Origin of the sequence: Pseudomonas helvetica (genome assembly GCF_039908645.1) — a bacterium.
Taxonomy (GTDB): Bacteria; Pseudomonadota; Gammaproteobacteria; order Pseudomonadales; family Pseudomonadaceae; genus Aquipseudomonas; species Aquipseudomonas helvetica.
Window position 1 is genome coordinate 902,501 of record NZ_CP150917.1, and the last position, 112,587, is coordinate 1,015,087.

The 112,587-nt window shown below is 59.2% G+C and carries 104 protein-coding genes, 4 tRNA genes, 3 rRNA genes, 3 pseudogenes and 1 riboswitch (2 of these 115 only partly in view); of the genes and pseudogenes, 55 read left to right on the plus strand and 59 right to left on the minus strand.

Going from position 1 to position 112,587, the window contains the following annotated elements; all coding sequences use genetic code 11:
• From AABM55_RS03975 to AABM55_RS04010, 8 genes are all read left to right on the plus strand, one after another.
• A 16S ribosomal RNA gene (locus AABM55_RS03975) occupies nt 1–349 on the plus strand (it extends 1,188 nt beyond the left edge of the window).
• Between the two features lie 82 nt (nt 350–431).
• Nucleotides 432–508 (plus strand) — tRNA-Ile (locus AABM55_RS03980).
• Nucleotides 509–542: 34 nt separating this feature from the next.
• Nucleotides 543–618 (plus strand) — tRNA-Ala (locus tag AABM55_RS03985).
• 234 nt (nt 619–852) lie between these two features.
• Nucleotides 853–3,744 (plus strand): 23S ribosomal RNA (locus AABM55_RS03990).
• A 163-nt stretch (nt 3,745–3,907) separates the two neighbouring features.
• Nucleotides 3,908–4,023: ribosomal RNA gene (gene rrf, locus AABM55_RS03995) — 5S ribosomal RNA — on the plus strand.
• Together the 16S, 23S and 5S rRNA genes with 2 tRNA genes alongside form the textbook arrangement of a ribosomal RNA operon.
• A 147-nt stretch (nt 4,024–4,170) precedes the next feature.
• Complete coding sequence (locus tag AABM55_RS04000) at nt 4,171–4,830, plus strand: paraquat-inducible protein A (RefSeq protein WP_054595580.1); 660 nt, start codon at nt 4,171–4,173, stop codon at nt 4,828–4,830.
• Entirely contained in the window at nt 4,817–5,440 is a 624-nt protein-coding gene (locus AABM55_RS04005) for a paraquat-inducible protein A (RefSeq protein WP_019693707.1), read from the plus strand. Before AABM55_RS04000 ends, AABM55_RS04005 begins: the two co-directional genes overlap by 14 nt.
• Complete coding sequence (locus tag AABM55_RS04010; RefSeq protein WP_347928880.1) at nt 5,433–7,736, plus strand: MlaD family protein; 2,304 nt, start codon at nt 5,433–5,435, stop codon at nt 7,734–7,736. Before AABM55_RS04005 ends, AABM55_RS04010 begins: the two co-directional genes overlap by 8 nt.
• 75 nt (nt 7,737–7,811) lie before the next feature.
• On the opposite strand, the gene mksF is transcribed toward AABM55_RS04010, so the two are convergent.
• From mksF to mksB, 3 genes are read right to left on the minus strand one after another with little or no spacing between them, the layout of a single operon-like run.
• Nucleotides 7,812–10,652 (minus strand): Mks condensin complex protein MksF, encoded by a 2,841-nt coding sequence (mksF, locus tag AABM55_RS04015; RefSeq protein WP_347928881.1) that lies wholly within the window; start codon nt 10,650–10,652, stop codon nt 7,812–7,814.
• Nucleotides 10,649–11,350: an Mks condensin complex protein MksE gene (gene mksE / locus AABM55_RS04020; protein ID WP_347928882.1), complete on the minus strand. Its 702-nt coding sequence runs from the start codon at nt 11,348–11,350 to the stop codon at nt 10,649–10,651. Before mksE ends, mksF begins: the two co-directional genes overlap by 4 nt.
• The gene (gene mksB, locus AABM55_RS04025; protein ID WP_054598235.1) at nt 11,340–12,617 is read right to left on the minus strand and encodes an Mks condensin complex protein MksB; all 1,278 of its coding nucleotides are present in this window, start codon (nt 12,615–12,617) and stop codon (nt 11,340–11,342) included. The genes mksE and mksB overlap by 11 nt, the downstream gene beginning before the upstream one ends.
• 218 nt (nt 12,618–12,835) lie before the next feature.
• On the opposite strand from mksB, the gene AABM55_RS04030 reads away from it, so the two are divergent.
• A complete protein-coding gene (locus AABM55_RS04030; protein WP_347929989.1) occupies nt 12,836–13,582 on the plus strand; it encodes an energy transducer TonB in 747 nt (248 codons plus the stop codon).
• On the plus strand, nt 13,575–14,027 hold the full coding sequence (gene rimI / locus AABM55_RS04035; protein ID WP_019693701.1) for a ribosomal protein S18-alanine N-acetyltransferase: 453 nt from the start codon (nt 13,575–13,577) through the stop codon (nt 14,025–14,027). Before AABM55_RS04030 ends, rimI begins: the two co-directional genes overlap by 8 nt.
• A gap of 159 nt (nt 14,028–14,186) precedes the next feature.
• Here the strand turns inward: rimI and AABM55_RS04040 are convergent, their stop codons facing one another.
• Complete coding sequence (locus AABM55_RS04040; RefSeq protein ID WP_054595586.1) at nt 14,187–14,588, minus strand: hypothetical protein; 402 nt, start codon at nt 14,586–14,588, stop codon at nt 14,187–14,189.
• 150 nt (nt 14,589–14,738) lie between these two features.
• Between AABM55_RS04040 and can the strand changes: the two genes are divergently transcribed.
• A complete protein-coding gene (gene can / locus AABM55_RS04045) occupies nt 14,739–15,383 on the plus strand; it encodes a carbonate dehydratase (RefSeq protein ID WP_054595587.1) in 645 nt (214 codons plus the stop codon).
• A 21-nt stretch (nt 15,384–15,404) separates the two neighbouring features.
• Here can and AABM55_RS04050 read toward each other — a convergent pair whose 3' ends face one another.
• From AABM55_RS04050 to AABM55_RS04060, 3 genes are all read right to left on the minus strand, one after another.
• Nucleotides 15,405–15,926 carry an SET domain-containing protein gene (locus AABM55_RS04050; protein ID WP_054595588.1) on the minus strand — a complete coding sequence of 174 codons (522 nt, stop codon included), beginning with the start codon at nt 15,924–15,926 and terminating at the stop codon, nt 15,405–15,407.
• Nucleotides 15,927–16,108: 182 nt separating this feature from the next.
• Nucleotides 16,109–17,275 (minus strand): hypothetical protein, encoded by a 1,167-nt coding sequence (locus tag AABM55_RS04055; protein WP_347928883.1) that lies wholly within the window; start codon nt 17,273–17,275, stop codon nt 16,109–16,111.
• A gap of 112 nt (nt 17,276–17,387) precedes the next feature.
• Nucleotides 17,388–19,085 (minus strand): acid phosphatase, encoded by a 1,698-nt coding sequence (locus AABM55_RS04060; protein ID WP_347928884.1) that lies wholly within the window; start codon nt 19,083–19,085, stop codon nt 17,388–17,390.
• Nucleotides 19,086–19,350: 265 nt separating this feature from the next.
• Here AABM55_RS04060 and AABM55_RS04065 point away from each other — a divergent pair, with 265 nt between their 5' ends.
• On the plus strand, nt 19,351–19,641 hold the full coding sequence (locus AABM55_RS04065; RefSeq protein ID WP_103318394.1) for a nucleotidyltransferase family protein: 291 nt from the start codon (nt 19,351–19,353) through the stop codon (nt 19,639–19,641).
• 32 nt (nt 19,642–19,673) lie between these two features.
• Nucleotides 19,674–19,982, plus strand: coding sequence for a DUF86 domain-containing protein (locus AABM55_RS04070; RefSeq protein ID WP_103318396.1), 309 nt, complete (start codon nt 19,674–19,676; stop codon nt 19,980–19,982).
• Between the two features lie 42 nt (nt 19,983–20,024).
• Here the strand turns inward: AABM55_RS04070 and AABM55_RS04075 are convergent, their stop codons facing one another.
• A complete protein-coding gene (locus AABM55_RS04075) occupies nt 20,025–21,443 on the minus strand; it encodes a TIGR00366 family protein (protein ID WP_347928885.1) in 1,419 nt (472 codons plus the stop codon).
• A gap of 203 nt (nt 21,444–21,646) precedes the next feature.
• On the opposite strand from AABM55_RS04075, the gene AABM55_RS04080 reads away from it, so the two are divergent.
• Nucleotides 21,647–22,963, plus strand: a complete 1,317-nt coding sequence (locus AABM55_RS04080; protein ID WP_103318400.1) for an MFS transporter — start codon at nt 21,647–21,649, stop codon at nt 22,961–22,963.
• A gap of 18 nt (nt 22,964–22,981) precedes the next feature.
• Here AABM55_RS04080 and AABM55_RS04085 read toward each other — a convergent pair whose 3' ends face one another.
• Nucleotides 22,982–23,485: a RidA family protein gene (locus tag AABM55_RS04085; protein WP_347928886.1), complete on the minus strand. Its 504-nt coding sequence runs from the start codon at nt 23,483–23,485 to the stop codon at nt 22,982–22,984.
• 212 nt (nt 23,486–23,697) lie between these two features.
• On the opposite strand from AABM55_RS04085, the gene AABM55_RS04090 reads away from it, so the two are divergent.
• The gene (locus AABM55_RS04090; RefSeq protein ID WP_347928887.1) at nt 23,698–25,014 is read left to right on the plus strand and encodes a PAS domain-containing methyl-accepting chemotaxis protein; all 1,317 of its coding nucleotides are present in this window, start codon (nt 23,698–23,700) and stop codon (nt 25,012–25,014) included.
• A 21-nt stretch (nt 25,015–25,035) separates the two neighbouring features.
• Here AABM55_RS04090 and AABM55_RS04095 read toward each other — a convergent pair whose 3' ends face one another.
• Nucleotides 25,036–25,404 carry a cupin domain-containing protein gene (locus AABM55_RS04095; RefSeq protein WP_054595595.1) on the minus strand — a complete coding sequence of 123 codons (369 nt, stop codon included), beginning with the start codon at nt 25,402–25,404 and terminating at the stop codon, nt 25,036–25,038.
• Between the two features lie 76 nt (nt 25,405–25,480).
• Nucleotides 25,481–26,290: an AraC family transcriptional regulator gene (locus tag AABM55_RS04100; protein WP_054595596.1), complete on the minus strand. Its 810-nt coding sequence runs from the start codon at nt 26,288–26,290 to the stop codon at nt 25,481–25,483.
• A 159-nt stretch (nt 26,291–26,449) separates the two neighbouring features.
• On the opposite strand from AABM55_RS04100, the gene AABM55_RS04105 reads away from it, so the two are divergent.
• Nucleotides 26,450–27,091, plus strand: coding sequence for a LysE family transporter (locus tag AABM55_RS04105; protein WP_347928888.1), 642 nt, complete (start codon nt 26,450–26,452; stop codon nt 27,089–27,091).
• Nucleotides 27,092–27,190: 99 nt separating this feature from the next.
• On the plus strand, nt 27,191–27,544 hold the full coding sequence (locus AABM55_RS04110) for a gamma-glutamylcyclotransferase family protein (RefSeq protein ID WP_347928889.1): 354 nt from the start codon (nt 27,191–27,193) through the stop codon (nt 27,542–27,544).
• Nucleotides 27,545–27,695: 151 nt separating this feature from the next.
• Here the strand turns inward: AABM55_RS04110 and AABM55_RS04115 are convergent, their stop codons facing one another.
• On the minus strand, nt 27,696–28,067 hold the full coding sequence (locus AABM55_RS04115; protein ID WP_103318411.1) for a type II toxin-antitoxin system HigA family antitoxin: 372 nt from the start codon (nt 28,065–28,067) through the stop codon (nt 27,696–27,698).
• Between the two features lie 3 nt (nt 28,068–28,070).
• Nucleotides 28,071–28,373 (minus strand): type II toxin-antitoxin system HigB family toxin, encoded by a 303-nt coding sequence (locus AABM55_RS04120; protein WP_347928890.1) that lies wholly within the window; start codon nt 28,371–28,373, stop codon nt 28,071–28,073.
• 297 nt (nt 28,374–28,670) lie between these two features.
• On the opposite strand from AABM55_RS04120, the gene AABM55_RS04125 reads away from it, so the two are divergent.
• Nucleotides 28,671–29,504, plus strand: coding sequence for an alpha/beta hydrolase (locus AABM55_RS04125; protein ID WP_054595601.1), 834 nt, complete (start codon nt 28,671–28,673; stop codon nt 29,502–29,504).
• Between the two features lie 46 nt (nt 29,505–29,550).
• On the opposite strand, the gene ggt is transcribed toward AABM55_RS04125, so the two are convergent.
• Complete coding sequence (ggt, locus tag AABM55_RS04130) at nt 29,551–31,395, minus strand: gamma-glutamyltransferase (RefSeq protein ID WP_347928891.1); 1,845 nt, start codon at nt 31,393–31,395, stop codon at nt 29,551–29,553.
• 190 nt (nt 31,396–31,585) lie between these two features.
• On the opposite strand from ggt, the gene AABM55_RS04135 reads away from it, so the two are divergent.
• Nucleotides 31,586–32,689 carry a DUF2817 domain-containing protein gene (locus tag AABM55_RS04135; protein WP_347928892.1) on the plus strand — a complete coding sequence of 368 codons (1,104 nt, stop codon included), beginning with the start codon at nt 31,586–31,588 and terminating at the stop codon, nt 32,687–32,689.
• Nucleotides 32,690–32,812: 123 nt separating this feature from the next.
• Here the strand turns inward: AABM55_RS04135 and AABM55_RS04140 are convergent.
• Nucleotides 32,813–32,889 (minus strand) — tRNA-Met (locus tag AABM55_RS04140).
• A 116-nt stretch (nt 32,890–33,005) separates the two neighbouring features.
• Nucleotides 33,006–35,045, minus strand: coding sequence for a methyl-accepting chemotaxis protein (locus tag AABM55_RS04145; protein ID WP_347928893.1), 2,040 nt, complete (start codon nt 35,043–35,045; stop codon nt 33,006–33,008).
• Between the two features lie 332 nt (nt 35,046–35,377).
• On the opposite strand from AABM55_RS04145, the gene AABM55_RS04150 reads away from it, so the two are divergent.
• Entirely contained in the window at nt 35,378–36,595 is a 1,218-nt protein-coding gene (locus AABM55_RS04150; protein WP_054595605.1) for an MFS transporter, read from the plus strand.
• A gap of 381 nt (nt 36,596–36,976) precedes the next feature.
• Nucleotides 36,977–37,792: a 3-methyl-2-oxobutanoate hydroxymethyltransferase gene (panB, locus tag AABM55_RS04155; protein ID WP_054595606.1), complete on the plus strand. Its 816-nt coding sequence runs from the start codon at nt 36,977–36,979 to the stop codon at nt 37,790–37,792.
• A gap of 6 nt (nt 37,793–37,798) precedes the next feature.
• Here the strand turns inward: panB and AABM55_RS04160 are convergent, their stop codons facing one another.
• On the minus strand, nt 37,799–39,193 hold the full coding sequence (locus AABM55_RS04160; protein WP_347928894.1) for a PLP-dependent aminotransferase family protein: 1,395 nt from the start codon (nt 39,191–39,193) through the stop codon (nt 37,799–37,801).
• A gap of 432 nt (nt 39,194–39,625) precedes the next feature.
• Here AABM55_RS04160 and AABM55_RS04165 point away from each other — a divergent pair, with 432 nt between their 5' ends.
• The 5 genes and pseudogenes from AABM55_RS04165 to AABM55_RS04185 all read left to right on the plus strand — a co-directional run bounded on the left by AABM55_RS04165 (nt 39,626) and on the right by AABM55_RS04185 (nt 43,477).
• Nucleotides 39,626–39,862: an AlpA family transcriptional regulator gene (locus tag AABM55_RS04165; protein ID WP_081013731.1), complete on the plus strand. Its 237-nt coding sequence runs from the start codon at nt 39,626–39,628 to the stop codon at nt 39,860–39,862.
• Nucleotides 39,863–40,475: 613 nt separating this feature from the next.
• The gene (locus AABM55_RS04170) at nt 40,476–40,763 is read left to right on the plus strand and encodes a putative quinol monooxygenase (protein ID WP_018929562.1); all 288 of its coding nucleotides are present in this window, start codon (nt 40,476–40,478) and stop codon (nt 40,761–40,763) included.
• A gap of 219 nt (nt 40,764–40,982) precedes the next feature.
• Complete coding sequence (locus AABM55_RS04175) at nt 40,983–41,870, plus strand: AraC family transcriptional regulator (RefSeq protein WP_347928895.1); 888 nt, start codon at nt 40,983–40,985, stop codon at nt 41,868–41,870.
• A 522-nt stretch (nt 41,871–42,392) separates the two neighbouring features.
• Nucleotides 42,393–42,702 (plus strand): annotated as a pseudogene (locus AABM55_RS04180) (LysE family translocator); the annotation flags it as partial.
• A 151-nt stretch (nt 42,703–42,853) separates the two neighbouring features.
• Nucleotides 42,854–43,477: a glutathione S-transferase family protein gene (locus AABM55_RS04185; RefSeq protein ID WP_054595610.1), complete on the plus strand. Its 624-nt coding sequence runs from the start codon at nt 42,854–42,856 to the stop codon at nt 43,475–43,477.
• A 15-nt stretch (nt 43,478–43,492) separates the two neighbouring features.
• Here AABM55_RS04185 and AABM55_RS04190 read toward each other — a convergent pair whose 3' ends face one another.
• Nucleotides 43,493–44,500, minus strand: coding sequence for an aldo/keto reductase (locus tag AABM55_RS04190; RefSeq protein ID WP_103318476.1), 1,008 nt, complete (start codon nt 44,498–44,500; stop codon nt 43,493–43,495).
• 92 nt (nt 44,501–44,592) lie between these two features.
• Between AABM55_RS04190 and AABM55_RS04195 the strand changes: the two genes are divergently transcribed.
• The 8 genes from AABM55_RS04195 to AABM55_RS04230 all read left to right on the plus strand — a co-directional run bounded on the left by AABM55_RS04195 (nt 44,593) and on the right by AABM55_RS04230 (nt 54,358).
• On the plus strand, nt 44,593–45,495 hold the full coding sequence (locus AABM55_RS04195; RefSeq protein WP_347928896.1) for a LysR family transcriptional regulator: 903 nt from the start codon (nt 44,593–44,595) through the stop codon (nt 45,493–45,495).
• Between the two features lie 314 nt (nt 45,496–45,809).
• Nucleotides 45,810–46,253, plus strand: a complete 444-nt coding sequence (locus AABM55_RS04200) for a DUF3592 domain-containing protein (RefSeq protein ID WP_347928897.1) — start codon at nt 45,810–45,812, stop codon at nt 46,251–46,253.
• A gap of 3 nt (nt 46,254–46,256) precedes the next feature.
• Nucleotides 46,257–46,844, plus strand: a complete 588-nt coding sequence (locus AABM55_RS04205; protein ID WP_253416760.1) for a hypothetical protein — start codon at nt 46,257–46,259, stop codon at nt 46,842–46,844.
• Between the two features lie 437 nt (nt 46,845–47,281).
• Nucleotides 47,282–47,398, plus strand: a complete 117-nt coding sequence (locus AABM55_RS04210) for a hypothetical protein (RefSeq protein WP_347928898.1) — start codon at nt 47,282–47,284, stop codon at nt 47,396–47,398.
• A gap of 175 nt (nt 47,399–47,573) precedes the next feature.
• Nucleotides 47,574–47,798: a hypothetical protein gene (locus AABM55_RS04215; protein ID WP_347928899.1), complete on the plus strand. Its 225-nt coding sequence runs from the start codon at nt 47,574–47,576 to the stop codon at nt 47,796–47,798.
• 321 nt (nt 47,799–48,119) lie between these two features.
• Complete coding sequence (tssI, locus tag AABM55_RS04220) at nt 48,120–50,186, plus strand: type VI secretion system tip protein TssI/VgrG (RefSeq protein ID WP_347928900.1); 2,067 nt, start codon at nt 48,120–48,122, stop codon at nt 50,184–50,186.
• A 24-nt stretch (nt 50,187–50,210) separates the two neighbouring features.
• A complete protein-coding gene (locus tag AABM55_RS04225; protein ID WP_347928901.1) occupies nt 50,211–54,152 on the plus strand; it encodes an RHS repeat-associated core domain-containing protein in 3,942 nt (1,313 codons plus the stop codon).
• A gap of 5 nt (nt 54,153–54,157) precedes the next feature.
• The gene (locus AABM55_RS04230; protein WP_258696797.1) at nt 54,158–54,358 is read left to right on the plus strand and encodes a hypothetical protein; all 201 of its coding nucleotides are present in this window, start codon (nt 54,158–54,160) and stop codon (nt 54,356–54,358) included.
• Nucleotides 54,359–54,366: 8 nt separating this feature from the next.
• On the opposite strand, the pseudogene AABM55_RS04235 reads toward AABM55_RS04230, so the two are convergent.
• The 12 genes and pseudogenes from AABM55_RS04235 to AABM55_RS04290 form a co-directional block, all read right to left on the minus strand.
• Nucleotides 54,367–54,663: pseudogene (locus AABM55_RS04235) on the minus strand (helix-turn-helix domain-containing protein); the annotation flags it as partial.
• A gap of 392 nt (nt 54,664–55,055) precedes the next feature.
• Entirely contained in the window at nt 55,056–55,298 is a 243-nt protein-coding gene (locus tag AABM55_RS04240) for a hypothetical protein (protein ID WP_347928902.1), read from the minus strand.
• 94 nt (nt 55,299–55,392) lie between these two features.
• Nucleotides 55,393–55,791: a hypothetical protein gene (locus tag AABM55_RS04245; protein WP_347928903.1), complete on the minus strand. Its 399-nt coding sequence runs from the start codon at nt 55,789–55,791 to the stop codon at nt 55,393–55,395.
• Nucleotides 55,784–56,964: pseudogene (locus AABM55_RS04250) on the minus strand (tyrosine-type recombinase/integrase). Before AABM55_RS04250 ends, AABM55_RS04245 begins: the two are co-directional and overlap by 8 nt.
• 214 nt (nt 56,965–57,178) lie before the next feature.
• A complete protein-coding gene (gene ychF, locus AABM55_RS04255; protein WP_347928904.1) occupies nt 57,179–58,279 on the minus strand; it encodes a redox-regulated ATPase YchF in 1,101 nt (366 codons plus the stop codon).
• Between the two features lie 23 nt (nt 58,280–58,302).
• Nucleotides 58,303–58,887: an aminoacyl-tRNA hydrolase gene (gene pth / locus AABM55_RS04260; protein ID WP_054595616.1), complete on the minus strand. Its 585-nt coding sequence runs from the start codon at nt 58,885–58,887 to the stop codon at nt 58,303–58,305.
• A 169-nt stretch (nt 58,888–59,056) separates the two neighbouring features.
• Nucleotides 59,057–59,656, minus strand: a complete 600-nt coding sequence (locus tag AABM55_RS04265) for a 50S ribosomal protein L25/general stress protein Ctc (protein WP_054595617.1) — start codon at nt 59,654–59,656, stop codon at nt 59,057–59,059.
• Nucleotides 59,657–59,798: 142 nt separating this feature from the next.
• Entirely contained in the window at nt 59,799–60,740 is a 942-nt protein-coding gene (locus AABM55_RS04270; RefSeq protein WP_003171603.1) for a ribose-phosphate pyrophosphokinase, read from the minus strand.
• A gap of 46 nt (nt 60,741–60,786) precedes the next feature.
• Nucleotides 60,787–60,861 (minus strand) — tRNA-Gln (locus AABM55_RS04275).
• A gap of 36 nt (nt 60,862–60,897) precedes the next feature.
• On the minus strand, nt 60,898–61,749 hold the full coding sequence (gene ispE, locus AABM55_RS04280; RefSeq protein WP_347928905.1) for a 4-(cytidine 5'-diphospho)-2-C-methyl-D-erythritol kinase: 852 nt from the start codon (nt 61,747–61,749) through the stop codon (nt 60,898–60,900).
• Between the two features lies 1 nt (nt 61,750).
• Nucleotides 61,751–62,368 (minus strand): lipoprotein insertase outer membrane protein LolB, encoded by a 618-nt coding sequence (lolB, locus tag AABM55_RS04285; RefSeq protein ID WP_347928906.1) that lies wholly within the window; start codon nt 62,366–62,368, stop codon nt 61,751–61,753.
• Nucleotides 62,369–62,372: 4 nt separating this feature from the next.
• Nucleotides 62,373–64,097: a tetratricopeptide repeat protein gene (locus tag AABM55_RS04290; RefSeq protein WP_054595620.1), complete on the minus strand. Its 1,725-nt coding sequence runs from the start codon at nt 64,095–64,097 to the stop codon at nt 62,373–62,375.
• Nucleotides 64,098–64,313: 216 nt separating this feature from the next.
• Between AABM55_RS04290 and hemA the strand changes: the two genes are divergently transcribed.
• The 6 genes from hemA (at nt 64,314) to AABM55_RS04320 (ending at nt 69,681) form a co-directional block, all read left to right on the plus strand.
• Nucleotides 64,314–65,603: a glutamyl-tRNA reductase gene (hemA, locus tag AABM55_RS04295; RefSeq protein WP_054595621.1), complete on the plus strand. Its 1,290-nt coding sequence runs from the start codon at nt 64,314–64,316 to the stop codon at nt 65,601–65,603.
• The gene (gene prfA, locus AABM55_RS04300) at nt 65,600–66,682 is read left to right on the plus strand and encodes a peptide chain release factor 1 (RefSeq protein ID WP_054595622.1); all 1,083 of its coding nucleotides are present in this window, start codon (nt 65,600–65,602) and stop codon (nt 66,680–66,682) included. Before hemA ends, prfA begins: the two co-directional genes overlap by 4 nt.
• Nucleotides 66,683–67,513: a peptide chain release factor N(5)-glutamine methyltransferase gene (gene prmC, locus AABM55_RS04305; RefSeq protein ID WP_347928907.1), complete on the plus strand. Its 831-nt coding sequence runs from the start codon at nt 66,683–66,685 to the stop codon at nt 67,511–67,513. It abuts the gene before it with no gap.
• Nucleotides 67,507–68,262 carry a molybdopterin-synthase adenylyltransferase MoeB gene (locus AABM55_RS04310; protein WP_103318437.1) on the plus strand — a complete coding sequence of 252 codons (756 nt, stop codon included), beginning with the start codon at nt 67,507–67,509 and terminating at the stop codon, nt 68,260–68,262. The genes prmC and AABM55_RS04310 overlap by 7 nt, the downstream gene beginning before the upstream one ends.
• Complete coding sequence (gene murI, locus AABM55_RS04315; RefSeq protein WP_347928908.1) at nt 68,255–69,046, plus strand: glutamate racemase; 792 nt, start codon at nt 68,255–68,257, stop codon at nt 69,044–69,046. The genes AABM55_RS04310 and murI overlap by 8 nt, the downstream gene beginning before the upstream one ends.
• Nucleotides 69,047–69,162: 116 nt before the next feature.
• A complete protein-coding gene (locus AABM55_RS04320) occupies nt 69,163–69,681 on the plus strand; it encodes an acyloxyacyl hydrolase (RefSeq protein ID WP_347928909.1) in 519 nt (172 codons plus the stop codon).
• A 51-nt stretch (nt 69,682–69,732) separates the two neighbouring features.
• Here the strand turns inward: AABM55_RS04320 and AABM55_RS04325 are convergent, their stop codons facing one another.
• From AABM55_RS04325 to AABM55_RS04350, 6 genes are all read right to left on the minus strand, one after another.
• Nucleotides 69,733–70,038: a YkgJ family cysteine cluster protein gene (locus AABM55_RS04325; protein ID WP_054595627.1), complete on the minus strand. Its 306-nt coding sequence runs from the start codon at nt 70,036–70,038 to the stop codon at nt 69,733–69,735.
• Between the two features lie 54 nt (nt 70,039–70,092).
• Nucleotides 70,093–70,917 (minus strand): SDR family oxidoreductase, encoded by an 825-nt coding sequence (locus AABM55_RS04330; protein WP_347929990.1) that lies wholly within the window; start codon nt 70,915–70,917, stop codon nt 70,093–70,095.
• 13 nt (nt 70,918–70,930) lie between these two features.
• On the minus strand, nt 70,931–72,376 hold the full coding sequence (gene phrB, locus AABM55_RS04335) for a deoxyribodipyrimidine photo-lyase (RefSeq protein ID WP_347929991.1): 1,446 nt from the start codon (nt 72,374–72,376) through the stop codon (nt 70,931–70,933).
• Nucleotides 72,377–72,397: 21 nt separating this feature from the next.
• On the minus strand, nt 72,398–73,342 hold the full coding sequence (locus AABM55_RS04340; RefSeq protein ID WP_347928910.1) for a MerR family transcriptional regulator: 945 nt from the start codon (nt 73,340–73,342) through the stop codon (nt 72,398–72,400).
• Entirely contained in the window at nt 73,343–74,305 is a 963-nt protein-coding gene (locus tag AABM55_RS04345) for a DUF523 and DUF1722 domain-containing protein (protein ID WP_347928911.1), read from the minus strand.
• 159 nt (nt 74,306–74,464) lie between these two features.
• Nucleotides 74,465–75,451: an NAD(P)/FAD-dependent oxidoreductase gene (locus AABM55_RS04350; protein WP_054595631.1), complete on the minus strand. Its 987-nt coding sequence runs from the start codon at nt 75,449–75,451 to the stop codon at nt 74,465–74,467.
• 196 nt (nt 75,452–75,647) lie between these two features.
• Between AABM55_RS04350 and AABM55_RS04355 the strand changes: the two genes are divergently transcribed.
• Both AABM55_RS04355 and hemH read left to right on the plus strand, forming a co-directional pair.
• On the plus strand, nt 75,648–76,550 hold the full coding sequence (locus AABM55_RS04355) for a TIGR01777 family oxidoreductase (RefSeq protein WP_347928912.1): 903 nt from the start codon (nt 75,648–75,650) through the stop codon (nt 76,548–76,550).
• 13 nt (nt 76,551–76,563) lie between these two features.
• Nucleotides 76,564–77,586, plus strand: coding sequence for a ferrochelatase (gene hemH / locus AABM55_RS04360; protein ID WP_054595633.1), 1,023 nt, complete (start codon nt 76,564–76,566; stop codon nt 77,584–77,586).
• 161 nt (nt 77,587–77,747) lie between these two features.
• Here the strand turns inward: hemH and AABM55_RS04365 are convergent, their stop codons facing one another.
• Together AABM55_RS04365 and upp are read right to left on the minus strand one after the other, a co-directional pair.
• Nucleotides 77,748–79,022 (minus strand): uracil-xanthine permease family protein, encoded by a 1,275-nt coding sequence (locus AABM55_RS04365; protein WP_054595634.1) that lies wholly within the window; start codon nt 79,020–79,022, stop codon nt 77,748–77,750.
• Between the two features lie 2 nt (nt 79,023–79,024).
• The gene (upp, locus tag AABM55_RS04370; protein ID WP_019693615.1) at nt 79,025–79,663 is read right to left on the minus strand and encodes a uracil phosphoribosyltransferase; all 639 of its coding nucleotides are present in this window, start codon (nt 79,661–79,663) and stop codon (nt 79,025–79,027) included.
• 165 nt (nt 79,664–79,828) lie between these two features.
• On the opposite strand from upp, the gene AABM55_RS04375 reads away from it, so the two are divergent.
• Together AABM55_RS04375 and AABM55_RS04380 are read left to right on the plus strand one after the other, a co-directional pair.
• Nucleotides 79,829–80,386, plus strand: a complete 558-nt coding sequence (locus tag AABM55_RS04375) for a hypoxanthine-guanine phosphoribosyltransferase (RefSeq protein ID WP_054595635.1) — start codon at nt 79,829–79,831, stop codon at nt 80,384–80,386.
• Between the two features lie 3 nt (nt 80,387–80,389).
• On the plus strand, nt 80,390–80,863 hold the full coding sequence (locus AABM55_RS04380; RefSeq protein WP_103318447.1) for a WbuC family cupin fold metalloprotein: 474 nt from the start codon (nt 80,390–80,392) through the stop codon (nt 80,861–80,863).
• A 215-nt stretch (nt 80,864–81,078) separates the two neighbouring features.
• On the opposite strand, the gene AABM55_RS04385 is transcribed toward AABM55_RS04380, so the two are convergent.
• The 13 genes from AABM55_RS04385 to AABM55_RS04445 all read right to left on the minus strand — a co-directional run bounded on the left by AABM55_RS04385 (nt 81,079) and on the right by AABM55_RS04445 (nt 93,275).
• Nucleotides 81,079–82,668: an aldehyde dehydrogenase (NADP(+)) gene (locus tag AABM55_RS04385; RefSeq protein ID WP_347928913.1), complete on the minus strand. Its 1,590-nt coding sequence runs from the start codon at nt 82,666–82,668 to the stop codon at nt 81,079–81,081.
• Between the two features lie 56 nt (nt 82,669–82,724).
• Nucleotides 82,725–83,642: a dihydrodipicolinate synthase family protein gene (locus AABM55_RS04390; RefSeq protein ID WP_216741282.1), complete on the minus strand. Its 918-nt coding sequence runs from the start codon at nt 83,640–83,642 to the stop codon at nt 82,725–82,727.
• Nucleotides 83,643–83,738: 96 nt separating this feature from the next.
• Entirely contained in the window at nt 83,739–84,776 is a 1,038-nt protein-coding gene (locus AABM55_RS04395; RefSeq protein ID WP_347928914.1) for a proline racemase family protein, read from the minus strand.
• Nucleotides 84,777–84,803: 27 nt separating this feature from the next.
• Nucleotides 84,804–85,526: an amino acid ABC transporter ATP-binding protein gene (locus AABM55_RS04400; RefSeq protein WP_347928915.1), complete on the minus strand. Its 723-nt coding sequence runs from the start codon at nt 85,524–85,526 to the stop codon at nt 84,804–84,806.
• Nucleotides 85,519–86,169 (minus strand): amino acid ABC transporter permease, encoded by a 651-nt coding sequence (locus AABM55_RS04405; protein ID WP_347928916.1) that lies wholly within the window; start codon nt 86,167–86,169, stop codon nt 85,519–85,521. The genes AABM55_RS04400 and AABM55_RS04405 overlap by 8 nt, the downstream gene beginning before the upstream one ends.
• Before the next feature lie 9 nt (nt 86,170–86,178).
• Nucleotides 86,179–86,844, minus strand: coding sequence for an amino acid ABC transporter permease (locus AABM55_RS04410; RefSeq protein ID WP_054595642.1), 666 nt, complete (start codon nt 86,842–86,844; stop codon nt 86,179–86,181).
• Between the two features lie 223 nt (nt 86,845–87,067).
• A complete protein-coding gene (locus tag AABM55_RS04415) occupies nt 87,068–87,886 on the minus strand; it encodes a transporter substrate-binding domain-containing protein (RefSeq protein WP_103318457.1) in 819 nt (272 codons plus the stop codon).
• A gap of 281 nt (nt 87,887–88,167) precedes the next feature.
• Nucleotides 88,168–88,914: an AraC family transcriptional regulator gene (locus AABM55_RS04420; protein WP_054595644.1), complete on the minus strand. Its 747-nt coding sequence runs from the start codon at nt 88,912–88,914 to the stop codon at nt 88,168–88,170.
• A gap of 28 nt (nt 88,915–88,942) precedes the next feature.
• Nucleotides 88,943–90,211 (minus strand): FAD/NAD(P)-binding oxidoreductase, encoded by a 1,269-nt coding sequence (locus tag AABM55_RS04425; RefSeq protein WP_347928917.1) that lies wholly within the window; start codon nt 90,209–90,211, stop codon nt 88,943–88,945.
• On the minus strand, nt 90,208–90,444 hold the full coding sequence (locus tag AABM55_RS04430) for a (2Fe-2S)-binding protein (protein ID WP_347928918.1): 237 nt from the start codon (nt 90,442–90,444) through the stop codon (nt 90,208–90,210). The genes AABM55_RS04425 and AABM55_RS04430 overlap by 4 nt, the downstream gene beginning before the upstream one ends.
• Complete coding sequence (locus AABM55_RS04435) at nt 90,441–91,556, minus strand: FAD-dependent oxidoreductase (protein WP_347928919.1); 1,116 nt, start codon at nt 91,554–91,556, stop codon at nt 90,441–90,443. The genes AABM55_RS04430 and AABM55_RS04435 overlap by 4 nt, the downstream gene beginning before the upstream one ends.
• Entirely contained in the window at nt 91,553–92,488 is a 936-nt protein-coding gene (locus AABM55_RS04440) for a 4-hydroxyproline epimerase (RefSeq protein WP_347928920.1), read from the minus strand. The genes AABM55_RS04435 and AABM55_RS04440 overlap by 4 nt, the downstream gene beginning before the upstream one ends.
• 106 nt (nt 92,489–92,594) lie before the next feature.
• A complete protein-coding gene (locus AABM55_RS04445; protein ID WP_054595649.1) occupies nt 92,595–93,275 on the minus strand; it encodes a GntR family transcriptional regulator in 681 nt (226 codons plus the stop codon).
• 178 nt (nt 93,276–93,453) lie between these two features.
• Between AABM55_RS04445 and AABM55_RS04450 the strand changes: the two genes are divergently transcribed.
• Nucleotides 93,454–93,741, plus strand: a complete 288-nt coding sequence (locus tag AABM55_RS04450) for a PA4642 family protein (RefSeq protein ID WP_103318468.1) — start codon at nt 93,454–93,456, stop codon at nt 93,739–93,741.
• Nucleotides 93,742–93,810: 69 nt separating this feature from the next.
• On the opposite strand, the gene mqo is transcribed toward AABM55_RS04450, so the two are convergent.
• Nucleotides 93,811–95,319 carry a malate dehydrogenase (quinone) gene (mqo, locus tag AABM55_RS04455; RefSeq protein ID WP_347928921.1) on the minus strand — a complete coding sequence of 503 codons (1,509 nt, stop codon included), beginning with the start codon at nt 95,317–95,319 and terminating at the stop codon, nt 93,811–93,813.
• A gap of 751 nt (nt 95,320–96,070) precedes the next feature.
• Complete coding sequence (locus AABM55_RS04460; RefSeq protein ID WP_347928922.1) at nt 96,071–96,295, minus strand: hypothetical protein; 225 nt, start codon at nt 96,293–96,295, stop codon at nt 96,071–96,073.
• 182 nt (nt 96,296–96,477) lie between these two features.
• On the opposite strand from AABM55_RS04460, the gene AABM55_RS04465 reads away from it, so the two are divergent.
• Entirely contained in the window at nt 96,478–97,062 is a 585-nt protein-coding gene (locus tag AABM55_RS04465) for a YajG family lipoprotein (protein WP_054595653.1), read from the plus strand.
• Nucleotides 97,063–97,610: 548 nt separating this feature from the next.
• On the opposite strand, the gene AABM55_RS04470 is transcribed toward AABM55_RS04465, so the two are convergent.
• Nucleotides 97,611–97,817, minus strand: a complete 207-nt coding sequence (locus AABM55_RS04470; RefSeq protein ID WP_347928923.1) for a hypothetical protein — start codon at nt 97,815–97,817, stop codon at nt 97,611–97,613.
• Nucleotides 97,818–97,999: 182 nt separating this feature from the next.
• Between AABM55_RS04470 and AABM55_RS04475 the strand changes: the two genes are divergently transcribed.
• The gene (locus AABM55_RS04475) at nt 98,000–98,287 is read left to right on the plus strand and encodes a hypothetical protein (RefSeq protein WP_173859996.1); all 288 of its coding nucleotides are present in this window, start codon (nt 98,000–98,002) and stop codon (nt 98,285–98,287) included.
• A gap of 60 nt (nt 98,288–98,347) precedes the next feature.
• Here the strand turns inward: AABM55_RS04475 and AABM55_RS04480 are convergent, their stop codons facing one another.
• Nucleotides 98,348–99,514 carry a 1-acyl-sn-glycerol-3-phosphate acyltransferase gene (locus AABM55_RS04480; RefSeq protein ID WP_103320205.1) on the minus strand — a complete coding sequence of 389 codons (1,167 nt, stop codon included), beginning with the start codon at nt 99,512–99,514 and terminating at the stop codon, nt 98,348–98,350.
• Between the two features lie 140 nt (nt 99,515–99,654).
• On the opposite strand from AABM55_RS04480, the gene AABM55_RS04485 reads away from it, so the two are divergent.
• The 3 genes from AABM55_RS04485 to AABM55_RS04495 are packed head-to-tail and all read left to right on the plus strand — an operon-like array spanning nt 99,655 to nt 100,767.
• Entirely contained in the window at nt 99,655–99,837 is a 183-nt protein-coding gene (locus AABM55_RS04485; RefSeq protein WP_081013733.1) for a CPXCG motif-containing cysteine-rich protein, read from the plus strand.
• 12 nt (nt 99,838–99,849) lie between these two features.
• Nucleotides 99,850–100,110: a DUF2007 domain-containing protein gene (locus AABM55_RS04490; protein WP_054595657.1), complete on the plus strand. Its 261-nt coding sequence runs from the start codon at nt 99,850–99,852 to the stop codon at nt 100,108–100,110.
• 36 nt (nt 100,111–100,146) lie between these two features.
• Nucleotides 100,147–100,767, plus strand: a complete 621-nt coding sequence (locus AABM55_RS04495; protein WP_054595658.1) for an SOS response-associated peptidase — start codon at nt 100,147–100,149, stop codon at nt 100,765–100,767.
• Nucleotides 100,768–100,905: 138 nt separating this feature from the next.
• On the opposite strand, the gene AABM55_RS04500 is transcribed toward AABM55_RS04495, so the two are convergent.
• Nucleotides 100,906–103,047 carry a methyl-accepting chemotaxis protein gene (locus AABM55_RS04500; RefSeq protein ID WP_054595659.1) on the minus strand — a complete coding sequence of 714 codons (2,142 nt, stop codon included), beginning with the start codon at nt 103,045–103,047 and terminating at the stop codon, nt 100,906–100,908.
• Between the two features lie 273 nt (nt 103,048–103,320).
• Between AABM55_RS04500 and AABM55_RS04505 the strand changes: the two genes are divergently transcribed.
• Nucleotides 103,321–104,139, plus strand: a complete 819-nt coding sequence (locus AABM55_RS04505; protein WP_054595660.1) for a M48 family metallopeptidase — start codon at nt 103,321–103,323, stop codon at nt 104,137–104,139.
• Between the two features lie 225 nt (nt 104,140–104,364).
• On the opposite strand, the gene AABM55_RS04510 is transcribed toward AABM55_RS04505, so the two are convergent.
• The 3 genes from AABM55_RS04510 to AABM55_RS04520 all read right to left on the minus strand — a co-directional run bounded on the left by AABM55_RS04510 (nt 104,365) and on the right by AABM55_RS04520 (nt 107,198).
• Nucleotides 104,365–104,949 carry a TMEM165/GDT1 family protein gene (locus AABM55_RS04510; RefSeq protein ID WP_054595661.1) on the minus strand — a complete coding sequence of 195 codons (585 nt, stop codon included), beginning with the start codon at nt 104,947–104,949 and terminating at the stop codon, nt 104,365–104,367.
• 89 nt (nt 104,950–105,038) lie between these two features.
• Nucleotides 105,039–105,160, minus strand: a riboswitch (yybP-ykoY riboswitch).
• 40 nt (nt 105,161–105,200) lie between these two features.
• Complete coding sequence (locus AABM55_RS04515) at nt 105,201–106,199, minus strand: class I SAM-dependent methyltransferase (RefSeq protein ID WP_054595662.1); 999 nt, start codon at nt 106,197–106,199, stop codon at nt 105,201–105,203.
• A gap of 33 nt (nt 106,200–106,232) precedes the next feature.
• Nucleotides 106,233–107,198 carry a 2-hydroxyacid dehydrogenase gene (locus tag AABM55_RS04520; protein ID WP_054595663.1) on the minus strand — a complete coding sequence of 322 codons (966 nt, stop codon included), beginning with the start codon at nt 107,196–107,198 and terminating at the stop codon, nt 106,233–106,235.
• A gap of 287 nt (nt 107,199–107,485) precedes the next feature.
• On the opposite strand from AABM55_RS04520, the gene AABM55_RS04525 reads away from it, so the two are divergent.
• From AABM55_RS04525 to AABM55_RS04540, 4 genes are all read left to right on the plus strand, one after another.
• Complete coding sequence (locus AABM55_RS04525; RefSeq protein WP_054595664.1) at nt 107,486–108,115, plus strand: LysE family translocator; 630 nt, start codon at nt 107,486–107,488, stop codon at nt 108,113–108,115.
• A gap of 145 nt (nt 108,116–108,260) precedes the next feature.
• The gene (locus tag AABM55_RS04530) at nt 108,261–109,943 is read left to right on the plus strand and encodes a fatty acid--CoA ligase (protein ID WP_347928925.1); all 1,683 of its coding nucleotides are present in this window, start codon (nt 108,261–108,263) and stop codon (nt 109,941–109,943) included.
• Between the two features lie 336 nt (nt 109,944–110,279).
• Nucleotides 110,280–112,169, plus strand: coding sequence for a DUF1302 domain-containing protein (locus tag AABM55_RS04535; RefSeq protein ID WP_054595666.1), 1,890 nt, complete (start codon nt 110,280–110,282; stop codon nt 112,167–112,169).
• 28 nt (nt 112,170–112,197) lie between these two features.
• On the plus strand, nt 112,198–112,587 hold the 5' portion of the coding sequence (locus AABM55_RS04540) for a DUF1329 domain-containing protein (RefSeq protein ID WP_054595667.1). 975 nt of this gene lie beyond the right edge of the window; only the first 390 of its 1,365 coding nucleotides appear in the window; the start codon lies at nt 112,198–112,200; the stop codon falls past the right edge of the window.

Sequence of the window (112,587 nt, forward strand, 5' to 3'; positions counted from 1 at the left end):
TCAAGTCATCATGGCCCTTACGGCCTGGGCTACACACGTGCTACAATGGTCGGTACAGAGGGTTGCCAAGCCGCGAGGTGGAGCTAATCCCATAAAACCGATCGTAGTCCGGATCGCAGTCTGCAACTCGACTGCGTGAAGTCGGAATCGCTAGTAATCGCGAATCAGAATGTCGCGGTGAATACGTTCCCGGGCCTTGTACACACCGCCCGTCACACCATGGGAGTGGGTTGCACCAGAAGTAGCTAGTCTAACCTTCGGGAGGACGGTTACCACGGTGTGATTCATGACTGGGGTGAAGTCGTAACAAGGTAGCCGTAGGGGAACCTGCGGCTGGATCACCTCCTTAATCGACGACATCAGCTGCTGCATAAGCTCCCACACGAATTGCTTGATTCATTGAAGAAGACGATTAGAAGCAGCCCGAAATTGGGTCTGTAGCTCAGTTGGTTAGAGCGCACCCCTGATAAGGGTGAGGTCGGCAGTTCGAATCTGCCCAGACCCACCAATTTTGCTTGTGTGGGAAACGCCTGTAGAAATACGGGGCCATAGCTCAGCTGGGAGAGCGCCTGCCTTGCACGCAGGAGGTCAACGGTTCGATCCCGTTTGGCTCCACCACTACTGCTTCTGTTGCATGAAAGCTTAGAAATGAGCATTCCATCGGTTCGATGGTGAATGTTGATTTCTAGTCTTTGATTAGATCGTTCTTTAAAAATTTGGGTATGTGATAGAAAGATAGACTGAACGTTACTTTCACTGGTAACGGATCAGGCTAAGGTAAAATTTGTGAGTAATTGCGAATTTTCGGCGAATGTCGTCTTCACAGTATAACCAGATTGCTTGGGGTTATATGGTCAAGTGAAGAAGCGCATACGGTGGATGCCTTGGCAGTCAGAGGCGATGAAAGACGTGGTAGCCTGCGAAAAGCTTCGGGGAGTCGGCAAACAGACTTTGATCCGGAGATGTCTGAATGGGGGAACCCACCTAACATAAGTTAGGTATCTTAAGCTGAATACATAGGCTTAAGAAGCGAACCAGGGGAACTGAAACATCTAAGTACCCTGAGGAAAAGAAATCAACCGAGATTCCCTTAGTAGTGGCGAGCGAACGGGGACTAGCCCTTAAGTGGCTTTGAGATTAGCGGAACGCTCTGGAAAGTGCGGCCATAGTGGGTGATAGCCCTGTACGCGAAAATCTCTTAGTCATGAAATCGAGTAGGACGGAGCACGAGAAACTTTGTCTGAATATGGGGGGACCATCCTCCAAGGCTAAATACTACTGACTGACCGATAGTGAACTAGTACCGTGAGGGAAAGGCGAAAAGAACCCCGGAGAGGGGAGTGAAATAGATCCTGAAACCGTATGCGTACAAGCAGTGGGAGCCCACTTTGTTGGGTGACTGCGTACCTTTTGTATAATGGGTCAGCGACTTATTTTCAGTGGCGAGCTTAACCGAATAGGGGAGGCGTAGCGAAAGCGAGTCTTAATAGGGCGTCTAGTCGCTGGGAATAGACCCGAAACCGGGCGATCTATCCATGGGCAGGTTGAAGGTTGGGTAACACTAACTGGAGGACCGAACCGACTACCGTTGAAAAGTTAGCGGATGACCTGTGGATCGGAGTGAAAGGCTAATCAAGCTCGGAGATAGCTGGTTCTCCTCGAAAGCTATTTAGGTAGCGCCTCATGTATCACTGTAGGGGGTAGAGCACTGTTTCGGCTAGGGGGTCATCCCGACTTACCAAACCGATGCAAACTCCGAATACCTACAAGTGCCGAGCATGGGAGACACACGGCGGGTGCTAACGTCCGTCGTGAAAAGGGAAACAACCCAGACCGTCAGCTAAGGTCCCAAAGTTATGGTTAAGTGGGAAACGATGTGGGAAGGCTTAGACAGCTAGGAGGTTGGCTTAGAAGCAGCCACCCTTTAAAGAAAGCGTAATAGCTCACTAGTCGAGTCGGCCTGCGCGGAAGATGTAACGGGGCTCAAACCATACACCGAAGCTACGGGTATCACTTAGGTGATGCGGTAGAGGAGCGTTCTGTAAGCCTGTGAAGGTGAGTTGAGAAGCTTGCTGGAGGTATCAGAAGTGCGAATGCTGACATGAGTAACGACAATGGGTGTGAAAAACACCCACGCCGAAAGACCAAGGTTTCCTGCGCAACGTTAATCGACGCAGGGTTAGTCGGTCCCTAAGGCGAGGCTGAAAAGCGTAGTCGATGGAAAACAGGTTAATATTCCTGTACTTCTGGTTATTGCGATGGAGGGACGGAGAAGGCTAGGCCAGCTTGGCGTTGGTTGTCCAAGTTTAAGGTGGTAGGCTGGAATCTTAGGTAAATCCGGGATTCTAAGGCCGAGAGCTGATGACGAGTGTTCTTTTAGAACACGAAGTGGTTGATGCCATGCTTCCAAGAAAAGCTTCTAAGCTTCAGGTAACCAGGAACCGTACCCCAAACCGACACAGGTGGTTGGGTAGAGAATACCAAGGCGCTTGAGAGAACTCGGGTGAAGGAACTAGGCAAAATGGCACCGTAACTTCGGGAGAAGGTGCGCCGGTGAGGGTGAAGGACTTGCTCCGTAAGCCCATGCCGGTCGAAGATACCAGGCCGCTGCGACTGTTTATTAAAAACACAGCACTCTGCAAACACGAAAGTGGACGTATAGGGTGTGACGCCTGCCCGGTGCCGGAAGGTTAATTGATGGGGTTAGCTAACGCGAAGCTCTTGATCGAAGCCCCGGTAAACGGCGGCCGTAACTATAACGGTCCTAAGGTAGCGAAATTCCTTGTCGGGTAAGTTCCGACCTGCACGAATGGCGTAACGATGGCGGCGCTGTCTCCACCCGAGACTCAGTGAAATTGAAATCGCTGTGAAGATGCAGTGTATCCGCGGCTAGACGGAAAGACCCCGTGAACCTTTACTATAGCTTTGCACTGGACTTTGAATTTGCTTGTGTAGGATAGGTGGGAGGCTTTGAAGCGTGGACGCCAGTTCGCGTGGAGCCAACCTTGAAATACCACCCTGGCAACTTTGAGGTTCTAACTCAGGTCCGTTATCCGGATCGAGGACAGTGTATGGTGGGTAGTTTGACTGGGGCGGTCTCCTCCTAAAGAGTAACGGAGGAGTACGAAGGTGCGCTCAGACCGGTCGGAAATCGGTCGTAGAGTATAAAGGCAAAAGCGCGCTTGACTGCGAGACAGACACGTCGAGCAGGTACGAAAGTAGGTCTTAGTGATCCGGTGGTTCTGTATGGAAGGGCCATCGCTCAACGGATAAAAGGTACTCCGGGGATAACAGGCTGATACCGCCCAAGAGTTCATATCGACGGCGGTGTTTGGCACCTCGATGTCGGCTCATCACATCCTGGGGCTGAAGCCGGTCCCAAGGGTATGGCTGTTCGCCATTTAAAGTGGTACGCGAGCTGGGTTTAGAACGTCGTGAGACAGTTCGGTCCCTATCTGCCGTGGACGTTTGAGATTTGAGAGGGGCTGCTCCTAGTACGAGAGGACCGGAGTGGACGAACCTCTGGTGTTCCGGTTGTCACGCCAGTGGCATTGCCGGGTAGCTATGTTCGGAATAGATAACCGCTGAAAGCATCTAAGCGGGAAACTAGCCTCAAGATGAGATCTCACTGGGACCTTGAGTCCCCTGAAGGGCCGTCGAAGACTACGACGTTGATAGGTTGGGTGTGTAAGCGCTGTGAGGCGTTGAGCTAACCAATACTAATTGCCCGTGAGGCTTGACCATATAACACCCAAGCAATCTGCATGCTTCGAGAGAAGAGCCAGATTGCGGTGTGTGAAGACGAAACGAACCGAAAGTTCGAGCTGCTCACAAACACCGAGATCTATCACATACCCATTCGCTGGAGCGTGATCTCGCAAGAGAATACGACCTGGCTGCCGAATTTCTTGACGACCATAGAGCATTGGAACCACCTGATCCCATCCCGAACTCAGCAGTGAAACGATGCATCGCCGATGGTAGTGTGGGGTTTCCCCATGTGAGAGTAGGTCATCGTCAAGATTAAATTCCGAAACCCCAATTGCGAAAGCAGTTGGGGTTTTGTTTTGCCTGCGAGAAAGTTGATTCCGGAATCCGGACAAATTTGCACAGTTATTTCTCGGCCAGAACACTAGAATAGGCCGGTCATTTTCAGAGCCCGAGCCCTTTATGCCAGATTCGGTTGACGCCCCAGGGCTGTCAGATTTACCGCTGGACGACTTGGTGGCGTGTCATGAGTGCGATTTGCTGATGCGCAAGCCGCAACTCGCTCATGGCGAGAAAGCCCTATGTCCACGCTGTGGTTATGAGCTCTATGCCCACCGGCACAATGTCGTGGAACGTAGCCTCGCCTTAGTGATCGCCGCGCTGCTGTTGTATGTTCCGGCGAACTTTTTACCCATCATGCAACTCCATCTACTCGGGCAGTCGTCGCACGACACTGTCTGGAGTGGCGTCGTTGGCCTATTCGATACCGGGATGCAAGGCGTAGCGGTAGTGGTGTTTCTGTGCAGCATGGGAATCCCGTTGCTCAAGTTGCTCTGTCAGTTGTTGGTACTGCTGAGCGTTCGTTTTGATATAGGGCGCAGCTACGGCTTGCTGCTCTATCGCATTTATCACCATCTACGCGACTGGGGAATGCTCGAGGTCTATTTGATGGGCGTGCTGGTGGCCATCGTCAAACTGGCAGACCTTGCGTCGATAACGGTTGGCGTGGGTCTGGCGTGCTTTATCAGTTTGCTATTGGTACAGGTATTACTTGAGGTAGTGATGTCGCCTCATCAGATCTGGCAAGCGCTGTCAGGAGAGGATGCTCATGCGGGCAATTGATGCAGGCATTCTGATTTGTATCGAATGCCATGAGCTTAACAAGCAGGAACCGGACACCGACGAGCAAACATGTACTCGCTGTGGAGCACTGGTCCATGCGCGTCGCCCCAATAGTTTGATGCGCACTTGGGCGTTGCTGATTACTGCGGCGATTCTCTATATACCCGCTAATGTGTTGCCGATCATGACCGTCAGTACATTAGGACAGGGTGAAGGCGATACCATCATGTCCGGCGTGATCACCCTGGTTCAGCACGGGATGTTTCCGATTGCTGCCGTGGTGTTTGTCGCCAGTATTCTGGTACCGACCTTCAAATTGGTGGGCATCGCATTGCTGTTGTTTTCGGTACAGCGGCGTCAGCCTTTATCCGCACGGCAACGCATCGTGATGTATCGGTTTATCGAGTTCATTGGTCGATGGTCAATGCTGGATATTTTCGTGATCGCCATTCTGGTGGCGGTGGTGAACTTTGGTCGACTTGCCAGTATCGAGGCGAATCTCGGTGCGGTGGCTTTCGCCAGTGTGGTGATTTTAACAATGCTTGCTGCAGTAACTTTCGATCCCCGACTGATTTGGGATAACACGGAGTCGGACGACGACCATGACTGATTTGCCTAAAGCTAAAACTCGACCGGCCTCGAACTGGTCGGCCATTTGGGTTCTGCCCCTGATCGCCTTGATGATTGGCGGATGGCTGGGCTGGCGTGCTTACAATGAGACCGGCATCGAGGTTCAGGTTCGCTTCGAAAGTGGCGAAGGCATTCAGGTCAACAAGACCGAAGTTGTCTACAAAGGTATGCCGGTCGGCAAGGTAAAAAGCCTGGCGCTGGATGACGAGGGAAAAACCCGCGGGGTTATCGCTACCATCGAAATGAACAAGGACGTCGAACAGTACCTGAAGACCAGCACGCGCTTCTGGCTGGTTAAGCCGAGCGTCACCCTGGCCGGGATTACTGGCCTGGAAACGTTGGTTTCAGGTAACTACGTGGCGATCAGCCCGGGTGAGGGTGAGCCAAGCCGCAAGTTCACCGCCTTGACCAAAGAGCCACCGCTGTCTGACTCCAAGCCAGGCTTGCACTTGACCATCAAGGCTGATCGTCTGGGTTCCCTGAACCGTGGCAGTCCGGTGTTCTATAAGCAGATCCAGGTTGGCCAGGTGAAAAGCTACCTGCTGTCCGAAGACCAGAGCACCGTCGAGATCAAAGTCTTTATCGAGCCTACCTACGCCAACCTGGTGCGCAAACATACGCGTTTCTGGAATGCCAGCGGGATCAGCATTGACGCCAACCTGTCAGGGGTGAAAGTGCGCAGCGAGTCGCTGGCCAGTATCGTTGCGGGCGGTATCGCCTTCGCCACGCCGGACAACCGCAAAGACAGCCCGCCCACCGATCCAAGCTTGCCGTTTCGTCTCTATGAAGACTTCGACGCCGCTCAGGCCGGTATTCGTGTCAAAGTGAAACTCAGCGACTTCGAAGGCCTGCAGGCCGGCCGCACACCCGTGATGTACAAAGGCATCCAGGTCGGTAACCTGAAAGCGCTCAAGATCGACCCGGACTTGTCCAGTGCCACGGCCGAGCTGACCCTTGATCCACTGGCCGAGGATTATCTGGTGACCGGGACCCAGTTCTGGGTGGTCAAACCTTCAATCTCGCTGGCCGGGATCACCGGGTTGGAGGCGTTGGTCAAAGGTAACTACATTGCCGTGCGCCCAGGCGACAAGGGCGGCGCGCCGCAACGTGAATTTGAAGCCCGGCCGAAGCCGCCGCCGCTGGATCTGCGGTCTCCAGGTCTGCACCTGGTGCTGTTCACCGAAAACCTCGGTTCGCTGGAAGTCGGCAGCCCGATTCTCTACAAGCAGGTCAAGGTCGGGTCGGTGCAGAGCTATCAGTTCTCTCGTACCAAAAAGCAGTTGGTCATCGGTGTACACATCGAGAAGGAGTACGAAGGACTGGTCAACGCCTCGACGCGATTCTGGAACGCCAGCGGAATTACCCTGACCGGTGGCCTCACCGGCGGGATTCAGGTCAAAAGTGAATCTCTGCAAAGCCTGATGGCCGGCGGTATTGCGTTCGAAACACCGAAAGCTACGGCGCCGTTGCAGAAGCGGATTCCGCGTTTCCGTTTGTTCGCCAACCGTGACGAGGCGAGCCAGAAAGGCGCTGTAGTCACGATCAAAGTCGATCGTGCCGACGGTTTGCGTACCGGCACGCCGATTCGCTTCAAAGGTCTGGATGTCGGTAAGGTAGAAAGCGTCGACCTCAGTGATGATCTGCAGTCGGTGCTGCTTACCGCACGCATCACCGAAGTGCCGGAGCGTATTGCTCGAGTCGGCAGCCAGTTCTGGGTGGTCAAGCCGGAGTTGGGCCTGATCAAAACGTCCAACCTGGAAACCCTGGTCTCCGGGCAATACATCGAGGTTCAGCCCGCCGCGAAAAACCTTGGTCCACAGAAAAATTTTGTGGCACTGGCCAATCCTCCAGAGTCTGTCAAGGAAGAGGCCGGTCTGAGTCTGGTGTTGAGCGCCGCTCGCCGTGGTTCGCTGAAAACCGGCGTGCCGGTGACTTATCGTGAAATCACCGTCGGCAAAGTCACCGGCTATGAACTGGGTCAAACGGCGGATCGCGTGTTGGTCCACATCCTGATCGAGCCGAAGTACGCGCCGTTGGTACGCAGCGGAACACGTTTCTGGAACACCAGCGGCTTTGGCCTGGACTTCGGGCTGTTCAAAGGCGCAACGGTGCGGACCGAGTCGCTGGAGACGCTGATCCAGGGCGGCATTGCGTTCGCTACTCCGGAAGGAGATCGCATGGGCAGTCCGGCACGGCCCGAGCAGACCTTCCCGCTTTTCGACAAGTTCGAAGATGAATGGCTGACCTGGGCGCCGAAGATTTCCCTCGGTAAATAACTCGCAACGGCAACCATAAAAAAGGCCGCGATCCATTGGATCGCGGCCTTTTTCGTTACGACGCCGGTAAAAGGATCAGACCTCGTCCAGTTCCGGTTCAGTCGACTCAACGTTGACCGTCGCCTTCACCTCGTCATGCCGGCGAATGTACTTCCAGTCCGCCTCGTCGATGTAGATACCATGCGGCCCGCTGCCACCTTCCAGGTCGATGGCAACACTGGCGCAGACCTGCGGCTTCACACTGGCGAGGATCGGCACGAAGCCCAGCTGCAAGCTGGTTTCCAGCAAGGCGGCCTGGTTTTTCTCGTCGATGTCCGCGGCCTCGTCGAGGTAGTACGGCAAACGTACACGCCCGGCCTGGTCGCGGTCCATCAAGTGCAGCAACAAGTACATGTTGGTCAGCGCCTTGATGGTCATGGTGGTGCCGTTGGACGCCGCGCCATCGATGTCGGTGTGAATCACCGGCTGCCCGTTGACCTTAGTGATTTCGAATGCCAGTTCGAACAGGTCCTTCAGGCCCAACTGGTTGTGGTTCGCAGCCACCAACCGTGCCAGGTATTCCTTGGCTTCTTCGTTCTTATTGTCCTGATCGGCACTTTGACTCAGGTCGAACACCGACAGGGTTTCGCCTTCCTCATACTGACCTGCGCTGTGGATGATCTGGTCGATGTGCTTGAGGGCTTCCTTGTTCGGCGCCAGCACGATGCGGAAGCTTTGCAGGTTGGAGACCTGACGTTTGTTGATCTCGCGGTTGAACAGCGCCAGTTGGTGTTCAAGGCTGTCGTAGTCGCTGCGAATGTTGCGCAGGGTCCGGGCGATGTCGGTGACCGCCGCACGGCGGGCCTTGCCGAGGGTCAGGGCTTCGTCGGTGCGGTGCGCGTAAGCGTTGATCAGCAATTGCAGGCGACGCTCGACATCGTCTTCGCTGTCGAACTTGGCCACGCCCTTGAGGCGAACCTGCGCGTAAAGCGCTTCAATCTGCCCGTCGACACGCAGCAGGCCTTGCCAGCTGTCCTGATAGTCATTGAGCAGCGGCAGCAGGTTGTCCATGGAATCGTCGATCGGGTCCATGAACGGCGTACCGAACGGCAGGTCTGCCGGCAACAGCTGACGGCGGCGCAGGGCGTCGTCGAGAGTGCGTTGCTTGGCTTCCATGTCGCCGATCTGCCGGCCGACCAGTTGCAGCTTGGCCGACAGTTGCTGGACGCGTTCGGTGAAGGCATCGCTGGAACGCTTCAACTCGTCCTGCGCAGCTTCCATTTGAGCCAGTTGCTCCAGCTTGTCGCCTTCCTCGGCGCTCAGGGTTTGCGAGCGGCGGAAGTCTTCCAGGGCTTTTTGCGCATCCAGCACTTGTTGGTACAGCGCTTCGGTCTGGGTCTTGCTGGCCGCGCGGTCCGCCACGACGGCCGCTTGGGTTTTCAGTTGCTTGAGTTCTTTGTCCAGGCGGTCTTTCTGATCACGCAGCGCGGCACGGTCGGCCAGGGCTTGCAGGGCCGGCGGCTCGATGTGCGACAGGTCGATGGACAGGCCCGGCACTTCGAAGCGCTCGCCCTTGAAGCCATCAAGGATCAGCTCCATGGATTTGACCCACTGGCCGTCTTCGTCCAGGGCAATGCCATGTTCGCCCAAGGGCAAGCTGAATAGCGCACTGTTGAACAGACGCATCAGGCGTTCGACGTCCTGTTGCGAGAACTCTTCGCGCAAGCGGGCGTAGCTATTGTTGTCGGCGTGATCGAGTTGCTGCTTGACCGACTTCAGGCGTTTTTCCAGATCCCGCAGACGCTCTTCGAGGTCTTCGGCACTGAATTGACGGGACTGTGCCAGCGCACCGGCCAATTCATCATGTGCGTCCTTGGCGGCGAGCAGTTGCTGTTCAAGCACCTTGACGTCATCGACCAGGGCGAAGCGATGCTTGAGCACCGACAACTCGCCCAGCCAGCGCTGGATGCCGGTGATTTCGCGCTCCAGGCGCATCAGTTCCTGAGTACCGCCGCGCTGATCGTTTTGCAGTGCGTCCTGCTCGTTGCGGTAGTGTTCGGCCTGAATCGTCAGCTCTTCCTTGCGCGCGCTGGCGTAGTCCGACCAGGTGCCGAGCAACGAGTCGAGCAACGGTGAGATGCGGTGCAACTTGCCGCGCAGGATGTTGCGCTGGGTCACGCCGGCAGCAAGCGCTTCGACCAACGGGCCGGCGGTGACCAGCGAGTTGTAATCCTGCTCCATGCGGCGCACGTCGCGGAAGGCTTCTTCGCAGGCGGCAATGTAATCGACACTGCCGGAACGCAGGCTGTGTTCAAAGGCATCGAGGAACAGTTGCTTGAGCTTGGCCGCAGTGATTTCGCGCATGTGCAGCAGGTTGATGAACAGTGCGCGGAAGGTTTTCAGGCTCTGCTCGCTGGTGGAGCGCAGCGGGATCAGCGTCAGGTCCAACGGGACCGACGTGTGGCCTCCGACCAGCAAGCGGCGCAATTCATCCGGCTTGAGTTCGTAGGCTTTCAGGCCTTCGCGCTCAAGGTTGGTGAACAGCTCTTTCTGGCGCAGGCAGGTATCGTTTTTCTGGTAATGGGCCAGGTCCAGTTTGCCCGCGTAGGCGAAAAACTGGTGACCGAACCCACCGCCCGGGCCACGTCCGACCACGCCAATCACGTGGGGACCGTGGGGCAGGGCGACTTCGACCAGGATGTAACTGGTGTCGGTGGCGAAATAGAAACGCCGCGATTGTTCAAGGCTGTACTTGCCGAAGCTCATGTCCGACATGCGCGCGAGGATCGGGAACTGCAAGGCGTTGATCGAGGCGGATTTACCGAGGTTGTTCGCACCGTAGACTGACAGCGGCTCTTCCAGCGGGAACAAGCCGAGGCTGTAACCGGCGGTGTTCAAAAGGGCAAAGCGGCGGATGCCGTAGCGTTCCTTGCTCATGCGTCGAGCTCCTGTTCTTCGGCAATGGCACGGGCCAGCGCATCTTCTTCGCTGTCTTCGGCAAAGTCACTAAGGTCCAGCGGATCATCGGTTTGCAGCAGTTTTTCGTCGCTGTCGTCATCGATCAGCACTGGCACCGGCAATGGCAGCACGCTGTGCAAGCTGGCGGCCAGGTCGCGGTCTTGCTGGACCGACAGGCAAACGTCGAGGAAACGGTGCATCGGCGGCAGGAAACGGTAGATGCCGTTCTCTTCGCTGGCGAACCCGAGCTGGGTCATGCGGCGCATGATCTTTTCTTCGAGTTCTTCGACGGTCTGCACTTCGGCCTGAATGAACAGGTCGCGGTATTTTTCCAGCAACGACGGCAGTTCATCGCGACCGAGGCTGCCGCCATCAAGCACGGCAATCGGATCGCGGCCCTGGTCAGCCAGATGCTCGACGAGGATGAAGGTGAACAGTGCCAGGCGCTGGGCGGTCTTGTTCACCGCTGCAGCGGCGAGGTCCGGCACAAAGTAGTAGAAACCACGGGTGTCGCAGACCAGTTCAAACCCCAGGGCCTTGAACAGCGTGCGGTACTGGTCCTGAAAGTTCGACAGCTGCGCGTAGAGTTCAGGATCGCGACGGCTGACGTGGTAGCCCTTGAACAGCTCGCGAAAGATCGGCGCCAGCTGAGACAGTTCGGATAGATCAAGATGCATTAGATGTGCTCGCAGAATTCTCGGGCGCGTCATCGCGGGCCGAGAGCAGGGCGAAGGAGCGCAGGCTGACCTGGTGCTCGTGAGTGTGGTAATCGCGGCGTTCCAGGCGCTCGCGCTTGAAGCGTTTTTCCCGCGACAGACGGGAGAACCAGTACAGCAACTCGTCGGTCGCGCCGTCCGGTTCCTGTTCCAGCAGCCAGGTCATCAAATCCGGCATCGGCAGCGCGTCTTCGCAGCGTTCGAGCATTTCCCGAACGGTGCGCGGTGCCCGCGGGGCTTCGCCTTTTTGGGTTTTGTGGGCCTTGGGGAAACGTGCCGGTTTTGGCTCGAAACGCGCCAGTGCATAAACGTAGGCTTCGACCTGACTGGCGCTGCCGAGGAAGGTACTTTGCGGGCGGGTGAACATCGGCATCGCCGCTTGTGGCACTGCGTCGATGCCCTTGCGGCGGATCATCGACAGCGCCAGCGCCGCGCCACGGGTTACGGCGTTGTGCCGACGGGCCTCTTCACGCAGCGGCAGCAACAGCTCGCGAGCATGACGCAAGGTCAGTTGGGCGCTGGTCTGCATTTCGAGGATGCGCGCGTGGGTGCGCAGCAGCATGTCGTCGTCGACCAGGTGGCCGAGGCGCTGTTGTTCGCTGAGCATGCGCAGCAGCACGTTTTCAACCTTGCGCACGCCTTGCTCGAAGGCGCCGTCGGCGTTGACCAACTGAATCATCGGCTCGACGTATTCGTCCCATGTCGCCAGCACTTCGGCATAACGCTGACGCAGCGGAATCTGCCGGTCGCTGGTCTTGGCCCGCTCGGCAACGGCCACCAGGGCTTGTTCGTCGTTGGCGAGTTTTTTCAGGACATCGCGCACGCGCATGTCGAGCAAACGCAGCTGGCGTGCCAGATCATTGCCGTCGCGGATGTCGAAAGCGTCCTGAATGTAACCGGCCAGCCGCTCCAGATGGCGCAGGTAGGCTTCGATTTCCAGGCACAGGCCCAGACGGTGCTCACGGCGCAGGTAGGCGAGGAAGTCGTGAATCTGCGCGTTGAGCTCAAAACGGTTCGGGCTTTTGGCCACCGGAACCAGAATGTCGAGGCGGATCCACACGTCCAGCAGGCTGGTGATGTCCTGTGGCGTGCTGTCCAGTTGCTGGGCGGCCAGCTGTGAGCGCAGTTCGTTGAGGCTCAGGGTGCCTTGGTCGAAGTGCTCGCACAAAGGCTCCAGAAGTGCCCAGTGTTCGGCGAGGGCGCGCAAGACGCGCTTGGGTTCGATCATTGGAATGGCCGGCTGGTTGGCGATTAAAAGCAGCGATTGTACTGCATCACGTGCGATGGGAATCACTCTCGAGGCATCGACGGGACGGACAGTCGCTTTTCTATCGATCAACTGCGGGCGATCTTGAGCGAAGGGCGGTAGAATCCCTGCACTATCCGTTATCCACAAGTGGCCGACCTTTGCTTATCGAGTCCCGTCGCCGCGCCTATTTGACCGCCATGCAGGTGGTCAACTGGCTGCCGCGCACCGAATTGCCCTTTGCCGCACCGTCGCGGCCCGAGCTGCTGGAAGCGCCGGAGCCGTTGGTCGAGACGCCGATTGCGCCGACGCAGGTCGCGAAAGCGGCCGTAGAGCCTGTGGCCAAGCCGGCCGAACGGGTCAAGGTCGAAGTGCCGCGCCCGACGCCTTCTGTTGCGCGCCCAGCGAGCAAGCCGGTCGAGGACGCCGAAGACGCACCGGTCGTGGCCAAGGCGCCGCAGGTGCCGCCGCCGCGTTTTGCCCTGCAATTGTTGCGGGCCGGCCGTTGCCTGCTGCTGGTGGAGTTACCCACAGGCGGTGCGTTCCAGACTCGCGATCCGGCCTACTTGTTGCTCAAGGACATGCTGCGCGCCGCCGGTCTGCCGGACAGCCCGCAAATTGTCGGCGAACCGGTCCGCTGGCCGCTGCTGGTACGCGGAACGATGGATCAGGGCCCGGAAGCTGCCCGCGATTTCGTTCAAGGGTTCCTTTCGGCTCGCCTGGAAGACGCGCCTTGTGTGTGCCTGTGGTTGATCGGCCTGCCGGCGGTGCGTTTTGCCGGTGAGGCAAATACTGAAGCCTACAACCGCGAACTTCAGGTTGAAGGCCTGGGGTCGGTCTGGGCGCTGCCCGGCCTGGAATTATTAATGGAAGAGCCACAGCGTAAGGCTGATGTCTGGCAAGCCATGCGTCGGCTGATGGCGCGTTGGAAAGAATCGAATGAGTGACGCTGTATCGTTCCGCCCGATGACCGAAGCGGATCTGGACGCTGTACTGAGAATCGAATACGCGGCGTTCAGCCATCCCTGGACCCGTGGGATTTTTCTTGATGGTCTGGGCAAATACCAGATCTGGCTGATGTTCGAAGGTCAGCAACAGGTTGGCCACGGTGTGGTGCAGATCATCCTCGATGAGGCGCATCTGCTGAACATCACGGTCAAACCGGAAAATCAGGGGCGCGGGCTGGGTTTGAGGCTGCTTGAGCACTTGATGTCCCGTGCGTATGAAGCCAAAGCCCGGGAATGTTTCCTGGAAGTGCGCGACAGCAATCAGGCGGCATTCCGTCTGTATGAGCGTTATGGTTTCAATGAAGTCGGTCGCCGTCGTGATTACTACCCGGCGGTCGGTGGGCGTGAAGATGCGGTGGTGATGGCCTGCACGTTGGTCGACTGACGCACATCCAATGTGGCGAGGGAGCTTGCTCCCGCCGGCCGGTCCGCACTCGGGCTAAGCAGTCGTAAAATCGGCTAACGCGCTCTTTCTAATAAATCGCGGTTGCTGATTTCAGGGCCGATTCTCGACCCAACGGGAGCAAGCTCCCTCGCCACAGGATTACCGATTGCCATCAACCGGATCGCGCTCTGCCAGTTCCGCCTCATCCAGCCCGTTGCCGCCGCCGATTTCGTCCTCATCGACAATGCTCAAGTCCCAATCGGCGCTGAAGTCTTCTCCGGCTTCATGAGCGTCACGGGCGCCATCTTCGCGAATCAGGTTTTCCGGGCTCATGTCGTCGTCAATGGGTTCGTCGTCAGCCGCGGTCCCGCCCGTGCCTTTTTCACGTACGCGTTCGCTGGGCATTTGTTGCTCACGCTCGTGCTCGCGGGTCAGGCCACCGATAGTCTCGCCGGGTTCTTCTTCATCGAAATCCAGCTCGCGCATCGAACCCATGCGGTCTTCGTTGTCGTCGATAGGCTCGGGTTGGACCGCGCCGTAAGGACGTCGTGAATCAGTCATGGAAATTCCTCATAATGTGGGGCCTTATAGGGTGGACAGGCGTTACCCTTAAAGATTCCAAGGCATTTCTGTTCGGCTACTGCAACATCCGCGTGACCCCGACGGGCGGTTGTCTGTCAAAGCAGTGCATCATTCTTGAGGCTTCAGAGCATGAACGAATTACAAGATCTGATTGATAACAACGCGCGTTGGGCCGATGCGATCAAGCAGGAAGATCCTGACTTCTTCGCCAAGCTGGCCCGCCAACAGACGCCGGAATACCTGTGGATCGGTTGCTCCGACGCGCGCGTACCGGCCAACGAAATCGTCGGCATGTTGCCTGGTGACTTGTTCGTACACCGTAACGTTGCCAACGTGGTGCTGCACACCGACCTTAACTGCCTGTCAGTGATTCAGTACGCGGTGGATGTGCTGAAGGTCAAACACATCCTGGTCACCGGCCATTACGGTTGCGGCGGCGTGCGCGCCTCGATGCAGGACCGCCAGTTGGGCCTGATCGACGGCTGGCTGCGCTCGATTCGCGATCTTTATTACGAACACCGCGAAGAGCTTGGCCAATTGCCGACTGAAGAAGAGCGGGTCGACCGTCTCTGCGAACTCAACGTGATCCAGCAAGTGGCCAATGTCGGTCATACCAGTATTGTGCAAAATGCCTGGCACCGTGGGCAGAGCCTGTCGGTCCATGGTTGCATCTACGGGATCAAGGACGGTCGCTGGAAGAGCCTGAACGCGACCATCAGCGGTTTCGAGCAACTGCCGCCGCAATACCGTTTGCGTCCGGTCGGTGCCTTGTAAACGGCGCTGAGCCTCCGTTTATCAGGGGCTATGTCGATGCCAGTGTTGCAAGAACTTCTGGCCTTCGGCGTTTGGCGGATCATCGTAGCCGGTGATCCAGCCACGGCAATCGGGCGAGCCGCACTGACAGGCAAACTGACGTGTCAGCTTCTCTTCAGTGCTGGCGTAGTCCATGCACAGCACTGTGCCAGGTGCGATGTCCTTCAGAGCCCATAAACACAGTTCGCTCATGTCGAGAAAGACGTTAGGGTCGCAGGAGTGCAGCAGTAGTCCGGAAAAAAACGGGTCGTAGACGTGGATACCCGGCGCCAGTTGCAGGGTATGCAAACGGCGGATATGCATCAGCAGTCCCGATACCCGACAGATACGACTGATGCGCAGGTAATCGCGCTGTGCCGTGATTGCCGCGCCGCGCCCATCGTCAGTCTGGATAACTGTGAAGTGAGCTCTGGAGGGGTAGCCCTGGCGGGCACTGAGTTCTTTGTTCGGGTAGATGCAACTGCTTGACAGCGTAGCTGCCTTATCCCTGGCCTGAGGCTTCATAACGATCCTTGTTCATTGGGCGCTGCGACCACAGGAAGCTGGCGATCCTGCCAGCCCTGCAGCACATGGGTACGCCTAAAGAGTCTCGCAAATGAAACAGAGGGTCTACTGTCAGATCTGACAGGCGATAGAGGCTGCCTGCTGCGTCAGCGAATACTTACGCAGCAAGCGTGTCCGCAGGATTACAGGTGTGATGCAGCCAGTGCGGGTGCAGGCACCTTCAACTGGTCCAGTTGGGGTTTGATGTCCGGGGCCGAACACTTGGTTGCGGCTTGCTCGGGCGTCAGATTGCGGATCGAGGTGTAGAACAGTTCGCAGGTTTTCTCTTTCTGGGCCACTTGCCAGGTTTGCGTGCAGGTGTTGAGTTGTGCACTCGGGTCACTGCCGGGTTTGCTGCCCATACCCGCTTGCCAGCAAGCCGCACTCAAGTCTTGCCCCATCACCTTCAAACCCACGGCATCGGCCTTGGCCTGATCGTCGTCATAATTCGCCGGGTCGGCCGCATACCAAATGTAACTTGGGTGGTTAGAACCCAGCACCGGCACCTTCACGCCCGGGGTCGGGATGATTTGTGCCAGACCCAACACGGCCACGGTCTGTCCATACTGCTCCTTGACCCAGTTACGCACCGGTGCACCGAACGCCACCATAGGTAAGGTCACGCCGTTGGCGGTCTGGCTGAATTGCTTGACCAGGGTGGTCTGGTAGTCCTTGAAATAGCCGTAGACGCCCATAAGGTCATTGCCGGCGGTGGCGGGAGCGGCAATCGGCGCGATATCGATAATGGTCTGGTAGGCCGGTGTTTGTTCGGCAGCGATACCGTTGGCGGTCAGCAGCGTCGCCCAGCGGTCGGTGGTCTTCGATTCCAGGTAATCCTGGGCCTGGGTCAGCGAATAGTCCGGTGGAAAGTGCAGCAGCTCGACGCTTTTGCGGTTTTCCAGCGCCATGCCCAAGGGCAGGAACAGGTACCAGTTGTATGCCCACTTGCCGTCGGCGTTCAGTTTGTTGGCGCCGGCGTGGGCCAGATCCCCGGCATCGAGCAATGCAGTCAACGGTTTTGCGTAGTCCTTTGGCACGCCGCTGATGTTTGCATAGAGTTGATTGTTATCGGTTTTCACCTGGACTTTTGCCGTGGTGTAGCCGTCCCGCTGAACGCTTTGGGTCAGGTAGTGTTCGACCGTTTGCTCCAGCGTCCAGTCGCGATAGCAAATCACGTTGCAGTTGTTGGGGTAGGCGAACAGCTGCGTTACCCGTTCGGTACTGCCCAGTTTCAGGTCGGTATCGGCGTGGGCGGTAGCGCCCAAGGTAAGGGCGGCGAGGGTGAGGCTCAATCCTGCGAGTTTGAACATGCTCAGATCCTTTTCAGCGTGGGTCCCCGGAAGCGAGGGCGGTTACATACTGAAACCACTTGCGTTGATAGGTCTAGTACCCACGCGAAAAGATCGCAAGACTGAAAATCAATCAGCCGGGAAAATGCAACGCATTGCTCAAATCGCCCATCGGCTTCTGGCCTCGGGCAATCATTGCGGTATCGCGCTGCTTGATCCCGTCGAGCGTCTCAAGCTGGAACACCCGGGTGATCAGCCGCAGGATCGACGCGGTGTCGTACACCGTGTGATCCACCGTACCTTTACGGGCGAATGGCGACACCACCAACGCCGGCACTCGTGTGCCCGGGCCCCAGCGATCACCTTGCGGTGGCGCGACGTGGTCCCACCAGCCGCCGTTTTCGTCGACCGTGACTACGACCACCATGTTTTTCCACTGCGGGCTTTCGCGCAGCACCTTCAGGGCACGGACGATATGCCGGTCGCCCGACGCCACGTCTGCATAACCGGCGTGCATGTTCAGGTTGCCCTGGGGTTTGTAGAAACTCACCGCCGGCAACTTCCCGGCTTCGGCATCGGCAAAAAAACGGTTGGTGCTCGACTCGTCACCCAGACCGCCATCGCGCAGGTGTTTACTGCGTTCTGCCGGGTTCTCCGGACCCAACTGCTTGAAGTAGTTGAACGGCTGATGGTGATACTGGAAGTTGGGGATCTTCGGAATGCCCCCCGAGTCCTTGAACTGGTCCAGCGTCGCCTGCCAGGCGCCGGCGTACCAGGCCCAGTCGATGTTCTTCTTCGACAGCTTGTCGCCGATGTGTTCGTGGGTTTGCGGCACCAGCACACTGGGTAGATCGGCTTTGGCGTATTCCGGGCGTTCCGGATCGCGGATCCAGGTCGGCCAATAAGGCGGGGCCATGGTGTTGACCGCATAACCATCCGGGGTCAGGGCGCTGGGGCCGAACTGCGGTGGACCGCTCATGGCGCTGGCCGGGGATTTCTCCAGTGGCTTGAGGCGCGTGTCGAGCGGGTCATCGCTTTGCAGTGAAGCGATTTGCGCCTTGGCCACCGAGTTGACGGCATCCGGGTAAAACGGCACGGCGGCACTGATCAGGTACTGATGGTTGAGAAACGAGCCACCGAAAGCACCCTGGAAGAAGTTGTCGCACAGCACAAACTCCCGAGCCACATCCCATAGACGCAGGGAATAACGGCTTTGGGCGTAATGTCCCATGGTCAAGCCGCCCGAGTCGGCCCAGGCGACAAAACGGTCGTTCTTGCCGCCGTTGATCTGCATCTGGTTCTGATAGAACACATGCCACAGATCCCGCGTCACCAGGCCAAACGGCAAGTCTTCGCCATTCGGGCCCTTGAGGGCGTAGGGGGCATTGGGCAAGTGTTCCTGGAATTGGGTTTCGTTCGAATACGTCACACCATCAAGGGTTTGCGGGCCGATCTGCAACACGCCACCCCAGGCCGGCGGCAAGGTTTCCAGAAGACTGCCATCCCGGTCGCGTTGTTGATAGTCCTCAGGCTTGAGTGCTGACAACGGTTTTTCAAGGCCAGGGAAGTCGCTGAACAGGTTATTGAAACTGCGGTTCTCGGCGAAGATCACCACCACGTTTTTCACCTGGTCGTGCAACGCCTTGTCCAGCTCGGCAGGCGACAGTGGCCGCTCTTCCGGCTTACCCGGCGTGTCGCCAGTGTTGCCGCACGCGCTCAGCGTTGCGCCGACACCGAGGACTGCGACGCCCCCCAGAAAGCGCCGACGGCTGGTGTCGGTGGGGCTGTCGGTGGAAGGTGGTGGGCCGTTTCCTTCTTTGTCGTCGTTCATCCTGATTCCTGGATCTTTAAGGCATTAATTGGTTACAAGTTATTTCGTGCGGACGGTAGCAACCGAATATGACGAAAATGCTACCGGGTGGTTTACTCGTAGATTGGGGCAAAAGTATTTGGCGGGGAGCTCCGCAACTGCTTGAGTGCTTCAGGCGTTCGCGGCCGCATGTCAGCGAATATTTCGCGACCAGTAATGTTAGCGTTAAGTCTTTGCCAGCGCTGCTAGACTGGCGCCATATTGCTGTGAATCGAGAGGGTACTGCATGAAACCGTCAGCCGCTCTGGACCTCAAACGTGCCGCCGTGCGTGAAGTAGTTGGGCGCTTTCATACCACCAACCCACGTGTTTTCGGCTCGGTGCTACGTGGCACTGACGAGGACGGCAGTGATCTGGATTTATTGGTGGATGCGCTACCGGGGGCAACGCTGTTTGATCTTGGTGGCTTGCAGGTCGAACTGGAGGATTTACTCGGAGTTTCCGTTGATCTGCTGACGCCTGGAGATCTACCGGCAAAGTTTCGTGAGCAGGTGTTGGCTCAGGCGCTCCCCGTATGAACGAGAATCGCCTCGATGACTAACTCGACCATATGCGTCAGGCCGCTGGCGATGCACTGATCTTTGTCGAGGGCCTGATTAAAGAGGAGTTCTTCGACGACAAACGCACTCAGCAAGCCGTCATCATGAGCCTCATTATTATTGGTGAGGCCGCCACCAAAATCATGGATGGTTACCCCGAATTCACCGCAACACACCCCCAAGTGCCATGGCGCAGCATGCGAGGCATGCGCAACCGAATCGCCCACGGCTACTTTGATATCAACCTTGAGGTTGTGTGGGACACGGTTCAGGCAGCGTTACCGGAGCTGTTGAAGTGTTTGCCTGATGGATCTGCGTGACAACCGCACCTGCCCGTTTGTGGCAGGCGCGGCTATGTTCAGTTACGGCATCACCGGCGCCACATACGCAAGCGTCGTCCCCAGCGCCCACAACAGAAACAGCACCAGAGGCGTGTGCACCAGCAGTTGCACGAACGAGAACCCGATCAGGTCCCGCGCCTTCAAACCGAGCACGCCGAGCAGCGGCAGCATGTAGAACGGGTTGATCAGGTTGGGCAGGGCTTCGGCGGCGTTGTAGATCTGTACGGCCCAGCCCAGGTGGTATTTGAGGTCGTTGGCGACTTGCATCACGTACGGCGCTTCGATAATCCATTTACCGCCGCCGGACGGAATGAAGAAACCGAGGATCGCCGAGTACACGCCCATCAGCAGGGCATAGGTGTCGTGGGAAGCAATGCTGACGAAGAAGGTCGAGATATGGTGCGCCAGGGTCTGGCCGTCGGTGCCTTTGACCATGGTCATCAGCGCGGCGATGGAACCGTACAGCGGGAACTGGATCATCACACCCGTGGTGGTCGGCACCGCACGGGCCACCGCATCCAGGAAGCTGCGCGGGCGCCAGTGCAGCAGGGCGCCAAGCATCAGGAACAGGAAGTTGTAGGTGTTCAGGCCCGAGATCGCGCTGATCGCCGGTTTGGTCGAAAACTCGTGAAACAACCATCCGGCCGCCAGCAGTACCAGCAAAATGGTCAATATCGGACTGTACTCCAGCCATTCACCAGGGCGAGTGCGTGGCTGTGGTGCCGGTAGGCTGAAGCTCGGGTCGATGCCGCAGGCCTTGGCGTCACGGGCGGAGTTCGGGCCGGGGGCGGTGGCATAGGCGATGATCAACGAGACCACGATCAGCGCCAGCAAGAGCACACCGGACTGCCAGAGGAAAATCGTTTGGGTGAATGGAATCATCCCGGTGATCGACAGGATCGACGGCGGCAAACTGGCCGGGTTGGCCTGCAACTGCGCTGCCGACGAAGACAGCCCCAGCGCCCAGACTGCGCCGAGCCCCAGGTAAGCGGCGGCACCGGCGGCACGGTAATCCATACGCAGATCGGTACGGCGCGCCAGTGCACGCACCAGCAAACCGCCAAACACCAGCGACAGTCCCCAGTTGAGCAATGACGCGACCATGGAAATCAGGGCGACCCAGGCCACGGCCGAGCGACCGTTTTTCGGGATGCGCGCCAGGCGGTCGATCAGTTTCACCGCCGGTGGCGAGCTGGCGACCACATAGCCGCCGATCACCACGAAGGCCATTTGCATGGTGAACGGGATCAGGCTCCAGAAGCCGTCACCGAAGGCCATCGCGGCATCGGTGGGCTTGGCGCCCATGATCATGGTGGCCACGGCAACGATAATGACCGCGAGCGCGGCAAACACCCAGGAGTCGGGAAACCAGCGTTCGGCAAAGTTCGAGCAGTGCAGGGCAAAGCGGGCGGAGCGGCTATCTTCGATTGCGGCGGCCACGGGAGTACCTCTATTTTTATGTTTATTGTGGTGCGAGCCGGGCCGCGCAGGCCCTTGCGCTCAGACATAAACAGTAAATCAATCAAGATGTTTTTGCGGTGCTGTTTTGCACACTTGGGACTATGGTCTAACGGGTTGTTCGAACGCGTTTTTGCGTAGACCATGGGCGCCGTGTGTTTTTTGCCCATTTCAGAGCATTTTTTATGACTGCCATCCTTGATGCACGACCGGCACCGTTCTCCCGGTCTGACTACAAGACCCTGGGCCTGGCGGCGCTCGGCGGGGCGCTGGAAATCTACGACTTCATCATCTTCGTATTTTTCGCCCTGACCCTCAGCCAACTGTTCTTTCCTCCGGAAATGCCCGAGTGGCTGCGTTTGCTGCAAAGTTTCGGGATTTTTGTCACCGGTTACCTGGCGCGGCCGCTGGGCGGGATTCTGATGGCGCACTTTGCTGACCGGCTGGGACGCAAGAAGGTCTTCAGTCTGAGCATCCTGATGATGGCGTTGCCGTGCCTGCTGATCGGGATCATGCCTACCTACGCCCAGATCGGCTATTTCGCACCGTTGCTGTTGTTGCTCCTGCGAGTGCTACAAGGCGCGGCGGTGGGCGGTGAAGTGCCAAGCGCCTGGGTGTTCGTGGCCGAGCACGCACCGGCCGCGCACCGGGGTTATGCCTTGGGCTTCCTGCAGGCCGGGCTGACCTTTGGTTACTTGATCGGTGCATTGACGGCGACCTTGCTGGCGCGGGTCTACACCCCGACGGAGATCCTCGATTACGCCTGGCGTTACCCGTTTCTGTTAGGTGGCGTGTTCGGGGTGATTGGGGTCTGGTTGCGTCGTTGGCTGAATGAAACCCCGGTGTTCATGGCCATGCAGGCGAGTCGCGAACGGCATGTCGAGCTGCCGCTGCGCACAGTGTTGCGTGAGCATCGGTTGGCAATGCTGCCGGCGGTGATCCTCACCTGCGTGCTGACCTCGGCGGTGGTGACCTTCGTCGTTATCACCCCGACCATGATGCAGAAAACCTTTGGCATGACCGCCAGTCATACTTTCGCCCTGAGCAGTCTGGGCATCGTGTTTCTGAACGTTGGCTGCGTGATCGCCGGGTTGATCGTCGACCGTATCGGTGCCTGGCGCACAGTGATGCTCTATAGCCTGCTGCTACCGTTGGGGATTGGCGTGCTCTATGCCAGCCTGATTGGCGGAGCACACTGGATTGGCCTGGCCTATGCCATTGCCGGTCTGGGCTGCGGGGTGGTCGGTGCGGTGCCGTCGGTGATGGTCAACCTGTTCCCGGCGCGGATTCGTGTCTCGGGTATTTCCTTTACCTACAACATTGCCTACGCCATTTGGGCCAGTATCACGCCGTTGCTGCTGATTGGCCTGATGCCGTGGAGCCCATGGATCTGTGTGATGTTCTGCGCGGTGATGGGGGCGGTCGGGATTGGCGCAGCGCTGTACTTCGGCTCACGCCTGCCGCGGGTCGATCATGCGGCTGGCGTGGCCTGCAGTCCCTGAGGCACTTCAATCGTAGGGTTAATCTTCCTCAAACGGTGCTGGTTCAGGCTCAAGCGCGACGATCATGTCGACTTCGACCGAGGCGTTTTTCGGCAACTGGTACACGCCTACCGAGGTCCGTGTGTGAACACCGGCTTCGGCAAAAATCCGGTAAAGCACCTCCGACGCACCGTCGGCGACTTCACTTTGTTGCGTGAAGTCGGCGGCGCTTTGCACGTAGACGTTAATGCGCAAGATCTTCTTGATACGTTCGAGGTCGCCGAGTAACTGCATGAGGATCGCCAATGCGCGCATCGTGCAGATCTGCGCGGCATACCGGCCTTGATCCAACGACACTTCGGCACCGATCCGGCCCACCACCATCACCGTATTTTCAATGCGTGGAATCTGCCCGCTGACGTACACCTCATCACCGTTTTGCACCGCAGGCACGTAGTTGCCGCCAATGCGCATTTCACCGTCGAAGCGGTGCCCCAGCTGTTGGGCGATGCCATCGAATAGTGCTTTGCGTGACTGATCCATGCGTCGATTCTCCTGTAGGTGGCGGTGGTGCAGCGCAGACTATAGCGTGTTGAATCGCCCTTCAAAACGCCGTTTTTGAGGCATTACGGGCGTATGGTGGCCAGCTGCCAACTATTTTTGTAGGACAACCCGGCAAAGCTCTTCAGAAAAGCCGGGTAAGGCCGATGGTAAGTCTGAAGGACGCTCTCAACCCTGCCCATCGGTGCATCGCAATGTTCAATAAACGCTTGAAGCAGGAGCTGTCGGCTCTTCGCGAGGAACTCTCCAGCCTTCAACAAGTGAAGGAAAGCCTGGAAAGCGAGATGCTTGTGCTCACCCTGGACCCTGATGGACGGGTGCAATCGATTAACCAGAATTTCGCCCAGGAAATGCTCTACAAGGGCAATGACCTGATTGGTCGGCACATCGAAGAGATCGTTCCGGCCCACGTCAAGACCGATGAATTTCACCTGCGCTTCAAGAATGCCCTGACCCGTGGTGAGCACTTCGCGGGCGCTGTGCGCTTGCTCAGAGGCAATGGCGAGGAAACGTGGTTGCGCTCTATTGCCCAGCCGATTCGTAGCTCGGATGGCCGGATAAGACACTTTTCGATTTACTCCAGTGACCTGACCCGAACCATCGAGGCGTCACGTGAACACGAGAACCTGATCGGGGCGCTGGTTCGTTCGACAGCCGTCATCGAGTTCGACCTCAACGGTAATGTGCTGACGGCCAATGAGCGGTTCTTGAACGGTATGGGTTATAGCCTGGCGCAGATCAAAGGCAAACATCACCGCATGTTCTGTGAGCCCGAGGAGTACAACAGCTCCGCGTATCAGGACTTCTGGCGACGCTTGAACGCTGGCGAGTTCGTGGCCGACCGCTTCAAACGCGTCGACAGCCATGGTCGAGTGGTCTGGCTCGAAGCGTCCTACAACCCGGTGCACGACGCGAATGAAAAGCTCTACAAAGTGGTCAAGTTCGCCACCGTGATCACTGATCAGGTCAATCAGGAACAAGCGGTTGCCGAAGCGGCGAACATCGCTTACAGCACCTCGTTGCAGACCGACAACTGTGCACAACGCGGTACCGCCGTGGTGACTCAGGCGGTGGACGTGATGCGTGAGCTGGCCAAGCACATGCAGCAGGCTGGTGAAGGCATCGAGGCGCTGAACGAACAGTCGCTGGTGATCGGCACCATCGTCAAAACCATCAGCGGCATTGCCGAACAGACCAACCTGCTGGCGCTCAACGCCGCCATCGAAGCGGCCCGTGCCGGTGAGCAGGGCCGAGGTTTTGCAGTGGTGGCGGACGAGGTCCGGCAATTGGCTTCGCGCACCAGCAAAGCCACCGACGAAATTGTTGGTGTAGTGCGTCAGAACCAGGACATGGCGCGCGATGCCGTGGTGTTGATGACAGATGGCAAGCTCCAGGCCGAACAAGGTTTGGCGCTGGCCGCCGAGGCGGGCACGGTGATCGTCGAGATCCAGGATGGCGCGCAAAAGGTGGTCAACGCGGTCGGGCAGTTCGCCAATCAGCTGTCGACTTAAGCGCGGCTCGAGTGAGCCTCGTCAGATCCAAAGATCATTCAGCGCCGTACGCTCGCCACCTTCGCTCCCGGTATTGAGCACACCCTTGGGTTCGATCAGCAGCAGTTTGACCTCTTGTTCGGCAAACGGCTTGTGCTCGACGCCCTTGGGCACCACGTACATTTCGCCTTGGGACACCAGCACCTGACCATCGCGAAAATCGATGCGCAGTTGGCCTTCGAGGACGATAAACGTTTCGTCAGTGTCCTGATGATCGTGCCAGATGAAATCTCCCAGCAGTTTCACCACCTTGAACTGGTAGTCGTTCATTTCGGCGATGACCCGCGGCGACCAGTGCTCGTTGATCTGCGCAAGTTTGTTGGCAAAATTCAGGCTTTGATATGGCTGCATGACGTGGCTCCCGTTGGTGATTGTGAGCCCACGGTAGCCTGCGCAGCAGTGCACTTCTTGCACGATTGTGCGCGGCTCAGCGGCGGTGCATTTTCATCCAGCGGGCGGGTGACAGGCCGTAGGTTTTGCCAAACTGCCGGGTCATGTGGCTTTGATCGCTGAAGCCCGCGATCAGCGCGGCGTTGGTTAGCGACTCACCCTGCATCAGCAATGAGCGCAGCAGATCCAGGCGGCGCATGGTCAGGTAACGATAGGGGCTGGTGCCGAACAGCAGGCGAAAGTCCCGCGACAGACTCCAGCGATCACGCCCGCTGTGTTCGGCCAGTTGATCCAGGGTCAGCGTTTGGTCGAGGGCGCTGTGCATGAACTCGCGAGCGCGTTCTGCCGCGAGGTAATCGAAGCTCTGACGATGGGTGGGCACCCCCGATACCGCGCTCATGGCCTGCGCCAGATCAAACAGCGCATCTTGCTGCTCCAACGGATCGAGGGGGCGATCGATACTCTGCAACAGGACCTCGGTCGCCGCGAACAAGCGTGGATCAGTGGAAATACCGGTCTTGATAAAGGGCAAAGGCTGGCCGCCGAGCATCTGCTGGATCAGTGCCGGCTCGACGTAAAGCATCCGGTATTTGAAGCCGTCCTCGGTACCGGCCTCGCCATCGTGGACTTCGTCGGGATGCAACACCATGGTCCCGCCCGGCAAGCTATGTCGCCAGCCGCCACGGTACTGAAAGCTTTGCACCCCCGACAGCGTGCGACCTATGGCATAGGTGTCGTGACGATGAAGGTCGTAACCATGACCCGAGAAAAATGCCTCGATACGCTCCAGCCCGCCCGAATCGGGGGCGCGCTGGAACCAGTCGGTGAGAATTTTCTGCTTGCCCATGGGGAGTCTTCGTGTCCGGGTGTTCGGTGACGAACACGGTAGCTCAGCTGCGGGTTGGCTGTCAGCCGGATAACGGTTGATTGCTGTGCCTAAGGTCGAGTAAAACCCGTGGGCGTTGTTCTGCGGTTTTTCCACCGCTCACATAGAGGTGATTCACAGATGGAACTCCAACACCTGACCTATGCTGCCCCCTTGTTATCGCTGGCGTTGCTGTGGACCGTCGCGGTGGTTACTCCGGGGCCAAACTTTTTTACCACCGCGCAACTGGCCGCCAGTTGCTCGCGGCGCCACGGAGTGGTGGCTGCGTTGGGTGTCGCGACAGGCACTGTGCTGTGGGGGCTGGCCGGCGGCCTGGGAATAAAGTCGCTGTTTACCGCCGCACCGACGCTGTATCTGGCATTCAAGATCGCCGGTGGTTGCTACCTGATCTATCTGGGCTTGAAGCAGTTCAAGCGCAAACCGGCACTGAGCCTCGGTGCAAGTGCGGGGTCGAGCGAGCCATACCGCACGCTGTTTTCGGCCTATCGCCAGGGATTTCTGGGCAACATGACCAACCCGAAATCAGCGCTGTTCGTCGCCACCATCTTCGCCACTTCAATGCCGGCTTCGCCACCGCCGATGTTGCTGACACTGGCGGTGATCACTATGGCTACGCTGTCCTTCAGCTGGTATTGCGCCGTAGCGCTGCTGTTTGCCAGCTACCGGGTAGCGGGCGCTTATGGTCGTTCACGGCAATGGCTGGAGCGCTTTGCCGGCAGTTGTTACGTGCTGTTCGGCGCCCATCTGGTGGCGAATCGTTGAAGTGTTACGGGGATAAGGCGTCCCCAGAATGGCTGTCGGTTTTCGCCCGGTGAACGAGCAAGACATCCGAAACGCTACTTTTAGAGACGAGGTTCGCTGATGACTGATTCAAGCAATACGCAGGTTTACCTGTTTTCCTACGGAACGCTGCAGGACAAGGCCGTGCAGCTCACCAACTTCGGGCGCGAGTTGTCCGGTAGTGCGGATCAGATGCTCGGTTACGAGCAGTCCTGGGTCGAAATTACCGACCCCGAAGTGTTGGAGACCAGTGGCAAGACTCACCATCCTATCCTGCGTCCCGGCAGTGCTGACAGTGCGCCGATCCCCGGTATGGTGTTCCGGATCACGCCAGCGGAGTTGGCGGCTGCTGACAGCTATGAAGTCTCGGATTACAAGCGGGTCAGCGTAGTGCTGGCGTCCGGGATCGAGGCATGGGTGTATGTGAGTGCGTGAGTCTGCAGGCCAGGCGCTGCTTGAATGTTAGCGCCACGGCGGTGATCAAGGCCTCGCGCATCATTCTGGGTGTGCCGGCTTGATATCAGTGGAGCCTGGAGGAAAGCTCAAGCTTGCGTGTTTCGCTTTTTTCGAACGAAACGCGCAATGCTTAAATATCTCTGACGGGCTTGATCAGGCTCTCTGCCGGAATCCCGAACAGCTCATGGAGTTTCCAGATCATGGGCAGTGTCAACGCCCGTTTGCCGTTGAGTACTTCATACACTCTGTTTGTCCGGCCAATGGCTGGGGCCAGGTCAGCAGCAGATAAGCCCGATTGTTCCATGCGAAATTTGATCGCATCTATCGGGTTGGGAAGGTCAACCGGGAACTGCTTCGCTTCGTAGGCCTGAATGAGGGTAATCATGATGTCGAAGTAGTCACCTTCAGACGTGCCCGGTTCTGGTTCGTTGTCGAATAGTGCAGATACTTCCTTGAGGGCTGCACGGTAGTCCTGTTCGGTATGAATCGGACGAATGTTCATGGGTTACTCCATTTCAACGGTATCGGCATCGATAACGTCGTATTGCTGGTGAGTGCCGACAAACTTTATGTATACGGCCCCGAAGCGATAGGCCACGGCGACGACAAGCCGATAGGCGTTACCCTTGATGTTAAACACCACCCTGCGGCTCTTGAGGATACTGGCGCTGCCAAAATTGGCCTTGATATCCGCAGGGCTTGCCCAGTTGGCGTCCTTTGTTTCGTCAATCCAGGCCAGGAATGACTGCTCTGAGTCAGGGTATTCCTCCCAGAATCCTTTCATGTGACTGATAGCGATAATTCTCATGGCACGATCCTAGTCCCATGCTGGGACTGCTGCAAGTTGCTGTAGGTGAATAGCGATGTACGGCGGATCGAGTTTGCTGTCCATGTCACTCAATGCCCCGGTACTCAAGCATAGCGACCGCTGTTCAAGCCCTTGGATAGGTCAGGCGCAAATATCATTGCTGGATGTGGCCGTTCACATACCTGCACTTCGCTATCGGGTAACGGCACGAATTGACCGTCATTTACGACTACAATCGCGCACTGGGTGGCAGCAGGCGTGGGTGTCTGTCCTGGTCGAACGTGTCGGAGGGAGCAGATGAAGCGCAAACCAGGTGTCTTGAAGATTGCGTTGTTGCTCGGCGCTTTGCTGAGTGGTTGCCAGTCGCCCAGACAGTCTCTGGAAGCGCTGGCGTCAGAGCATGCTCAGCATGTGGAAATAATCGTTACTCAAGCTTTTCCGCTGATGCTGAGTACTCCGTTGAAACGTCCCGATAGCCGTCGGATCCGTCTTTACCTGGAAGGTGACGGCCACGCCTGGGCGACGGCTTCCCAGCCGAGCCTCGACCCCAGTCCACAGCAGTTGCTGATTGCCGGGATGGCGTTCAGTGATCCGACCCCGAGTCTTTACCTCGCGCGTCCTTGTCAGTTCGTCAGTACGCCAGGGTGTGTGCCGGCACTGTGGACCGCGCGGCGCTTTTCTCCCGAGGTGCTGGACAGTCTCGATCAGGCGTTGAACCAGATCAAAAGTCGCTACGGCAACCAGGACTTTGAGCTGATCGGTTATTCCGGCGGTGCCGCGTTGGCTTTGTTGCTAGCGGCTCGCCGCGACGATATTGCCCAGGTGCAAACCCTGGCCGGTAATCTCAGCCCCAGGTTGTGGGCCGAGCGATTGAACCTCAGTCCGCTCACCGGCTCGCTGGAACCCTTGGATAACCGAGCGCGCCTGGCTCATGTTCGGCAACGGCACCTGGTCGGCGCTGACGACTCCATCGTACCGCCGGCCCTGGTCGACAGTTATCGTCGGGCGCTAGGGCAGGCTGACTGCCTGGAAGTGGTGGTCTTGCCAGGTGTGTCCCATGCCGAGGGGCTGGACAAGGTATGGGGCGATTGGCGGGATCGACCGATCCAGTGTGCTGGCGCCAGACAATAAAAAAGGGCTTGCCTCGCGGTAAGCCCTTGGTCATTTCCAGAGTCGATCAGTCCCCCAGCGCTTCACCTTCACGCCGTGGATCGGCGCCACCGGCCCAGGCCGCTTTGCCCTGAGCGTCGCGTACGCGAACGATGGCCTGGGTGCCGCTGGTCATGTCGATTTGATTGACCGTATGCCCTTTGTCCTTGAGGGCCTGAATCAGCGCCGGGCTGAACTGGCCTTGTTCCAGTTCGGTCGAGCCATTGCGGCTGCCGAAGTTGGGCAGGCTGATGGCGGCTTGCGGGTCGAGGTTCCAGTCGAGCAGGCCGACCACCGACTTGGCAACGTACTCGATGATTTGCGAGCCGCCGGGCGAACCGAGTGTCGCGACCAGCTCACCGCTTTGACGATCAAAGATCAGCGTCGGCGCCATGGATGAGCGCGGGCGCTTGCCGGGCTCGACACGGTTGGCCACGGGTTGGCCGTTTTCTTCGGGGATGAACGAGAAGTCGGTCATCTGATTATTGAGCATGAAACCCTGCACCATCAGGTGCGAGCCGAAGGCGGCTTCAACGGTGGTGGTCATCGACACGGCACCGCCCTGATCGTCGACGGCCACCACCTGCGAGGTAGAGATCCGCAGTGGTGAGCGGTCTGGGGCGTAGGCCACCTGGATGCCCGGTGGCGTGCCGGGTTTGGCGCTGCCCATGCTGCGTTCGCTGATCAACGTTGCACGGTTGGTCAGGTAGGCAGGGGAGACCAGACCGGCGACCGGGACCGGCACGAAGTCCGAGTCGGCGACGTACTGCGCGCGGTCGGCGTACGCCAGGCGCTCGGCTTCGGCGATCAGGTGCACGGCTTCAGGCGCGGGTTCGAGCCCCGCCGGTTTATCGGTCTTGAGTGGTTTCAGTCGCGCCAGAGTGAAGCGACTGTCGTTGCTTTCGAGTGCCTGCAAGGTGCCGAGGATCTGCGCCACGGCGATCCCGCCCGATGATGGCGGCGGCATGCCGCACACTTGCCAGCGCTTGTAGTCGGCGCACAGCGGGGCACGCTCTTTGGCGCTGTAGCCGTTGAGGTCGTTCAACGAAAGGCTGCCGGGGTTGGCATTGCCTTGAACCTTGGCGACGATCTCCTGAGCAATTGGACCTTCATACAATGCGCTCGGGCCTTCTGTGGCAACACGTTTGAGGACCTTGGCCAGTGCCGGGTTTTTCAGCAACGTACCAACGGCTTTCGGGCTGCCATCGGCATTCAGGAAGTACGCCGCCATGTCAGGGGAGCGCGGCAGGAACGGATCGGAAGCGATCATCGTATGCAGGCGCGGCGAGATCGCAAAGCCCTTTTCCGCCAGGGCAATGGCCGGCTCGAACAGCTTCGCCCATGGCAAACGACCGTGCTTTTGATGGGCCAACTCCAATGCACGCAACACCCCCGGTGTTCCGACCGAACGACCACCAATCTGCGCATCGGGGAATGGCATGGGTTTACCGTCGGCTTGCAGGAAGAGCTTTTCAGTCGCGCCAGCGGGTGCGGTTTCGCGGCCGTCGTAGGTGCGCACCGCCTTGCCATCCCAGAGCACGATCAACGCGCCGCCACCGATCCCGGAGGATTGCGGTTCAACCAGTGTCAGCACCGCTTGCATGGCGATGGCGGCGTCGATTGCCGAACCACCCTGACGCAGCATCTCCCGTCCTGCTGCGGCTGCCAGTGGGTTGGCGGCTGCGGCCATGTGTTTGGCAGCGTATTGGGTGTGCAGGTCGGTGCGAAACCCCGAGGCGATTTCCGGGGCCACGGGCAAGGCGCTGATGGCCGACGAAGCGGGCGGGGCGCTGCAGGCAGCGAGGGTCAGCGCGGCGGCGAGCAGCGACAGGGCAGTCAGGCGGTAGCGACTCAAATGGAAGGTTGGGAACACGTGGGGCACTCCGTCCGTTGGATAAAGGATCAATGGACTGTATCTGCGCCTTGAGCCAGCTGCAACGCTGGTCTTGTGCGTATTGGTCGACGGATGGGCAGCTTTTCTCTTCTTCGATGCTGGGTTTTTCTGTAGGGTCGGAGGCGCTAGATCTTCGCTAAAAACACATCAATAACAACAAGAGGCCGACATGCAGACCGAGTTCCCAACGCAGCCAAGTTACCGTTCGCAGCGCGAACAATTCCTGGCGGCAGCGACCGCAGCCGGAGCCCGGTTGACCGAATACCCGCATCCACTCAAAGGGCCGTTTGGCGAGTCGTTGAGCACTGACGTGGCGGTGCTCGGCGACCCCGGTGCAAAGCGTTTGCTGGTGATGCTGAGCGGCACCCACGGGGTTGAGGGCTTCTACGGTTCTGAGTGCCAGATCAATTGGCTGAACGAGTTCGGCAAACGCCCACTACCCGCCGATGTCGCAGTGGTGATGATCCACTTGATCAATCCCTGGGGCACGGCGTGGCTGCGTCGCGTCAACGAAGACAACATCGATCTGAACCGCAATCACCTGAACTTTGATCGGCCGTTGCCCGACAATCAGGCCTACGCAGCGCTTCACCCGATTTATGCCTTCAACCAGTTACACGGCCCGGAGCGTGAACGCGCCGATGCCTTGCTTGCCACGCAGTTAAGCGAGCATGGCTGGCCGACAGTGATGTCGATTGTCGAGGGCGGCCAGCACAGTCATCCCGACGGTCTGTTTTACGGTGGGCTGGCGCCGAGCTGGTCGAACCGGACCTTGCATCAGATCATTGCGGCGCATCTCTCCCAGGCCGAGGTCGCCATGTGTTTCGACCTGCACTCCGGTGCGGGAGAGTACGGCCATCCGATGCTGCTGACCGTTACGCAAGTGGCTTATCCGGCACTGGAGCAGGCGCAGGCCATTTACGGTCCGTGGCTCTACACCATTCAAACCGGTGCGCAGACCCACAGCGAAACCGGGATTGCCGCATCGGCCACTGGCTACACCTCGCAGGCGCTACTTGATGCGCTGCCGCAGGTGCGCCTGATGCCGTTTGTCATCGAGTGCGGCACCTACCCGGGAGAGGCGGTGCATGCTCATCTGCGTGACGATCACTGGTTGCACCTGCACGGCAATCCGGGTGATGCAGTGGGGCGGGCGATCAAGCTGAAACTTGTTGAGCAGTTCTATCCCGCTGACAGTGACTGGCAGGAAATGGTCTGGGTTCGCACCCGGCAGATATGGGAAAAGGCGTTGTCGGCATTGCCCACGCTATAGTCGAGCGCTTCGGCGCTTGATGAATCCTGCGGCTCACAGAGCGATGTGAGCCGTCGGTGGGCCGGGTACTTTTCTTCAGGCATAAAAAAACGGCCTACCTTTCGGTAAGCCGTTTTTAGTACTTGGTGGCTACACAGGGACTTGAACCCCGGACCCCAGCATTATGAATGCTATGCTCTAACCAACTGAGCTATGTAGCCAAGTGGCGCGCATTATTGGCTCGTAACGATGAAGTGTCAAGCGTAAATCTAAAATATTTCTCTACGCTTTCAACCGCTTATCAACCCGCCCCATAAAAACGGATGAGTTTTCAGCTTTAACCCAGCTGAAACCGCCCGGTATTCTCGCTTAATGCCTTGCTGCCTGAACTCAAGGTGTCCGCCGCGAGGTTCACCGCTCGTGCGCCTTCAAGCAGGCGCACGGCGGCCTGATCGACTTGCTGGATGTTGCCACTGACCTCATCGGCCGTGCTGGCTTGCTCTTCTACCGCCGTCGCGATCTGCGCCAGGGTATCGGTGACGCTTTGCACCGCGCTGGCGATTTCCCCCAGCCGTTCGCCAAGACCGGTAACCGCTTGTGCGTCGGTTTGGGCCTGGCCGCAGGCGGCTTCCATCAGGGTCACGGCTTCGTTGACAGTGCTGCGCAGGCTGTCGACGGTGCCGGCGATCTGTGCGGTGGAGGATTGAGTGCGCTGCGACAGACTGCGCACTTCATCGGCGACCACCGCAAAGCCCCGGCCTTGTTCGCCTGCGCGGGCGGCTTCGATGGCGGCATTGAGCGCCAGCAGGTTGGTCTGCTCGGCCACACCGCGAATGGTGTCCACCACCAGTTGAATCTGCTGCCCTTGTTCGCTGACCCGGCCAAGGGCGGCGGCAGTATCGTTCAGGCGTTGATTTGTGGTGCGTTGGCTGTCACGGCTGCTCTCGGCGGCAATGCGCTGGGTCTGCTGAGCGCTGCCTGAGGCGTGTTCGCAACTCTGGGCGACCCCTTGCGAAGTGGCGGCCAGTTGCGTGGCCGCAGCAGCGATCTGGCTGATCTGCAACTGTTGGGCTTCGACTTCGCCCAGTGCCTCGCTGGCGTGAGTATTGAGGGCTCGCACCGCGTTGCCCAATTGCAGGGTTTCGTGATCGACCCCCAGCAGGCTGGTGCGCAGTTGCACCACCGCAACGTTGAGCGCGGTGCTGATCGCTGCCAGCTCATCGCGACCGTGCACCGGCACTTGCAGGCTCAGGTTGCCATCACGCAGGGCTTCGGCGAGCAGCGTAATGCCGCTGGCGCTACGGCGGATCGAAGCTTGCAGGCAGATGAACAAATACAGCGCGGCCAGCAGCAGGCAACCGAGGACGCTCGCCACCAGGATGAACTGGCGAATGGCCGAGCCGTGGTAGTAGTCCAGACGCTGATCCAGTGACACCAGCGTTTGCTGGCGCAGCGAGGCGAGGTCAGAGAGGAGGGCGTCGAGGTTGCGTTCGAAGTCTTCTGGTTTGAGCGTGATGCTGGCGCCGAACATGCCGTCATCCAGGCCTTTCAGTCCGGTGTCCAGATGCTTGAGGCTGTCGTGGTATTGCCCGGCCCAGGCTTGCAATGCACTGGGTAGTCGTGCTTCGAGCAAGCTGCCAGTCTTGATCAGTTGCTCGCGAGCGTCGCCAATGCGGCCGCGCAGATCGCGCAGTTGCAGACGGCTTTGCAATGAGAATTGTCCGGACACCACCGATGCCTGGCCGATGCTGGCAAGGCGACCGACCCGTTCGATCAGGTCAGGCGCGTGCTGGGTCGAGATCTGCGTCAGCAGGTAGGTTTCCAGCCAGGGAGCCAGGGTCAGGCGGTTATCCATGGCGATCTGTTCGCGCAGTGCTTGCAATGCGCTGAGGGCCGCAGTGAAACGTTCATAGCCATCCGGCCACCAACCGACGCTGCTCAGGCTTTTCGAGTCCAGACCATTGAGCGCGGTTTGCAGGGTTTGATAGCGACTGAGGGTGTCGGCCTCGGCCCCTTCGGTTGTCAGCGCATGGCCAAGATCGTTCACGGCTTGATTCAGAGCAGGCTGTACGGCATCGAACGCGGCCATCGCGGCGACAGTGGCCGGTGTTGGCTGGCGATTGGTTTCGGTGGCGCGCCAGCGCGCGGCGCGGTCGCGTTGGGCGGCGAGCAGGTTGTCCAGCGCGTCGAGGGCGATCAGCTGGCGCACACCGGCACGCTCGCCGGCGATCAGGCTGAGCTTGTCGCGGTAATCCTGGCCAATCATCCACAAGCTGCCCGCCAGCGGCAGGATAAACAGCAGAAACAACAACTGAAACTTGCGGGCGAAACCGAAACGCCCAAGCAGTCCAATCCCCGGTGCCAGAAAAGCCTGCATGCCCGACTACTCCTCTGGGCACCACGCACCAATGGCGTGCGGTCGCGGCGTTATGGCCGCACCCTGTGCCCTCATAAAAGGCCTCGAAAGTTCACCTCGGCGGGTCATGTGGGACCGGCGCTGTGGTGAAACTTCCCATTCTCGATCCCCTTTGTAAGGGGCCGCGTTGAAGCGGATAAGCAAGGCAAGATTCAGACCATGGCACTGCGCTAGCATCTGACGGCCGACAATCCAGAGATCGTTAGCAGGCTAAGGGGATGGCGTTGCTGCACCGAAAGATGGCACATTGTCGCACCTGCAAGTGCTCTCCTTTACGCTGTATGGAAACTCTCATGGCTACCAGTAACGCTCAAACTGTCGCATCGCCGGCACTCGCGACTTCGCAAAGCAGCCCGTTGGTCATGCGAATCATCGGCGCGGTGGCGCTGGCGCATTTGATCAACGACTTGATTCAGTCGGTGCTGCCGTCGATCTACCCGATGCTCAAGGCCAATTACGGGCTGACCTTCACCCAGGTTGGCCTGATTACCCTGACCTTTCAGCTCACGGCATCGCTGTTGCAGCCATGGGTCGGTTACTACACCGATCGCCATCCCAAGCCGTATCTGCTGCCGGCAGGAGCGATCTGCACCCTGGTCGGCATTTTGATGATGTCCCAGGTCGGCAGTTTTCCGTTGATTCTGTTGGCAGCGGGGTTGATCGGAATCGGCTCCTCGACCTTTCACCCGGAAGCTTCTCGCGTGGCGCGGTTGGCCTCGGGTGGGCGTTTCGGGTTGGCGCAATCGACCTTCCAGGTCGGTGGCAACGCCGGCTCCGCATTTGGGCCGTTGCTGGCGGCGGCGATCATCATTCCGTTCGGTCAGGGCAATGTCGCCTGGTTCGGATTGTTCGCCGTGTTTGCGTTGGTGGTGCTCTATGGCATCAGCCGCTGGTACGCCAATCACTTGAGCCTGTTCAAGCTCAAGCAGGGCCAGGCGGCGACTCACGGGCTGTCGAAGGGCAGGGTGGTGAGCGCGTTGGTGGTGTTGGGGCTGTTGGTGTTTTCCAAGTATTTCTACATGGCCAGCTTCACCAGTTATTTCACGTTCTACCTGATCGAGAAGTTCGACCTGTCGGTGGCCAGTTCGCAGCTGCACCTGTTTCTGTTTCTCGGAGCGGTCGCGGCGGGGACCTTTTTTGGTGGGCCGATTGGCGACAAAGTCGGCCGTAAGGCGGTGATCTGGTTTTCGATTCTCGGTGTTGCACCATTCACCTTGATCCTGCCTCACGTCGACCTGTTCTGGACCAGCATCTTGAGCGTAGTGATTGGCTTCATCCTGGCCTCGGCATTCTCGGCCATCGTGGTTTACGCGCAAGAACTGGTGCCGGGTAATGTCGGCATGATCGCCGGGGTGTTCTTCGGCCTGATGTTCGGTTTCGGCGGGATTGGTGCGGCGCTGCTGGGGCATCTGGCGGACATTCACAGCATTGAATACGTGTACAGGCTGTGTTCGTTCTTGCCGCTGTTCGGGGTGCTGGCGATCTTTTTGCCAAGGACCCGAAAAGCCTGAGCAGAACCCTCGTGAGGCCAAGGCGCTGACGATCCCGTCGGCGCTTTTTTTTGCGTTCAGATTCGCCACGTCACCGGGAAAAGCGACGGGATCGTGGATAAATAGGGGGCGTTATCAAGGGGCTCTAAACAGGTATTCATGAAAACTCGCGACTGAAACAACATCCGAACCCAGTCCCTTAAATAGGTCGTGCCATTTGAAAAATGCGACCAGGTCTATAGCCGGCAATGTCCATCTAGTTGCCAGGAGGGGCAATCAGGCAATGCACCTGGGTTGCTTTTTAGCGCAAATCTGTACATTGAGTTTCCTTGCATTTAACCAATAATCGGGCACCTCCTACGCCCATCCCGCGGGGGGTTCAATCACCACAGGAAGACACTTGTGAGCATCCATACCCGTACTAAACGATTGACGGTTCCACAACTGGTCGCGATGAAGGGCCAACAGAAAATCGTATCCCTGACGGCGTATTCCAGTTCTATTGCCAAGCTGATCGACCCTATCGTCGATTTCATTCTGGTCGGTGACTCCACTGCAATGGTCGGCTATGGCCGGGCCTCGACACTGAGCATGCAGCTTGAAGAAATCATCGGCCACACCCGGGCCGTGGTTGACAGTACACGTCTGTCCTGTGTCATCGCCGACATGCCTTTCGGCAGCTATCAGGAATCCAACGAACAGGCCTTTCGCAATTGTGCCCAGGTCCTGGCGCGCACCGGTTGCGATGCTGTCAAGCTGGAAGCCAACAAGGCCCTGTCGGGTACCGTCGAATTCCTGGTGGCACGTGGTATTCCGGTCATGGCTCACGTCGGGCTGATGCCGCAGTTCGTCAATGTCATGGGTGGTTTCAAGGCTCAGGGTCTGTCCGCCGAAACCGCTGCGGTGATTGCCGAGGATGCCCGGGCCAACCTCGAAGCCGGAGCTTTCAGCCTGCTGCTCGAAGGTGTAGCCGAAGGTGTGGCTCGGCAGATCACCCTGGATTCGAAAATGCCCACCATCGGCATCGGAGCTTCACCGGCTTGCGACGGCCAGGTGCTGGTGACTGAAGACGTGCTGGGCTTGGGCGGTGAGCAAGTGCCGCGCTTCGTCAAACAGTACGCCGATGTCGGCGCGGTGATTCGCGACGCTTGCGAGCGTTTTGCCGAAGAGGTGCGTCATGGCCGCTTCCCTGAAGCGCGGCATTGCTATGGGCTCTAGGTATGGCTAGTGCTCTTCGCCGATAGCCTGGGCCAGTTTCTTCAGGGCCTGGGGAATGTCCTTGCTCCAGTCGAGGGTGTAGCTCAGGCGCAAGTGATGCCGCCAGAACCCCTGTTGGCTGAAGATTTCCCCTGGGGCGATGACGATGCGCTGGGCCAGCAAGCGCTCGAACACCCGCCGCATGTCCGCTGAGTGTCTGGCCTCGAGCCAGAAGGTCGCGCCGCCTTGGGGGGCGACCACCCGCAACTGGCCATCGGCGTGTTCCTCCAGCAGGGCCTTCATGCGTTTCATACGGTCCAGCAACATGGCTCGCAGCACCATCAGATGCTGATCGATGCGCTTGGAACTGAAGAGTTTGGCGATCGCTTTCTGACGGATCGGCGACAGGCGAAATGCCCGTTCCAGGAATAGCCGATGCAACTGCGGCCCGTGCCGACGACACAGGACATAACCGTAGGGCGCTTCCGAGCCGATGATCTTGTCGAAGGTCGAGAACACCAGCAGTTTTTCCGGATCGGCAAAATCGCGATAGCGGGCGTGGTTGGGGGAAAAGCAGAACTCACCGTAGCTGTCGTTTTCGAACAGCCAGACATCCCGCTCCGCCAGCCAGCGACAGATCTGCTGTTTATCCTGCGCTGGCATCAGCTTGCCTTGGGGAATGTTCACGGTCGACGACAGCACCGCCAGCCGGACGGGCTCACGCCTGAGCAGCTCACTGAGCGCGGGCAGGTTGAAACGTCCATCCTCGCCGAGGGGCACTTCGATCACGCGGATCTTCGCCGCCTGCAACTGGCGCAGGATTGCCCACGAGCAAGGTGATTCCACCAGCGCCACAGTGCCACTCAGATTCAGCGCACTGAGGGACAACTCCAGCACACTGCGCAGGTCCGAGCCGATATACACATGCTCGGCCTGCCAGTAGCGGTGAGTGGAACTGGTGTAGCGATCGGCCAGAGCGCCGCGCAGCTCGGGCTCGCCGAACGGCTGATAGAGCGGTGCATGGGAGCGTGGGTACTGCCGGGCCAGTTCGCGCTCCATCATCAGTAGCGGGTTTTCCAGCGACAACAGCATCGCTGGCGCATCGCTGCTAAGGGCCAGCATCCTTGGCTGGCGTGCGTTGGAGAACACCTTGTCGAGCAAGTTGGGCGAGTTTTCACTCAATAATGGTGCCGGCATCGCCTTGGTGAAATAACCGAACTTGGGTTTGGCATAGATCCGCCCCTCGTCCTCGAGAAGCGAATAGGCGTACTTGGTCGTCGACACCGACACGTTCAGGCGCTGGGCCAGTTGCCGCAAGGATGGCAATTTCTGCTCAGGTTTCGAATGGGCGGTCTCGATCAACTCGACGAGATAGCGGTACACCGCCTGATAGACGAAGGAAGTGCCTTTATTTGTATCCATGTTCACTTACTGTCATCCCTGTGCGCCCACCTCATGACAACGCTGCCGACCTGGCGTGGTGTGCCTGAGGCGTGTTGTTTCAACAGTCTGCCATGCTGAGGGGGCGATCCCAAAAAGCAAAATCCCCGTATCATCGAGTGATGACGGGGATTTTGAGTCTATCGAGATCCATGTAAACCACGGTCGCTGTTAGACGTTAAACCGGAAGTCGAGGCTGCAGGGGCCGTGGCTGAAGGGATGTTTGCGCTGGAAGCAGAAATATAGTCACCCCCGTATACACTTTAATGTTGGCTACTCTATTTCCAGGTGTTGATGCGCGGTTTGTCCCGCTTCCTGTAGATAAGTCATCCAGAGAGTGAATCACGGATTTTCTCGTGCTGAAAATAAAAAAGTGAGAATTCGTGAACTGAGAATACACACTGCTGACACTGCATGCACACCGATAAGCGGAGAGGTAGTTATGCAGATCATCCGCGGAAAGCCGTTTGCAAAAAGCTGGGAGGCATCAACCCTTCAACGCTCTGGCGTCTTGAACGTAACGCCCCTTCCTTCCCGGCTTCGGTGCAATTAAGCGGTGGGGTAGTGGGCTGGTTTGAGCATGATCTCGATCTTTGGCTCGAATCTAAAGCTACCTGGACCTCAACCAAGGAGGGCATTAAAAATCGCTGACTACTTCAGACCTTCCCAAGGTCAACGGATTCCGGCACCAAGGGGCATTCTGGCGTCGGCGCCAACACCCCGACTCCCAAATCATTAAAATTCCATTGCTTCGGTGGAAGTATTCCGCTCGCCCGAGTTACCCAAGATAGGCCGTTTTTGGACCACGCCTGACTCTCCGTTCCCGCAGGCGGCGCATGCCATCGGCTGTCGCGCAAGAAAAACGCAAAAGTGACTGGAATCGTGCATTTTTAATCATTTTTAATCATTTTCATTTTTTAACTATATATATAGTCGTTGCTTCCATAGCGAATTCTTTGCGCCATATCGAATCTACACCAAAAAGGAATTTACATAATAGTCTCTAACGAAAGAGGGTTTTGGGCTAGCGCTGAGCATCATGTGAAAGGAAAAGATTTTATTGAGGCAGTCCAGGTCAAACAATGGATCAAGAACTTAGTGGTTTCGCTGGTCGGCCTGGCCATGTTAGATCCGGGAACGGAACAGCAAATGAAAGCCTGAACATTCTTTTCGTATTCTGCGCATTTTGTTTGGTCACCTCGTCAATCTATGGTTCCTGCAATCGATGATGTTTTTTGTAGTCAAATCCAACTGGAGAAGTAATATGTCCGTCAATCTCGTCATCAGCTTTAATGTAAAAGAAGAAAAACTGCAATCGTTCAAGGACATCATGAACGACGTGAAGATCAATCTGCCGAAGGTGGACGGTTGCCAAACGGTCAAGATCCTCAACCACTTGGAAGATCCACTCGCGTTCACGCTGGTGGAAGCCTGGGATTCGCGTGAAATGCACGGCACCCACGTCGACCAGATGATCTCGAGCGGTCAGTGGAGCGTCATCGTCGAGCATCTGAGCAGTGCGCCGGTCAGCGGCTACTTCAGCGAAGTTTGATGCCGTAACGTCAGCGGCAGGGCGCGTGCGGCGAGTCCGGCCGCGCCTCCGGCGCCATCTCTGGCATACACGCGCTACTTGCTGTTATGTATTTTCTGCTATTTTCCTGGATATCCTCTTCCGTCCCGAACGTCCTACACGCTTGGGCAGCAGCATGTCGCGCTGCTGGATACCGTCCTGTCCAAATGGGGGCGGCCAATTTGTTGAGAAGCCATAGCAATGACACTCGAAGTAGTACCGGCGGCGCTTTATTCGATGCGCAACGTAAAGCCTATCCTCGCTGACGGTAGCTCGTCCATCCTCCATAAAACGCTTGAAACGAACCTGGAAAACAAGGCGATCTATATCGCCACGCCGTTGATCGTCTACATCAAGCAGGGCAAGCAGATTATTCGCGACTATGACGCCATGGCCAATGTCGTTGACGAGAATCATTTGATTTTCCTCTCCAAAGGCGTTTACACGGTATCGGACTACGTCACTGGCAGCGATATCTTCGAGGCGGTGCTGCTGTTTTTCGACGACAAGCTGATCGCCAAATACCTGTCGCGCGCGGTCGGCACAGGCAATTCGCACACGGACGGCCTGCAGAAAAACGTGCACGGCACTTATACCCTGCACGCCAATGAACAGATTCAGCGTTATATCGATTCGCTGAATTATGTCTACAAGGGCGCGGAGGGCTCCGACGCGCTGCTGGAATTGAAACTGCTCGAACTACTGCACTTGATCGCCATCCAGGACAAGTCCTTCCGTTTCCTGCGCGAGCTATCCTGCGGCGGCAGCCGCAAACGCCGCCTCATCACCGACTTCATGGAGCAATACTATTCGCACAAGCTGAAGATTGAAGACTATGCCCTGCTGGCGGGACGCAGCGTGTCGACCTTTATTCGCGACTTCAGGCGCAGCTACAACACCACCCCGAACCGCTGGATCATCGAAAAAAAAGTCGACATCGCGCATCAGCTGTTGACGGCTAAAAATTATTCCGTCACCGACGCGGCTGCGGAGGTGGGATATGAAAATACCTCCCACTTCATCAAGGTCTACAAGCAACGGTACGGTGTCACGCCGAAGAAAGCCAAGACCTTCGCGGCAGAACTGTAGCGCGACAAGGCCCAAGCCCCCCGCTGCCGCGACAGGGTGTTGTTGGGCGTGGTTGTAGGCGCCGACTAAATTTTGGTTCTTCACGGAATCCCGGGAAACACAGAAACAAGAACGCCGATTCTGTTGAAAAAGTCGATCTGCCCAAACTGCCCGATCATTGACTGGTGAAAACGCCTTTTTTGCACGCGGCTACGTAAAATCCGACTCTGGAAGCCTCTGCCAAAAGTAAAGATTTCAATCCCGGATGCGCACTTTTTGATGCGCAAACCATGGCCGAGTTTTTCAACAGAATCGGTCGATTCCGGCCTGTCACAACAGGCAGTTCCTGACCGAAAGCCCTCATCCATAATGCACGCGGCTGACCGCGTCAGAGTGTTTGGATGCGCTATTGGGGCAAGCCATTGCTCACGTTGAAGTCAAACGTATTCCCAGGGAGCGGATACCCGGTGCTGCGACCGCTGTATGACGTTTTGTCAGTCAATCTGTATCTAACGTTCCCCCCTTTGACCACCCTACTATCGCAGTCTTGGTCTGGCGGTTCCCTATGCGTATGACGCGCTGCGACTCGGCTGCGCGCGCTATCTGCTCTACCTTGCCTGGCAAGCGGTCAAGTCCAACACGCCGACCACGGCAGCATGCTGGCGCAATCCATCGTGCTCGGTTTTACGCAGATCGTCATTAGCGTGAGCGTCAACGCGCTGATTGCCGTCATGGCTGGCCCCATCGCGACATTTCTCGCCAGCAGGCCCGTGTGGCAGATCGTGCAACGCTGGCTGATGGGGACGGTCCGCGCGGGCTGGCCGTGCGCATGGCCGTGGAAGGGCGGCGCTGAACCGGTCTGTTTGCGGTTGGCGCGGCGCGGTAAACCTGCGTCACCCGGATTTGAGAGCGGCCCCTGTGCATCGCGCCGGGCGCACTAGAAAAAGATCCGAGTGGGTTATCGAAAGCCCCTGACCAACCACCCTGAACGATAAGGACATGAAATGTTGCGCATATTGGGTAAGGCATCGTCGATCAATGTACGAAAGGTACTTTGGGCATGCGCCGAGATCGAAATCCCCTTTGAGCGAGAGGATTGGGGGTCTGGCTTCAAGTCGACGCGCTCGCCCAAATTCATTTCGCTGAACCCCAACGCAACGGTGCCGGTGATCCTGGACGACGACTTCGTGCTCTGGGAGTCAAACTCGATCATTCGGTATTTGGCGTCTCGCTATAACGGAGGTCATTTTTACCCGGTCCAACCGAGAGCAAGAGCGCGGGTGGACCAATGGATAGACTGGCAAGCGTCGGACCTCAACAAATCGTGGACGTATGCCTTCATGTCGTTGGTCAGGCATTCGCCTGACCATCAGGACAGCAGAGCCTTGGCAGCCGCTTGCAGCCTGTGGTCAAGGCACATGGAGATCCTGAATCGACAACTCGAATCAACAGGAGCCTACGTCAGTGAAGACGGGTTTTCTCTCGCAGACATACCGATAGGCCTGTCGGTTAACCGGTGGTTTGAAACACCGCTCGATCATCCAGACTTTCCTGCTGTAAGTGCCTATTACGAACGGTTGAGTCGTCGACCTGGCTACCTCCTGCATGGAAGAAACGGGACTCCGTAATAGTTCAGCATGGTGTCAGGCGGCGCCAGGGACATTTGTTCCCATGCCCGACGGCAGAAACGGCCGAATTTCGTCGATTTCCGCCGTGTCAAGGCGCAACTCCGAGGCTGCAATCAGCCCGTCTACTTGTGAGGGACGGCGGGCACCGACAATAGCGCCCGTGACTACCGGTTTGCGAAGTACCCAGGCGATGGCAACCGCAGCAGCGCTCACCCCGTGCCTTTCTCCAATGCGTGCCATAACATCAACCAATGCCAGGTTCGCACTCAAACGGGGCTCCTGGAAGTCAGCACTTCGGGCCTTACGCCAGTCGTCTTCGGGCAGTTGCAAGATGCGTTCGCGTGTCATGCTGCCGGAAAGTAGCCCCGATTGAAGCGTGGAATAGGCAAGGACACCCATCCCGGCCCGCTCACAGAATGGCAGGACGTCCTTCTCGATGTCTCGCATCAAGGCGGAGTACGGCGGCTGGAGCGAAACGATCTCTGTCACCGCCTGTGCCCGCTTGAGTTGAGCGACATTGAAATTTGATACACCGATAGCGCGAATTTTTCCTTGATCGCGCGCGGTAGCCAAAGCCGAAAGCGCCATTTCAATACCTTCACTGCTTGCGTCGGCAGGAAAAGCAGGCCAGTGGATCTGATAAAGATCGATAGTCTCGACTTGAAGCCGGCGCAAGCTTGCGTCGATCTCGGCGAGCAAGGATTGGGGGGCCAGTGAGTGCGAAATCGCCTTCGTGACCGGGTCCCAGACCAAGCTGCCTTTGGTGAACACCAAAGGACGCCGCGAGGCCGGCACCCGACGCAGCAATTGCCCCACTAATTGCTCCGCATGGCCCAAGCCATAAACCGCAGCGGTATCAATCCAGTTCACGCCGCGTTCGACGGCATACTCAAGTGCGCTCAGGCTGTCCTTGTCATCCTGCGCTCCCCAACTGTACTCCCAACCGGTGCCGGCGATTGCCCATGTCCCCAGGCCAATAGGTGAAATAAGAAAATCCGATGAACCAAGACGATTCCGTTGCATAGCGACCTCTGCACAAATGATGTGAGAAGTATCCGAGAGAGATCTCACGACGATAAGATGAGTAATCGCATTTGAACTACTGAACGACATTCATGAGTCAGCCCCCCGATCTATCTGAACTCGATGCCTTTGCCGCCGTTGCTCGCCATCGCAGCTTTCGCAAGGCCGCCGACGAGCGTGGCGTTTCGGCTTCCGCGTTGAGTCACGCGATGCGCGCGTTGGAGGCGCGCCTGGGCGTCCGACTGCTCAACCGAACCACTCGTAGCGTAACCCCGACCGAAGCCGGACAGCAGCTATTGGCGACGCTGCTCCCGACCCTGCAGCAGGTTGCCGATACGTTGGCGCAATTGACCTCGATGCAGGAAGTGCCCACTGGCAAACTTCGACTCAACGTGGCGCGTCCGGCGGCTCGCATTGTGTTTGCGCAAGTGCTCGCGCCCTTCGTAGCCAGGTATCCACGCATTCAGTTGGACCTGATCACCGATGATGGATTGACCGATATCGTGAACGACGGCTTTGACGCTGGAGTCCGCTTTGGTGAAAGCCTGGCCGGCGACATGATCGCAGTCCCTGTCGGCGCACCTCAATCGTTCGTGACCGTTGCTGCGGATGCCTATCTGGCCGCGAAGGGGATCGCACACGCACCCCGCGACTTGCTCGACCATGCGTGCATTGCCAGACGTTTTCCCAGTGGCAAACTTTACGCCTGGGAATATCAAGCAGACGGTCAACCGATACGGTTGTCCGTCACAGGCCCGCTCATTCTGGAAGACGATGCGCTGATGATCCAAGCGGCGAAAGATGGCGCTGGTATTGCCTATGTCTACGAGGAACTGGCGCGCGACGATATCCGGAACGGGCATCTCAGAGAAATACTCCAGGAATGGAAAGCACCGCCAAGCCGATTCTTTCTTTATTACTCCAGCCGGCACCATGTGCCACCAGCCTTGAAAGCGTTCATCGAATTCATCAGGGCGGGTGACTTGCGAACCTGATTCAGAACCATCGCGACCGGCAGCTAAGGGGCGATTGTTGTCCTCGCGACCGGTTGAATCCACAGCCGAAAGTGGTCCCGCCAAGCAACTGGCCGATCCCACTTGCTCGCAAGCTCGACCCTAAAAAGGATGGCCGGCATTGATCCAGCTTTCGGTCTGCTCCTGGTTGGCCGAGAGTGTCGATACTTTCCTTGCTTCGGTCAGGACGTCGCAATGCTCGAACAGGCATTATCTGCTGCGTCGTACAAAGCACTTCCCGGTGGTTTCTTGTTATCCTGACTGCCTTCTTTCATGGACGAATACCGAGACAAGCCATGGCTAACCTCACCCCGTCACGCCTCGGGAAGATGCTTCAGGGGCTGCTCTTTGCCCTGATTGGTATCGGCTTGTTGGGCATTGCCGTCAATCTCACGCTTGAACGACGCGAATTCCTCGCCCACGCACAGACCGCCGATGGCATCGTCAGCCACTTGAATGCCGGTGGTTCGCATCCCGAAATCGCCTTCACCACCAGCAGTGGTGAAAAGATTTCCTACCCCCAGGGCGGCTTTATTTTTGGCTATCAGCAGGATCAGCCGGTGCGGGTGTATTACCTGCCCGAGCAGCCGGCCAGTAGCGCCGTGGTCGATACCCCTGCCGCACTGTGGGCCACTCCCGGGGTACTGGGTTGTATTGGTCTGCTGTTCACCCTTGCCGGCCTGTTAAGGGTTATCCGCCAGTGCGGTCGCGGCGCAGTTCATTCACATAAAGGACTTTGAACGATGAGCTACAACATCCCGATCCCGCTCAATGAGAGTCGCTGGCAGTATCAGACCGCCAGCGGTGGCGGTCTGACCGTAGCCCTGGTGGCGGGCAGTGGCGGTTCGATCATCCTGCGTTCGCCCCAGGGCGAGAACGTCAGCTACCGCTACGGCGGCGTCGGGTTGGGGGTCGGATTTGGCGCGCGCCTGCCGCGTTTCGGCAAGATCAATATCCAGCTCAAGGGTAAGAGCGTAGGGGCAGCCGGTGCTGCGGAGGCTTTTCCCAGCACTGGCAAGGTGTTTGTCAGCGACGCCCTGGTCAGTCGTGACCTGACCAGTGACGACATCACCGGGCCTTGCCTGTATACCGAAGTGGGGGCGGGGCTGGTGGTCGGTGGTTCGGCCACGGCCCTGTTGTTCGGGCTTGATCCCAAGCTGCTGGCGTTGGCGGCGGTTCTGAGCTCCAACCCGGCGACCTCGCTCATTGCCTCCTCCACGGTCAACCGGCAGTTGCTGCAGTCGGCCAAGGGGGCGGTGGTCATGGCCGGCATGAACGCTGGTGTGCAGGCCGGTGGAGGCGCCGCGATCTACATGGGCTATCTGTTCTAGTCGCGCATAGCAGGTCGATATAACGCCCACAAAAAAGCCGCGAATCAACGCGGCTTTTTCGATTTCAACAACGCTAGACGTTAAAACGTAAGTCTGACCTGCAGGTCCCGTTCTGCAAGGGGGGCTGTGCGCCATCCCGCGGAATATAGTCACCCTCGTATACACTTTGGCTTTTGCTACCCTCTTCGCAGCTCTAGAAGCCCGGTTAGTATCGCGTCCTTTATCGAGAGAGCGAATCACGGATTTTCGAGAGGTGAAAATAATAAAATGAGACTCCGTGACTTGGGAATGACCGCTGCTGACACTGCATGCAACTGATAAAGCGCAGAGGTAGTCATGCAGATCATTCGCCGGAAAGCCGTTTGCAAAAAGCTAGGGGGCATCAACCCTTCAACACTTTGGCGTCTTGAGCTAACGACCCTTCATTCCCACCTTCGGTGCGATTAAGCGGCGGAATAGTAGGGTGGTTCGAGCATGATATTGATCATTGGCTCGAATCCAAAGCAGCCAAACGGCCCACGGTAGCCGAATCCGCCGCTCGGCAGAACGCCTGAATGCAGAAGCCCGCTTTGGCGAGCGGGCTTCTGGTGACTACAGCAGGGGGTGTATGGCGCTCTTCAGCTTGGCGGTTGAAGAGTCACAATACGATGCAGCTACCGTGAAGTTAGCAGCCTAGCTCTCATCCCCGCTGTTCGCGAGTAAGTGTGCTCTGACGCACGAGAGGCGAGTGTGCCTGATGGGAAACTATTTCGAGAACAGCACACTAGTGGTAACGGAAGTATCGATGCCGCTGGCCGTTTGGATCTCAACGCCGGGGTCGCAAGCGCCGTGGATGCTAAAGGTAAAGGCATCAAGAGCATCATAGATGCGGCGGTGAAAGCCCTGTTTCCTGAAAACATCAGATCATTCATAATTCGCCCCACTCTCGACCTGATGATGGACCACCAGTTTTGATGACCTTTCATATCTGCCCTGCTCTGGGCTGCCCACCTAGGTGAGGCGCAGGATCGCCCGCTACACCATTCGACCTCAATCGCCAAGCTATCGTCCCACGCCAAAGCTCGAAGGCAAGGTGCTGGCGGGAGTGCGGATCGGCGAGCGGAATAACGAATTGCATTACCAATTCAGTGACGCCACCTGATCACGCCATAACCCCTGTAGGAGCCGGCTTTCTGGCGATCAATGCCTCGCGGTGTATCAGATACACCGCCATCGCCAGCAAGCTCGCTCCTACAAGGGCTACGGCGCTTCACCTATCGTTCAACGAGATAACCGATGCTATTCACACAAGCCACCCGCCTGGCCCAGATCAACAGCCCCCTCGGGCCGGATGTCCTGTTGCTCAAGGACTTCGGCGGTGGTGAGGAACTGGGCCGGCTGTTCGACTACGAATTGCACCTGACCTCCAACGACGGCAACCTGGACCTCAACCAGTTGCTGGGCAAGCCCATGAGCCTGTCGCTACAGGTCCAGGGCGGCCTGCGGTACTTCCACGGCATCGTCGCGCGCTGCAGCCAGAACGTCAGCCAGGGCCAGTTCGCCAGCTATTCGGTGACCCTGCGCCCCTGGCTCTGGCTGCTGACCCGCACTTCCGACTGCCGGATCTTCCAGCACCTGAGCGTCCCGCAGATCATCAAGCAGGTGTTCCGCGACCTGGGTTTCTCCGACTTCGAAGACGCCCTCAGCCAGCCCTATCGCGAGTGGGAATACTGCGTTCAATACCGCGAAAGCAGCTTCGAATTCGTCAGCCGGCTGATGGAACAGGAAGGTATCTACTACTACTTCCGCCACGAAAAGGATCGCCACGTGCTGGTCCTGGCCGACGCCTACGGTGCCCACCACAGCGCCCCGGGCTACGAGTCGCTGCCGTATTACCCGCCGGACGGCCAGCATCGCGAGCGCGATCACCTCAACGGCTGGCACCTGGCCCAGGAAGTCCAACCCGGTTCCCTGGAGCTCAACGACTACGACTTCCAGCGCCCCAGCGCGCGGATCGACGTGCGCTCGGCCATGCCGCGCCCGCACACCGCCGGCGACTATCCGCTGTATGACTACCCCGGCACCTACGTGCAGAGCCAGGACGGCGAGCACTACGCGCGCACCCGCATCGAAGCCATCCAGAGCCTGCATGAACGGGTCAAGCTCAACGGCAACGCCCGGGGCCTGGGCTCGGGGCATCTGTTCAGCCTCACCGGCTTCGGTCGCCAGGACCAGAATCGCGAATACCTGATCGTCGGCGCGCGTTACTACATCGCCCAGGAAGGCCTGGAAACCGGCGGCGCCTCGCCCGGTACGCAGTTCGAAAGCAGCCTCAGTTGCATCGACGCGCAACAGAGCTACCGCCCGCTGGCCAATACCGCGCGACCCACCGTCAAGGGACCGCAGACTGCCGTGGTGGTGGGACCGGCCGGCGAGGAAATCTGGACCGACCAGTTCGGCCGGGTCAAGGTGCACTTCCACTGGGACCGCCACGACCAGTCCAACGAAAACAGCTCCTGCTGGATTCGTGTGTCGCAGGCCTGGGCCGGCAAGAATTGGGGCTCGATGCAGATCCCGCGAATCGGCCAGGAAGTCATCGTCAGCTTCCTCGAAGGCGACCCCGACCGGCCAATCATCACCGGCCGGGTCTACAACGCCGAACAGACGGTGCCCTACGACCTGCCCGCCAACGCGACCCAGAGCGGCATGAAAAGCCGTTCGAGCAAAGGCGGCACGCCAGCCAACTTCAACGAAATCCGCATGGAAGACAAGAAAGGCGCCGAGCAGCTGTACATCCATGCCGAGCGCAACCAGGACATTGCCGTCGAGAATGACGAAAGCCACTGGGTCGGGCATGACCGGCGCAAGACCATCGACCATGACGAGACGGTTCATGTGAAGCATGACCGCAACGAGACAGTGGACAACAACGAAAGCATCACTGTGCATGCCAACCGCGACAAGACCGTCGACCGCAACGAGACAGTGAAGATTGGCATGAACAAGTCGGAAACCATCCTGATGGCGTCCTTGCAGAACGTTGGCATGGGCCGGATGGAAAACGTCGGATTTGGCTACAGCCTGAACGTCGGCATGATGATGAATACCGTCGTCGGCCTCAGCCAGACCACCCAGGTGCTGAAGAAGAAATCCGTTTCGGTGGGCGAGGCCTACCACATTGGCGTTGGCGGCGCAGAGGAGGGTTCGAGTATCAGCCTGGACGGCAACAGCATCAAGCTGGGCAGCAAGGTCATCGAGCTGACGGCCGACCAGGAGATTCGCCTATCGTGCGGCCAGAGCACCCTCCGCATAACGGCTTCGGAAATCGAGATTCTTTCGCCCAATGTCGACATCAACTGCTGAACGACAGCTATCAGGAACAGTTTTATGAGCGGCTCTGGCCTTCCCGTTTCCCATGTGGGTGAAAAGGTATCCGGCAATGTGATTGCCACAGGCTCCCCGAACGTGCATGTCGGCAGCATGGCCTCGGGCCTGGCTGATCGAGCCTCGGCCTGCGTGCCCTTCGTCGGCCAGCCAGTCAACCCCATACTGGGCTGCAAGCTGCTTCCCGAAGAGGTCGACTTCGCCCTGGCGGCGCCGGATACCTTCAGCTTCGGCCGTGGCTACCTGTCGAGCAACCCGAGGATCAGCCGACTTGGCCAGGGCTGGTGGCTACCGGGCGAAAGCCTGTTGCTGGAGCTGAACGCCGACGGCTGCGTGCTGATCGATGCCCAGGGCCGGCGCATCACCTTTCCACCACTGGCGCCTGGCGCGACCTGGTATTCAGGCAGCGAGCAGCTCTGGCTGCGCCGGGGCGACACCCCAGACGAGCGACAGGAGCATGTGGCCTGGACCGGGCGCTGGGCCAGGGTGGCACCGGCCCTGCAACGCAATCCACACGTGGTCGTCGTGCTCGACGGCAACAGCTACCTGAGCTTCGCGCGCCAGGCCAACGATCTCTGGCGCCTGCAATCGACCTTTGGCCGCAGCGGCTACCCGACCCTGTTCAACTGGAGCCCACGCGGATTCCTGACCAGTATTCGCGACAGCGCCGGACGAAGTTATGCGCTGGTCTACCAGCAGGTGTGCCAGGCACAACCGGGCGATGATGGCGTGCGCCTCTGCGGTGTGGTCCTGGCCAACCCGGACGGTCCTGTGCCCGAGCACTTCGATCCGCAGTCCAGTGGCAACGACTGGCTGGTGCGCTACCAATTCAATGAAAGCGGCGACCTGATCGCCGTACGCGACCGGCTGGGCGTCGTTGTCCGGGTGTTCGCCTGGAACAATCACATCATGGTTGCGCATAGCGAACCGGGCGGCCTGGAGGTGCGCTATGAATGGGACGGGCACCGGCCAGACGGGCGGGTGCTGAGGCAGATCGAAACCGATGGCCTGGTCCGGGAGTTTCGTTATTACAGCGATGCCACCGATGTGGTCGACAGCCTCGGGCGCACAGAACGTTATGAGTTCTCTGGCCAGGATGGCGAACGGCGCTGGACAGCGCTGATCCGGCCCGACGGCAGCCGCACGTCATTCGAGCACGACATGTTCGGCCGCCAGGTGGCCGTGCGCGATCCGCTGGGCCGCGAGTCACGCCGGCAGCTCGATGGACAGGGCCGGGTGCTGGCCGAGCGATCGCCAGGCAAGAAGCACTATCGCCAGACCCTCGACGAAGAAACCGGCCTGCTCAAGGAACTGATCGATGCCATGGGGCGGCGATGGATCTTCGAACGTAACGAGACCACCAGCCTGACTTGTGTGAGCGGGCCAACCGGGACGATTCGCTACCACTACGATGACTCCACCTTGCCCAACCGAGCCACCCGGATCAGCGACAGCAAGGGCGGGGTGAAACAGGTGCAATGGAACCGCCTGGGGCTGCCTTCCCGTATCACCGACTGCTCCGGACAGACCCATTCCTACGAATACGACAGCGAAGGGCGCCTACTTGCCGAGACCGATCCGGCAGGCCGCTCCACCTGCTACGTCTACAATCGGCTGGGACAGGTCATCGAAGTGACCCTGGCCGACGGCACCCGCCTGGCCTACCATTACGACGCTCAGGGCAGACAAACCCATATTGCCGATACACATGGGCACTGCACGCAACTGGAATGGGATCGGGTCGGACGCCTGGTCAGGGCCACCGACAGCACCGGTGATGCACTGGATTACCGCTACGACGCCGCCGGTCGACTGTGCAGGATCACCAACCAGAACGGCGCCCAGGCCACCTTCGCTTTCGACACAATGGACCGCCTGGTCGAAGAGAACGGCTTCGATGGCCGCCGCCAGCACTACCGCTATAACCTGGCCGGTGAGCTGGTCACCCGTATCGATGCCGAAGGCCGCGAGACGCACTATGAGTACAATCGCGATAGCCAGCTGATTCGCCGTCACCTGCCGGCGACTGCTACGGCAGACGCATTCAGCGAACACTACGGCTGGCTGCCGGACGGCCGTCTGGCCATGGTCAAAGGACCGGATTGCGAAGTGCGCCTGGCCTATGACCCGGCGGGCAACCTGAGCCTGGAAAGCCAGATCCATGCCGACGGCTGGGTCTACAGCGTCACCCATCAGCATGACGCCCTGGGCGTGCGCGAAAGCAGCCGCTATGGCGATGCGCCGCCGATTACCTGGCTGACGTATGGTTCGGGGCATCTGCATGGCGTGCTGGCGGCCCATGCCGAGATGGCCTTTGAACGTGACGCCCTGCACCGTGAACAGCGGCGCGAGGCACGTCTGAAGGGCAAGCCGCACGCCTTGCTGGAACAGGGGCGCGAACACGATGCCATGGGGCGCCTGACTCGCAGTCGGATCACCCTGGCCACTGCCGAGGACTGGCAACGCGAGTATCGCTATGATCCCCTGGGCCAGCTTGTACAGGTCGATGACAACCTCAGGCCCGGCCTGCGTTATCGCTACGACCGTGGCGGCCGGCTGGACGCCAGCCAGCACGGCAGCGAAGTGCCGAACATCTACCGCTACGACCCGGCCGGCAACCGGCTCGACAGCGGGCAGCAGCAGGCCGGTGACCAGCAACGGCAGTACGCCCACAACGAACTGTACCGCTCGGGCTATGTAGGCTCGCAATTCGACTCGCTCCAGGCAGCACAGCCGCCAGGAGCGTGGAGCGGCAATCGTGTCGAGCGCCTGGAAGGTCATGAGTACCGCTTCGATGCCCGGGGCAACCTGGTGGCGCGCCACGCTCCTGATGGAGAACACCTGCACCTGGAATACGACGGCGCCAACCGCCTGGTGAGTGCCACCCGCCAGCGGGCCGATGGCGTGATCACCCAGGCCCGCTATCGCTATGATGGTCTGTCCAGGCGTATCGCCAAGGTGGTCCGGCAAGACGATGGGCAACAGGTGATCCGCTTTGGCTGGGACGGCGAGCGGCAATGCGCCGAGGTATTCGACGACCTGCTGCGCACCACCGTGCATGAGCCCGACAGTTTCATCCCGCTGCTGCGCATCGAACAGAACCGCAAGCCTGACAGTGCGGACCTGCTGATGATTCGCCGCGAGATGGCTGCCGCTGACCAGCCACTGCCCGAGCAATGCCATCCGGTGCTGGGCGCGCCGGCCATCGGCTTCTTCCATACCGACCACATCGGCACGCCACTGCGTCTGGACAACGAACAGGGTCGAACGATCTGGCAGGCACATAATGACGATTGGCGTGCCGTGAAACAGGAAACCGGCCCGGCCGACCAGCCCATCCGTTTCCAGGGGCAATACCACGACCGGGAAAGCGGCCTGTACTACAACCGCCACCGCTACTACCTGCCCGAAGCGGGCCGTTATGCCAGCCAGGATCCGATCGGTTTTCGGGGCGGGCCGAATGCCTATGCCTATGCGCTGAATGCGCCTTCGGTGGCCTATGACCCGAGTGGGTTGATCGTGCCGCTGTTGATCATCGGCGGTTTTCTGGCCAGGGCAGCTCTGGGAGCCACCATCGAAGTAGGCATGCAGGCCGGCAAACAGGTTCTGGGGCAGATGAAGGATAACTGGGATAACGACAGGGAACTGACGGATATCAAGTGGAGATGCATTGATATTAATCTCAAGCATGTGGGTGTCGCGGCTGCGGCCGGGGCATTGGCTCCAGGCATGCTCAGCTCGGCTAAAACGGTCTATAAGTCGGCCAAAGCCTACCGAGCGTTGTCAGGCCAGGCCGCCAACACGGCCAATCGAGCCGCAAAACTGGCCGTGCGCAAGGCGGCTCATGCCGACACGATCAAAACAGCCGTGAAAGTTCAGGCGGGTTTCCAGGTCAGCAAAGCCATTGTCAAGTGTGTGTCCAAATATGAAGAAGACGAGTGCTAATAACCATGGTTCAGACCATCAAGGAAATTTTGCTCTACGCAGTCATTTTTCTGCCCTTCGCGTTGCTCTACAACATTCTGGAGATATACTTTGGCGACTCATGGTGGCCGGCGATCATCGTGATCACTCTGATGTTGATTGCACGCGTGAGCCTGTACCTGTACCGACGCCACAAAGGCATTCGCGACACCTGGCTGGATCCATAAGATCAGCACGCCATGATGCGACAACTCCACCTCGGCTCTCCGAACGGTGGCCGAGTGACGCTCTCCAGAACACGGCGTACGGCCTCTTCGGGCAATGAGCTTTTGCGACCGCGTCCCGGTTTGTCGAGCAAACCGTCCAATCGCAGGGTTCGGAAACTCTGGCACCAACTGGTGACCGTGGGCAGTGATAGTCCCGTCAGGCGCGCGATCTCCACTCGCGAGCAGCCTTGGGCTGCCAGCAGGATCACTCGGGCACGACGACCGTCGCGCTGACTGATCGTGGCCGAACGAACTCGGCGGCTCAGTTCGACCTGCTATTCTGGGCTGAGAATAATTTCCTGAGCGTTCATTGGCGTTCCCCCGAGCGCTGGATGACAGGGGAAGTGTAGCCAACATCAGAGGAAAATAATTTCGAGAACAGCACGCTAGGTCGGCGACTAGGTCCGGTGGTAAGTCAACGATAACGTCGCCGCTTCCATCCGCAGGATCTTGGCATTTCACTATCCAACGTTGGGCTTTGTTCATGGTGTCGTTCGAGCTGCGTTACTGGGGGGCATTATGCTCGCGGTGCCTTACCCAATTGAAGCGTAATCCTGAGCAGTAATGCCCCTTCATGTAAAATTGGCATGTGCCAAGATAGGTAAGGCGAATATCTCGTGATCCGAATCCATCGTTAACGCTATATGGATTTTGTGTACTAGTGATATTGCCATGGTTTCTGCTCTAGCGATTTAAAGTCAGGTAGTAGTTGCATTAAACGAAACTCTTCTTCCTGTTCTTTAACTAGTGCTTCGTCCGGCTCGAAGTCAATTGATTCTACGGTGAGGGCCATCGCTCTATGGAGGGGTTCAATAAGCGGCGACGCCAGCTCAAAAAGTTGCCTACCAACAGCGTCGTTATGGGCGACCTGCTTAGAAAAATCTTTACCGTATTCGAACATTGTGATTGTGGTGCTTCAATCTAATTTTGATTTGTTCGTGGAAAACAAATTTAGCATTACGCATTTCATTGCCAGGGTAGTGTTAGCAGTTAAATCAGTGAACGAGGGTAGGGGGGCTTTTCGATTTTTCTAAAATTTCATTAATGACTATTTCTAGGCGATCAGCCGTGGCATCGTGCGATTTAATCTGACTAGAAATCTTGATGCTCTCATCAGAGCCATGATCAAAGTGTTCGACATCTAGCTCGTCGACCAGCTTTAGGGATTGAGTAAGGCGCCTAGCATCCGAAGCGGCTTTTCTCAAAGATCGCAATCTTGGTTGGATGTCTGCGGACTGAAGCTCAAAGAAAGTTTCCCCCGGTTTCTCTAAGGCTTCAAACAGCGCGGTGCGCTGATCATCAGAAAGTATCTGAGTCTCAACGTGCTCTAAGATACGCCCAATCAGCGCGAGTCTAAAAGCTGCGCAATCCATCTCGCTATCAACTCTAAGCATGTGAAGCCTCCGTTTTCCACTGATCCAGCTGATCGGCCCAGTGCTGCATCATCTTGATCCGCTCATCCATATACGTTGCGTGATTATATGCACGGCGCACAGCGTTCGGCTCTGCATGGGCGAGTTTGGCTTCAATTGCGTCCGCCCTGTAACCCATTTCATTGAGCCTAGTGCTTCCGGTGGTCCGCGTACCGTGTGGACTATAGATTGTCGCCCATCCAAGCTTTTTCAGCGCCTGACGAAAGGATGCGTCGGCCATCGGCCGCTGGCGATCGTCCCGATTAGGAAAAACGTATGTACCATGCCCGGTAATCGGGTGCATCGCCTTCAGGATTGAAATTGCTTGGCGAGGTAAGGGAAGCGTGTGCTCCCTTCTGGCTTTCATCCGCTCCTTCGGGATCTTCCATAAGGCATTTGGGAGGTCGAACTCCTGCCATTGAGCTTGCACGCTTTCGTTGGCACGGGTCAGCGTCAACCACATGAGTTGAAAGCCATGACGGTTTGAAAGTGACCTCCATGTGATTCGAAAGCGTTGAGCAGGTTGCCAACCTGGACAGGGGATAGTGCCGCTTTGTGTTGTGTCTTGTTCGGTGGCAAAGCCTTTCTTACTGGTCAAACAGGGTCACTGTCGGCTCTCAGGGTTGCGACAGCTAATTCGAATACTGCCGACATCGTGCGTTTAGCTTCCGCCGCAATGGATGGTGCGCCACGCCTAACCGTCCTGTTAAGAATGTCTAAAACGTGCGCTGGCTTGATAGTCCGCACGGGGAGTTTTCCAATTGATGGAAACACAACTCTTTTGAGCATCCCCAGGCGACGTGTTTTCGTCACAGGCTCCCAGTCTTTCAATGCGAGCCATTCCGAGGCGACAGATTCGAACGTATTCGAGGCATCAAGCTCTCGCGTAATTTTCTCCAATTGCCGATTCTGTACTGGGCTAATTCCCTGTCTGACTAGCCTGCGAGCCCCGTCGCATTTCTCGCGAGCATTTGCCAGCGAGATACTAGGGTAGTCGCCTAGAGCGAACCAGGAGACCTGTCCACTCAGTTTGAATCGGTAACGCCAAGCGCGCACGCCGTTCGGTTTCACCTCTAGATAAAGGCCTCTAGCATCGTTGATGCGGTACAGCTTGGCTTTGGGCTTGGCAGCCCGGCAGTGAGCGTCCGTAAGCATCCAGGCACTGTCCCTTTTCGGAAAATTGCCGTCGTATACACCTAGTCGAGGGCTGTCCAAGAACCGTATACACCGGTGTAGTCGTTTTTTTGTGCATGCTGCTGCAATCTCATGCATGCCATAGAAACGCGAAAGCCCCCAGTAATGGGGGCTTTCTGGAGATTTCTGAGCTGCAATGCAACCCTAAGCAATCACCTACAATGCCAACTACAACTTAGACGTTGAAGCGGAAGTGCATCACATCGCCGTCTTTGACGATGTAATCCTTGCCTTCCAGACGCCATTTACCGGCTTCTTTGGCACCGGCTTCGCCTTTGTACTGGATGAAGTCGTTGTAGGCGATGACTTCGGCGCGAATGAAGCCTTTCTCGAAGTCGGTGTGGATCACGCCAGCGGCTTGTGGTGCGGTGGCACCGACGCGGACGGTCCAGGCGCGGACTTCTTCAACGCCGGCGGTGAAATAGGTCTGCAGGTGCAGCATTTCGTAGCCAGCGCGGATTACGCGGTTCAGGCCAGGTTCTTCGAGACCCAGGGCTTCGAGGAACATGTCTTTTTCTTCGCCGTCTTCAAGTTCGGCGATTTCCGCTTCGATCTTGTTGCAGACCGGCACAACCATTGCGCCTTCTTCTTCGGCGATGGCCTTGACCACGTCGAGTAGCGGGTTGTTTTCGAAGCCGTCTTCGGCAACGTTGGCGATGTACATGACCGGTTTGGTGGTCAGCAGGTGGAAGCCACGGATCACCGCTTTCTCATCGGTGCTCATGTTCTTCATCAGGCTGCGCGCAGGCTTGCCGATGGTGAAGTGAGCGATCAACTGCTCCAGCAGGCCTTTCTGAACCACGGCGTCCTTGTCACCGCCCTTGGCGTTGCGGGTGACTTTCTGCAGTTGCTTCTCGCAGCTATCGAGGTCGGCGAAGATCAGTTCGAGGTCGATGATCTCGATGTCGCGTTTCGGGTCGACGCTGTTGGAAACGTGAATCACGTTCTCGTCTTCGAAGCAGCGGACCACGTGAGCGATGGCATCGGTTTCGCGGATGTTGGCCAGAAACTTGTTGCCCAGACCTTCACCTTTCGAGGCGCCGGCAACCAGGCCGGCGATGTCGACGAATTCCATGGTGGTCGGCAGGATGCGCTTTGGATTGACGATGGCCGCCAGGGCCTCCAGACGCTTATCCGGCATCGGCACGATACCGGTATTCGGTTCGATGGTGCAGAAGGGGAAGTTCTCGGCCGCGATACCGGATTTGGTCAGGGCGTTGAACAGGGTGGACTTGCCGACGTTAGGCAGGCCGACGATGCCGCAATTGAATCCCATGGTGTTTCCCCTAGGAGTTAGAGTCAGGCCTTCTGGCTGTGCAGGTTTTTCATCGCGCGGTTCCATTCTCCGGCGAGGATATCCGGCAGCACGCCGAGGGCAAAGTCGATGCTGGCATCGAGTTTTTCCTGTTCGGCGCGTGGCGCACGACCCAGGACAAAGTTTGAAACCATACTGGCAACGCCTGGGTGGCCAATGCCGAGCCGCAAGCGGTAAAAGGTATTTTGATTGCCCAGTTGCGCGATGATGTCGCGCAACCCGTTGTGACCGCCATGCCCGCCGCCCTGCTTGAGCTTGGCAACGCCGGGTGGCAAGTCGAGTTCGTCATGCGCCACCAGTATTTCTTCCGGTTTGATCCGGAAGAAACCGGCAAGAGCCGCCACGGCCTGGCCGCTACGGTTCATGTAGGTGGTGGGAATCAACAGACGAACATCCTGACCCTGATACGAGAAGCGCCCGGTCAGGCCGAAATATTTGCGATCGGCCACAAGGTTGACGCCTTGTGCTTGCGCGATGCGCTCAACAAAAAAGGCCCCTGCGTTATGCCGGGTCTGTTCGTATTCGGCGCCTGGATTTCCCAGGCCAACGATCAGTTTTATGGCAGTCACATCAGGGGCCCTTCTTTGGAGTGGTGGATAACATCGCTGCAATGGGGGTGTGCGGCGAAAGTGGACGAAAAATGCTCATTTACCATTATGTAAACTTCGCGTTCCCGCCCGCTTTCTCGCTACGTTCCAGTCCGCGATGTTACTGGGTCACTCCAGCGTACAGAGTGAATTACTCTGCAGCGCCTTCTGCAGCTTCTGGAGCAACACGTGGAGCGTGAACGTTGGCAACAGCCAGGTCGTTACCGTGAGCCAGAGCAACAAATTCAACGCCTTTAGGGGCCTTGAGGTCGGACAGGTGAATGATCGAACCGATTTCGGCGTTAGCCAGGTCGACTTCGATGAATTCAGGCAGGTCTTTTGGCAGGCAGGAAACTTCAACTTCAGCAACAACGTGCGAAATTTCGCCGCCTTTTTTCACTGCAGCAGCTTCGTTGACGAAGTGCACAGGAACGTGAGCGGACAGTTTCTGACCAGCAACAACGCGTACGAAGTCAGCGTGCATCACGTGGCCTTTGGCCGGGTGACGCTGCAGAGCCTTGATGATTACGTTTTGCTTGGTGCCGCCAACATTCAGCTCGATGATGTGGCTGTAAGCCGCTTCGTTTTCGAGCAGTTTGGCAACTTCTTTGGCCAGCATGCTGATGGATTCAGGGGCTTTTTCGCCACCGTAAACTACAGCTGGAACCAGGCTTGCGAGACGACGCAGGCGGCGGCTCGCACCTTTCCCCAGGTCGGAACGCACTTCAGCATTCAGAGTAAAATCGTTCATGTTGTATCTCCAAAATAACCACATTCGCCCCAGCGTTTGCGACCAGCGCTAAAGGCGATATGGGCAAAAAAGCCCCGCCCCGACAGGTTATGCCGGGGCGGGGCGCTTTTCGTCATCGAGATGTATCCGAAGGGCAGGGCCCTTAGCGGAACATCGCGCTGATCGATTCTTCGTTGCTGATGCGGCGAACTGCTTCGGCAACTACCGGTGCGATATCCAGTTGGCGGATACGTGCACAGGCTTGTGCTGCAGCGGACAGCGGGATGGTGTTAGTCACCACCAGCTCGTCCAGCACGGAATTTTCAATGTTTTCGATGGCCCGACCCGACAGCACAGGGTGTGTGCAGTAGGCAAAGACTTTGGCAGCGCCATGCTCTTTCAAGGCTTTAGCCGCGTGGCACAGAGTGCCGGCGGTATCGACCATGTCGTCAACCAGAATACAGGTACGCCCTTCGACATCACCGATGATATGCATCACTTCAGAGTGATTGGCTTTCTCACGGCGCTTGTCGATGATCCCGAGATCCACGCCCAGGGATTTGGCAACAGCACGTGCACGCACGACGCCGCCAATGTCCGGGGACACGATCATCAGGTTTTCGAAGCGTTGATCTTCGATGTCATCCACCAGTACCGGGGAGCCGTAGATGTTATCTACCGGAATATCGAAGAAGCCCTGGATCTGGTCAGCATGCAAATCAACCGTGAGAACACGATCGATGCCGACTACGGTAAGCATGTCAGCGACGACTTTCGCGCTGATAGCCACACGTGCGGAACGCGGACGGCGATCCTGACGGGCATAACCAAAGTAGGGGATCACCGCAGTGATTCGAGTGGCTGAGGAACGACGGAAGGCATCAGCCATCACGACGAGTTCCATCAGGTTATCGTTGGTCGGAGCGCAAGTCGGCTGAATAATGAAGACGTCTTTACCGCGGACGTTTTCATTGATCTCGGCAGTGATTTCGCCGTCGGAGAACTTACCGACAGAAATGTCACCGAGAGGGATATGCAGCTGACGTACGACACGCCGAGCCAGATCGGGGTTAGCGTTCCCCGTAAAGACCATCATCTTGGACACGCGCAGTACCTGAAGGCTGAGGGTAACCTGGATGAGTATAGGAAAATGGCAGGGGCGGCTGGATTCGAACCAACGCATGGCAGGATCAAAACCTGCTGCCTTACCGCTTGGCGACGCCCCTGTATCTGTTGCAACGAGTACCCAGTACCCGGTTCTTTTAGAGCAGACTTTGCAGCTTGCGATGCAACATCGAAACGTTGCTTCCTTTTGCTACAAACCCTGTAAGGGTCTCTGTAAGAAGGGCCGAGACTTTATCAGCTTCAGCTTTGCTTGGGAAGCCCCCAAACACACAACTTCCAGTTCCGGTGAGTTTTGCTTCGGTAAATTTACCTAACAAATTCAAAGCGTTACGTACCTCTGGATAACGCCTTGTTACCACCGGTAAGCAGTCATTTCGACTGTTTCCCTTGGGAACGGGGCGCACTTTAATGGGAGAAGAGTTACGTGTCAACAGCGGATCTGAAAAAATTTCTGCTGTACTTACAGATACTTGCGGCACCAGCACGAGATACCACGGTTCTTCCGGGTCTACAGGGGTGAGCTTTTCTCCCACGCCTTCAGCAAAAGCCGCATGCCCACGGACGAAAACCGGGACGTCTGCGCCCAGCGTCAGGCCCAGCGTGGCCAGTTGATCCTCGCCCCAGCCCAGTTGCCAGAGATGATTGAGGCCCAGCAGCGTGGTGGCCGCATTCGAACTGCCGCCGCCGATTCCGCCGCCCATGGGCAGGATTTTTTCGATCCAGATATCAATGCCCAGTGAACAACCGGATTGTTCCTGAAGTTTTTTGGCGGCTTTGACGATCAGGTTGCTGTCGTGAGGGACGCCTTCGAACTCGGTGTGCAGGCGAATGACACCGTCATCGCGTACGGCGAAGGTGATTTCGTCGCCGTAATCGAGAAATTGAAACAGCGTCTGCAACTCGTGGTAGCCGTCTTCACGGCGGCCCAGGATATGCAGCATCAAATTCAGTTTTGCCGGCGAGGGCAGGGTCAGGCGAGTGGCAGGCATGTCATTGCCCCAATTTGCGAGGTTGCCAGTCCTTGATCACCAGCGTGACATCAAGGTCGGTGCCGTGCAGTTTGATCCGCTCGGGCAGCCAATAACCGTTTTGCTGGATGTAGCTGAGGTACTCGACTTGCCAGCCATCCTGCTCGAGATTGGCCAGGCGACTGTCGGCATCCAGGTTCAGGCGGCTTTTGCTGTCAGGTGCAGGCAATCCGCGAACCCACCAGACCAAATGCGAAACCGGCAGTTTCCAGCCCAGCTGTTCTTCAAGCAGGGCTTCAGGCGTTGGCGCCTCAAAGCGACCCTGGTTGGCCACTTCCAGCGAGACCTGGCCAGGACGACCGGTCAGGCGGGCAGCACCGCGACCCAACGGGCCGGACAGACGAATATCGTAGTAGTCCTGTCGTTGCAGCCAGAACACGGTGCCGCTGCCCGAGTCTTTCGGGGCCCGGATACCGACCTTGCCGTTGATTTGCCAGCCATCGAGGCTGGTCAGTTGCTGTTTGTGCTCGCGCCATTGCGCGGGGTTGCCGTGGCCCTCGACGGATTCACGGGCGCCAAAGCCCGCGCAACCGGCGAGCAGGGCGATGAAGCTGAAAACGATGATGTGGCGCAAAAACATGATTTTAAAGAGTCTCGGAACCGGTCAGGCGCTTGATGGTGCTGCGCAGGGTTGGGCTGTCGGGTTGTTCCTTGAGGAATTTGCCCCAGATTTGTTTGGCTTCGCGTTGCTTGCCGTTGGCCCACAGGACTTCACCCAGGTGCGCCGCGACTTCCTGATCGGGGAAACGCTCCAGGGCCTGGCGCAAGTAGCGTTCGGCGACATCGAGGTTGCCCAGGCGGTAATTCACCCAGCCGAGGCTGTCGAGAACAGCCGGGTCTTCCGGGTTCAGCTGGTGCGCGTGCTCGATCAAGGTCTTGGCTTCGTCGTAACGCGTGGTGCGGTCGGACAGGGTGTAACCGAGGGCATTCAGCGCCATGGCGTTATCCGGATCACGCTTGATGATCAGTCGCAGGTCTTTTTCCATCTGCGCCAGGTCATTGCGTTTTTCCGCGAGCATGGCCCGGGTATAAAGCAGATTCAGATCGTCCGGATACTGCTTCAAGCCTTTATCGAGAACGGCCCAGGCGCGATCATCCTGCTTGTTGGCAGACAGGGTTTCGGCTTCGATCAGATACAGCTGGATCGCGTAATCCGGTTGTTCGTCGCGTGCTCTGGCCAAACGGCTTTGGGCTTCGGCGGTGCGTCCGTTGTTCATCAGGATGTCGGACTGACGCAGTTGCGCCGGCAAATAGTCGTTGCCCGGGCCGACCAGTGCGTACTCGATCAGGGCGCCTTGCGGGTCGTTGCGTTCTTCGGCGATGCGACCCAGGTTCAGGTGGGCCGAGTCGACATGGCTTTCCCGGGCGATCAGGTCTTCCAGGTAACCCTTGGCCTCCTTCCAGGCCTTGGCTTCCAGGCAAACCAGTGCCAGGGAATAGCGCAACTCGTCGTCTTCCGGATACTGCTGGACCAGGCTTGAGAACTGCTCTTTGGCGTCGTCCATGCGGTCCTGTTCGACCAGCATGCGGGCATACGTCAGGCGCAAGCGTTTGTCGTCCGGGTATTTGCGGATGCTTTTTTCCAGCAGCGGCAGCGCTTCTTTGCCACGGTTAAGGCTTTGCAGCAGGCGCGCGCGCAACAGAATCGGGGCGATTTCACCGTCTTGCGGAGGATTTTTCTCAAGCAGCGCCAGTGCGCCCTTGGTGTCACCGTCCTGTTGCAGCAACAGGGCCTTTCCGAAAATCAGTTGGCTGTTTTTCGGATGGCGCAGCAGCAAACGGTCAAAACTCTTCATCAGGCCGTTGCGGGTGTCCTGATCGGTATCGGCTGCAGACAGGGCGAGGAAGTCGAAGTGAGTATCGCCCTTGCCCAGCAGAACCTTCTCCATATAGGCCATGGAGTCGTCATAACGCCCGGCGCGGGCCAGCTGCACGGCGGCGGCGCGCTGTGCTTCGAGGTCGTTCGGCGCGTTTTTCGCCCAGATCAGCGAGCTATCAAGCGCTGCCTGATCGGCGCCAAGGTATTCGGCGATGCGAAAGGCTCGCTCGGAGATGCCCGGGTCCTGGGTGTTGACGGCCTGGGTCACGTAGTTGTCCAGGGCAATGTCGAAACGATTGCGTTGGCCAGCCAGTTCCGCGCTCAGCAGGCTGAAGATCGTGTCTTCGCTGAACGAGCTGTAAACCTTGGGCTTTTCAGGGGCCTTCGTGCTGCCTTCGACCGGCGGCGTACCGCTCGGCGAAACGGGTGCCAAGGCCTGGCAGCCGCTGAGGAAGACAAAAGCGAGGAGCAACGCGGAAGATCTATTCATAGGGGAAGAGGACGACTAACCTGCGGTCGGATCATCATGACACAAGCCTTCGACCAAACATAACCGGCCTGTCAATTTGCCGTTGAACTCAATCCCTGTTCAGGTGTTCGAGCCCCTGTATAGAGGCAAGGTATCGGGACAATAGTCGGCAATGGTTGTTCTGAGTCAGGCGAAGTAGGACAATTGTCGGCTTCTCGACATCATCAGCGATCTTGAATGGCCTTCCTTGCACTCGGTATTAACCACAAGACTGCTTCCGTAGACGTCCGCGAGCGCGTGGCTTTTACCCCGGAACAGCTGGTTGAGGCCTTGCAGCAGCTCTGCCGACTCACCGACAGCCGCGAAGCTGCGATCCTCTCCACCTGCAATCGCAGTGAACTCTATATAGAACAGGATCAGCTTTCTGCCGATACCGTGTTGCGCTGGTTGGCCGATTATCACCATTTGAGCCTCGAAGAGCTGCGTGCCAGCGCTTATGTGCACGAAGATGATGCGGCAGTTCGTCACATGATGCGTGTCGCCTCCGGGCTCGATTCGCTGGTGTTGGGCGAACCACAGATTCTCGGCCAGATGAAATCGGCCTACGCCGTGGCCCGCGAGGCCGGCACCATTGGTCCGCTGCTTGGGCGTTTGTTCCAGGCCACGTTCAATGCGGCGAAGCAGGTGCGAACCGACACCGCCATCGGTGAAAACCCGGTGTCCGTGGCGTTTGCCGCGGTCAGCCTGGCGAAACAGATTTTCAGTGATCTGCAGCGCAGCCAGGCATTGCTGATCGGCGCTGGCGAGACCATTACCCTGGTCGCCCGCCATTTGCATGAGCTGGGCGTGAAGCGGATCGTGGTCGCCAACCGGACCCTGGAGCGCGCGAGCATCCTGGCTGAGCAGTTTGGCGCCCACGCGGTGCTACTCTCGGACATCCCGGCAGAACTGGTGCGCAGTGATATCGTCATCAGCTCAACCGCCAGCCAGTTGCCGATTCTTGGCAAAGGCGCGGTAGAAAGTGCCTTGAAACTGCGCAAACATAAACCGATCTTCATGGTTGATATCGCTGTACCACGGGATATCGAACCGGAAGTCGGCGAGTTGGACGACGTTTACCTCTATAGCGTCGACGATCTCCACGAAGTGGTCGCTGAAAACCTCAAGAGCCGTCAGGGTGCTGCCCAGGCGGCGGAAGAGATGGTTTCCATCGGCGCCGATGACTTCATGGTTCGTCTGCGTGAACTGGCGGCGGTGGATGTGCTCAAGGCCTATCGTCAACAGAGCGAACGCCTGCGCGATGAAGAATTGCAAAAGGCCCAGCGTCTGCTTGCCAACGGCAGCAGCGCTGAAGACGTGCTGGTGCAACTGGCTCGTGGCCTGACCAACAAACTGTTGCATGCCCCCAGCGTGCAGTTGAAAAAGCTTACCGCCGAAGGCCGCCTTGATGCGCTGGCCATGGCCCAGGAACTCTTTGCCCTCGGTGAGGGCAACTCGGATAGCTCTTCGGATAAAAAACCGCAATGAAAGCGTCACTGCTCAATAAGCTGGACATCCTCCAGGACCGTTTCGAGGAACTGACCGCCTTGCTTGGCGATGGCGAAGTCATTTCCGATCAGAACAAATTCCGCACGTATTCCAAGGAATACGCGGAAGTTGAGCCGATTGTCGCCACCTATAAACAGTTGCTCAAGGTTCAGGGCGATCTCGAAGGTGCCCAGGCGCTGCTCAAGGACAGCGATCCGGACATGCGCGAAATGGCCGTCGAAGAAGTCCGCGAAGCCAAAGAGCAACTGATCGAACTTGAAGCCAGCCTGCAACGCATGCTGCTGCCCAAGGACCCGAACGACGGGCGCAACGTGTTCCTGGAAATTCGTGCCGGTACTGGCGGCGACGAAGCGGCGATCTTCTCCGGCGATCTGTTCCGCATGTATTCGCGTTACGCCGAACGGCGTGGCTGGCGGGTCGAGATTCTGTCGGAGAACATCGGCGAACACGGCGGCTTCAAGGAAGTTATCGCGCGGGTCGAAGGCGACAATGTCTACGGCAAGCTGAAGTTCGAATCCGGCGCGCACCGCGTGCAACGGGTTCCGGCCACCGAATCCCAGGGCCGTATCCACACCTCGGCCTGCACCGTGGCGGTGTTGCCTGAGCCGGACGAACAGGAAGCGATCGAGATCAACCCGGCCGATTTGCGCGTCGATACCTATCGCTCCTCCGGCGCAGGCGGTCAGCACGTGAACAAGACCGACTCGGCGATCCGGATTACCCACTTGCCGTCGGGCATCGTGGTCGAGTGCCAGGAAGAACGGTCCCAGCACAAGAACCGGGCGCGGGCGATGTCCTGGCTCTCGGCTAAATTGAATGACCAGCAAACCAGCGCTGCGGCGAATGCCATCGCCAGCGAGCGCAAATTGCTGGTGGGCTCGGGCGACCGCTCCGAGCGAATCCGTACCTACAATTTCGCCCAGGGGCGGGTCACCGACCATCGGGTCAACCTGACGCTGTATTCCCTCGACGAAATCCTCGCGGGTGGCGTCGATGCCGTGATCGAGCCGTTATTGGCCGAATTCCAGGCAGATCAACTGGCAGCGATAGGTGAATAAATGACCATCATTGCCAGTTTGTTACGTGCAGCCGACCTGCCTGACTCGCCGACCGCGCGCCTGGATGCTGAATTGCTGCTGGCCGCGGCCCTGGGCAAGTCCCGCAGTTTTCTGCACACCTGGCCGGAGCGCATCGTTCCCAGCGAAGCCGCGCTGATCTTTGCCGAGTACCTGCAACGTCGTCGCTCCGGCGAACCGGTGGCTTACATTCTCGGCCAGCAGGGATTCTGGAAGCTGGACCTGGAAGTGGCGCCGCATACGCTGATCCCGCGTCCGGACACCGAGCTGCTGGTTGAAACTGCCCTGGAACTGTTGCCCGCAACACCGGCCAAGGTTCTCGATCTGGGCACCGGCAGCGGCGCGATTGCCCTGGCGTTGGCCAGCGAGCGTCCAGCCTGGCAAGTCACTGCAGTGGACCGGGTCCTCGAGGCCGTGGCCCTGGCCGAGCGCAATCGCCAGCGTCTGCACTTGAACAACGTCACGGTGCTGAGCAGTCACTGGTTCAGTGCGCTGAAAGATCATCGTTACACGCTGATCATCAGTAATCCGCCTTATATCGCCTGCGCCGACCCGCACCTGGTGGTCGGTGACGTGCGTTTCGAGCCGGCCAGTGCGTTGGTGGCCGGCACCGACGGGCTCGATGACTTGCGTTTGATCATCGCCCAGGCGCCTGGCCACCTGGAAGCGGGCGGCTGGTTGATGCTCGAGCACGGTTATGATCAGGCCGATGCCGTGCGCGATTTGCTGCTGACCCAAGGTTTTGAAGAGGTCCACAGCCGCAAGGACCTCGGTGACCATGAACGTATCAGTCTGGGGCGTCTACCGTGCTGAATGATCAGGAGCTGTTGCGGTATAGCCGGCAGATTCTGTTGCAACATGTCGACATCGACGGCCAATTGCGACTCAAGCAAAGCCGCGTCTTGATCGTCGGCCTCGGCGGGCTGGGTGCGCCGGTCGCGCTGTACCTGGCGGCTGCCGGTGTCGGTGAGTTGCATCTGGCGGACTTCGACACGGTCGACCTGACCAACCTGCAACGGCAGATCATTCACGATACCGACAGCGTCGGGCTGAGCAAGGTCGACTCGGCTATCCGGCGTCTGACAGCGATAAACCCCGAGATTCAACTGATCGCTCATCGCACCGCGCTGGACGAAGACTCGTTGGCCGCTGCGGTGTCGGCGGTCGATGTGGTGCTCGATTGCTCCGACAATTTTTCCACCCGCGAAGCGGTGAACGCGGCGTGTGTAGCGGCGCGAAAACCCTTGGTCAGCGGTGCGGCGATTCGCCTGGAAGGGCAGTTGTCTGTGTTCGACCCACGTCGCGCCGAAAGCCCGTGTTACCACTGCTTGTACGGGCACGGCAGCGAAGCCGAACTGACCTGCAGCGAGGCCGGCGTGCTCGGTCCGTTGGTGGGGTTGGTGGGCAGCCTGCAAGCGCTTGAGGCGCTGAAACTGTTGGTCGGGTTCGGTGAGCCGTTGGTGGGACGGTTATTATTAATCGATGCCTTGGGGGCGCGGTTCCGCGAGTTGCGGGTCAAGCGTGATCCAGGCTGCAGTGTTTGCGGGGGCAGGCATGCGTGAAGCGCCCATCGGCGTGTTCGATTCCGGGGTCGGCGGGTTGTCGGTGCTGGCCGAGATCCAGCAATTGTTGCCCAATGAATCGCTGTTGTATGTCGGCGATTGCGGGAACATTCCCTATGGCGAGAAATCTCCCGAGTTCATTCGCCAGCGTTGCAGCGTAGTCGCGGAGTTTTTTGTCCGGCAAGGTGCCAAGGCCTTGGTCGTGGCCTGCAACACGGCAACCGTGGCCGGTGTCGCGGATTTGCGTCGCGACTACCCGGACTGGCCCATCATCGGCATGGAGCCTGCGGTCAAGCCAGCTGCCGCGGCCACTCGCAGTGGTGTGGTCGGTGTGCTCGCCACTACCGGGACGTTGCAGAGCGCCAAGTTCGCGGCCTTACTCGACCGTTTTGCCACCGATGTACGGGTCATCACTCAGCCGTGCCCAGGGTTGGTGGAGCTGATCGAAGCCGGTGACCTGCACAGCCAGGAGCTGTGCCAGTTACTGGCCGGTTATCTCGAACCTCTGCTGGCGGGCGGGTGTGACACGATTATTCTCGGTTGCACGCACTATCCTTTCCTCAAGCCATTGCTCAAGCAGATGCTCCCCGCCGACATCAGCCTGATCGACACTGGCGCGGCGGTTGCCCGGCAAACCCAGCGCCTGCTGGCCGAGCGTGAGTTGCTCGCAGTAGGGCCACCTCGCGACGCGCAGTTCTGGACCAGTGCCAGCCCCGAGCACTTGAGAAATATCCTGCCGCTGCTCTGGCATAACGCCGGGGTTGTGCAAAGCTTCAGTCTGTAGAAAGTCGTTTTGGGGAGCGCTTCAATTGGATGCATTTCTATTGAGGCGTGGATCTTCATAGCACGTCTGTTGAGCCCCAAAAAACAAACATAATCGTTCGGAAAAGGATGTTTCTCATGAAACGACTGTTCTGTTTAGCCGCGATCGCGGTCGTGTTGTTGGGGCACAGTTTTACCGCACAAGCAGCTGGCGTCGAGTTTGCGGTTGGCCAGACCAGCGGTTCGACCCAGACTTATCGCCTGGGCCTGCAATGGGATTGGGATAAAAGCTGGTGGCAGACTGATGTCGGGCGCGTGACGGGCTACTGGAGCGGTGCGTACACCTATTGGAATGGTGACAAGACTGTAAGCAATCACAGCCTGTCATTCTCTCCGGTGTTCGTTTATGAGTTTTCCGGGCAAACCGTCAAACCTTATCTGGAGGCCGGCATCGGCGTTGCGGTATTCGCTCACGACGAAGTGGACGATCGCCGGTTGGGCGAGGCTTTTCAATTTGAGGATCGATTGGGGTTCGGCCTGCGGTTTGCTGGCGGGCATGAAATCGGGATTCGCGCGACGCATTACTCCAACGCCCATATCAACGTCACCAATGACGGTATAGAAAGTTACACGTTGCATTACACGATGCCGCTGTAATGTGCCGACGCATGGTGGGTAATTGTGGTGAGGGGGCTGTGCAAATCAGGATCAGCGATACACCGTCGCAATCCCCTGGCGCTCGTCGATGCACTCCGGTGCGCCCATCTCGAACTCCCGGCAGATCAGCGGGCGCTTTTCGTAAATGGTGCACATCATGCTGTCGCGATCCAGCGCGGCACACCAGCCGTCATCCAGGCGCAGCATGACTTCCCCGCCCCAATCGTCGGTGTCGATAAAACGTTCGGGCACGCCAGTGTCGGTGATCAGCATGACTTCGAGCTGGCAACAGCAGGCTGCGCAGGTCGAGCAGGTGACCGCTGGTTCGGCGATGGTCTTGATGGGGATCGTGTTCATAGGTGCGCAGTGTAAGGCAGCGCGCCGTAGCTGTGTGAAAGGCCTGACGGACGCTCAACCGGATGGGGTTGTCGACAGGCGTTGGTCATGATCCGTTTGCGGCGTATCGATGCTTGGCGGCGCGCGCCTGACCATGCGTTTGCCGATCACTAATTTTGCGCGGTTGGACATTTTCGACAAAGGCCAGAGTGCAACCATCGACAGGGCCAGGAGGGGGATTTCCTGCGGGCGCTGCTTGAGGGTTTCGACGACGTGGCGTGCGGCGTTGTCGGCCGACCAGATTTGTGGCATCGGATAGTCGTTGTTCCCGCTCGGCAGGGGGGCGACGGAGCCGGGGCTAACCAGGGTGATTTCAACACCTTCCGAGGCGGGGTCGATGCGCAGGGACTCAAACAGATACCGCAGCCCGGCTTTCGAGGCGCCATAGGCTTCGGTCCGAGGCAGGGCCAGATCAGTCACTGAGCTGGCGATACCCACCAGATGGGGAGTGATACCAGCGCGCAGCAGCGGCAGGGCGGCGTCGATGCAATAGCTGCTGGCGAGCAGGTTGGTGCGCACCACATGTTCGATGATCGAGGTGTCGAACTGCTGGGTGTCAACATATTCACAGGTGCCGGCATTGATAATCACGGTGTCCAGCGAGCCCCACTCCTGTTGGATCCGTTCGCCAATCTCGCGCACGGTCTGACTGCTGGTCAGATTGCCCGCCACCACCAGCACTTGTCCCGGATAGCGCTGGGCCAGGACTTTCAATGGTGCAATCGTGCGAGCACTGACCGCCAGGTGCATGCCGGACTTCAACAGTTCCTCGGCCAGTGCAGCACCAATGCCGTTGCCGGCTCCCGTCAGCCAATACCGTCGTGGCGTTGTATGACTCAATCCACTCTCCTTTTCAGTCATGTCTCGCTCCGAGATCCAGACGCGAAGGCAAATGTTTGAATGCCGCCAGTGCGCGTTCGCGTGACTGGCCCAGATTGACGATTGGCAGTGGATAGTCGGCCACGCCAAACAGTCCGCCCATGGCCGCCGGGTTGTGGATCGATTTGTTGTTCAGCCCCGCCAGTTCCGGCAGCCAGTGCTTGATGAACAGACCTTCAGCGTCGAATTTTTCCGACTGGCTCAGCGGGTTGAAAATCCGGAACCAGGGCGCCGAATCGGTGCCGGTGGAAGCGCTCCACTGCCAGCCGCCGTTGTTCGCGGCCAGATCGCCATCAATCAAATGGCGCATGAAAAAACGCTCACCTTCGCGCCAGTCGATCAGCAGGTTTTTTGTCAGGAACATCGCCACCAGCATCCGCAGACGGTTGTGCATCCAGCCGGTTTCCAGCAGTTGGCGCATGGCAGCATCGATGATCGGCAGCCCGGTGCGCGCCTCTTTCCAGGCCGCCAGCTCATCCGGAGCATCGCGCCAGGCAAGGGCTTCGGTTTCCGGGCGAAAGGCGCGGTGCCGGGAGACCCGTGGATAGCCCACCAGAATGTGTTTGTAAAACTCGCGCCAGAGCAGTTCGTTGATCCAGGTGATGACGCCGACGCTGCCGCTTTCGAACTCGCCTTGATTGCTTTGCACGGCGGCGTGCAGGCACTGGCGTGGCGAAATCACCCCGGCTGCGAGGTACGCGGACAACTGGCTGGTACCGGGTTTTGCCGGGAAGTCGCGTTGCTCCTTGTAGTCATCAATCTGCCCTTGGGCGAACTGCTCCAGACGCCGATGAGCTTCACCTTCACCGGCGGGCCAGAGCACGCGCAGATGTTCGCTTGGTGTGTCGAAGCCCTCGACCTGCAATGGAATCGGGTCACGGTTGATGGCCGTTGGCATCTGAACCCCGGGGGCGGCAATCAGGCGCGGTAATGCAACCTGCAGGCGGGTGTAGCAAGCTTTGCGGAATTGGCTGAAGACCTGGAAGTACGTACCGGTTTTGGTCAGCACGCTGCCGGGCTTGAGCAGCAATTGATCGAGGTAGCTGTAAAAGCCAATGCCCGCAGCGTCGAGAGTCTTGCTGACGGCTGCATCACGGCGACTTTCATTCACGCCGTATTCCTCGTTGACGTGAACCGCCTCGACGTTCAGCTCTGTGCATAACTGGCCAAGCACCTGCGGCGCATCATCCCAGCGTGCGGCAGTACGGATCAGCAAGGGAATGTTCAGCTCGCCGAGGGCGTGGCTCAACTCGCGCAGGTTACGCAGCCAGAAATCCACTTTGCACGGTGCATCATCGTGGGCATGCCATTGCTGCGGGCTCAACAAATACACCGCCACGCATGGACCACGAGCTGCGGCGGCCGAGAGGGCAGTGTTGTCATGCAGACGCAAGTCGCTGCGCAGCCAGATCAATTGCAGGGAAGTTTTGCCTACAAGCATTTAAATGAGCCCACGCTGAACCAGTGCCTGATGGGCCGACAACGGATCTTCGGCCAGAAATAAATCGGCTATTTCAGAGGTTTTGGCGGACAACTCGGCGTGGTGGATGCACACCGCAGGGCCGGCCATGAGTTTTGGGCCGTCGACATTGGTCAGAAGTTTCAATAAATGTTTGAGATCGATTGTTTTACTGGAATACAGCAGCACGCCACGCGCTTGCAGATGCTCGACCGCCAGTGCCAATTCGCCGGCTGGCAACGGCCAGTCGAACACTTCCACGGGGCAATCGGCGCTGCTGATCAGCCAGGCGATGAGCCACAGATGCGGCTCCAGGGGTAAGTCGGAGTGATTGATCAGCAGCAACGGCGCGCCGCGCAACTGACGGTTGTTGTGGTAGACCCTCGCACCGAACTTGCTGCGCAACCAGGAATAAAAGAACGCCCGCTCCATCTGCGCGCCAAACTGACCTTGCCAGCGCTGCTCGAGTTCGGCCAGCAGCGGCATCAGCAGTTGCTCGCACAAGGTGCGCGGTGGATACAACGACATGGCCTGATTGAGCGTCTCATCGAGCTGGCGCTCAGCGAGTTGTCCGATCGCCTGCATCAGCTTGAGGCGCAGGACGTGCCAGTCATTTGTGACCGGCTCACGCAATGCTGCTGGCGTATCCAGCAGCTGTTTGATCTGGCTGACGGCCACGCCGCGATTGAGCCAGGTGAGAATGTCATGGATCCGCTGCACATGTTCGACCGAGAACAGTCGGTGTCCCTTGGACGTACGCAGCGGCACGATCAGGCCATAGCGACGTTCCCAGGCACGCAGGGTAACGGCATTGACGCCGGTGATTCGTGCAACTTCGCGAATCGGCAGCCAATCGTTCTCCGGGGGCTGTTGATCGCCGGTGCCTGGGCTGTCGTCATGGGGATGAATGTCAGGTTCGGTTTTCATTTAAATCGCATTTCGCAAGCTGAGATTTTCCGGGTGCGGTTGCAGGTACGCCTGCTGCATAACGTACGGATCGGGATGATGGCGCAAGTGATGCTTGAGCAATGTCAGCGGTACCACCAAGGGCACGATGCCGTGGCGGTACTGACCGATCACATGCTGCACTTCCTGTTTGTCTTCGGCGCTGATGACCTGTTTGAGATAGCCGCTGAGGTGTTGCAGCACATTGGTGTGGGTGCCGCGGGTGGCACATTTTTTCAGTGCCGCCATCAGCTCGCTGAAATAGCGCGGGCCGAGTTCATCGGGATCGGTCTGGCCCATATCACCCAGGAGCTTGCCCAAGGCTTGGTATTGCAGTGGGTTATGGGCCATCAACAGGTATTTGTAGCGTGCGTGAAAGTCGGTCAGGCCATTGCGGCTCAAGCCGTTTTGCAGGAGCTCCTGCCAGACTGAGTAGGCAAATACCCGGGTCAGGAAATTCTCGCGTAGTACGGGATCGTTCAGTCGACCGTCTTCTTCCACCGGCAGGTCCGGGTGTCGGGCACAAAACGCTTGAGCGTAGATGCCGCGTGCACCGCCGTCGTGCGGGCTGCCGTTGGCGTGGTAAACCTTGACTCGCTCCAGGCCACAGGACGGTGATTTTTGCATGAAGATATAGCCGCAAATATCGCCCAGCGCGCCGGCCATTTGCTGGCCGTAGTTCGTCAGCGCCTGACTGACATCCAGTTCGTGGTGAACCGTACCGACGGCGCGAGGTTGCTGCGGATTGCCGACCAGTCGAATCGGTTCGCGGGGAACCCCCAGGCCGATGGCGACCTCCGGGCACACTGCAATGAACTCGAAATAATCCGTGAGGGTTCGACTGCACAGCGGAGAGGCTTTATGCCCGCCGTTGTAACGTACCTCGGCGCCCATCAGGCAGGCACTGACAGCGATTTTCGGTTTGCTTGCTGAGTCGCTGGGCATGGAGGCACCTCGGATCTATACCTGTACAGGCTGTTCGCGCTGTACAACACGGTTTGATCATAGATCCAAGGGTGTACAAGTCAAATTGTTTGTACAAGTTTTACCGGCTCCCTCTTCCTGTGGGATTCATCGTGCAATGTCTGCGCGGGTTGACGCGTTTCACTGCAAGTGTGCGTGCAGGCGGCGAGCTGCTTCCTGGCCGCTCATCCAGGCGCCTTCGACCCGCCCTGACAGGCACCAGTCGCCACACACGTACAAGCCCAGGTCGGCATCGGCCAATACGCCCCATTCATGGCTGCTGGACGGACGGGCGTAGAGCCAGCGATGGGCAAGGCTGAAGACCGGCGCAGGCATGGAATCGTGCAGCAACTCGGCGAAGGCGCCGTGCAGTTGCTCGATCACTGCCTCTTTAGACAGGTCGATATGTTGTCGGCTCCAGTTGCTGTTGGCGTGCAATACCCAGGTGTCGAGGGTAGTGTCGCGCCCCGGTTTGCTACGGTTACGCGCCAGCCAGTCGAGTGGGCTGTCCTGTACAAAGCAGCCTTCCATCGGCGTATCCAGCGGCGTGTCGAAGGCCAGCGCAATGGCCCAGGTCGGGTCCATTTTTACCCCGGCGGCGACCCCGGCGAGTTTCGGCGCGGAGGCCAGCAGGGCAGTGGCTTGCGGCGCAGGCGTAGCGATGACGACATGGCTGAAGGGGCCGTGGGTGAAGCCTTCGGCATCCTGCAAATGCCAATGTTCTTCGCCACGATAGACCTCGGTAATCCGGCAAGCGAAATGCGCTTCCGTATCGCCGATCAGCGCGCGGGTGATGGCGCTCATGCGTGGGGTGCCGACCCAGCGGGTCTGTTCATCCGGTGATGGGCTGAGCTGGCCACCCTGATAGTGGTAGAGCTGCGGCGTCCATTCGGCGACCCAGCCATTGGCTTGCCAGCGCTGGACTTCAATGACAAAGCGGCGATCACGGGCGGTGAAATATTGTGCGCCCATGTCCAGTGCGCCGGCGTCGCTGCGTTTGCTCGACATGCGACCGCCGCTGCCACGGCTTTTATCGAACAATTGAACGACGTACCCGGCCTCTTGCAAGGCTTGGGCTGCCGAGAGTCCGGCGATGCCGGTGCCGATGATTGCGATGGGTACAGTCATAGAGGCCTCGTTTACCTTTCTGTACAGGCTACGCTGCAGGTTAAACCTATACAACAATGTTTTCTGGTATAACTTTCAGCGTTCTCGTTCTGGCAGGTTGGCCTATTGTTAAACACAGAACCTGCCAGATCCGAAACATCCCTGCTTATAAAAATAGACTAGTGATCAGGGTAAAACGCCACGCGAGGAAGATGTCATGCACATATTGCTGACCGGCGGTACTGGTTTGATAGGACGTCAACTCTGCCGACACTGGTTGAGCCAGGGCCATAGCCTGACGGTGTGGAGTCGCAGGCCTGAACAAGTCGCCAAATTGTGCGGCACGCAGGTACGTGGCGTCAGGCGTCTGGAAGACATTGGCCAACGTCCGGTGGATGCGGTGATCAATCTCGCGGGGGCACCGATTGCTGATCGCTTGTGGACTCATCGACGCAAGGCGCTGCTCTGGAACAGTCGAATCAGGCTTACCGAAACCCTGTTGGCCTGGCTTGAAAGCCTCGAGCAGAAACCGCAGTTGTTGATTTCGGGCTCCGCAGTCGGCTGGTACGGCGATGGCGGTGAGCGTGAGCTGACCGAGAAATCGCCGCCGGTCAGCGAAGACTTCGCCAGCCAGTTGTGCATTGCCTGGGAGGAGACCGCACAGCGCGCCGAGACGCTGGGGATTCGGGTAGTGCTGGTGCGTACCGGGTTGGTGCTGTCGGCGGAGGGCGGCTTTTTGTCGCGGCTGTTATTGCCGTTCAAATTGGGGCTGGGCGGGCCGATCGGTAATGGTCGGCAGTGGATGCCGTGGATTCACATCGACGATCAAATCGCCCTGATTGATTTTCTTTTGCATCAGAAAGACGCCAGCGGTCCTTATAATGCGTGCGCGCCAAAACCGGTGCGCAATCGCGAGTTCGCCAAGACCCTCGCCAGCATTTTGCACCGGCCGGCGTTCATGCCGATGCCGTCATTTGTGCTGAAGGTCGGTCTTGGCGAGTTGTCACTGTTGCTGCTGGGTGGTCAGCGGGCAACACCGGCGCGCCTGCTGGCGGCGGGTTTCACATTCCGCTTCACTGATTTGCGTGCGGCCCTGGACGACGTGTCCAGCCGCCTTTGAAATAGGACGTTGCATGACCGATCACGCGTTGCTCCTGGTCAATTTGGGTTCGCCCGCTTCCACACAGGTGGCGGACGTGCGCAGCTACCTCAATCAATTTCTGATGGACCCTTACGTCATTGACCTGCCATGGCCGGTGCGACGTTTGCTGGTCTCACTGATTCTGATCAAGCGCCCTGAGCAATCGGCTCACGCCTATGCCTCGATCTGGTGGGACGAAGGTTCGCCGCTGGTGGTGCTCAGTCGCCGTTTGCAGCAAGCGATGACCGCGCAGTGGACCCAAGGGCCGGTCGAGTTGGCCATGCGTTACGGCGAGCCGTCGATTGAGTCGGTGTTGACCCGCATGGCTGCTCAAGGGATCAAAAAAGTCACCCTCGCACCGCTTTATCCGCAGTTCGCCGACAGCACCGTGACCACGGTGATTGAAGAGGCCAAGCGGGTGGTGCGCGAGAAAAAACTGAATGTGCAGTTCTCGATTCTCCAGCCGTTCTACGATCAACCGGAATACCTCGATGCGCTGGTGGCCAGTGCCAGGCCGTACCTGGAGCAGGATTACGATCATCTGCTGCTGAGCTTCCATGGTTTGCCGGAGCGGCACCTGAAGAAGCTCAACCCGGGCCATAGCTTTGAGGGCGACGGTGATTGCTGTGCCGGCGCGCCGCCGGAAGTGGTTGCAACCTGTTATCGCGGTCAGTGCCTGCGTACCGCGGCAGCATTTGCCGAGCGCTTGGGCTTGCCGGACGGCAAATGGTCGGTGTCGTTCCAGTCACGGCTGGGTCGCGCCAAATGGATCGAACCCTATACCGAAGCGCGTCTTGACGCGTTGGCCAAGCAAGGTGTGAAGAAGATTCTGGTGATGTGCCCGGCGTTTGTGGCCGACTGCATCGAAACCCTGGAAGAGATCGGTGACCGTGGGCTCGAGCAGTTCCGCGAGGCGGGCGGCGAGGAGTTGGTGCTGGTGCCGTGTCTCAACGATGACCCGCAGTGGGCGCAGGCGTTGAACATCTTGTGTGAAAGAGCGCCGCTGGCGTTGTAGGCGAGCGGTAATGTGGCGAGGGAGCTTGCTCCCGCTCGGCTGCGAAGCAGTCGTAAATTCGGCAAACGCGATATGTCTGAAGATATGCGGTTGCAGGTTTTAGGGTCGCTTCGCGACCCAGCGGGAGCAAGCTCCCTCGCCACAGGGGGCTGTGTAAGCCGTTAAAGCAACGGCTCATCCGCTTTCTTGTGCTTCCAGCTGTCATTGCCCGGCAGAATCAGGTTCAGCGCGATCGCCACGACAGCGCACAGCGCGATGCCCTTGAGGCCGAAGTCCTGCGCGCCGGTACCGGTGCCGACCAGCATGCCGCCAATCCCGAACACCAGCGTGACCGAGACAATCACCAGGTTGCGCGCTTCAGCCAAATCGATCTTGTGGCGGATCATGGTATTCATGCCCACCGCAGCAATCGACCCGAACAACAGGCAAAGAATCCCGCCCATGACGGGCACCGGGATGCTTTGCAGCAGTGCGCCGAACTTGCCGATAAACGCCAGGCTGATGGCAAAGATCGCTGCCCAGGTCATGATTTTCGGGTTGTAGTTCTTGGTCAGCATCACCGCGCCCGTCACTTCAGCGTACGTGGTGTTAGGTGGGCCGCCGAGCAGGCCGGCGGCAGTGGTTGCGATGCCATCGCCAAACAGCGTGCGGTGCAGGCCGGGCTTCTTCAGGTAATCACGTCCGGTCACGCTGCCGACTGCAATCACGCCGCCGATATGCTCGATGGCCGGGGCCAGCGCCACCGGGACGATGAACAGAATCGCCTGCCAGTTGAATTCCGGAGCGGTGAAGTGCGGCAACGCAAACCACGGCGCGGCAGCGATCTTCGCGGTGTCGACGACACCGAAGAAGAACGCCATGGCAAACCCGACCAGTACGCCGGAGATGATCGGCACCAGGCGGAAGATGCCTTTGCCGAACACCGCTACGATCAGGGTCGTCAGCAGCGCTGGCATGGAGATCATCATGGCGGTCTGGTAATGAATCAGCTCGGAACCATCACCGGCCTTGCCCATCGCCATGTTTGCGGCAATCGGCGCCATCGCCAGGCCGATCGAAATGATCACCGGGCCAATCACTACCGGTGGCAGCAAGCGGTCGATAAAACCGGTGCCCTTGATCTTCACGGCCACGCCGAGAAAGGTATAAACGAAACCGGCCGCCATCACCCCGCCCATGGTCGCCGCGAGGCCGAACTGGCCCTTGGCGAGAATGATCGGGGTGATAAAGGCAAAGCTCGACGCCAGGAACACCGGCACTTGCCGCCCGGTGACCACCTGGAACAGCAGAGTCCCGAGGCCCGCCGTGAAAAGCGCGACATTCGGGTCGAGGCCGGTAATCAGCGGCATCAACACCAACGCGCCAAACGCCACGAACAGCATCTGCGCACCAGACAGCACTGTGCGCCAGAGCGGGTCGTTGAACTCATCCCGCATGCTCACGCGTCCTTCTGCTTGGTGCCGAAGATCTTGTCGCCGGCATCGCCCAGACCCGGGATGATGTAGCCGTGTTCGTTCAGTTTTTGATCAATGGACGCGGTGTAGATGGTCACGTCCGGGTGAGCCTTCTCTACCGCGGCGATGCCTTCAGGAGCGGCTACCAGGACCATCGCGCGGATGTCCTTGCAACCGGCCTTTTTCAGCAGGTCGATGGTGGCGACCATCGAACCTCCGGTGGCGAGCATCGGGTCGATGATCATTGCCAGGCGTTCGTCGATTTCCGGAACCAGTTTTTCCAGATAGGTGTGCGCTTCGAGGGTTTCCTCATTGCGGGCCACGCCCACGGCGCTGACTTTGGCGCCCGGGATCAGGCTGAGCACGCCTTCAAGCATGCCGATGCCGGCGCGCAGGATCGGCACCACGGTAATTTTCTTGCCGGCGATCTTCTCGACCGAGACGGTGCCGCACCAGCCTTCGATATCGTAGGTTTCAAGGGGCAGGTCTTTGGTCGCCTCGTAGGTCAGCAGGGCACCGACTTCCTGAGCGAGCTCGCGGAAATTCTTCGTGCTAATGTCGGCGCGGCGCATAAGGCCAAGTTTGTGTCGGATCAGCGGATGGCGGATCTCACGGATGGGCATGGGGAAAGGCTCCGGCGGCGGGCAAAAAAACCGGCCTAGATTAATCTATCCGAGGGTGTTGTCCTATAGACATACAGTACGTTAGTCCAGAAACGCTTGATCTGACCCGGCTGGATGCGTACCTTTGCTCGCTTTTCCGAATCCGCCACCCCCTTGGAGAGCACCATGTCCGCTGATCTCGAGCATATCCGTCAAATCATGCGAGAGGCTGACTGCCTGTACACCGAAGCTGAAGTCGAGGCGGCCATCGCCCGCGTGGGTGCGCAAATCAACGATCAGCTGGCTGATAGCAACCCGGTGGTCTTCTGCGTGATGAACGGCGGCCTGATTTTCTCCGGCAAACTGCTGACCCATCTGAATTTCCCGCTGGAAGCGTCCTATCTGCACGCTACCCGCTATCGCAACGAAACCAGCGGTGGCGACCTGTTCTGGAAGGCCAAGCCAGAAGTCTCGTTCATCGACCGTGACGTGCTGATCATCGACGACATCCTCGACGAAGGTCACACCCTGGGCGCGATCATCGACTTCTGCAAACATGCTGGCGCCCGCGCCGTGCACACCGCCGTACTGATCGATAAAGACCACGACCGCAAGGCTCGTCCGGACCTGAAAGCCGATTTCGTCGGCCTGCCGTGCATCGACCGCTACATCTTCGGTTACGGCATGGACTACAAAGGCTACTGGCGCAACGCCGCCGGGATCTACGCCGTCAAAGGAATGTAAGTCATGGCCGCGCCGAGCTTTCTCGATCAAGCACTGTTTACCGAGCTGGCCGAGAAAGCTGCGGCCAATCCTCGTGGCCGACAGCATCACAACTTCCATCAGATGGAGGAGCCGTGCCACCGTATGGCGGTGGGCTTGCAGCCATCGACGTACGTTCCGCCACATCGGCATTTGAGCGATGACAAGGCTGAAACCCTGTTGGTCCTCAAGGGCCGTCTGGGTGTGCTGCTTTTCGACGACGCGGGCCAGGTGATTGCCAAGCGAATCCTGGAGTGCGGCGGCGATACGCTGGGGATCGACCTGCCGGCCGGTGTTTATCACGGTCTGGTCGTACTCGAAGCAGACAGTGTGATGTTCGAATGCAAGGCCGGCCCGTATCGTCCGGTGGGCGAGGGTGAACACGCGCATTGGGCTCCCCGCGAAGGCGAGCCTGGCGTTACCGAGTATCAGGCCTGGATGCGCGCACAGTTCGACTGACGAAAAGCGCCGACCTGTGGCGAGGGAGCTTGCTCCCGCCGGCCGGCCCGCGTTCGGGCGTAGCAGTCGTAAAACTGGCTGATGCGTTCTACCTGATAAAACGCAGTCACCTATTTGGGACCGCTTCGCGATCCAGCGGGAGCAAGCTCCCTCGCCACAGGATTTGTGTCCACTTCAGAGGCCTTGTGAGCGACTGGTATCGAGGCAGATCAGGTCTATTCGTCACCCAACCCTTCGCGGGTATTCACCCCATCGACCAGACGTAAAATTCCCAGTGGGTTGGCGTTCTTCAGGGCGTCCGGCAGTAACCTGTCCGGACAGTTCTGATAGCACACCGGTCGCAGGAACCGTTCGATTGCCAGGCTGCCGACCGAGGTACCGCGAGCATCCGACGTCGCGGGATACGGTCCGCCGTGGACCATTGCATCGCACACCTCGACACCGGTCGGATAACCGTTGAGCAGCAGGCGTCCGGCTTTCTGTTCGAGGATCGGTATCAGCTGCGCGCACAGCGCAAGGTCTTGCGGTTCGGCGATCAGCGTGGCGGTCAGTTGCCCGTGCAAGGCACACAGCGCCAACCTGAGTTCTTGCTCGTCGGCCACCTCCAGCACGATGCTGGCCGGACCGAACACTTCCTCCTGTAGCACCTCATCCCCTTCAAGCAGCAGGCTGACGTCAGCCTTGAACAACTGCGGCTGCACCTGATTGCCTGACGTGCAGGCGCCGCTCAAACGCGTCACCCGTGGATGTTCGAGCAAGCGCTGCACGCCGCCTTCATAGCTACGCCGGGTACCGCTGTTGAGCAGGGTTTGTGGCGGTTTTTCGTTGATCTGCGCGGTGAGTTGTTCGATGAAGGCGCTGAACGCCGCCGAGCGCAGGCCGATGATCAACCCCGGATTGGTACAGAACTGGCCGCCGCCCAGCACGATCGAAGCGCTCAATTCGCTGGCGATGCTTGCGCTGCGGGCCGCGAGGGCGGCGGGTAGCAGCAGTACCGGGTTGATGCTCGACATTTCGGCGAACACCGGTATCGGCTGCGGCCTTGCAGCGGCCATGTCGCACAGCGCCCGGCCACCTTTGAGCGAGCCGGTGAACCCCACCGCCTGGATCGCCGGGTGTTTGACCAGCGCCTCACCGACGCCCGCGCCATAAATCATGTTGAACACGCCTTCAGGCATGCCACTGCGCTGTGCCGCGCGAATGATCGCTGCCGCTACCAGCTCGGCGGTTGCCATATGCCCGCTGTGGGCCTTGAACACCACCGGGCAACCCGCGGCCAGGGCGGCGGCGGTATCGCCACCGGCGGTGGAAAACGCCAGTGGAAAGTTACTCGCACCGAACACCGCCACCGGGCCCAGGCCGATGCGCCACTGGCGCACATCAGGCCGTGGCAAAGGTTGGCGCTCAGGCAGGGCGCGGTCGATACGCGCACCGAGGAAGTCGCCTTGACGCAGCACCCGGGCGAACAGCCGCAACTGGCCGCTGGTTCGCGCCCGTTCGCCCTGAGTCCGCGCAGCGGGCAGAGCCGTCTCGCGACAGACGATGGCGATGAAGTCATCGCCCAGAGCGTCAATTTCTTCGGCGATGGTTTCGAGAAAACCAGCGCGGACCGTGGCCGGCAGGTTGCGATAAATCGGGTAGGCCCTGGCAGCGAAGTGGGCGGCGTCGTCGACTTCCTCGGTGCTGGCCTGGCTAAAGCCATAAGGCAGCAGTTCACCGCTGTGGGCGTCGACGCTGTGCAGAACCTGATCACCTGCGGCGCTGCGGCCGAAGCCGATAAAGTTGTGGCCAATAATGGCTGACATAAAAAATGCTCGGCATGGCCGCGCTCGATGCCGAGCGCGGCAGTGGGGAGGGGCGGTTACAGACCGACGTCCGGCAAGCTCGGGCGGTTGGCGAGCGCGGCCTTGACCAGCGCCTCGACCTCGCTGCGCTCGTGGTCAAGCAGACCCAGGCGAGGTGGACGGGTCAGCGCCGTGCCGCGGCCCATCAGTTCCTCACAGAGCTTGATGCATTGCACCAGGTCCGGGCGGGCATCGAGGTGCAGCAGTGGCATGAACCATTCGTAGATCGGCATGGCCTCTTTGAAGCGGCCGTCGCGGGCCAGGCGGAACAGCGTCTCGCCTTCTTTCGGGAAGGCGTTGGACATTCCGGAAACCCAGCCCACCGCACCGACGGCGATGCTTTCGAGCACCACGTCATCGAGCCCGGCGAACAGCACAAAGCGGTCGCCGACTTCATTGCGCACATCGATGAAGCGCCGGGTATCGCCCGAGGAATCCTTGAAGCAGACGACGTTGTCGCAGTCGGCCAGGGAGATCAGGATGTCCGGGGTGACATCGTTTTTGTAGATCGGCGGGTTGTTGTAGACCATCACCGGCAGGTCGATGCTGGCGGCGACGCTGCGAAAGTGCGCGGCGGTCTCGAAGGGCTTCGAGGAGTAGACCAGCGCCGGCATCAACATGATGCCGTCGGCGCCCACGCGCTGGATTTCCTTGGCGACCTTGCTGGCGTTGGCGCTGGTGAATTCGGCAACACCGGAGATCACCGGCACCCGACCTGCGGCGGCGTCCCTGGCGACTTCCACCAGGCTGATTTTTTCTTCGGTGCTCAGCGAGGTGTTCTCGCCGACGGTGCCGCAGATCACCAGCCCCGACACGCCGTCACGCACCAGCCCGCTGATGACCTTGTGCGTGCCTTCATAGTCGATGGAAAAGTCCGGGTTGAACTGGGTAGTGACCGCAGGGAAAACGCCGCTCCAGTTAACGTGCTTGCTCATGTTGCCTCCGATGATGACTATTTAGTATTTCGTATACGTTTAAATTGAGCACTGAAAGTGCCGTGGGGTTCAAAGGGTTTTGCCAGGTACGGTGTTTCAAATAGTCAGGTCGACGGGCCAGGTGTCGGACAGTCGATAACCGCCCGGCCAAGGATCGCTTGGGTCGAGCAGATGCTGGTGGGTGCCGGTGATCCAGGCGCGCCCGGACAGGCAGGGGATAATGGCCGGACGGCCGGCGATTTCGCTGGTGCTGTCGATCCGGCAACGAAACTCGGAACCGATGATCGAACGCCCGATGAACACTTCACCCACTGCCAGTTGGCCTTTGGCGTGCAGCACCGCCATGCGCGCCGAGCAACCGGTGCCGCAGGGCGAGCGATCGATCTTGCCGGGGCGGATCACCACCGCATTGGCGGCACTGGCCACGCCGTTGGTGCGGTCGAGCGGTGCGGCGATCTGGCAGAACGAAATATGCTCCCAGTCCGGGTTCAGCGGGTGCACGAACCCCAATTGTTCATTGGCCGCTTGAGTAATCTTCAGGCCGCTGGCGACCAGGTCTGCGGCTTCATCGGCGGTCAGTGAGAAGCCCAGGCGCTGGGCATCGACGATTACAAAGCTGTCGCCGCCATAGGCAGTATCGACCTGCAGCGAGCCGAGGCCTTCGACTTCGATCCAGGCATCGAGCTTGTCGGCAAACGACACCACATTCCGCACCTCGACCCGCTCGGCCTTGCCGTTGCGACACTGGGCAGTCACTTCGATCAAGCCGCCGGGGGCTTCGAGCACCAGCCGGGTCAGCGGTTCGGTCATCGGTAAAATGCCGCTGTCGAGCAGTACCGTGGCTACGCACAGCGAGTTGGAACCGGACATCGGCGGCGTATCAGCCGGTTCCATGATGATCCACGCCATGTCGGCGAGCGGGTTCTTGGACGGCACCAGCAGATTGACGTGACGAAAAACGCCGCCGCGCGGCTCGTTCAGCACGAAGTTGCGCAGGGTCTGGTCCTCGGCAATCCAGCGCGACTGCTCCCACAGGGTCGCGCCGGGCGGTGGTGCGACGCCGCCGACGATAACGTCACCGACTTCACCTTCGGCGTGGCAACTCACCACATGAATGATCTTGCTCGAACGCATGACTGTCTCCTGAGGCCTGACTGTGGGTTACAACACCGACTTCAGGAAGTCGGCGGTTTCTGCACGTTGCGGTTGACCGATCACCTGGTCCGGTGAACCGATTTCGTGGATCTTGCCGTCGCGAAAGAACGCCACCCGGTCCGACACATCCCGGGCGAAACGGATTTCGTGGGTCACCAGGACCATGGTCATGCCTTCCTCGGCGAGCAGGCGCATGGTGTCCAGCACTTCACCGACCAGTTGCGGGTCGAGGGCCGAGGTGGCTTCGTCAAACAGCATGTAGTCCGGCGACATGGCCAGCGCCCGGGCAATCGCCATGCGCTGTTGCTGACCGCCGGAGAGCTTGCTCGGAAACACCTTGAGCTTGTCGCCGAGGCCCACGTGGGTCAGTTGGCGCACGGCGATTTCTTCAGCCTCCTGACGGCTTTTGCCGAGCACCTTGCGCGGGGCGAGCATCACGTTCTCCATCACCGTGAGGTGCGGGAAGGCGTTCCATTGCTGGAAGACGATGCCGATTTTCTGCCGCAACTTGTTCAGGTCGGTGCCGCTGGCATGCACCGGCGTGCCGTCGACGCGGATCTGCCCGCCCTGAATGGCTTCCAGGCCGTTGATGCACATCAGCAAGGTCGATTTGCCCGAGCCCGAGCCGCCGATGATCGACAGCACCTCGCCTTTTTTCACGGTCAGGTCGACACCCTTGACGACTTCCAGGTTGCCGAAGGATTTACGCACGTTCTCGATCTCAATCATTTTCCTGCCACCTCTGTTCGAGCCGCGCACCCAGACGAGCGATCACCAGGCTCATGACGTAGTAGATAAGGCCGGCCAGGGCCAGGACGAACAACGGTTCCTGGAGCCGGGTGACGATGGTTTGCGAAGCACGCAGCAGTTCGACGATGCCGATCCAGAGCACCAGCGAGGTGTCTTTCATGACCGCCAGTGTCAGGTTGATCCAGCCCGGAAACGCCACCCGCGTGGCCATCGGCAGGACAATGTGCAGCAAGTCCTGGCGGTGACTGAGGCCCAGCGAACGGGCGGCTCGCCGTGTGCTCAACGGCACCGAGAGCACGCCGCCGCGAACGATTTCTGCGCAGTAGGCGGTGGAGTAGGCGCCGAGGATCACGCAGGCCACGGTGAACGCGCTCCAGTTCAGGCCGACGATCGACTTGAACGAGTTGAGCAGCACAAACTGGATCAGCAACGGCACGCTGCGAAACACGTCCAGCACCCAGGCCAGCGGCAGACTCACACGCGGCAGCAAGGCCCGAATCAGGCCACAGGCGACGCCCAGCAACGTGCCGATCAACATCGCCCAGAACGTCAGCAACAGCGTGGTGCCGGCGCCTTGCAGCAGGTAGAGGAAGTCGCCCGAGGTAAAACTTGAGGTGTACATGCAGACCTCCTAGTACCGAAACAAACGCCAGGCCAGCAGGCGGGCGATCAACACCACCAGCTTGGCCAGGACGAAGTAGAGGACGGCGGCGATGGCGAAGAACTCGAAGGTGCGAAAGGTCTTCACGTTCAGCGCCTGGGTCACGCCGGTCAGGTCGCTGGTCAGGCCGACCACCACGCCCAGTGACGTCATCAGCAGGGCCCAGACCATTTGATTGGTCAGCGGGTAAAACACCACGCGCAGCAATTGCGGCAGGACCACCAGCCGATAAGCCTTCGGTGCGCTCATGCCCAGTGAGCGGGCTGCGCGCAATTGGGTTTCCGGCACGGCGTTGAGGCCGCCGCGAAAGGTCTCCGCCAGGTAGCCGGCGTTGTTGAAGGTGATGCCGATCAGCAATGCCAGCCATGAGCCCATGTGAATGCCAAAGGCGCCGAGGCCGAAGTACAGGATGTACACCTGAAACAGGGCTGGCGTGTTACGTGCAATCGACACCCAACTGGCGGCCATCGCCCGCAACAGGCGCTTGTCGGACAGTTGGCCGAGGGCCAGGAACATGGCGATCAGCGTGCCGGCCAACATCGACAGCACCGCGATTTCCAGAGTGATCCGCGCGCCGTCGAGCATTTCCGGCAACGCCTGGAAGGCGGCGCGCCAATGGAAGGTGTAGTCGAACATCAAAGGAGTTCCTTGGTTTTCAACTGGTTTGGGGGCCGGGTTTATCCTGAATATCTATCAGCTAAACGCAGAACCTGTGGCGAGGGAGCTTGCTCCCGCTGGACTGCGTAGCAGTGCCATTTTTCAGGGCCGCTCCGCGCCCCAGCGGGAGCAAGCTCCCTCGCCACAGGTTCTGCACTTGACTGACATTCAGGGCCAGCCCATCCCCTCGGCTATGCAGTCCTTAGCGATACACGCCGCTGGCCGTCAGCTGTGGCGCGGTGCCGCCGACCCATTGCGCGAACAACTCCTGATACCGCCCGGAGCGCACCTGGTGATTGACGAACAGGTTCAGGTAGTTGATCAGGCCGAACTCATTGCGCTTGGCGCCCAGCGACACGTAGTCGATGTCATACGGTGCGGTGCCGGCGACGCTGAGGTTTTTGTACTTGCCGGACTTGATCAGTGACGAGGCGACCGTCGAGGTCACGGTCGTCGCGTCGATCTGCCCCTGGCTCAGCGCAAGCACCGCGTCGGCCAGCGACTGGTAGGCATGGAAAGCGCCCTTGGCGTTGGCCCATTTCTTCACGTCGTTTTCCAGTGCGATGGCTTCAAACGTGCCGGCCGGGCCGCCCACCGAGTGGCCCTTGAGGTCATCGTAGGATTTGATCCCGGCGTCGCTGCGGGTCAGCACCACCATCTGGAAGGCGAAGTAGGGAATGGTCATGCCCACGGTCTTGGCCCGCTCCAGGGTGTCGGAGGTGGAGGCGACGATCACGTCGGCGCGGCCGGAAACCAGTGCCGGGATTCGGTCAGGGAACGGCGTCTCGACAATCTCGGCTTTGACCCCGAGGGTTTTTGCCAGGTCATTGCAGTAGTCGACATCGAAGCCGGCCGGGGTGTTCTTCTCATCGCGAAAACCCATCGGCGGGAAGTCCAGGGTGACCGCACAACGCAAGCTGCCGGACTCGATGATGTCGTCGAGTTTGTCGGCCTGGGCCTGGGCGATGAACGCGCTGCTCAGCAGGGCGGTAATGAAGACGGCGGGTGCAGGATTTTTCATAAGGGGCCTCGTTGTCGGATGGTGTCGAGCGTTGGGCAGTTCTTATCAAATGTGTATTTAGAATTTCGTATACGATATTTGATATGCACTGGATGTGCCAAAAAACCGCGAGCCACATCGGGTTAAACCTTCGACGGCCTGCAAGGCCCGAAACAGACGCCAGCCGCCAGCGACGCAGATTCCGGCCAGGGACATACGCGGCAAAGACGGACGCCTCGACGACGGGTGTCGTGTCACAAAAGGGAGCAGGGTTTGGCGGGGTGCGCAGTAACGGGTAACAGTCAGCGATGGTTATCGCGGTACTGCGAAGGGGACACGCCGGTGAGCGCCTTGAACTGGCGGCTGAAGGCGCTATGGTCGGTGTAGCCGCAGCGCAGGGCGATCTCGGTGATCGGCAGTTCGCCCGACAGCAGTTGCGTGGCTGCACCCAAGCGTGCCTTGTGAATCATCTGCCGGGGTGTCAGTTGGAAGATCCGTTTGCACAGGCGCTCCAGTTGCGCCACGGAAAACCCGCTGAGGGCTGTGAGCTCACCGAGCGCAATGTGTTGTGCGTAGTGCTCGCGGATATGCCCGTCGACCGCCGCGAGTTTTTCGTAAGCCGGATGACTGGACTGGGGCGCGAGCAGATCGTAGGAAATCCCCGCCATGCCGATAATGCGGCCCTGTGTATCGCGCAGTGCCAGTTTGTGGGTCAGGCACCAGCCAGGTTCGCGTCCGGGATAAAGGTGCAACTCCAGCTGATCGCTCAACGGGCTGCCGTCACTCAGTACTCGCCGGTCCTGCTCGGTGTAATGCGGGCCAAAGTGCGAGGGAAACACCTGCTCAGCTGTCTTGCCGAGAAGCGCGTTGGGCTCTTTGGCGCCGCAGCGCTGGGCCAGGGTCTGATTGATCAGCACGTAGCGGGCGGCGGTGTCCTTGATGAAGAACACCACGCCGGGCATGGCATCGAGCAGCGGAGTAATCAGTTGCAAACTGCCCAATAGCTCGGGCAGGTCGCGGGGGCAGGGCAATGTCAGGGGGAACGTCATCTGGTGGCGGCCCGCAGGGATGAGGGCCTTACTCTACGGTGACGGACGCGCCATTGGGAAGCTCGGCAAGCTGCAACAGCGTGTCGATGCGCGTTGGGGAAAACGGCGGGCGTGGCGCCGGTTGTGGCCAGTCGAACAGGTAACGGGTCGCCGCGCCACAGACTCGCCCCTGGCAGGCGCCCATGCCGCAACGGGTGTGCAGTTTAGCCTGGTTCCAGCCGGTGCAAGTCTTGAGCGCCGACAGCGCCACGTCTTCACAACGGCAGATCAGTGTATCGGGTCTGGCCAGTTGTTTGAGTTCATCGCGCAGGGCAAAGCTGCGCCGTAACTGATCGGCGAACGCTTGCCAGTGTTGCCGTTGCGGCCAGAGTGCGCGGGCCTGCTGCACTTCGCCAACGGCCATCAGCCCAGCGATGGCACCTTCGACCAGCGCCAGTTCACTGCCTCCGAAACCTGTGCATTCGCCCGCCGCATAGTGCCCGTTCAGGCTACTGAGCTGGCTGGTGTCGACGGCAATTGCGTCGTCCTTTAATTCGCAGCCCAGCGCTTGGGCCAATTGGGTATTGGGGATCAGGCCGAAGCCGCAGGCCAGTCGCTTGCAGGGGATGTCGACGATCCGCCCCTGACGGTTCAGGCGAACGCCTTGCAGGTGACTGTCGCCATAGGCTTCGAGGACATGACTGTCGCAGCGGTAGTGACGATCAAACAGTTGAACCGCTTGCAGGCCTTTGGCCGGCCATTTGCGCAGTTGCAAGGCGAACCTGGCGACCGCACTCAGTGGCGCCTGTTCGGCAATCTGCAAAACCTGAGCGCCAGCCGTTTTCGCGGTAGCGGCGCTGGCCAGCAGCAGCGGGCCACTGCCGGCAATCACCAGTCGCTCGCCGGCCACCGGCATGCCGCCCTTGATCAGCGCTTGCAACCCGCCAGCGCCGGTGACGCCGGGCAAGGTCCAGCCAGGAAACGGCAGCAACAGTTCACGGGCACCGGTGCACAGAATCAGTTGTTCGTACTCGATGATCCAGCCGTGTTCTGGGTCTTCCAGCAACAGTTTTTTCGGGCCGGCCAAGGCGACCACGCGTGTCGAGTTGAACACCTGCACGTTACTCGCCGCTGCGAGTTTCTGGCGATGAGCCTGGGCACTGGCTGGCAAGTGTGCGTTAACCCCATCACGCCAGATTTGCCCGCCGGGTGCCGGGTTATCATCGATGATGGCGATGCGTGCGCCGCTCGGTGCGGCGGCCAACGCGGCCGCCATGCCTGCCGGCCCTGCGCCGATAATCAGCAGCTCGACATTCATGGCCGGGTCTCCACGCGCATGCCTGTGCGGCAGGTGGTCTGGCAGGCGAGGCGGCGCTGACCGTCGATGTTCACCCGGCACTCCTGGCAAACCCCCATCCCGCAAAAAGGTGCCCGGCGCTGACCGCAGACCGAGGTTCGACTGCAGCCGTCGCCTGCCAGATAGAGCAGCGCCGCAACCGTCGTGCCGGCATCGACCGCTACGCTGCGGCCGTCGAGACTCACTTCAATCATGCGCGTAACCCTTGTGCAGTGGACAGGAAACGCCCCGGCAGGTAAGGCGTCGGGTCGATGGCCGGGGTGGAATTACACAGCTGCGCGGCCAACAGCTGGGCGCTGCCGGGGGCGGTGGTCACGCCCAATCCTTCATGCCCGGCCGCCAGCCACAAACCTGCTTGCTGTGGGTGTTCGCCGAGCAGCGGCAAGCCATCGGGCGTGGCGGCGCGCAGGCCGGTCCAGCTGCGGATAGCGTTCATCCCGGCCAGTTCCGGCAAATAGTCGATCGCCCGGCGCAGCATGCGCGCCAACACGGCCGGTTCGACGCTCAAGTCGGTGGTGTCGAACTGACGCGATGAGCCGAGAAAGAGTTGCCCGGTCGGACGTGGCTGGGCATTGAAGGCCACCGAGGTGCCTTCGCTGGCGTGAGCACTGGTGACATAGCCCAGTTCGACCAGTTGGTGATGGATCTTGCCGGGGTAACGGTCGGTGATCAGCAGATGGCCTTTCTTCGGGCGAATCGGCAGGTCGGGGCACAGCTCGGTGGCGTGGATGCCGTTGGCCAGCACCACCGCTTCGGCGCGCAACCGCTCGCCGCTGCTCAAGCGCAACTGATTGCCGTCGACCTGCGTGACCTCGACCGTGCGCCGCGTGATCCGCCCAGCGTTTTGCTTGAGCAGCCAGTGCGCGGCGTTTGGCGCATAGAGAATGCCGTCATCGCTGACCTTCAGCGCGCCACTCAGGCCGGGACGGAGCATTGGCTCGGCTTCGTAAAGTGCTCGCGGGTCGAGCATTTCGCAGGCGATGCCGCGGGCCTTGAGCGTCTGGCGTTTGTGCTCGGCACCGGCCATTTCCTCGTCATTGGCGGCCAGCCACAGCGTGCCGCAATTGCGGTAGGCGCAATCGGGGTTCAGACGCGGCACCCACTGCCGCCAGAGTTCAATGGAGTATTGGCTCAGCGCCAGTTCGGCCGGGTTGTCATCCATCGCCACCAGGTGACCCATACCGACTGCCGTCGCACCGCCGCGCTGGCTGTCGAGCACCAGCACGTCGAGCCCGCGTTGCGCCAGCTCAAAGGCACAGGCACTGCCGACAATGCCGGCGCCGATGACGATGACGTCGGCATTCATGAACCGATGCCCCACACGAACGGGTCGTCTTCCTCCAGCAACAAGTGGTTCTCGCCACTCATGTGGGCGCGACCGCGAATTGTCGGAATGATGCGCTGTTCGTCGAGCCGCTCGTAGCTGGCTTCGAACTGGCTGCCGATCACACTGGCCTGGCGCCAGACTTCACCGGGCTGCAATTTGCCGTCAGCTGCCAGGCACGCCAGCTTGGCGCTGGTGCCAGTGCCGCAAGGCGAGCGGTCGTAGGCTTTGCCGGGGCACAGGACAAAGTTGCGGCTGTCGGCCACCGGGTCGTCGGCAAACAGCTCGATGTGATCGATTTCGCCGCCGTCCTCGCCGCGAATGCCTTGGTTCTCCAGTGTTTCGCGGACCGCCCAGGTGTAGGCGGTCAGGGCTTCAAGATTGTCGCTGGCGATGCGTTGGCCGTGGTCGGCGATCAGGAAAAACCAGTTGCCGCCCCAGGCGATGTCGCCGCTGACGATGCCGTAACCCGGCAGTGTCAGTTGCACGGCCTTGCGATAGCGATAGGCCGGGACGTTGCGCACGCTGACCGAGCGATCCGCGTGCAACGTCGCCTCGACCGTGCCGACCGGGGTTTCGATCCGGTGCACACCAGGCTCGATGCGTTCGAGATACGCCAGCGAGGCCACCAGGCCAATCGTGCCGTGACCGCACATGCCGAGGTAACCGCTGTTATTGAAGAAAATCACCCCGGCACAGGCTTCGGGATCTTGCGGCTCGCAGAGCAGGGCGCCAACCAGCACATCGCTGCCGCGCGGTTCAAGTACCGTGGCGGTGCGCCAGTGGTCGTGCTCTTCGGCGAGGCGGCGCTTGCGTTCGGCCATGGAGCCGCTGCCCAGTTCCGGGAAACCGGCGATCACCAGGCGTGTCGGTTCACCGCCAGTGTGAGAATCGAGGACGTGGATACGTTTCATGAAGGGCGCCACCTTGCACAGGAAATGTCTGTGCAAGACTGGCGTTTGAGGCGCGGGATGGCTTGAGGGTTTTAACCGTTACCGATGACGAAATCGGCACACCCGATCAGATCCGCGCGGGGGCATTGGGCAGGTGTTCATAGAGCGTGCGGCACACACCAATGATGTGCTGCTCGATCAGTTCGGCGGCTTTGTCGGCGTCACCGGCCCGGCATGCGGCGATAATCTCGCGGTGCTCGTGGTCCGCACGGTCCTTGCCTTCGGAAAAACTCATCTGCATGCGCAGGTAGCGTTCGACCTTGTCGTGAATCGAGCGAATCAGGTTGAGCAGGAACGGCCGCTGCGCCGGCTCGTAGAGGCAGGCGTGCAGCGCCCAGTTCAACTCGGCCCAGCGCCCGATGTTATTTTCGTCGAGGAACTCGGCACAGATGCTTTCTGCACGGGCGAACGTGGCTTCGGTCATGTTCGGCACGGCCAGGCGAATCGCCTGGACCTCCAGCAGCACCCGGACTTCAAAGATCTGCGCCAGCTCGGGCTCGGAAATCTTCGTCACCACCGCGCCCTTGTTGCGCTGGAACTGCACCAGGCCTTCCGCCTCAAGGCGTTTGAGCGCCTCGCGCACGGGGATCTTGCTGACGTTGAACAAGCGGGCGATATCGTCCTGACGGATTGGTTCGTCTTCGGCAAAGTGACCGCCGATGATGGCCTCGCGCAGATGCTTGACGATGACTTCCGACGCTGAAGGCACAATCCCCAGATTGGGGGCATTGAAGCTGGGTAGAGGCACGTGAATGAATCCCGGCAGGCGTGATGGCGAATATTGTATACGAGCGCGTCAGCGCACCAAGCGCTTTTCCGCCAGGCGCATTGTCCGGGCGCACGCATTGAGTGCTGGTCGTTGAGGCTTGGGGCGGGGCGGGGGTAAACTGCCCGCCCCGTGAGATGTCTGCGAGCTGGAGTCGGCAATGCGTAAAGATAAGAAACAGGTGATTGGTGACGAGATCGGCGATGCGCAGATCAAATTGTTCCTCGATTTTGAACCGGTCGACGCGACATCACCGTCCCTGCACAAACTGATCAAGGCCTACCGTGGCCTGCGTATCGACGATTTCGAGCGTTTCCTGGCGTTCTTCATCGAGGCCGGTTACGACCTGGACGGCAAGGACGAGCACGGTAAGGACTTCGTTGCCCTGATCCAGGATCAGCGTAATGCCGCCGACTACATCGAGTTGATCCAGAAAGCTCGCGGCTAAGATCTTTCAAAAGCCATAAAAAAACGCCCCGCTCTCAACGAGAACGGGGCGTTTTTTTATGCGGGGGCCTCAAGCGAAGCTTGGGGTCTCGCTGCTTTCTTCAACCAGTTCCAGCGCGATGTTGTTCTGCGCATTGATCTTGCGATACAGCGCAGCATCGGTTTCCAGGACTTTTTCCCGGGCCGGGAAGATTTCGGCCAGCTTGGCTGCCCACTCACCCTTGGCTTTGTTCGGGAAGCATTTTTCGATCAGCTCAAGCATGATCGACACCGTGACCGAGGCGCCAGGCGAGGCACCGAGCAGCGCGGCAAGCGATCCGTCCTTGGCCGCAACCAGTTCGGTACCGAACTGCAGGATGCCGCCTTTTTTCGGGTCTTTCTTGATGATTTGCACGCGCTGGCCAGCGACTTCCAGACGCCAGTCTTCGGCCTTGGCCTGAGGGTAGAAGCGGCGCAGCGATTCCAGGCGTTGTTCCATCGATTGCATCACTTCGCTGACCAGGTACTTGGTCAGGTCCATGTTGTTTTTCGCCACGGCCAGCATCGGGCCGATGTTGCCGAGGCGAACCGACATTGGCAGGTCCATGAACGAACCGTGCTTGAGGAACTTGGTGGTGAAGCCGGCGTAAGGTCCGAACAGCAGGGACTTCTGGCCATCGACGACACGAGTATCCAGGTGCGGCACCGACATCGGTGGCGAACCCACTGCTGCCTGGCTGTAGACCTTGGCCTGGTGGTGCTTGACCACTTCCGGGTTGTCGCAACGCAGCCATTGGCCGCTGATCGGGAAACCGCCGAAACCTTTGCTTTCTTCGATCCCCGAAGCCTGCAACAACGGCAAGGCCGCGCCGCCAGCACCGAGGAACACGAACTTGGCATCGACTTCGCGGGTGTTGCCGCTGTTGACGTCCTTGATGCTGACGGTCCAGCCGTTGCCGTTGCGCTTGAGACCGGTCACGCGCTTGCAGTACTTGACCTGGGCATCGGGTGCGCTGGTCAGGTGCTTGAGCAGTTGATTGGTCAGGGCGCCGAAGTTGACGTCGGTGCCGTTGATCACGCGGGTTGCGGCGATGACTTCGTCGGCCGGACGACCAGGCATCATCAATGGCATCCATTCGGCCATTTTTGCCTTGTCTTCGGTGTACTCCATCTCGGAGAAGGCGTGGTGCTTGCTCAGCACCTTGAAACGTTCCTTGAGGAAGGAAACGCCTGCGTCACCTTGCACGAAGCTCAGGTGCGGGACCGGGCTGATGAAGGATTTCGACGAGCCGAAGGTGCCTTTTCGGGTCAGGTAGGACCAGAACTGCTTCGACACCTCGAACTGGGTGTTGATGTGCACGGCTTTCTTGATGTCGACGCTGCCGTCAGCGGCCTGTGGCGTGTAGTTCAGCTCACACAGCCCGGCGTGCCCGGTACCGGCGTTGTTCCACGGGTTGGAACTCTCCGCGGCACCGGAATCCATCAGCTCGACGACTTCCAGCTTGATCGCGGGGTCGAGCTCTTTGAGCAATACAGCAAGGGTGGCACTCATGATGCCGGCCCCAACCAGTACTACGTCGACTGCTTCGTTATGCGCCATTTAACGCGTCTCCAAAATCTGCAGCACCAAATTGTCGGCATAGCTGCCAGGCGTGACGGGGCATGCTCTGTAGAGCCCCGGGTCACCCATGGCCAGGATCGCCATGTCCGAATCTTCGCAATTTTTTGCAACTTCGACAGACGCTACCTACCGGGCTCAGGGTTCCTATGAACTCACTTCAGCGCGCGGGAGGCAATTCGACTTATGGTCGATACGTCCGTTTGTGCAACCAAATCCGTAGTGGACAGGCTTCAGGCTCCAGTTCTTGAGGAGTACTCGGTCCTGTGTCGTTGGGCTGTTGTAGACGCTAATGGTGCATATTCAGACGCAAAACTATTCATTTGCTCGCCACACTCTTGTGAAGTTGTGAAAACCCGTTTTTTTCACGCTCTTTTGAAGACGTGAACCTCAAAAAAGGGCTGTCCCAGCCTGGCACCGTGTCCGCATGGATTGCCGCCATGGGATACAGGGCAGGCAAAACGGGCAAACAGCTCAGTGACCGAGCGTAACGACAGCTCTGGCAGATTCGCGAAAAGTGGTGGTTTGCAGGATAAACAGCAAGCTCGCCAGCTTCACTCGATCTGTGTGGGCGGCTCTCTGTGGGCGGTGCGGGGGTTGTCAATACAAGCGCATTGACGATGCTGCGAGGCCCGATCAGGAGACGTCCTTATAATCGGGGGGAGATTGTAGCGAAGAAACGCAGGGAAATGGTCGTGTTTAATGACTTTTATTAGCCATTCGGTCAGGTGGGCTAAACGGCATGCAACCGTGCATGAGCATTGCGCGGGCTCAGACGGGCGCTGGCCGGCAGCGGCTGGTGCAGCCAGTTGAGACGAATCTCTTCGATTTCCACCCAACCATCGCCCTCTGGCGGCACGCGACAGTGCTTGAACGCCAGGCAGCATTGATTGCTGTCGAGCTGGGCGAAGTAGCGATATTTGCGGCGTGAAGCAAACAGCGACCAAAGAAATTGCATGGCAATGCCCTCGAGGTGAGACGGCCTTGAAGTTAGCAGTGTGGCATGACACTGGCGTTACGGAGCACCCGATACACGTGACATTGCGTATCTCTTCAGCAAGTGTTCAGGGTTGCTGGTTCGAAGGTGCTGCCCCCCGCTATACTGCGGGTCTGTCTGTATTTGTATCTGGAGAGTAGCGCATGTTGCAACGCCTGTTGTTCGGTTTGATCACTGTGACCAGCTTGACCCTGGTTGGCTGCGCCAACAGCCCGCAACAACTAGCCCCGGAGCCGAAACTGACGACTCAGTTGGCGCCGGTCGGACATGGTCAGCCGGTGGTGGTGAGGGTGGTTGATGGCCGTCCGTCGCCAACCTTGGGCACTCGTGGTGGCCTGTACCCTGAAACCAGCGCAATCACGGTGCAAGGTGCGCAAATTCTGCCGAAGCTGCAGGCCCAGGCCGAAGCGGCTGTGCGTTTGCTGGGTTTCACGCCAACGCCTAATGCTTACAACGTGCCGCAGTTGACGGTGACGCTGGCAGAACTGACGTATCAGTCGCCCAAAGAAGGCATGTATGTGACTGAGGCGACGATTGGCGCGGCTTTCCGCTCTGATGTGCAGAATGCCAACCATCGTTACAGTGGCCGTTATGCGGCGTCGCTGAATCAGCGTTTTGGTATGGCGCCGAATCAGGAAACCAACACCAAGCTGGTGAGTGATGTGTTGAGTGATGCGTTGACCCGGTTGTTCAAGGATCCGACGGTGGGTCAGATGCTCGCCCAATAACGGCTGGTTATCCTCAAAACCCCGGTGTCAGTGATGGCTCCGGGTTTTTTTGTGCCTGCCGGTTTTTTGGGGGGAGGCTTTCTGTAGGAGCCGGGCTTGCCCGCGATGGCGGCCTGACAGCCGACCAATCTCTTGCAGGTGTACATATCCATTCCTGCGGTAACGGCCACTTACGGTTTCGCTCTTACAGCGACTCCCTTTGGCAGACGCCCCAAAGGAAGCAAAGGTCTTCGCCCCAAGCGTACGGCACCTCGCTTAGGCTCGGCGTTCCCTCGCTACGGTGTCCATCAGGGGGCATCGCCTACGGTCTGCTGCGCGACGACCTCCTCTCGATGTGTCCGGCTGCGCCGTACGGCGCTGCGCGCCCACCCCCTGATGAACACCTGCGCTCGGCCTCCCGATAGGGGCGGGTGGATCAAGATCAACAGCGGCAGGCGAGCTAACGCTCGGCCTGTTGAGTGGTTGGGGCGCGTCACTTCGTTGTGGGTGGGGGATATCCGCAGGCTGCGATCTTTTGATCTTGGCTTTTTGACGGGGTAACGCGGCTTCTAGGCCGCTTCTACATAGAAATCCAGCATGCTCACGCCGGTCAACAGGTCGGTTTCCGGCAGGTCGGCGTGTGGGTGGCCGCCCAGGGCGCAGTAGACGAGCCAGTGGCGGTCCTGGACGTTGAAGGCGAGGCTGCCGATGAGGTTTTGTTGTTCGTCGCTTTGGGTGATGAGGTAGAGGCGATCCTGGATTTCTGCGTGCAGCATGACAGGCTCCGTGTCGGTTTCGAGGGGCGACAGACTGGCTTGTTAAGGTGACGTTCAGGTGACAGTGCGCATTAATCAGTAAATTACCGGTCACTGGAGTGCAAAGCGCGGGGCGTAAAAAGCGTCTGGCCACTTGCCGCTGTTTTCAGGCCACAAGTGCTGTTTTTTACGTGAGGGGCATGATGTCGCTGCATATGAGCTGGTCTGCTGTCAGCGCTCATCCCGGGAGCCTGATGAATCTTTTTGCGTTGTTGATCGCCTTGCCCGGTGCATGGCTGTTGCACGTGACCCGTCGCCGCGAGCGGCTGGCGCTGAAGAACCTGGAAGCACAAAGCGCGGTACGGGCGATCGATGAACCGTTGCTGTTTCCGGAAAGCGCGACGCTGCGCCTGAACCGGTTTTGCTACCGTTTCGGCTTTGCCTGCCTGGCCTTGGCGCTATTGCTGTCGTGGATCAGCCGGCATTTTTGAGATTCGCATCGCACATGAAAACGGCGCCCCGAGGCGCCGTTTTTGTATTCAGCCGAAACCTTACAGCGGCAAACCCGCTTTGACCCGGTACTGATTGCGCACCGGTGTTGCGTATTGCAGCACCAGGAACGGCCGATGTTCCTCGGGGCAGGCGTCGAGGCGGCTTTGCCACTCTTGCTGGGCCTTGGCCAGTTCCTCGGCCGGGAACAGTGTGGCTGCGCTCGGCACCTGCAGTTGCGGGTCGGCGTTGCTCCATTGGGCGTACGCCAGGTAGTGCACCGGGAACAACCGGTAACCGCCGAGGATCTGCCGGTCCATCTCGATTGCCAGTTGCTTGGTGTCTTCGAACAGCTCGCTGATCGGTGCCGCGAAGTTCACGTGGACCCGGCCTTTGTAGCCGGTGATGCCTTTGGCGATGCTTGCATCGTCCTCGCCGGGCACCTTGGTGTAGCTACCGGTGGTAGCGCGGATGTACAGCTCGCGGGCCTTGGCCTGATCGCACGGGTCGTACTCGTAGCTGATCGACACCGGTGTCAGGTTCAGCGACTGGATGACCTCGCCAAACGGCTCGTCCTTGCGGCTCATGTGGAACATCTTGAGGATCGCCGACTCGGTACGGTCGTCACCGTCCTTGGCGCGGCCTTCGGCCTGGGCGATCCAGATCGACTGGCAGTCGTTGAGGATCGAGTGATTGATATAGGCCGAGAGCAACTGATACGCCGCCATCTTCTCGCGCCGACCGCTGATGGAGCGGTGCACGATAAAGCTCTTGTTCAGGCGCATCAGATCGCTGACGAAGGGCTTTTGCAGCAGGTTGTCGCCAATCGCGATGCGCGGCGTCGGCAGGCCGGCGTGGTAGATCGCGTAGTTGACGAAGGCCGGGTCCATCACGATGTCACGGTGGTTGGCCAGGAACAGATAGGCGCGGCCGGACTTGAATTGCTCGACGCCGGTATAGGTCACGCCGTCGGTGGCCCGCTCGATGGTGTGGTCGACATAAAACTCGACCTTGTCCTGCAAGGTTGCAACCGAACGGACGCCGGCAAACTCACGGCGCAGCCGATAAGCTATAAGTGGTTTGAGCATCCAGCCAAAAGCACCGGCAAAACGCGGGAAGCGGAAGTGGGTGAGGATATCTAGAAACGCCTTGTCGCCCAGCAACCGTGCCAGCACCGCCGGGACTTCGCTGTCGTCGTAAGGTCGGATGGTATCGAATTCGCCCATCATGCTCTCTTGTTAGAAACGGCTAGGGTAAGTAATGGATTGGATCGATTACGGCAGGAGTACAGTCTGAAAAATACGCTCAAACAAAAATGGCCCTGCAAATAGACCGGCGATTATACGCACAAGTCACTTGGGAGACCGCGATGCTGGAAACCGAGCGCTACGAATGTCCTTATTGTGGTGAAGAGTCAGAGGCAGTTCTGGATTTGTCGGGAGGGGATCAGACGTATATCGAGGATTGCCCCGTGTGTTGTCGGCCTATCACATTTACTCTGCAGACCGATGGTCATGAATGGATGCTCGAAGTTCACAGCGAAAACGAGTGAAGGGTGGCGGCTATGCAGCGCATTTACGAACCGGAAAACCTGATGGAAGGTGAGTTGTTGCAGGGCATGTTGGCCAGCGAAGGGGTTGAGGCGCATCTGGTGGGGCGTGATCTGCTGGGCGGCGCGGGCGAGTTGCCGGTGTTCGGGCTGCTTGGACTGGCGGTGGATAACGATCAGGCGCAATACGCGCGCGAGTTGATCGCTGCGTACAATGCCGCACTGCCAATGCCCGGCGACGAACCGGATAGCTTCCCCGACGTCCTGGTCTGTTAGGCTGACGTCCGTTTTTGTTCAGAGTCGTGTTGCCCCATGTGTGGACGTTTTGCCCTGTTTCGTTGGAACCCCGCGTTCGCGGCCTTGCCCGGCTTCCCGGCCGATCAGCAGGCGCAGTGGAATATTTCGCCCAATGATTCGGTGCTGATCCTGCGCGCCGAGGCGGGGCAGCGCACGCTGGCCCGCGCGCGTTGGGGGCTGACGCCGCCGTGGCTGACCGACCTGTCGAAAACCCCGGCCCATGCGCGGGCAGAGACCGTCGCCGAGCAACCGATGTTTCGCGAAGCTTTCCGTCAGCGCCGCTGCCTGCTGCCGGCCAACGGCTTCTATGAATGGCGTGGCACTACCCGTAAACGCCCGTACTGGCTGACGCCAGGCGAAGGTTCGGCGCTGTTTTTTGCGGCGATCTGGGAAGCGTATCCGGTGCAGGAACAGGTGTGGCTGAGCACGGCGGTGGTGACTCAGGCCGCCTCGAATCAGCGTCGTCCGTTGATTCTCGATGCCGCTGGTCAAGAGGCCTGGCTCAACCCCGAAACCCCGTTGCACACCTTGCAGGCGCTGCTTGCCAGCGAACCGGCCGCCTTGCGCGAGCGGGTGCTGGCGAACCTGGTGAATGATCCGAAACTCAATGCGCCGGAATGCCTGACGCCGGGCTGATGGGTGGCGCCTGTGCTGACGCCATCGCGGGCAAGCCTTGCTCCTACGGTGCTGCGGCATGCCGTTTTATGCGGTCCGGTCACCTCTGTAGGAGCAAGGCTTACCCGCGATAAGGTCCGCATGACCTTCCGGCGATTTCTAGACCTTGAACTGATTGATCAACCGCCGCTGCTGCTCGGCCAGTTTGGTCAGGTCGGCGCTGGCCGCGCTCGATTCATCCGCGCCGCCCGCGACTTCGTTGGCCACCTGACCGATATTGATCACGTTGCGGTTGATGTCATCGGCAACCGCGCTTTGCTCTTCGGCGGCGCTGGCGATCTGGGTGTTCATGTCGTTGATTACCGACACCGCCTGAGTGATGGTCTCCAGCGCCTGCGCTGCCTTGGCCGCGTGCTGCACGCTTTCGTCGGTCTTGTTCTGGCTGTCTTCCATCACCCGCACCACGTCGCGCGTGCCTTGCTGCAACTGCTGAATCATCGACTGGATTTCTTCAGTCGCCTGCTGGGTTTTCTGCGCCAGGTTGCGCACTTCATCGGCCACCACCGCAAAACCCCGGCCTTGCTCACCGGCGCGGGCGGCTTCGATGGCCGCGTTCAACGCCAACAAGTTAGTCTGTTCGGCAATCCCGCGAATGGCGATCAGGATCGCGTTGATGTTCTCGCTGTCCTTGGCCAGGGTTTGCACCACGCCGACCGCTTTACCGATTTCCACCGCGAGCACGCCAATCGAGGTCGAGGTGTCGCGCACGATCTGCATGCCCTGGGCGGCGGCCTGATCCGCGTGGCTGGCGGCTTGGGCAGCCTGGGTCGCATTGCGCGCCACGTCCTGGGCGGTGGCGGTCATTTCCTGCACCGCGGTGGCCACCTGATCGATCTCGGCCATTTGCTTGTGCACGCCGAGGTTGGTGCGAATGGCGATGTCGGCGGTGTGTTCGGACGAATCGCTGACGCTCTGCACCGAGGTCACCACTTGGGTGATCATCGCCTGCAACTTGGCGAGGAAGGTATTGAAGCCCTTGGCGATCGAGCCGAGTTCGTCGGCGCGGTCGCTGCTCAGGCGGCGCGTCAGGTCACCTTCGCCCTGGGCGATGTCATCGAGCATCGCGACCATCTGCTTCAGCGGTCGGGCGATACCGTGGCCCACCAGCCAGATCACCAGCAAGCCCAGGCCGGCAATCACCAGGCCGACCATGGCCATGCCAAAGGTGTCGGCCTTGCGTTGGGTGTTCAGGTCGCCTTGCAGTTGTTGCAGGTCGGCCATGACCGCGTTCAACGGTAATTGCAGCAGCAGGGTCCAGCGTGCATCGGTCTGACCAATACCGAATGGCAGGTACAGCTCGATCCTGCCATTGGCCTTGTCGACGTTATAGGTCACTTCGCCGCGATTGAGCTTGCCGAGGTTGGCAACCTGAGTGGCGTCGAGGATGTCGCTGACCTTTTCGCCGAACTTGCTCGGGTCCTTGGTGTAGGCGACCAGACGCTGGTTGCCGCCAATCAGGGCCATTTCGCCGGCACCGTTATAAAGCTTCTGGTTCGCAGCCAGGAGCATTTCCTGAATGAAGTTCACCGACAAGTCAGCGCCGACGATGCCCTGAAAGGTGCCGTTGAGCATGATCGGTTCAATAAAGGAGGCGAGCATGACGATTTTGTCGCCGACCTTGTAAGGCGCCGGGTCGATCACACAGGATTTTTTGCTTTCCTGGGAGCACAGGTAGTACTCACTGGAGCGCACACCCGTGGACAACACGGTACGGTCGTTGACATCCGCCAGCTTGTCGACGCCCAGCGTGCCATTGTCGTTGCGGAACCACCACGGCAGGAAGCGCCCGGTGGTGGCGTCGATGCCGACGGTTTTACTGCCGATGTAGGCCGCGTCATTGTGATCCAGTGCGTTCGGTTCCCAGCCGATGTACGTGCCGAGAATCTTCGGATTTTTCGCGACGTTTTCCTTGATCAGGCTGATCAACTGTTCGCGGCTGAGGGTCAGCGCCGGTTTGCCGTCGGCATCCTGGGAGCCGATCAAGGCGTTGACCCGAACCAGACCGCCGGCGATCAGCAGGGGCGCTTCGAGTTCGCGCTGGATCTGACTGACCTGGGTTTGCGCCAACCCACGCAGGCGTTGCTCGATGACTTGCTCGAATTGCGCCTGGGTCCGCTGCTGGACCATCTCCTGGGTTCGCGCGCCGGAAAACAGTGCATACAGCACCAGCGCAGCCACCACGCTGAGCACAATGGCGCCGGCAAGCGCGGCGACAGAAAACTGGATCGACTTGAATTTCATAAAGACTCCGCACGCAATATGACGTCTGCCGGGTTGTATCGGCGCACGTGAGGCGGTCCATGAGCGGTTTTTTTGCCGATGACTGTTTTTGATCTGTGCGGGTCGCATAGAGACAGGTGTCAGGCCCGGGTGTTCTCGGGGACAGTGTTTTATGAATTTATTGCGACAGTGAGGGGGAATGTATCGGTAAATGACGTGCTACATGTCTGTTGTATCTAGCGCTGATACAAAGCACCGCCTAGGATACGCGCCATATTTCCAGGGAGGCTGTTCATGAGTAAGGCATTGGTTTTGTGTGCACTGGGTGCAAGTCTGCTGCTCAGTGGTTGCCAGTCGGTCAACACCACCAACGGCGGCGCGGTGGGCGTGGAGCGCAAGCAGTACATGTTCAGCATGCTGTCGACCGATGAGGTCAACCAGATGTATGCCCAGTCCTACCAAAAGACTGTGGGTGAGGCGAGCAACAAGGGTGTGCTGGACAAGAACAGCAGCGAGGCCAAGCGGGTCCAGGCGATTGCCAATCGGCTGATCGCGCAGGCACCGGTCTTCCGTCCTGATTCGGCGCAGTGGACGTGGGAAGTCAATCTGATCAAGAGTGACGAGCTCAACGCCAACTGCGGTCCTGGCGGCAAGATCATTTTCTATACCGGGTTGATCGACAGCCTGAAACTCACTGACGATGAAATCGCCGCAGTCATGGGCCATGAAATCGCCCACGCCTTGCGTGAGCATGGTCGTGAAGCGATGTCCAAGGCCTATGGCATCGAAATGGCCAAGCAGGGCGCCGGTGCCTTGCTCGGGTTGGGGCAGGACACGCTGGCCCTGGCCGACACCGTGGCCAACTACGGCATGACCTTGCCCAACAGCCGCGCCAATGAAAACGAAGCTGACCTGATCGGCCTGGAACTGGCCGCCCGCGCCGGCTACAACCCGAACGCGGCGATCACCCTGTGGGACAAGATGAGCAAGGCTTCCGAAGGTTCGCCGCCAGAATTCATGAGCACTCACCCGGCATCCAGCAGCCGGGTTGCGTCGCTCCAGGCAGCGATTCCGAAAGTCATGCCGCTTTACCTGAAGGCCAAAAAATCCTGAATCCTGAAGTGAGCCACAAGAGCTGAAGTCGTGCAGCTCTTGTGGCGAGGGGGCTTGCCCCCGTTCGACCGGGCTGGCGCTCCAGTGCGCAGCAGTCGCAAAGCCAGCGAGTGCGGTGTATCTGGCGGATCTCGGTTGCAGGGGTGAGGGCTGCTTCGCACCCCAACGGGGGCAAGCCCCCTCGCCACAGTTATCTGCCAGGCAGTGACATGTCAGTCGAGAGTGTTACACCCACCCGCTGCTCTGCATCGCCTTGTACACCGCGACGATGGCCAGGATGAAGAACGCCGATGCTGCCAGGCGGCGGATCAGGGTCAGGGGCAGTTTGTCTGCGGCAAAATTACCCGCCAGCACCACCGGCACGTTGGCAATCAGCATGCCGAGCGTGGTGCCAATGACCACCAGCCACAACTCAGGGTACTGAGCGGCGAGCATCACGGTGGCGATCTGGGTCTTGTCACCGATCTCGGCGAGGAAGAACGCAATCAGCGTGGTCAGGAACGGCCCGAATTTGCGCGCAGTGCTGGCTTCGTCCTCATCCATCTTGTCCGGCACCAGGGTCCACAGCGCGGTCGCGGTAAAGCTTGCGGCGAGGATCCAGTGCAGCGTCGCATCCGAGAAGAAACTCCCGAACCAGGCACCGACAGCACCCGCCGCCGCGTGGTTGGCCAGGGTTGCAGCGACGATGCCGGCGATAATCGGCCAGGGCTTGCGAAAGCGTGCGGCGAGAATGAGCGCGAGCAGTTGCGTCTTGTCGCCGATTTCAGCCAAGGCAACGACGGCGGTGGGAACGAGAAGAGAATCCAGCATCAGGGTTTTCCTAAGGGGCGGGTCGACACGGCTATGACACGTACAGCCTTCCCGCCCCGGGTAAGGTGTGCGTGTCATAGGTCTTGTCAAACCCTGCGATCCATCTGAGTGGACGCTTGGGTCGCATACGCCATGGTCTGAGGACCAAGTATGTTGACGTATGCCGGACGAGCATGGCGCTCGTGGGAGACTACTCCCCTAGGACGGAGCGGATTCTGCCTAGGCAAAAGCCATTCGGCAAGCGCTAATTTCTAGCCGCGCTTGGCCCGATAGATCCGGAAACCTTGCCCTTCAGCCTTGATCGCGCACACACCGAGATGCTCCTCGATCAGTGGCTGATATTTCAGGAAGCTGTTGGCCACCAAGCGAAGTTCGCCGCCGTTTTTCAGATGTTTGGCTGCTTTTCGTAGCAGATTCTCGGTGGCGTGATAATCGGTGTGAACCCCGACATGAAACGGCGGATTGCTCAGAATCGCGCTCAAACCCATCGGTGCAGCGTCGATGCCATCGCCGGTCAGCACCTCGGCCTCCAGGCCGTTGGCCGCCAATGTCAGGCGACTGCTGGCCGCGGCGAACGCATCAACGTCGAGCAGGGTGACGGTGTTGTGTGGATAACGCCGTTTCACCGCCGCGCCCAACACGCCAGCACCGCAACCGAAATCCAGCAAGTGACCGCTTGGCAGTTTGTCCAGGTGTTCGAGCAGCAGCGCGCTGCCGCGATCCAGTCGACCGTGACTGAACACGCCCGGCAGGCTGATCACTTTCAGTGGGCCTTCAGCCAGCGGCAGTTCGTATTCCTGCGCCAGGCTTTCCAGCGATTTGGCCTCGGGCGCATTGGCCACGGTGACCTGCCAGAGCTGGCAGTGGCGGGCGCTGTCGAGCTTTCGCGGTTTACCGAAGGGGCTCAGCTGTTTGGCCGCGCCTTCGATGCCGCTGCGTTTTTCACCCACCAGGTACAGCTCGCGACCGGCCAGGCGCGAGGCGAGGGCATTGAGGATGTAATCGGTCAGGTCCTTGGATTTGGGCAGGAACACCACCGCCGTTTCAAATTCGCGGCTCGGAGCATTCACGCCAAAGTGGCTGCGCTCGGCAAAGCGTGCGTCCAGCGCCGCTTGATCACCTGCGTGCCAGCACCAGCCGTGAGCGTTGGGCAATTTGCCCAGCAAGTCATCGGCGGGCAAACCGGCCAGCAGCAACTCGCCTTGAAACAACTCAGCCTGACGAAGCAGTACTTCACTGCGCGGATCCATACTCTGCTCCTTGAAAAAAAGTGCGGCAGTTTATCAACTGACGACCCGCCGCGCTGTACCGCTGAAGAAGCCTTGGGCGTTTTCGGTCAGTTGACCGACAATCCTCTGTCGCGCTTCGCGGCTGCCCCAGGCGTTGTGCGGGGTGACGATCAAGCGCGGGATGTCGGCGGCCAACAGCGGATTGCCGGCGGTAGGGGGCTCGACACTCAGGACGTCGGTCGCCGCGCCGCCCAGATGCCCGTTGCGCAACGCATCGGCCAAGGCCTGTTCGTCGATCAGTCCACCGCGTGCGGTATTGACCACAAAGGCGCCGGGTTTGAGCAGCGCCAGTTCGCGGGCACCAATGAAGTTACGGGTATGTTCGTTGAGCGGGCAGTGCAGGGTCAGCGCGTCGATTTGCGGCAGCAGCTCATCCAGCGGCAAGCGGTCGGCGCGGGCCGGCCGCCCAGGCAATTGGCCGAGCAACACGCGCATGCCAAAGGCTTCGGCTAGCCGCGCGACGGCGCCACCCAATTCACCATGGCCGAGCAGGCCGAGGGTTTTGCCTTCGAGTTCGACGATCGGGAAATCCAGCAGGCAGAATTGTTTGGCCTGCTGCCAGCGACCTTCAGCGACGGCTTTCTGGTAATCGCTCAGGCGGGTGGCGAGGTTCAGCAGCAACATGATCGTGTGCTGCGCCACCGACGGCGTGCCATAACCCTGGCAGTTGCTCACGGTAATCCCTTGGGCGCGGGCGGCGGCCAAGTCGACATTGTTGGTGCCGGTGGCGGCGATCAGGATCAGCTGCAGTTCGGGGCAGGCCTTGAGGGTTTCGGCGTTCAGCGGGACTTTATTGCTGATTGCCACGCTGGCGCCTTGCAGCCGTTCGACGATGTTGTCGGGCGTGGTCAGTGAGCGCAGCTGCAAGTCATCGAAGCACTGCTGCAACCCACTGAGGTCGAGGTCGCCGAGGTCCAGTGAACTGTGGTCGAGGAATACGGCGCGGCGATTGTTCGTCATTAACTGTACCTTTTGCGCAGGAGTCTGAAGGCGTACTCTGCCGAGCCTACCAGATGAAACAAGTTGTTATGCCCTGAGCTAAAACAGACACCAAAACTGTGGCGAGGGGGCTTGCTCCCGCTCGAGTGCGCAGCAGTCGCAAAGCCGCCAACGCGGTACACCTGACGAAACGCGGTTGCAGGGTTCAGGGCTGCTTCGCAACCCAGCGGGAGCAAGCTCCCTCGCCACCGGTATGAAGTTTGACCAAGAAATCTTCGATTGATCGGCCTGGCCTAAAGGAGCCCCCCATGTACTGGACAGAGTTTTTGACCGTTGCCCTGATTCACCTGCTTGCCGTGGCAAGCCCTGGTCCGGACTTTGCCGTGGTGGTGCGTGAGGCCGTGACCCACGGTCGTCGCGCCGGGACCTGGACGGCGCTGGGTGTCGGCTCGGCGATTTTCCTGCACGTGGGCTACTCGTTGCTCGGTATCGGCCTGATCGTCTCGCAGTCGATCATGTTGTTCAACGCGCTGAAATGGCTGGCGGCTGCCTACTTGCTGTACATCGGCTTCAAGGCCCTGCGCGCGCAGCCAGCGAAACCTGCCACTGAAAACCTGCACAAGGAAGCCGGCGAGCGCACCGCCCGCGGCGCATTTACCTCAGGTTTCGTGACCAACGGCCTGAACCCCAAAGCCACGCTGTTTTTCCTGTCGCTGTTTACCGTGGTGATCAACCCGCATACACCGCTGGCGATTCAGGCCGGTTACGGCGTTTACCTGGCTGCGGCCACCGCAATCTGGTTCTGCCTGGTGGCGATGCTGTTCAGCCAACAGCGCGTACGGGCCGGTTTTGCCCGCATGGGCCACTGGTTCGACCGCACGATGGGCGTGGTGCTGATCGCCATCGGCGTGAAGCTGGCCCTGACCGAGATGCATTGATCCACTCTCGGAAACAAATGCTGGCGCAAAGCTAGCATTTGTACGGCTCTGCAAATCATCCCTTTGGCTGATTTAGCTGGCGCTCCGGCTGACTAAAGTGCTTATCTTTTCAGTCACGACCGTGTAGTCAGATAAAGGGATGCTTATGTTGGAGACGCGCGTTATTCCGCCAGCCGAAGGCGCTTATCAATACCCGCTGTTGATCAAGCGGCTGCTGATGTCCGGCAGCCGTTACGAGAAAACCCGCGAGATTGTCTACCGCGACCAGTTGCGCTACAGCTACCCGACCCTCATCGAGCGTGTCGCGCGGCTGGCCAACGTGCTCACGGCGGCCGGGGTCAAGGCCGGGGATACCGTGGCCGTGATGGACTGGGACAGCCATCGCTACCTCGAATGCATGTTTGCCATCCCGATGATCGGTGCGGTGATCCACACCATCAACGTGCGCCTGTCGCCCGAACAGATTCTCTACACCATGAACCACGCCGAGGACCGCTTCGTGCTGGTCAACAGTGAGTTCGTCGGGCTGTACCAGGCGCTTGCCGGGCACCTGACCACGGTCGAGAAAACCCTGCTGCTCACCGATCTGCCGGAAAAAAACGCCGACTTGCCCAACCTGGTCGGCGAGTACGAGCAACTGCTGGCTGCCGCGAGCACCCAGTACACCTTCGAAGATTTCGATGAAAATTCGGTGGCGACCACCTTCTACACCACCGGCACCACCGGCAATCCCAAGGGCGTGTATTTCACCCATCGGCAACTGGTGCTGCACACCATGGGCGTGTCGACGATCATGGGCAGCATCGACAGCGTGCGCCTGCTGGGCACCAACGACGTGTACATGCCGATCACCCCGATGTTCCACGTGCATGCCTGGGGCTTGCCGTACGTGGCGACCATGCTGGGGCTCAAGCAGGTTTACCCCGGCCGCTACGACCCGGAATACCTGGTGGAGTTGTGGCGCAAGGAAAAGGTCAGCTTCTCCCATTGCGTGCCGACCATCCTGCAAATGGTCCTCAACGCCAAGTCCGCGCAAGGCACGGATTTCGGCGGCTGGAAAATCGTCATCGGCGGCAGCGCCCTGAACCGCGCGCTGTACGAAGCGGCCAAGGCCAAGGGCATTCAGTTGACCGCCGCATATGGCATGTCGGAAACCGGTCCGCTGGTGTCCTGCGCTCACCTTAACGATGAGCTGATGGCCGGCACCGAAGACGAACGCACCACGTATCGCATCAAGGCTGGCGTGCCGGGTCCCTTGGTGGAAGCGGCGATCATCGACGCTGATGGCAACTTCCTGCCGGCCGACGGCGAGTCCCAGGGCGAACTGGTGCTGCGTGCGCCGTGGCTCACCGAAGGTTATTTCAACGAACCCGAGAAGGGCAAAGAGCTCTGGGCCGGGGGCTGGCTGCACACGGGCGACGTGGCGACCCTGGACAGCATGGGGGTGATCGACATCCGTGACCGGATCAAGGATGTGATCAAGACCGGTGGCGAGTGGATTTCCTCCCTCGACCTCGAAGACCTGATCAGCCGCCATCCGGGGGTACGGGAAGTAGCAGTGGTCGGTATCCCTGACCCGCAATGGGGCGAGCGCCCGTTTGCCTTGCTGGTGCTCCGTGAAGGCCATGCAATAGGCGCCAGGGAACTCAAGGAACACCTCAAGCCTTTCGTCGAACTGGGGCACCTGAGCAAGTGGGCCATCCCGAGCCAGATCGCCCTTGTTACTGAAATTCCCAAGACCAGTGTCGGCAAGCTCGACAAGAAGCGTATCCGCGTCGACATCGCACAATGGCAGGCCAGCAACAGCACCTTCCTTTCGACGCTGTAAGCGTCCTTTGTCGGGCCCGAAAGGGCCCGGCAAGCCCACCAAGCAAGCGCTTGGCTTGTTTATTCAGAATTTTCAGCCATCCTTGCCAGGCCGACATCTGTCGGATTGGCAACAGGACTGTTCCAGAGTGGTGGGGGCTGCAAATCACACTTTAGAGGGATCAAGCAGTACTACCTGCTGGCTATAGTCCGCTCAAGGATTTTTAAGAACGGGGCAAACGCACAAAACGGGGCGATGCAACTTTGGATGACTTCGGGACGACATGGGCTCCCCGTTATTCAGAGCGTTTTTAGAAGTGCTCAATGCCATAACAATAAAGCACATGGAGTAGCGTCGATGACATCAATAAACCAGTTCTGGCGCCGGGCGAAACTGCCTCTGGCAGTCAGTCTCGCCTCTACGCTCGCCGGACCCGCATTCGGCGTCAGTTTCAACGTCGGTGAAATCGAAGGTCAGTTCGACTCGTCCCTCTCCCTGGGCATGAGCGTGTCTACCCAGCAACCGAACAAGAACCTGATCGGTGTCAACAACGGTGGCAAGGGCCTGTCCCAGACCTCCGATGACGGGCACTTGAACTTCAAGAGCGGGCAAGCCTTTTCGAAAATCTTCAAGGGCATCCATGACCTTGAGCTGAAATACGGCGATACCGGCGTCTTCGTGCGCGGTAAATACTGGTACGACTTCGCGCTGCAAAACCAGGACCTGGAATTCAAGAACGTCAGTAATGAGGGACGCAAGGAAGGCGCCAAGTCGTCGGGTGGGGAAATCCTCGACGCCTTCGTCTACCACAACTACTCCATTGCCGATGAGCCGGGTTCCGTGCGCTTGGGCAAACAGGTGGTCAACTGGGGTGAAAGTACCTTCATCGGCGGCGGCATCAACTCGATCAACCCGATCGACGTGTCTGCATTCCGTCGTCCCGGTGCCGAGATCAAGGAAGGCCTGATCCCGGTCAACATGTTCTACATCTCGCAAAGCCTGACCGAGAATCTGTCGGCTCAAGCGTTCTACCAGATCGGCTGGGACCAGACCGTTGTCGACAACTGCGGTACCTTCTTCTCGCAGCCAGACATCATTGCCAACGGTTGCACCGACAACCTGCGCGTCCTGAACAAGCGTTCGACCATCCCCGCCGTCGCCTTGGGGCCATTGGCCGCGAACGGTGTCAACGTCAACGAAGAGGGCGTGCTGGTGCGTCGCGGGCAAGACCGCGAGGCGAGTAACAGCGGCCAGTGGGGGGCGGCGTTCAAGTACATGTTCGATCCGCTGGACACCGAGTTCGGTGCCTACTTCATGAACTACCACAGCCGTGCGCCGATCTTCAGTGCCACTGGTGCTCCGCAGTCGGTCTACAACGGCGTCAAGGCATTGCCCGGTCCGTTCCAGGCCCTCGGGCCGCTGCTGGTCGCGGGTAATTCGCAGTACTTCGTCGAGTACCCGGAAGACATCCGCCTCTATGGCCTGAGCTTCTCCACCACCCTGCCTACCGGTACGGCGTGGAGCGGTGAGATCAGCTACCGGCCGAATGCGCCGGTGCAGTTGAACTCCACCGATATCCTCTTCGCCGGTGTTCGTCCGCTGGGTGGCGCGCTGACCAACGCTTCGTTGCTCCAGGGTGTTCCAGGGGAAGACCTGCACGGCTATCGCCGCAAGGAAATCACCCAGATCCAGACCACTTTCACGCACTTCTTCGATCAGGTCATGGGCGCCCAGCGTCTGACTGTGGTGGGTGAAGTCGGACTGACTCACGTCGGTGGCCTCGAAAGCACGTCCGATGTCCGTTATGGCCGCGATCCGGTCTTCGGCCCAGGCGAACTGCCCGCCACGGGCGGTCTGGACACCTGCTCGCAGATTCTTAACACCTCCACCATCAACGGTGCCGGGCCAGGTGCTGCGACCAACAACCGTAGCTCCAACTGCAACAACGACGGTTTCACCACCGCCAACTCCTGGGGCTACCGCGCCCGCGCCATCTGGGAATACCCGGACGTCTTCGCCGGTGTGAACCTCAAGCCCAACGTCGCCTGGTCGCATGACGTCAGCGGTTACTCGCCAGGCCCTGGCGGCAACTTCGAGGAAGGTCGCAAAGCGGTCAGCCTGGGTCTCGATGCCGAGTACCAGAACACCTACACCGCGAGCCTCGCCTACACCAACTTCTTTGGCGGCAAGTACAGCACCGTGGATGATCGCGACTTCGTTGCGCTCAGCGTCGGCGTGAACTTCTAAGCACTGCATCTTCAGGACGAACAAGAATATGAAAGTAACCAAAAGTCTGTTGCAAGCGGGTGTCCTCGGGCTTTCGCTGTTGGCAACCGCGGTCATGGCAGCAGTTCCGGCCGCTGAAGCGGACAAGTTGGGCAAGAGCCTGACGCCAATGGGCGCGGAAATGGCAGGCAATGCCGATGGCTCGATCCCGGCCTGGAAACCCATGGAGAAAAACGCCGGCAGCGTCGACAGCAAAGGCTTCCTGTCCAACCCGTATGCCAGTGAGCAACCGCTGTTCACCATCACCGCGCAAAACGTCGACAAGTACAAAGACAAACTGGCGCCGGGCCAATACGCAATGTTCAAGCGTTACCCGGACACCTTCAAAATGCCGGTTTACCCGTCGCATCGTGGCGCGACCGTGCCGGATCAGGTGTTT

What these genes read in the sequence shown, in the direction of transcription:
- lolB (WP_347928906.1), bottom strand. Translation starts at nt 62,368, where the DNA reads ATGTTTTTGCGCCACATCATCGTTTTCAGCTTCATCGCCCTGCTCGCC.
- AABM55_RS04200 (WP_347928897.1), top strand. Translation starts at nt 45,810, where the DNA reads ATGGCTAACCTCACCCCGTCACGCCTCGGGAAGATGCTTCAGGGGCTG.
- AABM55_RS04290 (WP_054595620.1), bottom strand. Translation starts at nt 64,097, where the DNA reads ATGAATAGATCTTCCGCGTTGCTCCTCGCTTTTGTCTTCCTCAGCGGC.
- AABM55_RS04475 (WP_173859996.1), top strand. Translation starts at nt 98,000, where the DNA reads ATGTCGCTGCATATGAGCTGGTCTGCTGTCAGCGCTCATCCCGGGAGC.
- AABM55_RS04190 (WP_103318476.1), bottom strand. Translation starts at nt 44,500, where the DNA reads ATGCAACGGAATCGTCTTGGTTCATCGGATTTTCTTATTTCACCTATT.
- mqo (WP_347928921.1), bottom strand. Translation starts at nt 95,319, where the DNA reads ATGGCGCATAACGAAGCAGTCGACGTAGTACTGGTTGGGGCCGGCATC.
- AABM55_RS04085 (WP_347928886.1), bottom strand. Translation starts at nt 23,485, where the DNA reads ATGGATCAGTCACGCAAAGCACTATTCGATGGCATCGCCCAACAGCTG.
- AABM55_RS04145 (WP_347928893.1), bottom strand. Translation starts at nt 35,045, where the DNA reads ATGCAGGCTTTTCTGGCACCGGGGATTGGACTGCTTGGGCGTTTCGGT.
- AABM55_RS04090 (WP_347928887.1), top strand. Translation starts at nt 23,698, where the DNA reads ATGTTCAATAAACGCTTGAAGCAGGAGCTGTCGGCTCTTCGCGAGGAA.
- hemA (WP_054595621.1), top strand. Translation starts at nt 64,314, where the DNA reads ATGGCCTTCCTTGCACTCGGTATTAACCACAAGACTGCTTCCGTAGAC.
- AABM55_RS04340 (WP_347928910.1), bottom strand. Translation starts at nt 73,342, where the DNA reads ATGAAAACCGAACCTGACATTCATCCCCATGACGACAGCCCAGGCACC.
- AABM55_RS04500 (WP_054595659.1), bottom strand. Translation starts at nt 103,047, where the DNA reads ATGAAATTCAAGTCGATCCAGTTTTCTGTCGCCGCGCTTGCCGGCGCC.
- AABM55_RS04470 (WP_347928923.1), bottom strand. Translation starts at nt 97,817, where the DNA reads ATGCTGCACGCAGAAATCCAGGATCGCCTCTACCTCATCACCCAAAGC.
- AABM55_RS04325 (WP_054595627.1), bottom strand. Translation starts at nt 70,038, where the DNA reads ATGAACACGATCCCCATCAAGACCATCGCCGAACCAGCGGTCACCTGC.
- AABM55_RS04100 (WP_054595596.1), bottom strand. Translation starts at nt 26,290, where the DNA reads ATGGGCAAGCAGAAAATTCTCACCGACTGGTTCCAGCGCGCCCCCGAT.
- mksE (WP_347928882.1), bottom strand. Translation starts at nt 11,350, where the DNA reads ATGCATCTTGATCTATCCGAACTGTCTCAGCTGGCGCCGATCTTTCGC.
- AABM55_RS04450 (WP_103318468.1), top strand. Translation starts at nt 93,454, where the DNA reads ATGCGTAAAGATAAGAAACAGGTGATTGGTGACGAGATCGGCGATGCG.
- AABM55_RS04080 (WP_103318400.1), top strand. Translation starts at nt 21,647, where the DNA reads ATGACTGCCATCCTTGATGCACGACCGGCACCGTTCTCCCGGTCTGAC.
- AABM55_RS04005 (WP_019693707.1), top strand. Translation starts at nt 4,817, where the DNA reads ATGCGGGCAATTGATGCAGGCATTCTGATTTGTATCGAATGCCATGAG.
- AABM55_RS04150 (WP_054595605.1), top strand. Translation starts at nt 35,378, where the DNA reads ATGGCTACCAGTAACGCTCAAACTGTCGCATCGCCGGCACTCGCGACT.
- AABM55_RS04110 (WP_347928889.1), top strand. Translation starts at nt 27,191, where the DNA reads ATGACTGATTCAAGCAATACGCAGGTTTACCTGTTTTCCTACGGAACG.
- AABM55_RS04415 (WP_103318457.1), bottom strand. Translation starts at nt 87,886, where the DNA reads ATGAAAAATCCTGCACCCGCCGTCTTCATTACCGCCCTGCTGAGCAGC.
- AABM55_RS04185 (WP_054595610.1), top strand. Translation starts at nt 42,854, where the DNA reads ATGTTGCGCATATTGGGTAAGGCATCGTCGATCAATGTACGAAAGGTA.
- AABM55_RS04510 (WP_054595661.1), bottom strand. Translation starts at nt 104,949, where the DNA reads ATGCTGGATTCTCTTCTCGTTCCCACCGCCGTCGTTGCCTTGGCTGAA.
- AABM55_RS04505 (WP_054595660.1), top strand. Translation starts at nt 103,321, where the DNA reads ATGAGTAAGGCATTGGTTTTGTGTGCACTGGGTGCAAGTCTGCTGCTC.
- AABM55_RS04465 (WP_054595653.1), top strand. Translation starts at nt 96,478, where the DNA reads ATGTTGCAACGCCTGTTGTTCGGTTTGATCACTGTGACCAGCTTGACC.
- AABM55_RS04135 (WP_347928892.1), top strand. Translation starts at nt 31,586, where the DNA reads ATGCAGACCGAGTTCCCAACGCAGCCAAGTTACCGTTCGCAGCGCGAA.
- AABM55_RS04095 (WP_054595595.1), bottom strand. Translation starts at nt 25,404, where the DNA reads ATGCAGCCATATCAAAGCCTGAATTTTGCCAACAAACTTGCGCAGATC.
- AABM55_RS04240 (WP_347928902.1), bottom strand. Translation starts at nt 55,298, where the DNA reads ATGTTCGAATACGGTAAAGATTTTTCTAAGCAGGTCGCCCATAACGAC.
- AABM55_RS04400 (WP_347928915.1), bottom strand. Translation starts at nt 85,526, where the DNA reads ATGATTGAGATCGAGAACGTGCGTAAATCCTTCGGCAACCTGGAAGTC.
- AABM55_RS04380 (WP_103318447.1), top strand. Translation starts at nt 80,390, where the DNA reads ATGGCCGCGCCGAGCTTTCTCGATCAAGCACTGTTTACCGAGCTGGCC.
- AABM55_RS04435 (WP_347928919.1), bottom strand. Translation starts at nt 91,556, where the DNA reads ATGAATGCCGACGTCATCGTCATCGGCGCCGGCATTGTCGGCAGTGCC.
- AABM55_RS04430 (WP_347928918.1), bottom strand. Translation starts at nt 90,444, where the DNA reads ATGATTGAAGTGAGTCTCGACGGCCGCAGCGTAGCGGTCGATGCCGGC.
- AABM55_RS04105 (WP_347928888.1), top strand. Translation starts at nt 26,450, where the DNA reads ATGGAACTCCAACACCTGACCTATGCTGCCCCCTTGTTATCGCTGGCG.
- AABM55_RS04205 (WP_253416760.1), top strand. Translation starts at nt 46,257, where the DNA reads ATGAGCTACAACATCCCGATCCCGCTCAATGAGAGTCGCTGGCAGTAT.
- AABM55_RS04030 (WP_347929989.1), top strand. Translation starts at nt 12,836, where the DNA reads ATGCAGGTGGTCAACTGGCTGCCGCGCACCGAATTGCCCTTTGCCGCA.
- AABM55_RS04125 (WP_054595601.1), top strand. Translation starts at nt 28,671, where the DNA reads ATGAAGCGCAAACCAGGTGTCTTGAAGATTGCGTTGTTGCTCGGCGCT.
- rimI (WP_019693701.1), top strand. Translation starts at nt 13,575, where the DNA reads ATGAGTGACGCTGTATCGTTCCGCCCGATGACCGAAGCGGATCTGGAC.
- hemH (WP_054595633.1), top strand. Translation starts at nt 76,564, where the DNA reads ATGACCGATCACGCGTTGCTCCTGGTCAATTTGGGTTCGCCCGCTTCC.
- AABM55_RS04485 (WP_081013733.1), top strand. Translation starts at nt 99,655, where the DNA reads ATGCTGGAAACCGAGCGCTACGAATGTCCTTATTGTGGTGAAGAGTCA.
- AABM55_RS04525 (WP_054595664.1), top strand. Translation starts at nt 107,486, where the DNA reads ATGTACTGGACAGAGTTTTTGACCGTTGCCCTGATTCACCTGCTTGCC.
- AABM55_RS04265 (WP_054595617.1), bottom strand. Translation starts at nt 59,656, where the DNA reads ATGAACGATTTTACTCTGAATGCTGAAGTGCGTTCCGACCTGGGGAAA.
- AABM55_RS04385 (WP_347928913.1), bottom strand. Translation starts at nt 82,668, where the DNA reads ATGTCAGCCATTATTGGCCACAACTTTATCGGCTTCGGCCGCAGCGCC.
- mksB (WP_054598235.1), bottom strand. Translation starts at nt 12,617, where the DNA reads ATGATCGAACCCAAGCGCGTCTTGCGCGCCCTCGCCGAACACTGGGCA.
- AABM55_RS04160 (WP_347928894.1), bottom strand. Translation starts at nt 39,193, where the DNA reads ATGGATACAAATAAAGGCACTTCCTTCGTCTATCAGGCGGTGTACCGC.
- AABM55_RS04405 (WP_347928916.1), bottom strand. Translation starts at nt 86,169, where the DNA reads ATGTACACCTCAAGTTTTACCTCGGGCGACTTCCTCTACCTGCTGCAA.
- murI (WP_347928908.1), top strand. Translation starts at nt 68,255, where the DNA reads ATGCGTGAAGCGCCCATCGGCGTGTTCGATTCCGGGGTCGGCGGGTTG.
- AABM55_RS04365 (WP_054595634.1), bottom strand. Translation starts at nt 79,022, where the DNA reads ATGCGGGATGAGTTCAACGACCCGCTCTGGCGCACAGTGCTGTCTGGT.
- AABM55_RS04010 (WP_347928880.1), top strand. Translation starts at nt 5,433, where the DNA reads ATGACTGATTTGCCTAAAGCTAAAACTCGACCGGCCTCGAACTGGTCG.
- AABM55_RS04495 (WP_054595658.1), top strand. Translation starts at nt 100,147, where the DNA reads ATGTGTGGACGTTTTGCCCTGTTTCGTTGGAACCCCGCGTTCGCGGCC.
- AABM55_RS04375 (WP_054595635.1), top strand. Translation starts at nt 79,829, where the DNA reads ATGTCCGCTGATCTCGAGCATATCCGTCAAATCATGCGAGAGGCTGAC.
- AABM55_RS04070 (WP_103318396.1), top strand. Translation starts at nt 19,674, where the DNA reads ATGCGTCAGGCCGCTGGCGATGCACTGATCTTTGTCGAGGGCCTGATT.
- AABM55_RS04395 (WP_347928914.1), bottom strand. Translation starts at nt 84,776, where the DNA reads ATGCGTTCGAGCAAGATCATTCATGTGGTGAGTTGCCACGCCGAAGGT.
- prmC (WP_347928907.1), top strand. Translation starts at nt 66,683, where the DNA reads ATGACCATCATTGCCAGTTTGTTACGTGCAGCCGACCTGCCTGACTCG.
- can (WP_054595587.1), top strand. Translation starts at nt 14,739, where the DNA reads ATGAACGAATTACAAGATCTGATTGATAACAACGCGCGTTGGGCCGAT.
- AABM55_RS04520 (WP_054595663.1), bottom strand. Translation starts at nt 107,198, where the DNA reads ATGACGAACAATCGCCGCGCCGTATTCCTCGACCACAGTTCACTGGAC.
- AABM55_RS04460 (WP_347928922.1), bottom strand. Translation starts at nt 96,295, where the DNA reads ATGCAATTTCTTTGGTCGCTGTTTGCTTCACGCCGCAAATATCGCTAC.
- AABM55_RS04055 (WP_347928883.1), bottom strand. Translation starts at nt 17,275, where the DNA reads ATGTTCAAACTCGCAGGATTGAGCCTCACCCTCGCCGCCCTTACCTTG.
- AABM55_RS04050 (WP_054595588.1), bottom strand. Translation starts at nt 15,926, where the DNA reads ATGAAGCCTCAGGCCAGGGATAAGGCAGCTACGCTGTCAAGCAGTTGC.
- ispE (WP_347928905.1), bottom strand. Translation starts at nt 61,749, where the DNA reads ATGCCTGCCACTCGCCTGACCCTGCCCTCGCCGGCAAAACTGAATTTG.
- AABM55_RS04320 (WP_347928909.1), top strand. Translation starts at nt 69,163, where the DNA reads ATGAAACGACTGTTCTGTTTAGCCGCGATCGCGGTCGTGTTGTTGGGG.
- AABM55_RS04515 (WP_054595662.1), bottom strand. Translation starts at nt 106,199, where the DNA reads ATGGATCCGCGCAGTGAAGTACTGCTTCGTCAGGCTGAGTTGTTTCAA.
- AABM55_RS04245 (WP_347928903.1), bottom strand. Translation starts at nt 55,791, where the DNA reads ATGCTTAGAGTTGATAGCGAGATGGATTGCGCAGCTTTTAGACTCGCG.
- AABM55_RS04170 (WP_018929562.1), top strand. Translation starts at nt 40,476, where the DNA reads ATGTCCGTCAATCTCGTCATCAGCTTTAATGTAAAAGAAGAAAAACTG.
- AABM55_RS04115 (WP_103318411.1), bottom strand. Translation starts at nt 28,067, where the DNA reads ATGAACATTCGTCCGATTCATACCGAACAGGACTACCGTGCAGCCCTC.
- upp (WP_019693615.1), bottom strand. Translation starts at nt 79,663, where the DNA reads ATGCCCATCCGTGAGATCCGCCATCCGCTGATCCGACACAAACTTGGC.
- AABM55_RS04410 (WP_054595642.1), bottom strand. Translation starts at nt 86,844, where the DNA reads ATGTTCGACTACACCTTCCATTGGCGCGCCGCCTTCCAGGCGTTGCCG.
- AABM55_RS04350 (WP_054595631.1), bottom strand. Translation starts at nt 75,451, where the DNA reads ATGACTGTACCCATCGCAATCATCGGCACCGGCATCGCCGGACTCTCG.
- AABM55_RS04165 (WP_081013731.1), top strand. Translation starts at nt 39,626, where the DNA reads ATGCACACCGATAAGCGGAGAGGTAGTTATGCAGATCATCCGCGGAAA.
- AABM55_RS04530 (WP_347928925.1), top strand. Translation starts at nt 108,261, where the DNA reads ATGTTGGAGACGCGCGTTATTCCGCCAGCCGAAGGCGCTTATCAATAC.
- mksF (WP_347928881.1), bottom strand. Translation starts at nt 10,652, where the DNA reads ATGAGCAAGGAACGCTACGGCATCCGCCGCTTTGCCCTTTTGAACACC.
- AABM55_RS04535 (WP_054595666.1), top strand. Translation starts at nt 110,280, where the DNA reads ATGACATCAATAAACCAGTTCTGGCGCCGGGCGAAACTGCCTCTGGCA.
- ychF (WP_347928904.1), bottom strand. Translation starts at nt 58,279, where the DNA reads ATGGGATTCAATTGCGGCATCGTCGGCCTGCCTAACGTCGGCAAGTCC.
- prfA (WP_054595622.1), top strand. Translation starts at nt 65,600, where the DNA reads ATGAAAGCGTCACTGCTCAATAAGCTGGACATCCTCCAGGACCGTTTC.
- AABM55_RS04065 (WP_103318394.1), top strand. Translation starts at nt 19,351, where the DNA reads ATGAAACCGTCAGCCGCTCTGGACCTCAAACGTGCCGCCGTGCGTGAA.
- AABM55_RS04230 (WP_258696797.1), top strand. Translation starts at nt 54,158, where the DNA reads ATGGTTCAGACCATCAAGGAAATTTTGCTCTACGCAGTCATTTTTCTG.
- AABM55_RS04355 (WP_347928912.1), top strand. Translation starts at nt 75,648, where the DNA reads ATGCACATATTGCTGACCGGCGGTACTGGTTTGATAGGACGTCAACTC.
- tssI (WP_347928900.1), top strand. Translation starts at nt 48,120, where the DNA reads ATGCTATTCACACAAGCCACCCGCCTGGCCCAGATCAACAGCCCCCTC.
- AABM55_RS04175 (WP_347928895.1), top strand. Translation starts at nt 40,983, where the DNA reads ATGACACTCGAAGTAGTACCGGCGGCGCTTTATTCGATGCGCAACGTA.
- AABM55_RS04390 (WP_216741282.1), bottom strand. Translation starts at nt 83,642, where the DNA reads ATGAGCAAGCACGTTAACTGGAGCGGCGTTTTCCCTGCGGTCACTACC.
- AABM55_RS04000 (WP_054595580.1), top strand. Translation starts at nt 4,171, where the DNA reads ATGCCAGATTCGGTTGACGCCCCAGGGCTGTCAGATTTACCGCTGGAC.
- AABM55_RS04120 (WP_347928890.1), bottom strand. Translation starts at nt 28,373, where the DNA reads ATGAGAATTATCGCTATCAGTCACATGAAAGGATTCTGGGAGGAATAC.
- AABM55_RS04345 (WP_347928911.1), bottom strand. Translation starts at nt 74,305, where the DNA reads ATGCCCAGCGACTCAGCAAGCAAACCGAAAATCGCTGTCAGTGCCTGC.
- AABM55_RS04225 (WP_347928901.1), top strand. Translation starts at nt 50,211, where the DNA reads ATGAGCGGCTCTGGCCTTCCCGTTTCCCATGTGGGTGAAAAGGTATCC.
- AABM55_RS04195 (WP_347928896.1), top strand. Translation starts at nt 44,593, where the DNA reads ATGAGTCAGCCCCCCGATCTATCTGAACTCGATGCCTTTGCCGCCGTT.
- AABM55_RS04425 (WP_347928917.1), bottom strand. Translation starts at nt 90,211, where the DNA reads ATGAATGTCGAGCTGCTGATTATCGGCGCAGGGCCGGCAGGCATGGCG.
- AABM55_RS04480 (WP_103320205.1), bottom strand. Translation starts at nt 99,514, where the DNA reads ATGATGGGCGAATTCGATACCATCCGACCTTACGACGACAGCGAAGTC.
- AABM55_RS04060 (WP_347928884.1), bottom strand. Translation starts at nt 19,085, where the DNA reads ATGAACGACGACAAAGAAGGAAACGGCCCACCACCTTCCACCGACAGC.
- AABM55_RS04440 (WP_347928920.1), bottom strand. Translation starts at nt 92,488, where the DNA reads ATGAAACGTATCCACGTCCTCGATTCTCACACTGGCGGTGAACCGACA.
- AABM55_RS04040 (WP_054595586.1), bottom strand. Translation starts at nt 14,588, where the DNA reads ATGACTGATTCACGACGTCCTTACGGCGCGGTCCAACCCGAGCCTATC.
- AABM55_RS04490 (WP_054595657.1), top strand. Translation starts at nt 99,850, where the DNA reads ATGCAGCGCATTTACGAACCGGAAAACCTGATGGAAGGTGAGTTGTTG.
- AABM55_RS04420 (WP_054595644.1), bottom strand. Translation starts at nt 88,914, where the DNA reads ATGACGTTCCCCCTGACATTGCCCTGCCCCCGCGACCTGCCCGAGCTA.